Source organism: Janibacter sp. CX7 (assembly GCF_024362365.1).
Classification (GTDB): Bacteria; Actinomycetota; Actinomycetes; order Actinomycetales; family Dermatophilaceae; genus Janibacter.
The window spans coordinates 902912-1015625 of sequence record NZ_CP101464.1 but is presented as its reverse complement, the minus strand read 5'-3'; the positions used below and the strand labels follow the sequence as shown (position 1 = coordinate 1015625).

The window sequence follows — 112714 nt, the reverse complement described above, 5'->3', positions numbered from 1 at the left end:
CACCGACGTAGGCGCGGATCGTGTGCTCGGACCGGTCGCGCTCCCGCAGCAGGTGGGTCGCGAAGGCGTCGACGACATCGCCGACCCACGCGGGGGGCGGCGCGGGCTCGGAGGTCGACGCGGCGCTCACCCCCTCACGGTGCCACGACCCACCTCCCTCCGGGCGGAGGCGACACCGGTCACCGCCCGGCTCATCGCGCTCGCCGCCACAGCCCCCCGTCGTCCTGCTCGACCCACCCGTCGATCGACATCGTCGCGATCTCGGCGAAGACCTCCTCGACCGGCAGCACGAGCTCGGCCGCCAGCTCCCCCGAGCTCGTGCCGCGACTGCGACTGAGCAGGTCGTGGATGCGGCGCTGCGGTGGGGTCAGCGCGTCGAGCTCGCGCGCGGGTCCGAGCTGCTCGACCGGCAGGTCGACCTCCTCACCCACTCGGCCGGCGAGCGCGAGCAGGTCGGCGGTGTCGGTGACGAGGCTGCCGCGATGCTTCTGGATCCACTCGTGGCAGCCGGCCGAGGACATCTGGGTCACCGGGCCGGGCACGAGCCCGACCGGGCGGCGCATCGCCTCGGCCCAGCCAGCGGTGTTGAGCGAGCCCGACCGCAGCCCCGCCTCGACGACGAGGGTCGCCCGCGACAGGGCAGCGATGATCCGGTTGCGCGAGAGGAAGCGGTGCCGCATGGCCACGGTCCCGATCGCCAGCTCGGTGATGACGACCCCCTGCTCGGCGACGGCCTCGACGAGCCGCCGGTTGCCCTCCGGGTAGACCCGGTCCGGCCCGCACGGGAGCACGGCGATGGCCGGTCCGTGGACCGCGAGCGCCCCTTGGTGGGCCGCGGCGTCGATGCCGAAGGCCGCGCCGGAGACGACCGTCCACCCCCGACCGGCGGCACCTGCCCCGATCTCCCGGGCGATGGCCTCGCCGTAGCCCGTGCTCGCCCGCGATCCGACGATGGCGACGGCCCGGGCCGACAGGTCGGTGAGCGACCCCTGCCCCCGCACGTGGAGCAGGTGCGGGGACACGAGCGGGTGGTCGAGCGCGTCGGGCCAGTCGGCGTCGCCCGGGATCACGACCCGGGCCCCGGTGCGCTCGACGCGGTCCAGCTCGCCGTCGACGTCGACCCCGGCCACGCGTGCCCGGGCGTTGTCCGAGCGGAGCAGATCGCCGTCCACGAGCCGGTGCCAGGCCTCCACGTGGCCGACCTCGGCGAGGGCTGACTGCAGGGCGTGCGGCGCATCGCTCACCCGCTCACGTCGCAGCTCGAGCACCCGCGACCACGCGACCCGTGCGCGCCGCTCGTCGGAACCGACCATCGCGTGGGCGCGGGCGACCTCGGCACCCGTCGGGGCGCTATCGCGCTCGGGCCGCCTCACGCCGCCACCGCGCCCTGCGTGCGGTACATCAGTGCCAGACCCACATCGGTCGGGCTGGGGACCGTGCGGCCGTTGAGGTCGGCCGAGGTCCACGCCAGCCGCAGGATCCGGTCGTACCCCCGGACGGTCACCTGCCCGAGATCGAGTGCCCGGTCGAGGGTCGACGTCGTCGCCGAGGGCAGCCGCCACGGGCGACGCCGCAGCTGCGGCCCCGGGACCTGGCTGTTGAGCGACCAGCCGAGGGGCTCCCAGCGGCGTCGCTGCACCTCGCGGGCAGCCAGCACGCGGGCCGCGACCGCCTCGCTCGAGTCGGGCGGGTCCTCGCTGAGGTCGGCCAGGCTCACCTTGGGCACCTGAACCTGGATGTCGACCCGGTCGAGCAGCGGACCGCTGAGCCGCGCGGCGTAGGCGCGGCGCTCGGTCGGCCGGCACCGGCAGGCCAGCCCCTTGCCGTAGCCCTCGCCGCACGGGCACGGGTTGGCGGCGAGGACCAGCTGGACCCGCGCCGGGTAGGTGACCCGTTCGCGAGCCCGGGCGATGACCACCCTCCCGGACTCGAGGGGCTGGCGCAGCGCCTGCAGCACGGCCGAGCCGAACTCGGCGGCCTCGTCGAGAAAAAGGACGCCGTGATGGGCCTGGGAGAGTGCGCCCGGCAGCACCAGACCGGAGCCACCGCCCACGAGGGCCGCGACGCTGGCGGAGTGGTGCGGGGCGACGAAGGGAGGCACGACGTCGAGACCGGTCGGCGGGGCGGCCCCGACGAGGGAGCGCACGGCGAGGGTCTCGAGCGCCTGCTCGCGGGTCAGCGGCGGCAGGATCGTGACCAGCCGCTCGGCGAGCATGGTCTTGCCCGAGCCCGGCGGGCCGTTGAGCAGCAGGTGGTGCCCTCCGGCGGCGGCCAGCATGAGCGCCGTACGGGCCTCGTGCTGACCGGACACCTCGGCGAGGTCGAGCCGGCGTCCGCTGCGCGGCGGGCCGTCGCTCGAGGGCTCCGGCGCCTCGGGCAGCCGCTCCCCCGCACGCCGGCCGGACCGGTAGGCGAGCACGAGGTCACCGAGCGTCGTGGCCGTCGAGACCCGCACCCCTTCGACGAGCCGTGCCTCGCCGACGTCGTCGGGGGCGACGACGACGTGGTCGCACCCCGCCGCCTGGGCGGCGAGGACCGCCGGCAGGACCCCGGTCACATGACGCAGCCGGCCGTCGAGCCCCAGCTCGGCCAGGTGGGCGACCGGACGCACGGCGTCGGCCGGCACCTCGTCGCACGCCGCGAGCACCGCGACGGCGATGCCGAGGTCGAAGCCGGTGCCGTGCTTGGGGATCGCCGCCGGCGACAGGTTGACCGTCAGCTGGCGAGCGTTGAGCGAGTAGCCGGCCGAGATCGAGGCCGCCCGCACCCGCTGGGGCGCCTGCCTCAGCGCGGTGTCGGGCAGCCCGCCGATGTCGAAGGCCGGCAGACCGCGTCCGACGTGGCACTCGATGTCGACGAGGTGCCCCGTGATGCCCCTCAGCGCCACTCCGCGGGTGACCCCGATGCTCACAGCCCGTCTCCCCTGACGTGCTGGACCCGATAGGTCTCGTCCGGCAGCAGGTGCAGGGCCACGACGTCGAGTCGTACACCGCTGGAGTCGACCCGGTGCTCGGCGAGCCACCGCCCCGCGAGCCGGCGCAGCCGGGCGAGCTTGGCCCGGGTGACCGCCTCGACCGGGTGGCCGAAGGCCAGGCTCCGCCGGGTCTTGACCTCGCAGACGACGATGACGTCACCGTCGCGCAGGACGAGGTCGATCTCCCCTTCGCGGCAGCGCCAGTTGCGGTCGAGCAACCGCATCCCCTGCTTCGTCAGGAAGCGCACGGCGAAGTCCTCGCCCTCTGCTCCCACCCTGGCCCGTGTGGGCTCCACCTCGGTCATCGCGACCACCTCCGGCACCCAGTCAAGGGCGGGCGAAGGGGGCGTGGCCGGGTCCGCGCGAGGTTGTGGACGACGGCGAGCGCGGCCACGAGCATGGGGACAACCGACCCCGGCAGCCCGGGCCGCCGATGCGCGCGACGGGGCTAGAAGCCGCCCTCGGGCATCTCGAGCTCGGACTTCGCGAGCTCCTCGACGTTGACGTCCTTGAAGGTCACGACCCGCACCTGCTTGGCGAAGCGCGCGGGGCGGTAGATGTCCCACACCCACGCGTCCTGCATCGTCACCTCGAAGTAGACCTCCGCGCCCTCGCCGCGCACCTTCACGTCGACGCTGTTGGCGAGGTAGAAGCGCCGCTCGGTCTCGACGACGTGGCTGAAGAGGTGCACCACGTCGCGGTACTCGCGGTAGAGCGCGAGCTCCATCTCGGTCTCGTACTTCTCCAGGTCCTCAGAGCTCACCGGGACCTCCCTTCGCTCGTCGACGTCGCGAGCAGCTCGGGGCCCACACCCGCGACGCCCTCATCATCTCCCACGACCTGCGGCGCGACCGGGGCCACCCCCGGCAGCGACCACGAGCGGCGGTGCTGCTCGCTGGGCCCGTGCACACCGAGGGCGTCCATGTGCGCGCTCGCCGAGTAGCCCTTGTTGTCCTCCCAGCCGTAGTGCGGGTGCTCGCGCGCCAGCTCGACCATGCGGTCGTCGCGCTCGACCTTCGCCAGCACGCTCGCCGCTGCGACCGAGCTGCACCGCATGTCGGCCTTGATCATCGTGCGCACCGGAGGTGTCGACGCCCCGCCCGACAGCTCGGCGAAGAGCCCGACCTCCTCGGGGTCGGTCAGCCAGTCGTGGTTGCCGTCGAGCAGGACGAGGTCGGGCACGACGTCGATCCGGGCCAGCGCCCGCCGCCCGGCCAGACGCAGGGCGGCGATGATCCCGATCTCGTCGATCTCCTCCGGCTGCGCGTGACCGACGGCGTGCGCCAGGGACCACCGCTGCAGCCGCGGGACCATCGCCCGGCGGGCGGCCGGCGTGAGCAGCTTGGAGTCACGCACCCCGGCCGGCGCGGTGCGGCAGGTCTCGTCGATGACGACGACGCCGACGCTCACGGGCCCGGCGAGCGCACCGCGACCGACCTCGTCCATCCCGGCGAGCACCCGGTGCCCGGCCCGCTGCAGCTCGCGCTCGACACGCAGGCTGGGCTTGCCGGAGAGGCCTCGCCCGGAGCGGGGTGCGCGACGGGCGGTCGTCACGACGTGTGCGGCTCGCGCGCCGGTGGGCCCAGCGAGCGGTTGCTGCCTGCGTCCGGGACCTCCGTGTAGACCTCGGGGTAGTCGGACAGGGTCGTCATCCGGTTGAAGGGCCAGACCGTGACCACGGCTCGACCGACGACGAGGTCGATCGGCACCGAGCCCTTGTCGCCGTTGCCGCCCGGGTCGTGGAAGCGCGAGTCCGAGGAGTCGCTGCGGTTGTCACCCATGACCCACAGCCGCCCGCTCGGCACGGTGATGTTGAACTCCTGCTGGCTCGCCTCGACGCCCGGCTTGAGATAGGGCGTCTCGTCGACGGGCTCGCCGTTGATGAGCAGCCGCCCCTCGGCGTCGCAGCACTGCACGTGGTCGCCGGGCAGGCCGATGACCCGCTTGATGAGGTGGCCCTCGGAGGTGTCGGGCAGCAGGCCGACGAACATCAGACCGCTGCGGATGCCGTCGAGCACCGGTCCGCGGTCGGTCTGCGGCGACGGGCTGAGCCAGTCGCCCGGGTCCTCGAAGACGACGATGTCGCCGCGCTTGATGTCGAAGGGACCCGGCGTGAGCTTGGAGACGACGACCCGGTCACCGACGAGCAGCGTGTTCTGCATCGACTCGCTGGGGATGAAGAAGGCCTGCACGAGGAAGGTCTTGACGACGAAGGACAGCGTCAGCGCCATCGCCAGGACGACGACGATCTCGCGGACCGCCGCGCCGAGCCGGGCTCCGAGTCCGCGATCGCTGCGCTCCCGCTCCTCGCGGGCCCGCTCGCGCTCTTCGTCCTCGGCCTCGGCGTGGGCCGAATCAGGGTCGTGTGCCACAGGTCTCTTCCTCTACCGCGCCCCGTTCCGGGACGTCATCCGTTCCAGTATCGCTGCTCGGGTGCCGCAGGACGGCATCCGAGCCCCCCGTGTCCGAGCCCGTCCGCGGGCCGCCGCGGCTCAGTGCTCGAGACCGCCGACCCGGTCGAGCGGCCAGTAGCGCCACGCCACGTGACCGACGACGTCGTCGACCGGCACCATGCCGCCTCCCGGATCGCCGAGGTGGCTGCGGGAGTCGGCGGAGTCATCACGGTTGTCACCGAGGACGAAGAGACGACCTGCCGGGACCTCCACGTCGAAGGGGGTGTCGCAGGCCTTCGTGCCCGGCTCCAGCCAGGGCTCGTCGACCCGGTCGCCGTTGACGAGCAGGCCGCGCTCGGGCGTGCACGTCACCCGGTCGCCGCCGACGCCCGCGACCCGCTTGAGGAAGTCCTGCTCCCCGAGGTCGACGGACAGCGTCGAGGCGATCGCCGACAGCGAGCGGCCGATGATCCCGTCGGAGGCGAAGGGGGTGCGGTCGGCAGCCGCGAAGGTGTCGGTGCCGTCGAAGACGATGACGTCACCGCGCTCGATCTCGCCCGCGCCGATCTTCGTGACGACGACCCGGTCCCCCGGCATGATCGTCGGCTCCATCGACGCGCTCGGGACGTGGAAGGACTGCATGACGAAGGCCCGCACGAGCACGACGAGCAGGACGGCCACGCCGATCTCGAGGAGCAGCCGGCGCGCCGGACGCACGTCGACCCCCGCCGGGTCTCCGGCGGGGGTCGAGGTGGGGGTGTCCTGGGTGGGCTCGCTCGACATCGAGGTCAGCCTAGAGCCCCTGTCAGGCAGCTGGGTCAGCTCGCGGGGGTCTCGCGACGCTCGCGGATGCGGGCAGCCTTGCCGCGCAGGTTGCGCAGGTAGTAGAGCTTCGCGCGGCGGACGTCACCACGGGTGGCGACCTCGATCTTCTCGATGACCGGGGTGTGCAGCGGGAAGGTGCGCTCCACGCCGACGCCGAAGGAGACCTTGCGGACGGTGAAGGTCTCGCCCACGCCGCCGCCGTGGCGGCGGATGACGACGCCCTGGAAGACCTGGACACGGGAGCGGTTGCCCTCGATGACCTTGACGTGGACCTTGACGGTGTCGCCGGCCCGGAACTCGGGGATGTCGTCCCGCAGGGACGCCTTGTCGATCTCGTCGAAACGCTGCATGGCGCTGTCGCTTTCCTGCGGACGCCACAGGTCGCCCGCCCTCGTCAGTACTGTGTGAGGAGTCGCGCCCACCGCCGCGTGCTGCGGGTGGTCGGTGCCTGCTGGCATCGTCTCTCCCGGCACTCCCCCTGTGGCAGGGGCGGTGTCAATGAGCGCGATGTCCGATTCTGCCAGAGGGGAGCGCATGTCCACCAATCGAGTCGTGACGGCCGAGCCCTCCACGACAGCTGCCGCCCCGTCGACCGACGGGCGCCGCCCCCTTCGCATCGTCGGTGCCCTGCTGACCGTCGCGCTGCTCGCCCCCTCCGCCGCGCTGCTCGCCTCGCGGGTGCGTGGCCTGCTCGCCCTCGAGGACGGGAGCGCCCCGGCCTGCGAGGGCGCCGCCGTCGTCGGCCGGGTCCTGCAGCTGGGCCTGCCGACGGTCTTCCTGCTGCTCGCGATCCCCGGCGCGCTGCTCTCCCTGGGGCACCGCGCCCAAGGCTGGGTGTGGCTGCTGCTCGTGCTCGTCGGAACCGCCGGGCTCGAGGTCGCCCTGCGGGTGTGGCTGCCCGGCTGCCTGTAGCCCTTCGAGACGGCTCGACCCTCGCCTCCTCAGGAGCGGCGCCGCCGGGTGAGGTCGACCGTGCCGGGGCCCTCGCCGGGCCCGCAGACGCGGTAGCCGGCCTTCTTGTAGAGCCGCAGCAGCCGCTCCTGGTCTGCTCCGGTGTTGAGCCAGTAGGTGCTCGTGTCGGCCGGGGCCAGGGCCTCGGCGTGCGCGAGCAGCGCCCGCCCGAGGCCGCGCCCCTGCAGGTCGGGGGCGACCATGAGCCGCCCGATCTGCCAGGTCGTCGGCTCCTGCGGGTCGCGGCGCACCCGTACCGACCCCACGAGCCGCCCCTGCGAGCGGAAGAGGTGCGTCGTCCAGTGCTCGAGGTTGTCGGCGACCGTCGCGGCGTCCTCGGCCGGCGCGCCCCACCAGTGCTGCTGCGGGGTGACCATCTCGATCCAGCAGGCCTTCTGCAGCACCGTCAGCTCGGCCGCGTCGGCGCGGGTGGCGACCGAGTGCTCGAGGCCGGCGAGCTCCGAGGTGGTCGCCGCGACGTGCAGCAGGTCGGGGCGACGCGCCGCCGTGCGGGCGAGGCGCTGCTCGTGGCGCCACTGCGCGATCGCCCCGTGGTGGCCACCGAGGAGGATCTCGGGGACCGCTCGCTCGACGCCGTCGCCGTCCTGCCACACCGCGGGCTTGGTGTAGATCGGGTACTCGAGCAGACCCCCTTCGTGCGACTCCTCGACGAGGGACTCGGCATTGCCGACGACCCCCGGCAGCAACCGGCCGATGGCCTCGACCATCGCGAGGACGGCGACCTCGCCGCCGTTGAGCACGTAGTCGCCGAGCGAGATGACCCGCACCGGCATCCGCTCGGCGGCCCACTCGTAGACCCGCTCGTCGATGCCCTCGTAGCGACCGCAGGCGAAGGCGAGCCACGGTGCCTGCGCCAGCTCGCGCGCCGTCGCCTGGGTGAAGCGCTCACCCCCCGGGCCGGGCACGACGAGAACCGGCGCCGGGCCGGTCGTCTCGTCGGCGGAGTCGAGCACGTGGGTGAGGGCCTCGCTCCAGGGCTGCGGCTTCATGACCATGCCCGCTCCCCCGCCGTAGGGGGTGTCGTCGACGGTGCGGTGCCGGTCGTGGGCGAAGTCGCGCAGGTCGTGCACCCGCAGGTCGATGATCCCGTCCCGGCGTGCCTTGCCGATGAGCGAGATGTCGAGGGCGCCGAGGTAGTCGGGGAAGATCGAGACGGCGTCGATGCGCACGGCTCACTCCCCCTTCGCGTCGAGGTCGAGCAGACCGGGGGGCGCGTCGACGACGAGCCGGCCGGCCTCGGGGTCGACCTCGGGGACGATCGCCTCGACGAAGGGGACGAGCGCCTCGCTGCCGTCCGGTCGCCGCAGTCTCAGCCGGTCCTGGGCCGCGCCGAGCTCGAGGGCGACGACCTCACCGACGACGGTGCCGTCGGGCGCGACCGCGGTCAGACCGACGAGGTCCTCCTCGTACCAGCCCTCGTCGTCCTCGGTCGGGTCCGGCTCGCCCTCCGCGAGCACGAGGCGGGTGCCGCGCAGCGACTCCGCGCCCGTGCGGTCGGGGATCTCCTCGAAGCCGAGCAGCCAGATGCCCCGGTGCACGCGGGTCGTCGCCAGGGTCAGCCGGCGCGGCACGCCCGAGCCGGGCTGGGCCCGGGTCTCGAAGACGGCGCCCGGGACGAGGCGGCTCTCCGGGTCGTCCGTGTGCAGCTGGACGGTCACCTCGCCGCGCAGCGCGTGCGGCTTGCCGATGCGGGCGACGACGTGGCCCTGCGTGGAAGTCATGCCGGACAAGATATGTACCCGCGGCCCGACATGGCGAATGGCCGCCACCCCGCAGGGTGACGGCCATCCGTCATGACGTGGGCGCTGCCCTCAGCGCTCGCGGTCGGTGTCGACGATGTCGATCCGCACGTTCTCCCCGCCGGAGAGCGCACCGAGGACGGTGCGCAGGGCGGAGGCGGTGCGGCCGGAGCGACCGATGACGCGACCCAGGTCGTCGGGGTGCACGCGCACCTCGAGGATCTGGCCGCGACGCAGGTTCTTGCTCCGGACGACGACGTCGTCCTTGTGGTCGACGATGCCGGTGACCAGGTGCTCGAGCGCCTCGTCGAGCATGTCAGGCCTCGGTGGTGGTCTCGGCCTCGGCCGGGGTCTCCTCGGCGGGGGCCTCGGCAGCCTCGGCCTCGGCCTTCTCCGCAGCAGCCTTCTCCTCGGCCGCCTTCTTGTCGGCGGCCTCCTTGTCGGCCTTCTTCTTCGCGGTGATGGCCTCGTGCTCGGCACCCTCCTTGTCGGAGGAGGCGAGAGCGGCCTCGTAGAGGTCCTTCTTCGAGGTCTTGGGCTCCTTGACCTTCAGGGTGCCCTCGGCGCCGGCCTCGCCCTTGAACTTCTGCCAGTCACCGGTGACCTTGAGCAGCGCGGCGACGGCCTCGGTGGGCTGGGCGCCCTGGGCGAGCCAGTACTGCGCGCGCTCGCTGTCGATGTCGATGACCGAGGGCTCCTCGGTGGGGTGGTACTTGCCGATCTCCTCGATCGCACGGCCATCGCGCTTGGCGCGGGAGTCCATGATGACGACGCGGTAGAACGGAGCGCGGATCTTGCCCATGCGCTTCAGACGGATCTTGACGGCCACGTGAGTGGTCCCTTCGTTTCGTGAGCACGGCGAGACCGTGCGCGGTTCGCACGGGGTATCGAGCTCGGGGTGTAGGCATCCGGCGCGCAGCAGCGCGGACGGGTACGGCGGCGATTGTTCCACGAGGGGCCACCCCCGGCCAAAACACGTCAGGACGAAGGGGGCGGGACGTCACCCGCCGCAGGGATCACCTCGGCCCAGACAGCGCTCTCAGCGGTTCTCCCAGGCCCCCGGGGCGGCGACGGCCTCGGTGACCGCGTCCGGGAAGTCACCACTGAGGACGTCGGCGAGGGTGGTGCCGTCGAGGACGGAGCGGACGCTGGAGCGCACGGCCACCCACACCGTGCGCAGGTGGGTGGCAGCCCCCTCGTAGCTCGTGGCCTGCGGACGCTCCCCCCGCACCTCGGCGAGCGGGCCGTCGACGGCACGGATGACGTCACCGACGGCGATCTGGTCGGCGGGCCGCGCGAGCAGGTAGCCCCCGCTGGCACCCATGCGGCTCGTGACGAGGTCGGAGCGGCGCAGGTCCGCGAGGATCGCCTCGAGGAACTTGCGCGGGAGCTCCTGGTCCGCGGCGAGCCGGACGACCGAGACGGGGCCGCCCCCTTCGCTCGCCGCCGCGAGGGTGAGCATCGCGCGGACGGCGTAGTCCGATCGGGCCGAGATGTCCATGCCGCCCAGTATCCCTTGGGGCGCGCTCCCGGGAGACCACACCCTGAGACATAACTGACCGTTACTTGACCCATAAGCAGACCGTGGGCAAAACTCCCCCTAGTCCCATGGGAGAAGCAGTGACTTCGCCCGGGCGCCGCACACTCCTCACGGAAAGAGTCCTCCGTATGCGCAAGCTCGTCCTCCTGGCCGTCGTCGGCCTGCTCGCCCAGCTCGTCGACGGGTCCCTCGGCATGGCCTACGGCGTCACGACGACGACGCTGCTGCTGGCCATCGGCACCAACCCGGTGGCCGCGTCCGCCACGGTCCACCTCGCCGAGATCGGCACCACCCTCGTCTCGGGCGCCTCGCACTGGCGCTTCGGCAACGTCGACTGGCCGGTCGTGCTCAAGATCGGCGTCCCCGGCGCCATCGGCGCCTTCGCCGGCGCGACCTTCCTCGCCAGCCTCGACACCTCGACGGCCAAGCCGGTCATGTCCGGGATCCTGCTCGCCCTCGGCCTCTACGTCCTGCTCCGCTTCACCTTCAAGGGTCTGCGCAAGGACCGCCTCGGCACGCCGCTGCGCAAGCGCTTCCTCGCGCCGCTCGGGCTCTTCGGCGGCTTCGTCGACGCGACCGGCGGTGGCGGCTGGGGCCCGGTCGGCACCCCCGCGATCCTCGCGAGCGGCCGGCTCGAGCCCCGCAAGGTCATCGGCTCGATCGACACGAGCGAGTTCCTCATCTCCGTCGCCGCGAGCATCGGCTTCCTCGCCGCCCTCGGGTCGCAGGGGATCGCCTTCTCCTGGGTCGCGATGCTCTTCATCGGTGGCGCCATCGCCGCCCCCATCGCCGCCTGGCTCGTGCGCACCATCCCGCCGCGCATCCTCGGCTCGCTCGTCGGCGGCCTGATCGTCCTGACCAATGCCCGCACGATCATCGGCGGCGACGGCCTCGCCCTCGGCAGCAGCGCCGTCTGGGGCATCTACGCCGTCATCTGGGTCGGCTGGATCGCCGCCGTCGCCTACAGCTACCGCGCCCACCGCGCGGAGGTCGCGGCCGAGGCCAACTCCCCCGAGGACGAGCGCGAGCTCGTCGCCGAGCCCGCCTGAGCGTCTCCCCCGCGAGCCCCGGGATCATCGGACGACCCGATGGTCCCGGGGCTCAGCCGCCTCCGACCCGAGCGCCCCGCAGGATCACGTGCGCCGGTGTGCCGCAGGCCCGCACGTCCTCACGGGGGTCATCGGCGAGGACGACGAGGTCGGCGTCCTCCCCTTCGGCGATGGCGGGGTGACCCAGCCAGTCACGGGAGCGCCAGGTGCCGGCGGCGAGCGCCTCACGAGTGGTGAATCCGGCCCGGGTCAGCAGCTCCATCTCCTGCGCGACGAGACCGTGGGGCAGCGAGCCGCCCGCGTCGGTGCCGACGAAGACGTCGATGCCGGCGTCGTGGGCTGCGGCGATCGTCTCGAAGCGCCGTTCGTGCAGCTGCAGCATGTGCCGGTGGTAGTCGGGGAACTTCTCCGCGGCGGGGGCCGCGATCTGCGGGAAGGTCTCGATGTTGACCAGGGTGGGCACGATGGCGATGCCCTGCTCGGCGAAGGCCGCGACGGTCTCGGGCACGAGCCCGGTCGCGTGCTCGATGCAGTCGGTGCCCGCCGCGGCGAAGTCGGCGAGGGACTCCTCGCCGAAGCAGTGGGCGGTCACCCGCGCCCCCTCCTCGTGGGCGGCAGCGATCGCCTCGACGAGCACCTCACGCGGCCAGCAGGGAGCGAGGTCGCCGACCCCGCGGTCGATCCAGTCGCCGACGAGCTTGACCCAGCCGTCGCCGGCGCGGGCCTCGGCCCGCACCCGCGAGACGAGCTGCTCGGGCTCGACCTCGTGCGCGTAGTTGCGGATGTAGCGCTTGGTGCGAGCGATGTGCCGGCCGGCGCGGATGATCTTGGGCAGGTCGTCGCGCTCGTCGATCCATCGGGTGTCGGCCGGGGAGCCGGCATCGCGGATGAGCAGGGTCCCCGCGTCACGGTCGGTGAGCGCCTGCTGCTCGCTCGTCGCGTCGTCGACCGCCCCGTGGGCGTCGAGTCCGACGTGGCAGTGCGCGTCGACGAAGCCCGGCAGCACGTAGCCGGTCACCGTCTCGACGTCACCGCTGGTCGGCGGCGTGAAGGAGACCTTGCCGTCGATGACCCACAGCTCCGGCACGCTCTCCTGCTCGGAGACCAGCACCTCGCCCTTGACGTGCAGCACATCAGCCATGTCGGCAGGCTATCCAGACTGCTCGGGTCAGCGCAGGGCCTCGTCGATCGGCGTGCTGCCGTCGTGGAACTCGATGGTGCGCCGCACGGTGCCGTTGGAATCGAGGGTCGCCGCGACGACCCGGGCGACGTTGGCCCGCGAGACCTGGCCGCTCCCCTCACGGCCGACCTGGATCTTGCCGGTCGGCGGGTCGAGGGTCAGCCCGCTCGGGCCGAGGACAGTCCAGTCGAGGTCGGTGCCGCGCAGGTGCTCGTCGGCCGCGGCCTTGGCCTCGGCATAGGCGTGGAAGGAGCTGCCCGGGTCGACACCGTGGTCGGGTCCGGCGCCGCAGTAGCTCACCATGACGTAGCGCCGCACGCCGGCCTGCTGCGCGGCCTCCATCGAGCGGATCGCCGCGTCCTGGTCGACGGCCCGGGTGCGCTCGGGGTCTCCCCCGCCGGCGCCGGCGGACCACACGACGGCGTCGTGGCCGCCGAGGACCTCGGCGATGCCGTCGGTGTCGAGCGTCTCGACGTCGGCGACGAGCGGGGTGGCCCCGGCCGCCTCGACGTCGGCGGCGTGGTCGGGGTTGCGGATGACGGAGGTCACCGAGTGCCCGAGCTCGGCGAGGATCGGGGCGAGCAGCAGGGCCACCTTGCCGTGGCCACCGATGACGACGATGCGGGACATGATCGGGTCCTCTCGGTCGGGGTGCCCGGCATGACCGCCGGACACCTCCACTCCATCACACCCCGGCGTCAGCGTGACGAGGTGATGAGCGCCCGCAGCGACTGGAGCGTCACCTCGGGCGCCTCGGAGTGCACCCAGTGCCCGGCGCCCTTGACGGTCACGAGCCGCACCCGGGGGAAGAGTCGTCGCATCTCGGCGAGCTCGTCGTCGGTGACGTAGAGGGAGCGCTCGCCGGCGAGCCACAGCACCGTCTTGTCGAAGGGGGCGAGACCCGCCACCTCGTCGGTGGGCCAGCCGCCGATGGTGGCGATGTCGCGGCCGATCACCTCGAGGTTGGGCTGCCAGCGCCAGCCCTCGCCCTCACGGCGCAGGTTCTGCAGGAGGAAGGCCCGCACTCCCGGGTCGGGCGCGGCCTCGCGCATCGCCGCGTCGGCCTGCTCACGGGTGGTGATGCTGCCGAGGTCCATCGCCTGCATCGCGGCGATGTAGGTCTCGAACTCGCTGAAGCTCGTCGTCGCGGCCGGCGAGATGTCGACGACGCACAGCCGCTCGACGAGCTCGGGGTGGCGCAGGGCCACGAGCATCGCGATCTTGCCGCCCATCGAGTGCCCGACGACGATCCACGGCTCGTCCGGGTCGATCGCCCGCAGGTTGTCGGCGACGATGTCGGCGGCGGTCGGGTAGTCGAAGCGCTCGGTCCACGGCGACCGTCCGTGGTCGGGCATGTCGAGCAGGGTCGGCCGGCTGATGTCGGCCAGCCCCTTGGCGATCTGGGTCCAGTTGCGCCCCTGGCCGAAGAGCCCGTGGCAGAAGGCGACCCGGGGGCCGGAGGTCCCCGAGGTCACCGCGTGGAGCGTCGGCGAACCCATCGGTCGATCAGCTGCCGCCGCCGAGGAACTTCTCGAAGCCCTTCGGCAGCTGGCTCGGGTCGAGGTCGGCCGGCAGGCCGCCCTGGCCACCAGCAGCACCGCCACCGGCCGCACCGCCGCCGAAGGCGGACCCGGCGGGACCGCGCCCGGCCGCCTTCTCGGCGGCTTCGCGCTCCTGCTGGGCGCGCTTGGCGGGGTTGCCCGACTTGCCCTTCTTCTTGGGCTGCTTGGTCTGCTTCTTGCGCCCGCCGCCCATGCCGGGGACACCGGGCATGCCCGGCATGCCGCCGCCGCGGGCGAGCTGCTTCATCATCTTCTGCGCCTCGGTGAAGCGCTCGAGGAGCTGGTTGACCTCGGAGACAGTCACGCCCGAGCCCTTGGCGATGCGCGAGCGACGCGAGCCGTTGATCTGCTTGGGGTGGGTGCGCTCGAAGGGGGTCATCGAGCGGACCATCGCCTCGACCCGGTCGAACTCGCGCTCGTCGAGGTTGTCGAGCTGGGCGGACATCTGGCCCATGCCCGGCATCATCTTGAGCATCGACTTCAGCGAGCCCATCCGCTTGATCGCGGACATCTGCTGGAGAAAGTCGTCGAAGGTGAAGTCCTCCTCGGCGAGGAACTTGCGCTGCATCTCCTCGGCCTCGCCGCGCTCGAAGGCGCGCTCGGCCTGCTCGATGAGCGTCAGGACGTCACCCATGTCGAGGATCCGGCCGGCCATGCGGTCGGGGTGGAAGACCTCGATGTCCTTGGTCTGCTCGCCGGTGGAGGCGAACATGATCGGCCGCCCGGTCGTGCCGGCAACCGACAGCGCGGCACCACCGCGGGCGTCACCGTCGAGCTTCGACAGGACGACACCGGTGAAGTCGACGCCCTCGGCGAAGGCCCGCGCGGTCTCGACGGCCGCCTGGCCGATCATCGAGTCGATGACGAAGAGGACCTCGTCCGGCTCGACGGCGGCGCGGATGTCGGCCGCCTGCTGCATGAGCTCGGCGTCGACGGCGAGACGGCCGGCGGTGTCGACGATGACGACGTCGTGGTGCTGGGCCTGCGCGTGGCTGATGCCGGCGCGGCTGACCGAGACCGGGTCGCCGAAGGAGCGGGTGCCCTCCCCCGACTCGAGGACGGCGTCGTGGCCGCCGGTGTTGCCGCGCTCCGGCGCGAAGACCGGGACGCCCGCACGCTGACCGGTCACCTCGAGCTGGGTGACGGCATTGGGGCGTTGCAGGTCGGCCGCGACGAGGAGCGGGGTGTGGCCCTGCTCCTTGAGCCAGGCGCCGAGCTTGCCGGCGAAGGTCGTCTTGCCGGAGCCCTGGAGGCCGGCGAGCATGATGACCGTCGGCGGCCGCTTGGCGAACTGGATCGTGCGGGTGTTGCCACCGAGGATCGTCACGAGCTCGTCGTTGACGATCTTGATGACCTGCTGGGCGGGGTTGAGGGCCTGGCTCACCTCCGCGCCGGTGGCACGCTCGCGCACCGCGGCGGTGAACTCCTTGACGACGGGCAGCGCCACGTCGGCGTCGATGAGGGCCATCCGGATGTCCCGGACGGTCTTGTTGACGTCGGACTCGGACAGGCGCCCCTTGCCGCGGAGGTTCTTGAAGGTCGCGGTCAGGCGGTCGGACAGGCTGGTGAACACCCGGCCAAGGTTATCTGCCCGCGGCGCTCCCTTCGTCACCGTCTCCGTCACACCCGTCGATGACGGCCGAGACGGCCCGGGCCACGGCGGCCGGCCCGAGCTCACGACCATCGCGGTCGGTGACGTAGAAGGTGTCGAGGGTCTGGCCCGCGTGCGTGGAGATGTGCGCCGACCTGACGCTGAGCCCCTCCCCCGCGAGGACGAGGCCGAGGTCGTGCAGGAGCCCCGGTCGGTCCTGCGCGCGCACCTCGATGACCGTCGCCCCGCTGCCGGCGCTCGGCAGCACGAAGGCGCGGGCGCCGCCGGCCGTCCCGGACCGTTCCGGGGCGCGTCGGCGCCGGGCGAGGGAGCCGAGCGCCGCACGGTCACCTGCCTCGAGGCGGGTGAGGCCGGCGGTGATCCGCAGCGGCTCCGGCGGGTCGCCTCCGGGCGACTCGACGAACCACTCGTCGACGGCGATGCCGTCGACGGTCGCCAGGCGGGCCCGACGGACCGTCATGCCGTGCGCGGCGAGCAGGCCCGCGGTGTCGGCGAAGAGGCCCGTCCGGTCCCGGCAGTGCACGGTGAGCGTCCACCCACCCGGCCCCGGCTCGACGCGCACGTGCGGTCGGCCGGCGACGACGTCGCCGATGGCCTCGTCGTCGACCCGTGGGGCGGGCGCGAGGGGCGGCACGGGCGGCGCGACCCCGGTGAGCCGGGCGCGGACCTGTCCCGTGAGCGTGTCGAGCAGGCTGGCGCGCCAGTCGGTCCAGGCCGCGGGCCCGGCAGCCCGGGCGTCGGCGACGGTGAGCGCCCGCAGCAGCTCGAAGGTCTGCGCGTCCTGCCCGACGAGGTCGCCCACGGCCGCCGCGGTCGCGGGGTCGGACAGGTCGCGCCGGGTGGCCATCTCGATGAGGGTCAGGTGCTCGCGGACGAGCAGCACGACGACCTCGCGGTCCTCCTCGGCCAGGCCCCAGCGCCGCAGCACGCCGTCGGCGAGGTCGGCGCCCGTGCGCGAGTGGTCGCGGGCACCAGCGATCTTGCCGATGTCGTGGAGCAGGGCGGCGAGCAGCAGCAGGTCGGGCCGGGCGACGTCGCGGGCGAGCGCCGCCGCCCGGGCGACGGTCTCGAGCAGGTGCCGGTCGACGGTGTGCCGGTGCACGGGGTTGTGCTGCGGGCGGCACCGCACCGCGGTCCACTCCGGCAGCCAGCGCTCGACCACGCCGACCTGGTCGAGGCCCTCCCAGACGGCCTCGAGCCCGGGGCCGGCGGCGAGCAGGTCGGAGAGCAGGTCGCGGGCCTGCTCGTCCCACGGTGTCGGCAGGTCGGGGCAGGCCGCGAGGTTGGCGAGGGTCTGCGGCGCGAGCGGCAGCCGGTGGCGGGCCGCGACGACGGCAGCACGAAGGGGGAGGCTCGCGTCGACCCCGACGAGCCGGGTCGAGCCGAGGACCGCCTCGCCGTCGTGCGCGAAGAGCCCGTGGCCGAGCGGGGTCATCGTCGGTCGGCGGGGTCCGACCCGCAGCGTGCGGGCCCGCTGGCTCTGGCTGGCACGCCGCATCGTCGACTCCAGCGCCCAGGCGATGGTCCGGGCCGAGCTCGAGACCTGCGTCAGCAGGTCGTCGGGGTCGGCCAAGCCGAGCAGGGCGGAGACGGCGTCGTGCTCCTCGCGCAGGAGCCGGTCACGACCGCGGCCGCTCACGACGTGCAGCGCGTCGCGGACGTCGAGCAGCCGGGTGAGGGCCGGCCCGACCGCGCCGTGGGGGCGGTCGGTGAGCCAGGCGCGGGTGAGCGCGTCGAGGACGGTGACGTCGCGCAGGCCGCCCAGGGCCTCCTTGAGGTCCGGCTCGACCTGCTGGCTGAGGTCGCCGTGCCGGTGGTGACGGGCCCGCACCGTCTCGACGAACTGCGGCAGCCGGGTGCGGGCCCCGGAGCGCCAGTCGTGCGCGACGGTGGAGCGCACACCGGCGACGAGCTCCTCGTCACCGACGACGAGGGAGAGGTCGAGCAGGCCGACGGCCGCGGACAGGTCGTCGCGGGCGACGGCCCGGCACTCGGCGGACGAGCGCACGGAGTGGTCGAGGGCCAGGCCCGAGTCCCAGATCGGGTACCAGAGCCGGTCGGCCATGGCCGTGAGATCGCCGGGGCGGATGCTGCGCCCGTCGTGGACGAGCACGAGGTCGAGGTCGCTCAGCGGCCCGGACCAGCCGCGGCCGAGTGAGCCCACGGCGGCGAGCGCGATCCCCTCGCGCTCCCCCACGGCCTCCCGGTAGAGGTCGGTCAGCCAGCTGCGGGTCGCCTCGCCGATGGCCGCCCGGCGTGCCTCGCCGGCACCGGGGAGGGTGAACTCCCGGGTGCCGGCGAGGTCGAGCCGCGCGGATCGCATGTCGCTTCCGGTGCGGGTCATGTGGGGTCCGAGGCTCAGATCGCCTCGACTCCCTTCTCCCCGGTGCGCACGCGCACGACGTCCTCGATCGGCGTGACCCAGACCTTGCCGTCACCGATCCGACCGGTGCGGGCGGCACTGACGACAGCCCCGACGACGGACTCGGCGTCGATGTCCTCGACGAGGACCTCGAGGCGGATCTTCGGCACGAAGTCGACGGTGTACTCGGCGCCGCGGTAGACCTCGCTGTGGCCGCGCTGGCGTCCGTAGCCGCTGGCCTCGCTCACCGTCATGCCGGTGATGCCGAAGGACTCCAGCGCCTCCTTCACGTCGTCAATCTGGTGGGGCTTGATGATGGCGGTGACGAGCTTCATGCCCGGACCTCGCTCTCGGTGACGGTGTCGGCGCGGGTGGGGAGGGTGGAGCCGAGGACCGAGCGGGCCCGGCTCGCGCCGACACCGCCCAGGTCGTAGCCGGACTCGGCGTGCTCGGCGGAGTCGATGCCGGAGACCTCGTCGTCCTCGGCGATGCGCCAGCCCATTGTGGCCTTGAGGGCGATCGCGATGACGAAGGTGAGGACGGCGGAGATCACCAGGCTGATGAGCGCGACGACGATTTGCAGCAGCGTCTGGTCGAAGCCGTCGCCGTAGAGCAGGCCGCCGTCGGTGGCGAGCAGGCCGGCACCGACGGTGCCCCAGAGCCCGGCGACGAGGTGCACGCCGACGACGTCGAGCGAGTCGTCGTAGCCGAATCGGAACTTCAGACCCACGGCGAGCGCGGCGAGGGCACCGGCGACGAGGCCCAGGACGAGCGAGCCGACGGGCGACAGGGCGCCGCAGGCCGGGGTGATGGCGACGAGGCCGGCGACGACACCGGAGGCGGCACCGACGGAGGTCGCGTGACCGTCACGCAGCTTTTCGACGAGCAGCCAGCCGAGGATCGCGGCCGCGGTCGCGGCGGTGGTGTTGACCCAGACGAGGCTGGCGACGCCATCGGCGGCGAGCTCCGAGCCGGCGTTGAAGCCGAACCAGCCGAACCACAGCAGGCCCGCGCCGATCATGACGAGCGGCACGTTGTGCGGGCGCATCGCGGTCTTGCCGAAGCCGAGGCGCTTGCCGACGACGAGCGCGAGGACGAGGCCTGCGATGCCGGCGTTGATGTGCACGACGGTGCCGCCGGCGAAGTCGATGGGCGCGATGGTGGCCGCGCCGTCGGTGCTGCCGAAGAGCCACGAGGCGACGCTCGTCTCGGCGCCGGAGAGCAGGCCGCCGCCCCAGACCATGTGGGCGATCGGGAAGTAGACGACGGTCAGCCAGATGGCGCAGAAGACCAGCCAGGTGGAGAACTTCGCCCGGTCGGCGATCGCACCGCTGATGAGCGCGACCGTGATGATCGCGAAGGTCAGCTGGAAGCCGGCGAAGAGGACCTCGGGGATGAAGACGTCGGCGCCGAAGACGTCGATGACCGGCATGCCGTCGGCCCCGACGGTCCCGGTGACGCCCTCGACCGTGCTGGCGACACCGCGCAGGCCGAACTTGTCGAAGGGGTTGGCGAAGATGCCGCCGATGTCGGACCCGCCGAAGGACATCGAGTAGCCCCACAGGACGTAGACGACGCCGGCGACGCCCATGGCGCCGAAGCTCATCATCATCATGTTGAGCACGGACTTGGCGCGGGTCATGCCGCCGTAGAAGAGGGCCAGGCCCGGAGTCATCAGCAGCACGAGCGCTGCGCAGATGATCATGAAGGCCGTCGCCGACGTGTCGATCGCTGGTGGGTTCGCCGCAAGGGGCGTGATGGCTGGACTCATGGGATGAACCCTCGTGCGGCGCCGTTTCGGCTCCGGGCGCGCGATGTTACGGCGCTGTTTCCGCTCGCCCGTGCGCGTTAATCCTCTGTGACGCGGCCGGATCCGTCCCAGCACGTGGGACGATCGGTCCATGCGTCCGATCCTCGTCTTCGACGGCGACTGCGGCATGTGCACGACCTGCGCCGACCTCGTCGTCCGGCGCCTGCGTCGCTCTCCCGCCGACTACGACGTCGCCCCGAGCCAGCGGCTGGACCTCCCTTCGCTCGGCCTGACGCAGGAGCAGTGCGACGAGGCGCTGCAGTGGGTCGGCGCCGACGGCGCCATCGCCTCCGGCCACGACGCCGTCGCGGCGGTGCTCCTCGCCTCGCGCTGGTGGGTGCGGCCCGTCGGGGTCGCGCTGCGCCTGCCCGGCCTGCACGCGCTCGCGGGTCTGGCCTACCGTTGGGTTGCAGGACACAGACAGGCATTTCCGGGGGGAACACCAGCATGCAGCCTCCCGGCGCACCACGAGCAGGGAGAGTCATGACGCAGCCGCCCACCCCTCCGGGCCAGCCCGGTCCCCACCAGCCCTACGGCCAGCAGCCCCATGGTCAGCAGCCCTACGGCCAGCCGCAGGGACAGCAGCAGCCGTACGGTCAGCAGCCCTACGGCCAGCAGCCGTACGGTCAGCAGGGCACCAACCCCTACGGAGGTCACCCCGGCGGGACCCCGCCGACCAAGGGTGGCGTCCCGGCGTGGGCCTGGATCGCTGGCGCGGTCGCCCTCGTCCTGGCCCTCGTGTGCTGCGGCGGGATCGGTCTGGTGGCGCTCGGCGACGATGACGACGAGACGACCACGGCCTCGTCGACGGCCCCGCCCACGACGACCACAGAGCCCACGACGACCACAGAGCCCACGACGACCACCGAGCCGACCACCGAGCCGACCACGGAGCCGACGACCCCGTCGACGACCACCACACCCTCGTCGACCTACTCGCCGTCGTCCACGCAGTCGGTCCCCCCGGCCCCCGCGGGCACGCCCAACACGAGCAGCCGGCACCAGCTGAGCGCCGACGACCTCGAGGGGCAGATCGCGCGTGGCATGAGCCAGTACGGCCACACGAAGTCGGACATCAACTGCATCGGCGGCATCGTCCTCATCAAGGGCCGCACGGCCACGTGCACCGCGCCCGTCCCCGGTGACTCGAGCCGCACCTCGACGGTCAACGTCGAGGTCGCCTGGGCGATCCAGACCTCGACCCAGCTGCGCTACTACCTGACCTTCAACCAGCGCACCTGATCACCCCGCCCGGCCCCGGGCACAGCGAAGGGGCGCCCGCCGCGATGTCGCGGCGGGCGCCCCTTCGTCGTGGTGCTGCCGGATCAGCCGACGATGGCGTCGACGAAGGCCTCCGGCACGAAGGGCGCGAGGTCGTCCGGCCCCTCGCCGAGGCCGACGAGCTTCACCGGCACCCCGAGCGTGCGCTGCACGGCGACGACGATGCCGCCCTTGGCAGTGCCGTCGAGCTTCGTGAGCACGACACCGGTGACGTCGACGGCCTCGGCGAAGATCTTCGCCTGGGCCAGGCCGTTCTGCCCGGTCGTCGCGTCGAGGACGAGGAGCACCTCGTCGATGGGGGTCTGCTTCTCGATGACGCGCTTGACCTTGGCCAGCTCGTCCATGAGGCCGACCTTGTTGTGCAGGCGACCGGCGGTGTCGACGATCACCGCGTCGGCCTCGGTGTCCGCGGCCGCCTTGACCGCGTCGAAGGCCACGGCCGCGGGGTCCGCGCCCTCACGGTCGCTGCGGATCGTCGGGACGCCGACCCGGGCGCCCCAGGTCTCGAGCTGGTCGGCCGCTGCGGCGCGGAAGGTGTCGGCCGCACCGAGCACGACGTCGCGGTCGTTGGCGACGAGCACGCGGGCGAGCTTGCCGACGGTCGTCGTCTTGCCGGTGCCGTTGACCCCGACGACGAGGATGCAGGCGGGGCGACCGTCGACGCGCGAGGCGGCCAGGCCGCGGTCCATGGTCGGGTCGACGAGGCGCAGCAGGTCGGCGTAGAGCCAGTCCCTGGCGACCTCGGGGTCGGTCGTGCCGTCGACGGAGACGTGCTCGCGCAGCGAGTCGACGAGCTCGGTCGTCGGCTCCATGCCCAGGTCGGCGACGAGCAGGGTGTCCTCGACCTCCTCCCAGTCCTCCTCGGAGAGCTTGCCCTGCGACAGCAGCGCGAGCAGGCCCTTGCCGATCGCGCCGTTGGAGCGGGCCAGGCGGGTGCGCAGCGAGCGCATCCGGTCCTTGGTCGGGGCGGGGGTGTCGAGCTCGGGCTCGACGGCGGCCTGCTCGGCCGTCTCGGGCGCGGTGGGCACCTCGGGCTCGACCGGGGCGTCAGCGTCCGGCGTGGTCTCGGTGGCCGGCTCGGTCGTGGCCGGCGGGGCGGTGGTGGCCCGCTCGGCGCCGGCATCGGGCCCGACGGGCGTGACGTCCTCGTCCGCGGTCTCGGGCTCGCTCGTCGTGGATGTGGTCGTCTCGGGCGCGGCCGGCTCGGCGGGGCGCTCCGCAGGCTTCGTCTCGGCAGGCGGGGTCTCCCCCTTCGCCTCGGCAGGCGGAGCCTGGGGCTGGGCGTGGTCACTCGGCCGGTCGAGGACGATCGTGCCGCTGCGGTGGTCGGTGGTGCCCTTGGGGCGCTCCGGCGGGCGGTGCTCCGGCGGCAGCTCCTTGCTCTTGCCCCGGCCTCCGCGCAGCAGGCCCACCGCGAGCCCCCCGAGGAGGACCAGCAGCCCGATCGCGACGGCGATGTACTCGGTCAGCGTGTCGATTCCCATCACGGGGTCATCTTCGCAGGCCCCACCGACCTCGCCGAACCCGTGGCGGGCGCTCCCCTCAGACCAGGCGAAGGGAGGGCACCGGCACCTCGCCGTCGGGCCGGGCGGCCAGCGCCCGCGCCCAGACGACCAGCCCGCCGACGTCGATCCCGTGGGGGGCGATCGCGACATAGCGCTCGACGGCGTCGGCGCCGCGGCTCGTCACGCTCACCGCGCCGCGGGAGTTGCCCCGGCGTTGGTGGGTCAGGCCGACGGCGAGCTGGGCCAGCCCCTGCCAGAGGGCACGCTCGGGCTCGGGGGCACGCTTCCACTGCTCCTCGAGCACCTCGTGGGCGTGGAAGGGCATCTCGGCGTCGAGGTACTCCTGGGCCTCGGCCAGCGCCTCGTCGGGGGTGCGCTCGCGCGCCTCCACTCGCGCCACGCCCGCGCTGCCGTGCGGCAGGGGTCGGCCGAGGCCGTCACGTGGACGCGAGTTCTCCGCGCGGCCGAGCGCATCCCGGTCACGCGCTGACGACACCTCGCGGGTCATCGGCTCAGAAGAGGGAGACGCGCTCGTGCGGGTCGAGCCACATGTCGTCGCCCTCGGCGGTGCCGAAGGCCTCGTGGAAGGCGTCGATGTTGCGCACGGCATTGGCCCGGACGTCCTGCGGGCTGTGCGGGTCGATCGACAGCAGCCGCACGGCCTCCTCGGTGCGCGCGTCGCCGCACCACACTCGCGCCCAGTTGCTGAAGAACCGCTGGTCGCCGGTCAGCCCGTCCTCGCCGACCTCCTCGGCCGCGTCGCCGACGGCGATCCGGTAGGCCGCGTGCCCGATGGCCAGGCCGCCGATGTCGCCGATGTTCTCCCCCACCGTCAGCGCGCCGTTGACCGTGTGTCCGGGCGCATTGCGGGTGGTGTAGCCGTCGAACTGCTCGACGAGGGCGTCGCGGCGCTGCTCGAAGGCCGCCCGGTCCTCCTCGGTCCACCAGTCGCGCAGGTTGCCCTGCCCGTCGTACGTCGAGCCGACGTCGTCGAAGCCGTGCCCGATCTCGTGACCGATGACCGCCCCGATGCCGCCGTAGTTGTCCGCGTCGTCGCCGTCGGCGTCGAAGAAGGGCGGCTGGAGGATCGCCGCGGGGAAGACGATCTCGTTGAGCCCGGGGTTGTAGTAGGCGTTGACCGTCTGCGGGGTGAGGAACCACTCGTCGCGGTCGACCGGGCCACCGAGCTTGTGCAGCGCCCGGTCGACCTCGAAGGCCGCCACCCGCCGCACATTGCCCACGAGGTCGTCGGCGTCGATCTCGAGCGCGGAGTAGTCGCGCCACGAGGCCGGGTGGCCGACCTTGGGCGTGAAGGCCTCGAGCTTCGCCGCGGCCTCGGCGCGGGTCTCCTCCCCCATCCACGACGACTGGGCGAAGGACCGCCGGAAGGCCTCGACGAGGTGGCCGACGAGCTCCTCCATCCGCTCGCGGGCCGCCGGTGGGAAGTGCCGCTCCACGTAGAGCCGGCCGACGGCCTCGCCGAGCGAGGCGTCGACGAGCGAGACCCCACGCTTCCACCGGGCGCGCTGCTCGGGGATGCCGGAGAGGGTGCGCCCGACGAAGTCGAACTCCTCGGCGACGACGGCTGCGTCGAGGTAGGCCGCGTGCGACTGGACGATGCGCAGCCGCAGCCAGTCCTGCCAGGTCGCGAGGTCGACCGACTCGAGCGCCGCCGACAAGCCGCGCAGGAAGTCGGGCTGACGCACGACGACCTCGGCGAAGGGAGCCTCCGCCCCGAGCCCTCGGGCCCAGGCGCTCCAGTCGACCGCTGGCGCCAGCTCGGCGAGCCCTGCGGCGTCGACGAGCGTGTAGGTCTTGACGGGATCGCGGTTGGTCACGCGGTCCCAGTGGTGGCCGGCGAGCGTCACCTCGAGGTCGACGACCCGCTCCGCGGTCTCGGCGGCAGCCGTCTCGTCGAGCCCGGTCGCGAGCGCGAGCAGCCGCACGACGTGCCCGCGGTAGGCCGCGAGGACCTCGGCGTGCTGCTCCTCGCGGTAGTAGGACTCGTCGGGCAGCCCGAGACCACCCTGCTCGAGGTACAGGACATAGCGGGTCGAGTCACGGTCGTCGGTGTTGACGAAGGGGAGGACGGCGCCGCTCACGCCGTCGCGGGCCAGGCGCCCGGTGAGCCCGACGAGGTCGGGCACGCTCGTCACCTCGTCGACCGCGGCGAGCAGCTCGCCGATCGGCTGGGCGCCGAGCTCGTCGGCCCGGGCCTCGTCCATGAAGGAGCTGTAGAGGGCGCCGACCTTGGCCGCGACCGGGTCGTCGGCGGCACCGGACTCGACAGCGGCCGCGACCTCCTCGATGAGGACGCGCACGTCCTCCTCGGCCCGCTCGCGCAGCACGTCGAAGACGCCGTAGCGACCGCGGTCGGACGGGATCTCGACGCGGTCGAGCCAGTGGTTGTTGACGTGGCCGAAGAGGTCGTCCTGCGGACGAACCCCAGGGTCGACCGGGCCGCGGAATCCTGTCGGGTCGGTGCCAGCCGTCATGAGGCCTTGCGCTTGCTCGGCGTCGCGCTGGAGATGAGGCCGGAGGTGCGGCTCGCGGCGCCGTCGGCGCTCTCGCGGACCTTGACCACCACGCGCTCGCCCCGGGCGGTGAGGATCTCACGCCCCTCGCGGCGGGCGGGGACGGCGACGAGCCCCATGACGAGGACGGACAGGGCGAGGCAGATCAGCAGGCCCACGATCATGGCGGTCATGCCCCCCATCGTCCCCCGAGCGGGCGACCGGCTCAACTCGACCCGCCGGTCGTCCCGAGGTGCGACCGAGGGGTGGGACCGGGCGACCCACCCCGGATCAGGCCGGCTGCGCCTGCTCGTCGGGGGCGACGTCGCGTAGCCGCTGGCTGACGACGGTGGTGATGCCGTCGCCGCGCATCGAGACGCCGTAGAGCGCGTCGGCGACCTCCATCGTCTTCTTCTGGTGCGTGATGACGATGAGCTGGCTGGAGTCGCGCAGCTCCTCGAAGAGCATGATCAGGCGGCCGAGGTTGGTGTCGTCGAGCGCCGCCTCGACCTCGTCCATGATGTAGAAGGGCGAGGGCCTGGCCTTGAAGATCGACACGAGCAGCGCGACCGCGACGAGCGAACGCTCGCCACCGGAGAGCAGCGACAGGCGCTTGACCTTCTTGCCCGGAGGACGGGCCTCGACCTCGATGCCGGTCGTCAGCATGTCGCTCGGGTCGGTGAGCACCAGACGCCCCTCCCCGCCGGGGAAGAGGCGGGAGAAGACCCCTTCGAACTGCTCGGCGGTGTCGGCGAAGGCCTCGGAGAAGACCTGCTCGACCCGCTCGTCGATCTCGGCGACGATCTCGAGGAGGTCCTTCTTCGACTGGCGCAGGTCCTCGAGCTGGGTCGTGAGGAAGGTGTGCCGCTCCTCGAGCGCGGCGAACTCCTCGAGCGCCAGCGGGTTGACCTTGCCGAGGGCCTTGAGGCCGCGCTCGGCGGTGCGCAGGCGCTTCTCCTGCACCTCGCGCACATAGGGCTGGGGCTCGGGGAAGTCCTCCGACTCCGGGTCCTCGTCGGGACCGGCGACGTGCGGGACGAGCTGGTGCGGGCCGTACTCCTCCATGAGCACGTCGGGGTCGACGCCGAGCTCCTCGATCGCCTTGGTCTGCAGCTGCTCGATGCGGGCGATCTGCTGGGCCCGGGCGACCTCGTCGCGGTGGACCTCGTCGGTCAGCTCGCGCAGGGCGTCCTGCTGCTCGGTCAGCTCGGTGCGCAGGCCGCGCAGGGCCTCGTCGCGCTCGGCCCGGGCGGCCTCGCCTGCGTCGCGGCGCTCGGCGGCGACCACGGCTGCGGCCGCGACCCGCTCGGCCGACCACGTCGCCGCGGTCTCGACGGCGGCGGCGACCTCGGCCTCGCGGCGGCGGCGCTCACGCCGCGCGCGCAGCCGCTCGCGGGCGGCGATCTCGTTGCGGGCGGCGCCCTCGAGCGACTCGGCGCGGCCGTGCAGCGAGCGGGCTCGCTCCTCCTTGGTGCGAAGGGAGAGGCGCACCTCGGTCTCGGCGGTGCGGGCCGAGCTCGCCTCGAGCTCGAGCCGCTCGCGGTCGTCGCCCGCGTCCTCGCCCTCGTCGTCGGTGGGCTCGGCCGAGGCGTCCTCGAGCCGCTGCTCGAGCTCGGCGAGCTCGGTGCGGTCGGCGTCGAGCGCTGTCGTCACGTCGGCGATCTTGGCCCGGGTGCGCTCGGCCTCGGAGCGCGCGGTGCGGGTCGTCGTGCCGAGGCCGCCGAGCTGCTCGGCGACCGCGGCCATGCGCGCGTCGGACTCGTGGAGCGCCTCCATCGCGGCGTCGCGGGCCTCGACCCGCTCGGCGAGGGTCGCGCGGGCGCGCGTCAGGGCGAAGGTCGACTCCTCGCTGCGCCGGGTGGCGTCCTCGAGCGCGGCCCGGGTCTCGTCGACGGCGGCCTGCAGCTCGAGCAGGCTGGGCGCTGCGCTCGAGCCACCCCGCACGAAGCCGGGCCCGTAGACGTCGCCCTCCTCGGTGACGGCGGTGAGGTCGCCGGCCTGCTCGAGCAGGGCCAGGGCAGCGGGGGTGTCGGCGACGATGGCGACCCGCTCGAGGACCTGCTCGACGGCGGGACGCACGGACTCGGGGGCCTCGACGACGTCGAGGGCCCACACGGCACCCGTCGGCAGGGTCGGCCACCCGGAGCGGTCGGAGGGGCGGGCCGTGGCACCGACGACGAGCGTCGCCCGACCGGCGTCGTCGGTCCGCAGCCGCTCGACGGCGCGGGCGGCCGCGTCGATGCTGCCGAGGGCCAGGGCATTGCCGGCCTGGTCGAGCGCGGCGGCGACGGCGGCCTCGTGGCCACCGGTGACGGTGACGAGCTCGGCGACGGACCCGAGGATCTCGTGCTCGTCGTCGGCGGCCTCGCGCAGCGCCTCGACGCCGTCCTTGCGTCGCAGGCTGAGCTCGAGGGCCTCGAGCCGGGCCTGCGCGGACTGCCGGTCGCGGTCGGCGACCCGGCCGGCCTCGACGACCTGCTCGACCTCGGCGGCGGCGGTGTCGTGGGCCTCGGCGGCGCGCTCGTAGGTCTCGTCGAGCCCCTCCTCGCTGCCCTCCTCGTCGGCGATGGTGCTCTCGAGCCGGGTGAACTCGCGCTCGGCCTCGTCGGCCCGGGCCAGGGCCGTGGTGACGACCTCCTCGAGGCGACCGATCTCGGCCTCGCGCGCCTCGATGCGCGAGCGGCGGGCGCCCACCTGACCGGCGAGCCGGGCCAGGCCCTCACGCCGGTCGGCCGCGCGCTGGGCGAGGGCCGCGACGCGCTGCTGCTCGGCCGCGTGCGCCTGCTCGGCCGCCTCGCGGGCGGCGACGGCTGCGGCGAGCTCCTCCCCCACGCGGGCGATGTCGGCGCGCAGCTCCTCCTCGTCGGCGCGGGCCCGGGCCGCCTGCTCGCGCAGCGCCTCCGGGTCACGGCCGCTCGTCGTCTCGACCTCCTCGTCCTGCCCGAGCAGGCGCACCCGCTCGGCGGCGAGGGAGGCGGTGGCGGTCAGCTTGTCGGTGAGCGAGGCCAGTCGGACGGCCCGCTGCTGGGCGGCGGTGAGCTCGGCAGCCGCCGAGGCACCGGCCTCCTCGTGCTCGGTGATCCGGGTGCGGGCGGCGAGCACCGCGGCCTCGAGCGCCTTGCGCCGCTCGAGCATCGCCTGCTCGTCGGCGACCTCCTGCTGCAACGCCGAGGTCATCCGCACGAGGTCGTCGGCGAGGAGTCGGTGGCGGGCGTCCCGGGCATCGGCCTGGATGACGGCGGCCTTGCGGGCGGTCTCGGCCTGACGGCCGAGCGGCCCGAGCTGGCGGCGGATCTCGGTCGTCAGGTCGGCGACGCGCGAGAGGTTGGCCTCCATCCCCTCGAGCTTGCGGATCGCCTTTTCCTTGCGCTTGCGGTGCTTGAGGACGCCGGCGGCCTCCTCGATGAACCCGCGGCGCTCCTCGGGCGTGGCCCGCAGGACGGCGTCGAGCTGGCCCTGCCCGACGATGACGTGCATCTCGCGGCCGATGCCGGAGTCGGAGAGCAGCTCCTGGATGTCGAGCAGCCGGCAGGAGGTGCCGTTGATCGCGTACTCCGAGCCGCCGTTGCGGAACATCGTGCGGCTGATCGTCACCTCGGTGTAGTCGATCGGCAGCGCACCGTCGGTGTTGTCGATCGTCATCGTCACCTCGGCGCGGCCGAGGGCGGCGCGGCCGGTCGTGCCGGCGAAGATGACGTCCTCCATCTTGCCGCCGCGCAGCGACTTCGCCCCCTGCTCGCCCATGACCCAGGCGAGGGCGTCGACGACATTGGACTTGCCCGAGCCGTTGGGCCCGACGATGCACGTGATGCCCGGCTCGAGCCGCATGTGGGTCGCCGAGGCGAACGACTTGAAGCCCTTGAGGGTGAGGCTCTTGACGTACACGAGCGGGGCGCTCCTCGGGGGCGGCGGCGGGACGGTTCGGGCCACTCTACTTCCCGCACCCGCCGCGCACCGGCCTCTCCGGCGCCCCCGAACTCCGCAAAACCCTAGGGTTTTGCAGGGTTGTGTGATCCGAACTGCGCAGAACCCCAAGGTTGTGCAGGGTTGGGAGGGCGCCTCCCTTCGCTCAGGCCGTGAGGATGATCGGATCGCCGTCGGTGATGGCGATCGTGTGCTCGCTGTGCGCCCCGCGGGAGCCGTCGACGCTGCGCAGCGTCCAGCCGTCGGGGTCGGTGTAGATCTCGTCGGTGCCGGCCATGAACCACGGCTCGATGGCGATGACGAGCCCGGGACGAAGGGGGATGCCCCGGCCCGCGCGCCCGTCGTTGGACACGTGCGGGTCGCCGTGCATCTCCCGGCCGACACCGTGGCCGCCGAACTGCGTGTTGATCGTGTAGCCCTCGGCCCGCGCGACGGCGGCTATGGCGGCGCTGATGTCGCCCATCTTGTTGCCGCCGCGGGCCTGCGCGATGCCCGCGGCCAGGGCGCGCTCGGTCGTGTCGATGATCCGCAGGTCCTCGGTGTCGGCCGTGCCGACGACGAAGGACTTCGCGGCGTCGCACACCCAGCCGTCGACGGAGACGGCGAAGTCGACCGACAGCAGGTCGCCGTCGCGCAGCCGGTAGTCGTGCGGCAGCCCGTGCAGCACGGCGTCGTTGACCGACGTGCACAGCACCTTGCCGAAGGGGCTGGCCCCGAAGGAGGGGTGGTAGTCGATGTAGCAGGAGGTCCCGCCCGCGGCGTCGATCATCCGGTGGGCGAGGGCGTCGAGCTCGAGGAGGTTGACGCCGACGTCCGCGGCCTCGGTGAGCGCCGCGAGCACGTCGCGCACGAGGCGGCCGGCCGGGCGCATCGCCTCGACCTCGTCCGGGGTCTTCAGCTCGATCATCGGGTCTCCCCCTCGGCCGCCTGCTGGTGGGCGATCTGCTCGTGGTGGTGGATGACCTCCGCGATGACGAAGTTGAGGAACTTCTCCGCGAAGACCGGGTCGAGACCGGCGTCGTCGGCCAGCGCGCGCAGTCGCGCGATCTGCCGCTCCTCCCGGGCCGGGTCGGCCGGCGGCAGGTCGATGCGCGCCTTGAGCACCCCGACGCTCTGCGTCGCCTTGAAGCGTTCGGCGAGCAGGTGGATCAGGGCGGCGTCGATGTTGTCGATGGACTGACGCAGCCGCAGCAGCTCGGGGGGTGTCTCGCTCACCCGCTCAAGGTTAGGTCACCGGTCACGGGCGCCCGAGCGGCCGTCTCACTTCTCGACGAAGCCGGCGATCCCTCCCTTCGCCGTCGCCTCCTGACGCACGACGGAGGTGACCTGCCCGGGCCGACGCGTGGTCGACGGGTCCTCCCGCAGCAGCCGGTCCAGACCGTCGAGGGACGAAGGGGGGCCCTCCGCCACGACCTCGACGCGGCCGTCGGCGGTGTTGCGGGCGTGGCCGACGAGGCCCAGCTCGAGGGCCCGGGACCTCGTCCACCAACGGAATCCGACCCCCTGGACCCGGCCGCGGACGAACCACGTGGCGCGCTGCGTGCTGCTCATGGCGGCGAAACTACCCGTCCCTCGGTGCGCCTCCACCACCCCGGGCCCGCGAGTGCCTAGCGTCGGGACCGTGGGTCAGCCTCCTGCCACCGTCGCCGCCACGTCCGCGCCTGACGAGCTCGCCCCCGCCGTCACGACGACGGCCGAGGGGCGACCTCTGCGTGGCCACCTGGCCGGTCTCGACGGCCTGCGCGCCCTCGCGATCGTCGCCGTCGTCGTCTTCCACCTCGACCCGCAGTGGCTGCCCGGCGGCTTCCTCGGCGTCGACATCTTCTTCGTCATCTCCGGCTTCCTCATCACGACGCTGCTCGTGCGCGAGCGCCGGGAGCGCGGCCGGGTCGACCTGCGCGGCTTCTGGACCCGCCGGGCCCGCCGGCTGCTGCCGGCCCTGCTCGTGGTCGTGCCCGCCGCGATCCTCATCGCCCGCACCGTCGAGGCCGACCTGCTCGTCGGCGTGCGCCGGCAGGCGCTCGGCGCGCTGACCTTCTCGACGAACTGGCTCGAGATCGCAGGCGGGTCCAACTACTTCGCCGCGACCTCGCCGCAGCTCTTCATGAACTTCTGGTCACTCGCGGTCGAGGAGCAGTTCTACCTCTTCTGGCCGCTCGCGGTCCTCGGGCTCATGGCGCTGCACCGGCGCACCGGTCTGGCCGAGGGCGCCATGGCCTGCATCGTCGGCACGATCGGTCTCGCCTCGGCGCTGCTCATGGCGATCACCTACGACCCCGACAACCCGACGCGCGCCTACTACGGCACCGACACCCACCTCGTCGGGCTCATGCTCGGCGCCGGCCTGGCCCTGCTGTGGACCGGCCCCGGACGCGCCTTCACGACCACCCGGGTCTGGCGCGAGCGCCGGCCGTGGTTCGTCGGCGCCGCGGCGGTCACGGTCGCGGCCCTGCTCGTCCTCGCGGGCGAGGAGCACGTGTGGACCTTCCGCCTCGGCATCCCGCTGATCTCGCTGGCCACCGCCGTGCTCCTGCTCGGCGCCGTCGACCGCCCCGGCAGGCTGCGCAGCACCCTCGAGCTGCCCCCGCTGACGTGGATCGGCCAGCGGTCCTACGGCATCTACCTGTGGCACTGGCCGGTCATCCTGATCATCGCCCAGGACATCCCGACGAGCGCCGGCACCGCCCCCTTCGTCTGGACCCGCGTGTGGGCCGTCGTCGTCACGCTGGCCCTGGCCGACCTGTCCTTCCGCTTCGTCGAGACGCCGGTGCGGCGACTGGGCTTCCGCGAGACGGGCCGACGCATCGTCGGGGCCTTCGCCCACCTGCGCTCGGTGCGCACCCGCCGGGTGGTGCTCGGCACCGGTGTCGTCGCGGCCCTCGTCCTCACGCTCGTGCTCGTCACCGCCCCCGACCGCACGTCCACCCAGCAGACGATCGAGGCCAACCAGGCCAAGGCGGCCGCGCCGCGCAAGACCGAGCCCGCCCCGACCTTCGCCGGGACCAAGAGCTTCACCATGCCGACCGGCGACGAGATCGACGTCTTCGGCGACTCGATGGTCGTCGGCTCGGTCCCGGCACTCGAGTACTACTTCCCCGGCATCCAGATCGACGCCCGCTCCAACCGGCAGTGGTCGGCCGGCCTGGCCGCCGTCGAGTCGGCGGGCCCCTCGCTGCGCCGCGCCGTCGTCCTCGCCTTCGGCACCAACGCCGGCACCGACCCGGAGACCATCGAGGAGACGCTGGCCGCGATCGGCGACGAGCGGATGGTCGTCATCGTCAACCTCCACGCCGACCGGCTCTCGCGGATCGACGAGGACAACGCCGCTCTCAAGCGCATCGCCGACAAGCACCCCAACGTCGCCCTCGCCGACTGGGACAAGGCCGTGACCGCCGAGGACCTGCAGTCCGACGGCATCCACCCGTCGCTCGGCGGTGCCCACACCTACGCCGCGACGATCCGCCGGGCCTTCGCCGACCTCTCCGAGAAGCACACCGGCACCAAGGTCTGGCTCAAGGACCTCCCCCGCCCCTGATCTCTGCAAGACCCTAGGGTCTTGCAGGGTTGTCTGGGTCGAACTCCGCAAAACCCTAGGGTCTTGCGGAGTTGAGCCGGGGCGAAGGGGGTCAGTTCCGGGCCGTGCGCGGGCGCACCTGGCAGCGGGGGCAGCTCGTCGAGCTGCGGTTCATGAACTGCTCACGGCGCATCGTCGTGCCGCAGCGCGGACAGGGGCGCCCCTCCTGCCCGTAGGCCGACAGCGACCGGTCGAAGTAGCCCGAGGCGCCGTTGACGTTGACGTAGAGCGCATCGAAGCTCGTGCCGCCCTGGTCGAGCGCCTGCGCCATGACGTCGCGGGCGTGGTCGAGCAGGCGGGCGATGGCCGGCTTGGTCAGGGACGACGCCAGTCGCTCTCCGTGGATCCGGGCCCGCCACAGCGCCTCGTCGGCGTAGATGTTGCCGATGCCCGACACGACGGTCTGGTTGAGCAGCACCCGCTTGATGCCGCTGCGACGCTGCTTGATGTCTCGCACGACGGCGTCACGGTCATAGCCCGGGTCGAAGGGGTCGAGCGCGATGTGGGAGACGCTGCTCGGCACGCCGTCGACGAGGTCGGCCAGGGCGAAGCCCCCGAAGGTGCGCTGGTCGACGAAGCGCAGCTCGTGTCCCCCGTCGGTGAAGACGAGGCGGCCGTGCGTGTGCTTGGCCAGCGGGTCCGCCGGGTCGGTGACGAGCATCTGCCCGCTCATGCCGAGGTGGACGATCAGCCCCTCGTCGGGCACGGCGTCAGGGGTGTCGGCCAGGGCGAGCCACAGGTACTTGCCCCGGCGGTGGGCGCCGGTGACCGCGCGTCCGGCGAGGCGGTCCTCGAGGTCGCGGGGGCCCGGCACGTGGCGGCGGGCCACCCGCTCACCCGTGAGGACGACGTGATCGAGGGTGCGACCGCTGACGTGGTCGGCCAGGCCCCGCCGGACGACCTCGACCTCGGGCAGCTCCGGCACGTCAGGCCGGCGGGTCGGTGACCGGCGCGTCAGCGACCGACTCGGCACCGGCAGTGAGGGCCGCGTAGGCGTCGGCCGCAGCCTTCTGCTCCGCGTCCTTCTTCGTCCGACCGACGCCGCGACCACGGATCTCGTCGGCGATGACGGCGGCCGCGGTGAAGGTCTTGTCGTGGTCCGGGCCCTCGTCGCTCGTGCGGTAGTGCACCGCGCCGAGGTCCTGGGCCGCGGCGACCTCCTGCAGCGAGGTCTTCCAGTCCAGCCCGGCACCGAGGGTCGCCGAGCGCCGCATCAGCGGGTCGAGCAGCGAGTGGACGAGCCGGCTCGCGGCGTCGAGACCGCCCGGCTTGGCCGTCGAGAGGTAGACGGCCCCGATGACCGCCTCGACGGTGTCGGCGAGGATCGAGTTCTTGTCCCGCCCGCCGGTGCTCTCCTCGCCGCGTCCGAGCATGACGAAGTCACCCAGGCCGATCGTGCGCCCGACGTCCGCGAGGGCACGCATGTTGACCACCGCGGCACGCAGCTTCGCCAGCTCGCCCTCGGTGAGGTCGGGGTGGGCGTCGTGCAGGTGGTCGGTGACGACGAGCCCGAGCACCGAGTCCCCGAGGAACTCCAGGCGCTCGTTGTGCGGCAGTCCACCGTTCTCGTAGGAGAACGACCGGTGGGTGAGGGCACGCGTGAGCAGCGGCTCGTCGACGGGCTCCCCGGTCACCTCGGTGAGGTATCGGGAGAGCTCCTCGACGGGCCGCTGCTCCGGTGAGGTCCTGTCGCTCATTGCGACAGGTGGCTCAGGCCTGGTGCTCGGTGCGGTCCGCGGTCGCGTAGTAGCGACCCTTGTAGGTACCGCAGCTCGGGCAGGCCTGGTGGGCCGGCGCGGGCGACTTGCACTGCGGGCAGGTCGACAGCGCGGTGGGCGTCGCCTTCCAGTTCGCCCGACGGCTACGGGTGTTGGAGCGCGACATCTTCCGCTTCGGGACGGCCACGTCAGTTCCTCTTCTCTTCGTTGTCCTCATCCCCCGACGGGGTGGCCAGAGGCGCAAGCGCCTCGAGTGCCGCCCACCGGGGGTCGATCAGCTCGTGGTGGTGCTCCGGGTCGTCCTCGAGCCTGGCTCCGCACTCGGAGCACAGACCCGGACAGTCGTCCCGACACACCGGTTGGAACGGCAGGTTCGGCAGAACCGCGTCCCGCAGCACCGGCTCGAGATCGATCATGTCGTCCTCGATCCGGTGCTCTTCCTCCTCGTCGGCCTCCGCGTCCACCTCGCGGTGGTGCTTCGCCCGATCGGGCCAGACGAACAGCTCCTGGAACGAGCTGTCGACCGGCAGGTCGATCTCGTCCAGGCACCGCACGCAGGCGCCCGTCGCCGTGGCAGAGACCGTCCCGCTCACCAGCACGCCCTCGTGCACGGACTCCATCCGCGCCTGCAGGTCCATGGGCTGGCCCTGCGGGACGGACAGCACATCCGTGCCGAAGTCGGCGGGTGCGTCGGCCTGGAGAGACACTTCGTGCATCGACCCGGGTCGGCGGCCCACATCCTTGGCATCGAGCACCAGGGGCGAGGCGGGGGCGTTGCGGTTCATGGCTCCAGTCTCCGACAGAACGGTCCACGACACGACGACGTAGACCGACGCACCAGACTACCGGCGATCCCCCCTTCGTCCCAAACCGACGAAGGGAGTGGGCCTCAGGGCCGGGGCAGACGCTCCACGAGGGCGTCGCGCACCTCGTCGGAGACGAGACCGGTGACGTCGCCACCGAAGCGCGCGACCTCCTTGACCAGCGAGGAGGAGACGTGCTCGTGGCGCGGGTCTCCGGGGATCAAGAGGGTCTCGACACCCGTGAGGTGCCGGTTCATCAGCGCCATCGGCCACTCGTAGGAAAAATCGGTCTCCCCGCGAAGGCCCTTGAGCAGCACCTGGGCGTCGAGCTCGGTGCACACGTCGACGACGAGCCGGTTGGCGAAGGCCTGCACCCGCACGTTGTCGAGGTCGGCCACCTGCGCCTCGATGAGGGCGACCCGCTCGTCGACGGTGAAGGTTCCCTGCTTCGCGGGGTTGTGCAGGATCGCCACGACGACCTCGTCGAAGAGCGTGGCGGCCCGGCGGAAGACGTCGACGTGGCCGACGGTCACCGGGTCGTAGGAGCCCGGGCAGACGGCGCGCGTCATGACGGCTGGTCGTCGTTGGGCAGGAGCCCGTCCTCGTAGGCCTGCTTCACCAGCGACTCGACCTGCTCGAGCGACCCGGCGCCGTCCTCGAGCAGCTCGTTGCGTCGGGCGGCCCAGTCGGCACCCAGCTGCTGGCGCAGCTCCTCGGAGGCGTCCTCGCGAGCCGGGTTGAGGATGGTCTGCTCCTCCTCGCCGATGTGGTGGTTGAGCACCTCGGCGACTGCCTCCACGGCGTCGTCGAACTTCTGGGTGTCGGTGCCCTTGGCCTGCAGCAGGTGGAGCAGCGCCTCGTTGGTCGCGGCGTGCTCCTTCTCCCCGTGGTGCTCCTCCTCGCCCTCGATGACATCGCGTCGGACGAGCTTGGGGTAGACGACCTCCTCCTCGGCCTCGCTGTGCGCGATGAGAAGCGCGGCGAATGCGCTGCGGGCCCCGTCGCGGTCGGCGCTGACATCACGCATGTCGCGCATGAGTTCCTCGAAGAGGCGGTGGTCGTCGGCGATGAGGTCGGTGATGTCCCCAGCGGCCGGGCGCGGGATCGTGTAGTCGCTCATGGCCCCATTCCTACCGGATGCACGGGCCCGCGGCGGGATGCGGGGCGCTCAGATCTGGTAGTCGGGGGCGACCCGGGTCGCGAACCACAGGGTCGTCTCGCCGTAGGACTTCGACCCCTCGGCGACGATCCCGTCGGGCCAGGTCGGCTCCGGCGAGCGCGACGAGCGCTCGATGACGATGACCGGCTCCTGCGCGAGCCACTGGTGGGCGAGCAGCATCTCGAGGACCGCGCCGAGGGACTCCTCGGTGACGTCGTAGGGCGGGTCGGCGAGGACGAGGTCATACATCAGAGACGCCGGCCGGTCGAGCGCCTGCTCGACGGTGCTCGACTGCAGGCGGGCTCCCGCGACGCCGAGGTCGGAGATGTTGGCACGGATCGTCGCGGACGCCCCGCGGTCGGACTCGACGAGCAGCACGCTCGCGGCGCCGCGGCTGGCGGCCTCGAGGCCGAGGGCCCCGGAGCCGGCGTAGAGGTCCATCACGTGCGCCCCGTCGATGACGTCACGCGCCTCGAGCGAGGAAAACAGGGCCTCCCGCACGCGGTCGGTCGTGGGCCGGGTGCCGTCGCCCGTGGGCGTGCGCAGCCGTCGGCCGCCCGCCTCTCCGCTGATGATCCGAGTCACGCCACCATGATGCGCCATGCCCGGCGGCGGCGACCAACCGGCGCTCGGGACGAAGGGGGTCGAGTCACCCCTTGTCGAGGAAGGCGGCCTCCTCCGCGCCGGCCCAGTCGTCGACGCGGGCGCGCAGGTGCGGGTGGTCGGCGAGCTCGGGGTCGTCCGCGAGGAGGGCCTGCGCGTCCTCGCGGGCCTCCTCGATGATCGCCTCGTCGCGCACGACCGACAGGTGGCGCAGGTGGTTGCGCGTGCCGTGCTGCGCGCGGCCGAGGACGTCGCCCTCGTGCCGCTGCTCGAGGTCAAGGCGCGCCAGCTCGAAGCCGTCGGTGCTCCCGGCGACCGAGGTGAGCCGCTCCCCCGCCGTCTCGCTCTCGGTGGCGGTGAGGAGCAGGCACACCCCGGGGTGACCACCGCGGCCGACGCGGCCGCGCAGCTGGTGCAGCTGCGAGACGCCGAAGCGGTCGGCGTCGAGGATGACCATCGCCGAGGCATTGGGCACGTCGACGCCGACCTCGATGACCGTCGTCGAGACGAGCACGTCGACCTGGCCGGCGGTGAAGCGGGCCATGACCGCGTCCTTGTCGTCGGGCGACATCCGGCCGTGGAGCATCTCCAGGCGCAGCCCCGACAGGGCCGGGTGCTCGGCCAGCGTGACGATGACCTCCTCGACCGCCGCGAGCGGCCGCTCGGGCCGCTCCTGCTCCTCGACGCGCTCGCCGTCGGCCTCGTCGTCGACCGGCTCGTCGGGGGCGACGAGATCGACCCCGTCGAGGTCGTCGGGAGCGTCGCCGCCGATGCGCGGGCAGACGACGTAGGCCTGCCGACCGGCGGCGACCTCCTCGGCGACCCGCTGCCACGTGCGGTCGACCCATCCCGGCGCCTGCACCGGCACGACGTGGGTCGTGATCGGCTGCCGGCCGCGCGGCAGCTCGCGCAGCGTCGAGGTCTCCATGTCGCCGAAGACGGTCATCGCGACCGTGCGCGGGATCGGGGTCGCGGTCATGACGAGCAGGTGCGGCGGCGTGCGGCCTTTGGCCCGGAGGGCGTCGCGCTGCTCGACCCCGAAGCGGTGCTGCTCGTCGACGACGACGAGCGCGAGGTCGGCGAAGGTCACCTTGTCCTCGAGCAGGGCGTGGGTGCCGATGACGATGCCGGCGTCGCCCGAGGCGATCTCGAGCAGCGCCTCGCGGCGTCGGGCGGCCGACATCGACCCGGTGAGGAGGGTGACGCGGGTGGCGTGCTCCGCTCCGCCGAGCATGCCGCCCTCGGCGAGGTCACCGAGCATCCCGCGGATCGACGCGACGTGCTGGGCGGCGAGGACCTCGGTCGGGGCGAGCAGGGCCGCCTGCCCCCCGGAGTCGACGGCGGCGAGCATCGCCCGCAGCGCGACGACCGTCTTGCCGGAGCCGACCTCTCCCTGGAGCAGCCGGTGCATCGGCGTCGGGCGGGCCATCTCGCCGAGGATCTCGCGGCTGACCTCCTGCTGGCCGGCCGTCAGCTCGAAGGGCAGGCGGGCGTCGAAGTCGCTGAGCAGCCCACCCTCGCGCGGGCTGCGGCTCGTCGTCGCGACGGCCGCGGCCTCGATGCGGCGCTGCCCGAGCAGGCACTGCAGGACGAGGGCCTCCTCGTAGCGCAGGTGGCGGCGGGCCGCGTCGACGTCGGCGTGGTCGCGAGGTGCATGCAGGGCACGAAGGGCGCCGCCCCGGTCGAGCAGCCCGCGGCGGCTGCGCAGGGACTGCGGGACGGTGTCGACGACGCCGTCGAGCTGGCCGAGGACGAGCCGCACGCAGCGGGTGATCGTCCACGGGTGCACGCCGGGCACGTGGCGGTAGATCGGGATGAGGCCGGTGTGGTCGGCATCGCCGAGCTCGCCGAGGGCGGCGGCTTCCTCGAGGGTGGCGTAGCCCGGGTGGGCGAGCTGGGTCTCCCCGCGGAACTGCGAGACCGTCCCGGCGAAGAGCAGCTCGCGCCCGGCGACGAGCTTGTGCTCGTGGCCGCGGGCGTCGAAGAAGGTCACCCGCATGCGCGAGCGCCCGTCGGTGATCGTCGCCTCGAGCATCCGACCGCGCCGCTTGGCCATCGGGCGGGTACGCGCCGACTCGACCCGCGCGACGGCGACGAGGAAGTCGCCGACCCGGGGGTTGCCGAGGTCGACGTCGGCCGTGCGGTAGCGGCGCGGGGCGAAGGCGAGCAGGTCACCGACGGTCTCGATGTCGCGGTGCTTCGCGAGCTTGCTCGCCGCCTGCCCGCCGAGCAGGCCCTTGAGCCGGGTCTCCTCGGTCGCCACTACTCGGCCCCGAGAAGCAGCAGGTAGTGCGGCTGCCCGCCCTCGACGACCTGGACCTCGATGCCCTCGCGGCGCTCCTCGATCCACTCGACGAGGCGGTCGACGAGCCCGTCGGGCGCGTCGGCGCCGACGACGAGGGTGATCAGCTCGGTGCCCGGGCCGACGATGCCCCCGAGCACCTCGCGAGCCACCTCGTCGAGGTCGGAGCCGACGATCGTGATGTCGCCGTCGACGACGCCGAGCACGTCGTCGACGGCACACATGCCACCGCTCGTCAGGCCCGCCTTGACCGCGATGGTCAGCGCGCCGTGACGGGTGGCCGCCGCGGCATGGGTCATCGCGAGGACGTTGTGGTGCGTCGGCAGCGTCGGGTCGTGGACCGCGAGGGCGGCCAGGCCCTGCACCGCGGTCGTCGAGCCGATGACGTGCACCCGCCGTCCCTCCTGCTCGGCGGCATGGGCGGCCGCGTCAGCGGCCATGCGGGTGTCGCGGTCGTTGGGCAGGAGGATGACCTCCTGCGTGCCCGCGGTGCGCACGGCGGCGACGATCTCGCCGGCCGAGGCGCGGTGGCCTGGGCCCGAGGCGACGGCGACCGCGCCGGCCTCCTCGACGACGCGCGCGATGCCCGGCCCGGCGGCGCAGGCGACGATCGAGACCCCCAGCCGGGGCGCTCGGTCGACGGTCTCGAGGAGGGTCACCGCCACCCGCTGGGGAGTCGCGTGGGCCAGGCCGGCCTCGAGCGCCGCGCCGATGTCGTCGGTGTGCACGTGCACGTTGGTCACGTCCCAGGCGGTCGAGACGACGACGCTGTCGCCGATCTCGTCGAGGCGGCGGCGCAGCTCGGCGACCCCCTCCTCGGGCACGTCGTGGACGAGGTACATCACCTCGTAGGCCGGCCCGTCATACCCGGCGCGAGCGGCGCCGTGGGAGCCCGCAGTCGCGGTGGTGGGCGTCGACCAGTCGGGCCGGCGCTCCAGCGAGGGGTTGAGCGTGAAGTCGTCGACCGCGTAGCGCGACGGCGCGCCCTGCTCGTGGACGACCTGGTCGAGGGCCTCGACGAAGAGCAGGTAGCCCGCCGCTCCGGCATCGACGACCCCGGCGTCGGCGAGGACCTGGAGCTGCTCGGGCGTGCGGGCCAGGGCCGCGCGAGCCGCGTCGACCGCGGCCCGGGTGACGTCGCCGAGCCGGCCTCCGGCCCCGATGACCCGCTCGACCTCGTCGGCGGTGGCGTCGGCCACGGACAGGATCGTGCCCTCCTGGGGGCGCACGACGCTCTCGCGGGCCCGACGCGCACCCTGCCGCACCGCCCGGCCGACCGCGGCGACGTCGACCTCGTCGAGCTCCTCCGAGGAGACGACCTCGCTCACCCCCCGCACGAGCTGACTGAGGATGACCCCGGAGTTGCCCCGCGCCGACAGCAGCGCCGAGCGGGAGAGCACCGCGGCCTCCAGGGAGAGCGGGGCCGTGCCGACGACGCCCATGGCCTCCTGCTCGCGCATCGCGCCAGCGAGGGCCTCGTCGAGGGTGAGGTACATGTTGGTGCCCGTGTCACCGTCGGGCACGGGGTAGACGTTGAGCGCATCGATCTCGGCCCGGCGCGCAGCGAGGGCCGCGCGGGTCATGACGACCCACCGGCGGACAGAGTCGGTGTCGAGGACCTCCAGCACGTCGGTCACGTTAGTGGAGAGGTGCGTCAGGGCGGGCCCGTGCGGCACGATGTGGTGGCCCCCGGGCCGCCTGCCGACACCGTTTTGGCTCCGCGGTCCCACCTCGGCTACTCTGTACCGGTTGCCCGGTGACGGGTCCCCCCTTCGTGGTGGACAGCCCGGGCGCGACACTCACTGACTGACGAACACAGGAGATACCCGTGGCTGCCAACTGCGACGTCTGCGGCAAGGGACCGTCCTTCGGACACTCCATCTCGCACTCGCACCGCCGCACCAAGCGTCGCTGGAACCCGAACATCCAGCGCGTTCGGGCCAAGGTGGGCGACGCCGGGGTGACCCCGAAGCGTCTCAATGTCTGCACCTCGTGCCTCAAGGCCGGCAAGGTCCAGCGCTGACCCGAGGCTGACGACATCGCCGCCGCTCCCCTTCGGGGGGACGGCGGCTTTTTCGTGCCCTCCCCCGGACGAAGGGGGAGCCTCACGCCCGGAAGTGGTCCCAGCCGGTGACGGCGGGCTCGGTGCCGTCGACGAGGACCGTCGGCTCGCCGGCGGCGCAGGCGCCGAGGACCTGCCAGCCCGCAGGCACGTCGCCGGGGGCGAAGGTCGCGACGAGCGAGTGCTCCTCTCCCCCGGACAGGACCTGACGCATCGCCTCGGCGGCGCCGAGGGCTTCGGTGAGCGGGCCGGCGGCGTGCTCGGCCAGCGCCTCGCCCGACAGCTCGACGCGCAGCCCGCTGGCCCGGGCGACCCGGCCGAGGTCACGCACGAGCCCGTCGGACAGGTCGATCATCGAGGTCGCCCCGGCGTCGGCCGCGACCGGACCCTGCTCCCACGGGGGGCGGCCGGCGGTGCGGTGGGTCAGGCACAGCTCGTGGGCAGCCCGCAGCGTGGCATCCCCGTCGGTGCCCGGGTCCCCGTCGTCGTGGGTGCGGCCGCGACCGGCAAGGAGCAGCTGCAGACCGCCGCCCGAGCGACCGAGCGTCCCGCTGACGGCGACGACATCGCCGGGGCGGGCACCGTCGCGGCGCACCGGGGCGCGGCCGCCCAGGTCACCGATGGCCGTGATGGCGACGAAGACGCTGCCCTCCCCTGCCGACGACAGGTCGCCACCGAGGACCGGGGCACCCGCCTCGCGAGCGGCCGCAGCGATGCCCTCCGCTAGGCCCACCGCCCAGTCGACCTCGGTCCTGGGGTCGGCGGCGAGGGCGACGAGCAGACCGGTGGGCGTGGCGCCCATCGCGGCGATGTCCGCGACGTTCTGCACGACGGCCTTGTGCCCGACCTCCTGCGGCGAGGACCACGTGTCGAGCCAGTCGCGCCCGCGCACCATCGTGTCGGTCGTGAGCACGACGGCCCCGGACGGTGCGGCGAGGACGGCCGCGTCGTCGCCCGGGCCGAGGACGACGTCGGCGGGCCCCCCCTTCGCCGTGTCGTAGACCGGGAAGAGGCGCCGCAGCAGCTCCCCCTCCGACAGGTCGGACAGGCGGGTCGGGTGCATCGGTCACGCTCCATCGAGGCGAAGGGGGTCAGCACCGCACGGTAGCCTCCCCGCCGTGCCCTTCACCCGCCGACCTCGTGCCGCTCTCGCCCTCGGCTGCGCGCTGCCGCTGCTGCTCGCGGGCTGCGGAGGTGCCGTGGAGGTGGCCGTGCCCGATGCGGCGGACAGCCCACCGTGCGTCGCGGCCGCCGAGCACTGGCCCTCGACGCTGAGCGAGCTGGAGCCCCGCGAGACCGACCCGAGCGACCCCGGGGTGCGCGCCTGGGGTGACCCGGCGGTCGTCGCGCGCTGCGGGATGCCCGCGCTGGGGCCGACCGAGGAGCAGTGCGTCGTCGTCGACGACATCGGCTGGGTCGCCGAGGAGCTCGGCGACGGCACGCGCCTGACGACCTATGGGCGCGACCCGGCGATCGAGGTCATCGTGCCCGAGGCACACGGGCCGGGGCCGCTGCTGCTTCCGGCCTTCACGCAGGCGGTCGAGGAGCTGCCGACCAACGGGCGCGAGTGCTCCTGAGCCCATGGCCCACTCCCCTTCGCCCTGCCCCAACTCTGCAAGACCCTAGGGTCCTGCAGGGTTGGCGCGGTCAGCGCAGGCCGACGGGGCGCTCGAGGGCGAGTTGGATGAGCTCGTCGACGAGCTCGGGGTAGGCGAGGCCGCTCGCGTCCCACATGCGCGGGTACATCGAGTGCGGGGTGAAGCCGGGCATCGTGTTGATCTCGTTGATGACCACGGCACCGCCCTCGGTGACGAAGCAGTCGACCCGGGCCAGGCCCTCGCAGGCCAGCGACTCGAAGGCCGCGGCCGCCAGGCGGCGCACCTCGTCGATCGCGGCCTGCGGCAGGTCCGCCGGGCAGGACAGCACGACCGAGGCCTCGTCGAGGTACTTGGCCTCGAAGTCGTAGAAGTCGTGACCGTGGCCGGACTCGACGACGATCTCGCCGGGCATCGAGGTGCGGGGGGCGTCGAGCCCGCGCCCCTGGAGGACGGCGCACTCGATCTCACGGCCGACGATGCCGGACTCGACGATGACCTTGAGGTCGTGCTCGCGGGCGGCCTCGATGGCCGCCTCGAGCCCGTCAGGGGCGTCGACCTTGGACACGCCCATCGACGAGCCGGCGCGGCAGGGCTTGACGAAGACGGGGAAGGTCAGCGCGTTGACGGCGTCCATCGCGGCGGCCTTGTCCCGGCGCCACTGGGCGTCGGTGATGACCGTGTAGGGCCCGACGGGCAGGCCGGCGCCGGCGAAGACGACCTTCATGTAGTGCTTGTCCATGCCGGCCGCGGAGGCGAGGACGCCCGAGCCGACGTAGCGGATGTCGGCGAGCTCGAGCATGCCCTGCAGGGTGCCGTCCTCGCCGTAGGGGCCGTGGAGCAGCGGGAAGACGACGTCGACCTCGCCGAGGGCCTCGAGCGCCTGCCCCGCTCGGTGCACCGTGAGGGTGGAGTCGCCGACGCGGGTCGGCAGGATGACCTCGGTGCCGGTCTCGGTGACCTCGGGCGTGTGCCCCGGCGTGAGCGCCAGCGCATCGGGGTCGTCGGCGGCGAGCACCCACGACCCGTCGGTCGTGATCCCGACCGGGACGACGTCGTAGGCGTCACGGTCGATCGCGCGCAGCACGCCCGCGGCCGTGGCGCAGGAGACGGCGTGCTCGGAGGAGCGACCGCCGAAGACGACGGCGACGCGGGGCTTGCGGCTGGACTGGCTGCTCATCGGGGAGAGACTAACCTCTAGCCTCGCCCTCATGGAGCACGACGACGCCGCACAGGCCCTCTCCCCCCGCACCAAGGTGGTCGCCCTCGGGCGCCCCGAGCGCACCCCGGGTGCGGCGCTCAACCCGCCCGTGACCTTCACCTCGACCTACATCCAGGACGGGCCGGTCAACTACGCGCGGGTCGGCAACCCGACGTGGACTCCCTTCGAGGAGGCGGTCGGCGAGCTCGAAGGGGGTGACGCGCTCCTCTTCTCGTCCGGCATGGCCGCGGTGCAGGCCGCGCTCTCCCTCGTGCCGACCGGCGGCACCGTCGTCGCGCCCGCCGCCGCCTACAACGGCGTCGTCGTCACGCTGACCGAGGCGGCGCGCGACGGTCGGCTCGAGGTCCGGTGGGTCGACGTCACCGACACCGCGGCGACGACCGCGGCCCTGGCCGGCGCCGACCTGCTGTGGCTCGAGTCGCCGTCCAACCCGCTGCTCGAGGTCGCCGACATCGGCGGCCTGACCGCGGCGGCGCACGAGGCGGGGGCGCTCGTCGTCGTCGACAACACCTTCGCCACCCCGCTGCTGCAGCGCCCGCTCGAGGACGGCGTCGACGTCGTCGTGCACTCCGCGACGAAGTACCTCTCCGGCCACTCCGACGTCATCCTCGGCCTGACCGTCACCCCCGGCACCGACGCGGGCCGGGAGCTGCACGCCCGCCTTGCCCGCCACCGCACCCTCGGTGGGGCGATCGCCGGACCCATGGAGGCGTGGCTCGCGCTGCGCGGGCTGCGCACGCTCTCCCTTCGCCTGGAGCGGGCGTGCGCCAACGCCGCCGACCTCGCCGAACGCCTGGCCACCCACCCGCGCATCTCCCGCGTGCGCTACCCCGGCTGGGGCGCGATCGTCTCCGTCGAGGTCGCCGGCGACGGTGATGGCGCCGCCGAGGCCGAGGCCATGACCGCCGGCACCCGCATCTGGTCGCCCTCGACGAGCCTCGGTGGTGTCGAGTCGCAGCTCGAGCGCCGCCGCCGCCAGCCCGGCGAGCCCGACGCCGTCCCCGACAACCTCGTCCGCCTGTCCGTCGGCGTCGAGGACGTCGACGACCTCTGGGCCGACCTGCAGCAGGCCCTCGACCGGGTCTGAGCGAGGCCCTTCGAGACGGCCGCGGGCGGCCTCCTCAGGGACCGGGGAGGAGCGCAGGCGCAGGACGAAGGGGGATGACCGCGCACATCAAGCCGAAGTCAGGCACGACGACGCGACGTGCGGGGAGACGAAGGACTTCGGCGGGCGCGGTCGTCCCCCTTCGTCCGGAGCGGGCCCTTCGAGACGCTTGCTGCGCAAGCTCCTCAGGGACCGGGGGGGCTACTCGGTCTCGTGCTTGCGGGCGCGGGCGAGCAGGACGTCGACCATGTCGGCGGGGGCGAAGCCCTCGTGGACGACGCGGTTGACCATCTCGGTGATCGGCACGTCGACGCCGTGGGCGCGGGCGAGGTCGAGGATCGAGGCGCAGGACTTCACGCCCTCGGCGGTCTGCTTCGTCTGCTCGGTGACCTCGGCGACCGACAGGCCCTCGCCGAGCTTGACGCCGAAGGAGTGGTTGCGCGACAGCGGCGACATGCACGTCGCGATGAGGTCGCCGACACCGGCGAGGCCGGCCATCGTCCGCGGGTCGGCGCCCAGGGCCATCGCCAGGCGGGTGGTCTCGGCGAGCCCGCGGGTGATGAGCGTGGCCTTGGTGTTGTCGCCGAAGCCGAGACCGGCGGCCATGCCGACCGCGAGGGCGATGACGTTCTTGACCGCACCACCGAGCTCGGCGCCGACGACGTCGTGGCTCGTGTAGGGGCGGAAGTAGCTCGTCGAGCAGGCCGCGGCCACCCGATCGGCGGCGGAGACGTCGGGGCAGGCGACGACCGTGGCGGCGGGCTGCCGCTGGACGATCTCGCGGGCGAGGTTGGGCCCGCTCACGACGCCGATCCGGTCGGCCGGGACCCCGGCGACCTCGTGGATGACCTCACTCATCCGCTTCGTCGTGCCGAGCTCGATGCCCTTCATCAGGGACACGACGATCTTGTCGGTGAGCAGCGGCGCCCACTCGGTGAGGTTGGTGCGCAACGACTGCGACGGCACCGACAGGATGACGATCTCGGCGCCCTCGGTGACCTCGGCGGGGTCGGTGGAGGCGCCGATCCCGCCCGGCAGCTGCACGCCCGGCAGGTAGTCGTCGTTGACCCCGCGGTTGAGCTGCTCGACGAGCTCGGGGCGTCGGCCCCAGACCCGCACGTCGTTGCCGCCGTCGGCGAGGATCGAGGCGAAGGCGGTGCCCCAGCTGCCGGCTCCGAAGACTGCGATGTGGCTCACGACTGCTCTCCTGATCGGTAGTCGCCCGTGACACGCATGCCATGGGCCTTCGGGTCGAAGCGCTCGGCCGGTGCACGCTCACCGCGCATGGTCTCGAGCTCGGTGGTGATGGCCTGCATGATCCGGTCGGTGGCCGCGGTGACGGCCGCTCCCTTCGCCGGCTGTGCCCGCAGGTCGTCGAGGTCGACGGGCGGACCGAAGCGCACCTGCATGCGCACCCGGTGGCGCGACAGGCGAGGGCGCTTGGCGTAGCGGGGCAGCAGGTCCTGCGGCCCCCACTGGGCGACGGGGATGACCGGCGCACCGGACTGCAGCGCCAGGCGCGCTGCGCCGGTCTTGCCCCGCATGGGCCACAGGTCGGGGTCGCGGGTGAGCGAACCCTCCGGGTAGATGACGACGCACTCCCCCGCGTCGAGCGCCCGCACGGCGTGGACGAGTGCGGTGCCGGCCGACGTCGTCTCGCGGTCGACGCGCACCTGCTTGGCGTGGCGCAGGACCCACCCGACGACCGGGGTGTCGAAGAGCGTGCTCTTGGCCAGGTAGACGGGGCTGTAGCCCCGGTTGTAGAGCACGTGCGCCCACGGGAAGGGGTCGACGTGGGAGACGTGGTTGGGCGTGATGATGAAGCCGCCCTGCTCGGGCACGTGCTCCAGACCGCTCACCTCGTAGCGGGCGACGAGGCGCATCGCCCCGCGCAGCAGCCCGGCAGCCACCCGGTACATCACGGGCGTGTGCGTGCGGTGGACGACCATGTCACCTCTTCTTGCTCTCGGCCTTGCACACCCTAGGCCACGGATACGCTCGACCTGTGCAAGCCACGGTCTTCTCCCACAGCCCGGACGACGGCACCGTCGTCGTCACCGACGAGGGTGTGCGCCTCGAGGCGACGCCCGAGGTCTTCGCCGAGAGCTCGTTGCGCTTCGTGCGCCCCGGGCAGCGGGTGAGCATCGTCGTCGCCGACGGGGTCGTCACGCGGCTGTGGATCGTCGGCATCGGCGACGGCGAGACGATCGCCTGACGGCACGGCGCGGGCCGACACGACGAGGGCCGACGACCACGTGGTCGTCGGCCCTCGTCGTGCTCCTCGGGTCAGCTGCCGCCGCCGGACGAGGATGCGGTCTTCTTCGCCGGGGTGGCCTTCTTGGCCGTGGTCTTGGCCGCCGAGGTCTTCTTGGCCGGGGTGGCCTTCTTCGTGGTCGTCTTGGCCGCCGACGTCTTCTTCGCCGGAGTCGCCTTCTTGACCGTGGTCTTGGCCGCCGAGGTCTTCTTGGCGGGCGTGGCCTTCTTCGTCGTGGTCTTGGCCGCCGACGTCTTCTTCGCCGGAGTCGCCTTCTTCGTGGTCGTCTTGGCCGCCGACGTCTTCTTCGCCGGAGTCGCCTTCTTGACCGTCGACTTCTTCGCGGCGGAGGTCTTCGTCGCCGTCTTCTTGGCCGGGGTCGAGCTCGCGGCGGACTTCTTCGTGCGACGCCCGGGCAGCGCACCCTCGGCGATCGACAGGGCGGTGCCACCGGCGGCGACGGCCGCACCGGTCACCGTGCCGGCGGCAGCACGCGCAGCGGCGGGTGCGGCCTTGGGCAGCGAGCGCGGGTCGGCGACATAGCCCTTGAAGCTCGTGCCGGCCTTGAAGCGGGGGACGCTGGTCTTCTTGATCTTGACGACCTCACCGGTGCGCGGGTTGCGGCCGGTGCGCGCGGCGCGGGCCGCCTTCTCGAAGGTGCCGAAGCCGGTGATGGCGACGCGGCCGCCCTTGGCGACCTCACGGACGATCGTGTCGAGCACGACCTCGAGTGCTTCCTGGGCGGCCTTGCGGCTGCCGAGCCTTTCCTCGAGAGCCTTGACGAGTTCTGCCTTGTTCACGGTCACTCCCGTAGCGGTGCGGCGCCGGTCGTCCCCCGGCTGGGAAGGCCGAGCCGTACACCCGACCTGTTCCGACGGTATTGGGGTCACGACCTCCGGTGGGTCATTTGGACGTCGCCTTTTCTTGCCGCACAAGCGCATTCGCACCCTGCCCGCTGCGCGGGGTGAGGGGCTCACCCTTCGTCCTGCAGCGGGGCGTCCTGCGGCACAACGGGATTGGGCCGCAGCCGCCCGTCACGATCGTCACGGCACGAGGACGACATGACGAAGGGGGTGCCGCAGCACCCCCTTCGTCATCGTGGCGACGACACGCCGGTCAGGCAGGCGTCGTCGTCGGCTTCCAGCTCGGCCGGGTCGCCTCGAAGTCGGTGATGTCCTGCTCGTGGCGCAGGGTCAGGCCGATGTCGTCGAGGCCTTCGAGCAGACGCCAGCGCGTGTAGTCGTCGACGTGGAAGGCGCAGACGATGTCACCGGCGGTGACGGTCCGTGCGGTGAGGTCGACGGTGATCTCGGCACCCGGGGTGTTCTCGAGGTACTTCCACAGCAGCTCGACGTCGTCCTGGCTCACCTGCGCGGCGAGCAGCCCCTGCTTGCTCGAGTTACCGCGGAAGATGTCGGCGAAGCGCGAGGAGATGACGACGCGGAAGCCGTAGTCCTTGAGCGCCCACACGGCGTGCTCGCGGGAGGAGCCGGTGCCGAAGTCCGGGCCGGCGACGAGCACGGAGCCCTCGCGGTAGGCGGGCTGGTTGAGCACGAAGGTCTCGTCATTGCGCCAGGCCGCGAAGAGGCCGTCCTCGAAGCCGGTGCGCGAGACGCGCTTGAGGTAGACCGCCGGGATGATCTGGTCGGTGTCGACATTGCTGCGGCGCAGCGGGACCCCGGTGCCGGTGTGCGTGGTGAATGCGTCCATGGCTCAGGCTCCTTCGGTGACGAGGTCGGTGGCGGGCAGGGCGTCGAGGTCGGCCGGGCTCGACAGCGTCCCGCGCACGGCGGTGGCCGCGGCGACGAGCGGGCTGACGAGGTGGGTGCGGCCCCCCTTGCCCTGGCGTCCCTCGAAGTTGCGGTTGCTCGTCGAGGCGGAGCGCTCGCCGGGGGCGAGGGTGTCGGGGTTCATGCCGAGGCACATCGAGCAGCCGGGCAGGCGCCACTCGGCGCCGGCGTCGGTGAAGACCTTGTCCAGGCCCTCCCCTTCGGCCTGCAGCCGCACGCGGGCGGAGCCGGGCACGACGAGCATGCGGACGGACTCGGCGACGTGGCGGCCCTTGATGACCTCGGCCGCGGCGCGCAGGTCTTCGATGCGGCCGTTGGTGCACGAGCCGACGAAGACGGTGTCGACGGCGACCTCGCGCAGCGGGGTGCCGGCGGTCAGGCCCATGTACTCGAGCGCCTTTGCCGCAGCGAAGCGCTCGTTGTCGTCGCCCATGGCCTCGGGGTCGGGCACGGCCTCGCCGAGGGGCGAGCCCTGGCCGGGGTTGGTGCCCCACGTGACGAAGGGGGTGAGCGTCGAGGCGTCGATGTCGACCTCGGCGTCGAAGACGGCGTCGTCGTCGGTGCGCAGCTCGCGCCAGGCCTCGACGGCGGCGTCCCAGTCGGCGCCGGTCGGGGCGTGGTCGCGACCCTTGAGGTACTCGAAGGTCGTCTCGTCGGGGGCGATCATGCCGGCGCGGGCGCCGGCCTCGATCGACATGTTGCACACGGTCATGCGTGCTTCCATCGACAGCGCCTCGATGGCCTCGCCGCGGTACTCGAGCACGTAGCCCTGGCCACCGCCGGTGCCGATCTTGGCGATGACGGCGAGGATGATGTCCTTGGCCGTCACGCCCGGCTGCAGCTGGCCGGTGACGTTGATCGCCATCGTCTTGAAGGGGTTGAGCGAGAGCGTCTGCGTGGCGAGCACGTGCTCGACCTCGCTCGTGCCGATGCCGAAGGCGAGCGCGCCGAAGGCACCGTGGGTGCTCGTGTGGCTGTCGCCGCAGACGACCGTCGTGCCCGGCTGGGTCAGACCCAGCTGGGGGCCGACGACGTGGACGATGCCCTGCTCGGCGTCGCCCATGGGATAGATCTGCACGCCGAACTCCGCGCAGTTGTCCCGCAGCGTCTCGACCTGGATCTTGCTCACCGGGTCGGTGATCGGGCCCGGCGTCGTCGGGACGTTGTGGTCCTCGGTCGCGAGGGTGAGGTCGGGGCGGCGGACCGGTCGGCCGGCGAGGCGCAGGCCCTCGAAGGCCTGCGGGCTCGTCACCTCGTGCAGGAGGTGCAGGTCGATGTAGAGGAGGTCGGGCTCCCCGTCGTTGCGTCGGACGACATGTGCGTCCCAGACCTTCTCGGCCAGCGTTCCAGCCATCTCTCTCTTTCCCATCCCGGCGGTGGTTGTCACGGCCTGTGGGCCGTGTCCCACATCGAGATTCGCACGTCACCGGACCCCCGGACCTTGCGTCTCACGACATGAGATGTCAGTATCACTCCATGGACAACGGTAGCGGAGTTGGCGTTCTGGACAAGGCAGCCGTCGTGCTGGGCGCTCTCGAGGCGGGTCCCTCGACCCTCGCCCAGCTCGTGGCGGCGACGGGACTGGCACGCCCCACGGCACATCGACTGGCGGTCGCGCTCGAGCACCACCGGCTCGTCGGACGCGACATGCAGGGGCGCTTCGTCCTCGGCCCGCGCCTGGGCGAGCTCGCGGCCTCGGCCGGTGAGGACAAGCTCCTCGTCGCGGCCGGCCCGGTCCTCGGCGCCCTGCGTGACCACACCAATGAGTCGGCCCAGCTCTTCCGCCGGCAGGGCGAGCACCGCGTCTGCGTCTCGGCCGCCGAGCGCCCCGTCGGGCTGCGCGACTCGATCCCCGTCGGCGCGACCCTGTCGATGCACGCCGGCTCCGCGGCCCAGGTGCTGCTCGCCTGGGAGGAGCCCGACCGGCTGCACCGTGGCCTGCAGGAGGCGGCCTTCACCGCGACGATGCTCTCGGCGGTGCGCCGCCGCGGGTGGGCGCAGAGCGTCGGCGAGCGCGAGGCGGGCGTTGCCTCGGTCTCGGCCCCGGTCCGCTCCCCCTCCGGCCGGGTCATCGCGGCCGTGTCGATCTCGGGCCCGATCGAGCGCCTCTCCCGCCAGCCCGGTCGCCTGCACGCCGCGACCGTCATCGCCGGCGCCAACAAGCTGACCGAGGTCCTGGAGAAGCACGCCAGGGCGGCCGAGGCCGCCGACCGCGACACCGAGTGACGAGAGGTCGCGACGGGACCACAGGGCGAAGGGGGGAATCTCCCCCTTCGCCCTGCCTGTCGTCGTCATGCGCCCGTGTCGTCGTTGACGCCACCTGGCTGACCGGAGAAGGGCAACCGGGTGACGTCAACGACGCCGGGCTCGGCGTGCGGCCAGCTCGGCCCGGGCCTTCGGGCGTCACCTGTCGCGTGACGCCAGCCCTCGAGCTGCTGCGGCCACGATCGCGACGACCACTGCAGCCGGCAGCAGGAAGGTGGCCACGTCGACCATCGCCGGATCGTCGCCGTCCATGCGCGCGAGGTCGCGTCGGACACTCCACGCCGAGTAGGCGATGTAGGTCGGCAACGCTGCCGCAGCGAGTACCCCGATGGGTCCGTCGACTCGGATCAGGCGGCGGATCGTCGCCAAGCCCACGGAGGCACCCACCGACGCGACGCTCCAGAAGATGCCCTCGACGATGACCGCAGCAGGCGTGGGGCCAGTGCCGTCGACGGTGCGGGCGATCATCATCGCGTCAGCGATGACGTAGACGATCACGGCGGGCAGGAGCAGGGTCATGGACCGCACGAACGCCTCACGCCACGTGCGCCCGGCCCAGCACGCGGCAAAGCCTGCGATCAGCCAACCCCACGCAACACCCACGAGCTTCGCCAGCCAGAACGACCCCGGCACCAGCCCGAAGTTCGCCGCGACGTTGACCGCCCCGAGCGCAACGCCCGAGGAAACGAGCAGGGCCCGCCCCACCCAGGCGGCGCCGCGACCAGCTTCTTGACCCATCCTCGACATCCCCTTTGCCCACGCTCACAACCCTGCAAGACCCTAGGGTCCTGCAGGGTTTGGGAGAGGCCGGACACGACGAAGGCCCCCGCTCTGACGAGCGGGGGCCTTCGACCGATGTAGCCCCGACGGGATTCGAACCCGCGCTACCGCCTTGAGAGGGCGGCGTGCTAGGCCACTACACAACGGGGCCATATGTGCTTCCCGGGCCGGCGGACCGGCTGGGCAACGGAGAGAACCTTAACCCCGAAGGGGGCTCTTTCCGAAATCGAGCGGCGGACCGCTCTCAGCGCTGGGGTACCAGGACTCGAACCTAGAACAACTGAACCAGAATCAGCCGTGTTGCCAATTACACCATACCCCAAGGGGGTATCACCGACCCTTCGGACCGAAGTCCGCGCGGCCTGTGAACCGAGAGACGATGCTACCCGTCGATCGGCGACTCCCCAAATCGCGGCTCAGGCCAGCGAGGCGCGCAGCGAGCGCAGCCGCTCGAGCGTCGACGCCTGGCCCAGGATCTCCATCGACTCGAAGAGCGGCGGGCTGATCCGCGCCCCCGAGACGGCGGTGCGCAGCGGCCCGAAGGCGAAGCGCGGCTTGATGCCCAGACCCTCGACGATCACCTCGCGCAGCGTCGACTCGATCCGCTCGGCGTGCCACTCGTTGCCGTCGCGGCTCTCCTGCGAGAGGACACCGGCCGGCACCTGCAGCTTCTCGAGCGCGGTGATCGCCGCGTCGAGGACCTCGGCAGCGTTGTCCTTCAGGCCCGCTCGCGCGTCCTCGTCGATCTGCAGGTCGGCGTCGGCGGTGTAGAAGGGCCGCACGAGAGCGCTCGCCTCGGTGAGCAGCGCGATGCGCGTCTGGATGAGCTCGGCGACGGACTTCAGCCGGGCGAGCTCGCCCAGCGAGGGGTTGTCGCCGAGGACGCCGTCGGCCTGCAGGTAGGGCAGCAGGCGCGAGGTGAAGTCGCCGAGCTCGAGGTCGCGGATCCACGCGCCGTTGAGCCACTCGAGCTTCTTCAGGTCGAAGATCGGGCCGACCGTGTTGACCTTGCTCCAGGCGAAGTCGCGGCTGAACTCCTCGAAGGTGAACTTCTCGACGTCCTGGCCGTCCTCCCCCTTCGCCGGCGGGTAGGCCAGCAGGCCGAGGAAGTTGACGACGGCCTCGGGCAGGTAACCCTGCTCCTGGAACCACGTGAGACGCGCCTCGGGGTTCTTGCGCTTGGAGATCTTCGACTTGTTGGTGTTGCGCAGCAGCGGCATGTGCGCGAACTTCGGCGGCTCGAGGCCGAGCCACTGGTAGAGCAGCACGTGCTTGGGCGTCGAGGAGATCCACTCCTCGCCGCGCACGACGTGGGTGATCCCCATCTCGTGGTCGTCGACGACCACGGCCATGTGATAGGTCGGGAAGCCGTCGGCCTTGAGGATCACCTGGTCGTCGGGGCGCGGCGCCGAGACGGTGCCGCGGATGACGTCCTCGAAGGTCGTCGGGGCGTCGTCGGGCACGAGCATGCGCACGACCGGCGTCTCGTTGAAGCCCTCGAGCTCGGCGCGCTCCTCACGCGTCTTGCCCAGGCACATGCGGTCGTAGCCGGTGGGCAGCTTGAGCTTCTGCTGCTTCTCGCGCATCGCCGTCAGGCGCTCGGTGGAGCACCAGCAGTAGTAGGCGTGGCCGTCCTCGACGAGCTTGTCGACGTAGGGCCGGTAGGTCTCCAGCCGCTCGCTCTGCCGGTAGGGCGCGTAGGGGCCGCCGACGTCGGGGCCCTCGTCCCAGCGCAGGCCGAGCCAGCCGAGGGTGTCGTAGAGCTGCTGCTCGCTCGTCGCGTTGAAGCGGGCCCGGTCGGTGTCCTCGATGCGCAGGACGAACTGCCCGCCCTGCTGCCGCGCGAAGGCGAGGTTGAACAGGGCCATGTAGGCGGTGCCGACGTGCGGGTCGCCGGTCGGCGACGGCGCGACGCGCAGGCGAGGGGCCGACGACTCGGTCGGTGCGGGGGCGGTGGAGGGTGCAGAGGAGTCGCTCATGATGGCCCGATCGTATCGCCGTCACCGCGCCCCATCCCCGTCTGCACGCAGCCGTGGCGAAGGGGGGTCCGGCGTCAGTCGGGGTAGCGCTCCGCGAGCGCCTCCTCCATCGGGTTCCAGTGGTGGCCCCACACCCCCGTGCCGATGTCGGCACCGGTCTGCGCACCCTCGGCGATGTCGCGCGCGGTGTCGAAGGGGTTGAGGTCGAAGCCGGAGGTGACGGCGCCGACCACGGAGCCGATGATCGCGCCGGTCCGCGCGGCGGCGTCGCCCCGCTCGCTCTGGGGCGTCTCCAGGACGATCTGCGTGCCGGGGGCGTCGGGCAGGAGACCGGCGAGCGGGCCGCTCTGCTGCTGGGTCGTGAGGATGTCGGTCGAGGTGCTGTAGGCCCGGATCTGCCCCTCGCTCGTCTCGGCCATGACGGACGCGCCGGTCGACCCGTCGGCGCGCAGCGCGGCGGCGGCCTCGGCGGTGTGCTCGTGGACTCCCGCCGCGTCGAAGGTGACCGCCGGCTGGCCGGTCGCCATCGCCGCCGCGGCGGCGAGCCCACCGCCGAGCGAGTGCCCGGTGAAGGTGACCTCGCCCCCGGTCACCGCGTTGACCTGCGCGGCCAGCTCCATGGCCTGCGTGTACTGGCGAGCCGGCAGCCCGGCACCCTGCAGGCCGTTGTCCACCCAGTCGGACAGCTCGTCGGCGTCGCTGCCACGGAAGGCGAGGACGTAGCCGCCGTCGGGCGTGCGGTAGAGACTCGACTGGAGGCCCGAGGAGTCATCGTTGAACTGCGCCGGGTCGAGCCCCAGGGCGCGGATCTCGTCCTCGGTCGGCATGGTGTAGCCCGGCGGCAGGTCGGGCTGCCCGTCGTGCATGAGCGGGTCGTCGTAGAGCGCGTTGTCGCTCCCGTAGACGTGGTGGGCCAGGGACCACAGGTCACGATCGACCCGCTGCCCCTCGGTGCCGCGCACGTCGTCGTCGAAGCTCGAGCCGCCCGGTGCCGGTGGGGACGGCGGCGCCTGCGGCCCGGGTGCGGACGGCCCGGGAGACGTCGGCGCACCGGCATGGCCACCCGCTCCCCCGCCGACCTGGGCGCTCGTCTCACCCTGCTCGTCCGCCTGCGCGGTGAGCTGCCGCGCGGCGGTGGCCAGCCGCGCCGCGCACTCCTCGACCTGGCGCTGGGCGAGGCGCCACTCCCGGTCGAAGTCCTCGAGGTCGGGGCCCTCCCACGCACCCCACAGCACGACGAGTCGGGCACTCGCCTCCGTGCCCACGCGGGTCATCCGCGTCGACTGGTCGTCGAGCTGGGCTGCGATGTCACGCAGTCGATCGGCATCGGCGCCGTGGGTCAGGGTCATCAGGGTCTCCTGCCGTGGATGACCCGACGCTAGCGACGAGGTGACGAGGTGCACATGGGGAGCACTCCCCTTCGTCGTGGAGCGAAGGGAGGTCAGGCGGGGCGTGGCGCGTACATGATCAGGGCGACGCCGGCGAGGCAGACGAGGGCACCGGCGACGTCCCACCGGTCGGGGCGGAACCCGTCGACGACCATGCCCCAGAGCAGGGACCCGGCGACGAAGACCCCGCCGTAGGCGGCGAGGATCCGCCCGAAGCTCGCATCCGGCTGGAGGGTCGCCACCGCGCCGTAGAGGCCGAGTGCGATGACACCGGCGCCGACCCACAGCCAGCCGCGGTGCTCGCGCAGCCCCTGCCACACGAGCCAGGCGCCGCCGATCTCGAGCAGCGCGGCGAGGACGAAGAGCGGGACCGACCGGGCGACGTCCACGTCAGCTTCGCGTCACTCGGAGGCGACGAAGGGGTTGGCCAGGGTGCCGATAGCGTCGATGTCGATCTCGACCCGCTGCCCGGGGTCGACGAGGCCGACGCCCGCCGGGGTGCCGGTGAGGATGACGTCGCCGGGCAGGAGGGTGAAGGACTTCGACGCGTGGCTGATGAGAGCCGCGACGCCGTGGACCATGTCGGAGCTGTGGCCGTCTTGGGCCACCTCGCCGTCGAGGCGGGTGACGATCGAGACGTCCTGCGGGTCGAGGTCGGTCTCGATCCACGGGCCGAGCGGGCAGAAGGTGTCCATGCCCTTGGCGCGGGCCCACTGGCCGTCGCCCTTCTGCAGGTCGCGCGCGGTGACGTCGTTGGCGATCGTGTAGCCGAAGATGACCTTCTTGGCCTCCTCCGGCTCGATGTCCTTGCACATCCGACCGATGATCACTGCGAGCTCGCCCTCGAAGCTGACCTTGGACGTCAGCTCCGTCGGGATGACGACCGGGTCGCCGGGGCCGACGACCGCGGTGTTGGGCACGAGGAACATCATCGGCTCGGCCGGGACCTCGTTGCCCATCTCGGCGGCGTGGTCGGCGTAGTTGCGCCCGATGCCGATGATCTTGCTGCGGGGGATGACGGGTGCGAGCAGCCGCACCTCGTCGACGGTCGTCGTGCGACCGGTCAGCTCGATCCGCTGGTAGAGCGGGTCGCCGGTCACCTCGGCGATCTTCTTGCCGTCTGCGTCGACGAGCCCGTAGACGGGGTCGTCACCTTCGGTGTATCTCGCGATGCGCACGGGCCCACCCTAGTGACCGCCTAGCCTTGCCCCGATGACGACCCTGACCCGCGAGGAGTGGACCGCCCGTGCGCGCGCCCACGCGCAGGCGGTCGACGAGCTGACGGCCGGCCACCGCGAGCGCCGGGCACGGGGCGAGCGGCACGCCGTCGAGGACTTCCTCTTCGAGTACTACGCACACCGTCCGGCGCACCTGCGCCGGTAGCACCCGGGCCCCGGCGTGACCCTGCTCGACGCCGGCGAGGACTTCGCCGGCCGGTCCGGTTACACGGTGGGCGCGGACGGCAGCGCCCGGCTCGACGTCGACGACTTCGTCGGGCGAAGGGGGCGGACCGTCACCTTCGTGCGTGACCTGCTCACGGCGACGCTGTCGCGGCCGGGCACCCACGACTGCTTCGGGCTGCATGAGTGGGCGATGGTCTACCGCCTCCAGCCGGGCGAGCAGCGGCACGAGCAGCTCCCCCTTCGCCTGGGACAGGAGGCGACGGACGCGGTCGTCGAGGGTCACCGCATCCGGTGCAGCCACTACGACGCCTATCGCTTCTTCACCCCGGATGCGGTGGGGCGCAACACCCTTCGCCCGACGCGCGAGGACCAGGTCGACCACGAGCAGCCGGCCTGCCTGCACGCGGGCATGGACACCTACAAGTGGGCCTTCAAGCTCGCGCCGGCGATGCCGTCGGAGGTGACGCTCGACGCCTTCCGGCATGCGCTGCGGGTGCGTCGGCTGGACATGCAGGCCTCGCCCTACGACGTGTCGGGTCTGGGACTGGACCCGGTCGCCATCGAGACGCCCGGGGGCAAGGCCGAGTACGTCGCCCGCCAGCGGGACCTCATGGTGACGTCGTCCTCCCTTCGTCGTCGGATCGTCGAGGTCTGCGACCGACTGCTCCCCCGCTGACACCGCGCGCTGCCACGCTGGGGTCATGGACCGGCCGCTGGAGACCCAGGCGAGACGCTTCTACGACGGTGGGCCGCCCGACGGGCAGCCCGACCCCACGTCGCCGCCGCTCATCGTCCTCGAGCGCACGCTCGACATGTCGGTCGAGGAGTTCCGCATGGGGCGACGGCTGGGCTACCGCGACCGTGAGCTGGGGCAGCTGCTCGTGCCCGTCGACCCGACGACCTTCACGACCGACCTGACCTCCGTGCCGTCGATCTTCCTGTGGCTCGTGCCGCGCACCGGTCGGCACCTGCCGGCGGCGCTGCTGCACGACGGGCTCGTGCGCGGGGCCTTCACCGCCGCTCCCGGGGTGCGGATCGACCGCGAGCGCGCCGACCTCGTCTTCCGGGCGGCCATGGCCGACACCGGGACCGGGCTGATCCGGCGGTGGCTGATGTGGACCGCGGTGACGCTCGGGACCTTCTTCCAGGACACGCGCTCGCCGTGGTCCGCGGCCGAGCGGCTGCGGTGGAGGGTGACGGCGATCGCGACCGTGCTCGTCGTCGCCGGACTCGGCGTGCTCGCGACGCTCGACCTCTTCGACGTCACCGTGCCGCTCGTCGGCGGCGTGCCGTGGATGGGCGATCGGCCGTGGTGGGTGGAGCTGCTCACCGGCGCCCTCGGCGCGATCGTCATCCCGGTGGTCATCGGGCTGGTCGGGTGGGGGCGGTTCCGCGCCGCCGGGATGATCCTCGGGGTCGCCCTGGCCCTGCTGCTGCACATCACGGTGGCCCTCGCCCTGCTCACCGGCGTCTACCAGGTCGCCGAACGCCTCGTCACCCGCGCCACCACCCCCTGAGGCCGCATTGCCCTCCGGCAATGCGGCTTGGGTGCGTATTTCCTTAAGGAAGTACGGAGGGTCAGGGGCGCAGGACGAGCAGGCCGAGGTGCAGCTCGAGGCGGTCGCGACCACGGGAGAGGTCGAGTCCGGTCACGGACTCGATCCGCCGCAGCCGCGCGTAGACGCTCTGGCGGTGCAGGCCGAGGCGAGCCGAGGTGATGCCGACTGAGCAACCCTCCTCGAGATGGACCCAGGCGGTCTCGACGAGCTCTGGTGCGGCCGCGAGCAGTTCCGCGACCGCGGGGGTGCGCACCGCCTCGAGCAGGTCGTCGCCGGCCGTCGTGCCGAGCAGGCGCTCGATGCCGAGGGACGACCACGCATGGACTCGCGCGGCGGCGCACTGGCCGGGCGGGTCAGGGGTGGACGGACGCACGACGCGCAGGGCGGCGCGCCCTTCGCGCAGGGAACGTGCCACATCCACCAGCGGCACGAGATCGCCCACCCCGGCGACGACGTGCTCCTCCACGACCCGACCGAGGGTGCGCAGGGCCGACTCGGCAGCGTCATGGACCTCCAGGTCCGTCGCCGCCGGGACGACGAGCACGAGGTCGCCCGAGCGCTCGGCGACGCCGATACGACGCGGCAGACCTCCAGGCCCGTGCACCTCGTCGACCCGCAGCCGGACACCGGGCGCTGCGCCCAGGACGACGACCGCGGCCCGGGCGCCGGGGTCCACGGCCAGCTCGTCGGCCAGCTCGCGGGCGGGGCCGCTGCGCGAGCCCGCTTCCGCGTCGAGCAGGTCGAGGACGAGACGCTCGGTCTCGCGGCGACGGGAGGTGAGCCGGGCCAGGTGCTCCCCCGCCTGGTCGGCGAGCACCGTTGCGGCACGGACCCGGTCGGTCGTCAGCCCCTCGGGGGGCTCGACCGCCCACAGGTAGCCCTGGGTGACCCCTCTCCACCGTGCAGGCAGGCACAGCCGCGCCTGCGTGCCACGTTCCGGGTCGCCGGGCACGTGGACCGGCGCGCTCGCCCGCGCGATGCCGAAGCTCTCGAACCACTCACGGGTGCGCGGGCGCGCTCCGCGGGAGAGCACCGTCTCGGCCCGCACGCTGTCGACGTCACCGGCGTGCGCGGCGAAGGCAAGCAGCCGGAAACGACGGTCCTCCAGGGTCACCGGGGCGAGGAGGATCGCGGATGCCTCGTCGACGAGGTCCTGCACATCGGCCATCGGACAAATGTAGGCGGAGCGGCCCACTGCACCAGGCCACCCTTAGGGGTGGTGCAGCCCGAGCCCGCCCTCCCTACTGTCGAGAGATGACGATCTACAGCACCACTGTCCGGGCCGCGCACCTTGTCACCAACGCCGCCTGGTTCGGCGGCTCGCTCATGGGCGCCGTCGCTCTCAACCCCGCATCACGAGTGGGCGACAGCGCTCAGGAGCGCTCCCGCATCGCCGACGAAGGGTGGACCTCGTGGGGACCTGTGCAGGCCGGCGCGATCGGCGTGCACCTCCTGAGCGGGCTGGCGATCGTCGCCGACAACAAGCGGCGCGTCGCGGTCCACCCACCGACCACAGCTGCAGTCGTCGTGAAGACGGCTCTCACCGGCATCGCGCTGGTCGCGAGCGCCGCCGCGTATCGCGAGGGCGCCCGGCTCGGTCGCGCCCAAGAGGCCGGCGACCGGGACCCGGAGTCGGCCCAGCGCGTCCGCGACCTCTCTGCCCGTATGCGCTGGCTCCAGTGGGCCACCCCGATGGCGACGGGCGGCCTGCTCGTCCTGGACGCCGCCCTCGGCGAGCAGCAGCGTGGTCCGGCTGGTCTCCTCGATCGCGCGTCGTCGCTGCGACGTTCATGACGACCAGCACCGCCGCCTCGCGGCCCTTCAGCTTCTTGGCTTGGGCGGACCAGGACCTCGTCCTTGCAGCCCGCGATGTGGCGGCAGACATCCCGGCGGCACTGTCGCTGGCGATCGACCTGAGCCCGCTCTCCTCCCACCTGGGGACGAGCACGTGGTCCTACCTGCGATCCCTAGGCTCCCTCGGCGCCGGCGATCTCACCGTCGCCCGGGTCGTCGAGCCGCACCTCGATGCGCTGAGCATCCTGGAGCAGGCGGCCGACGCACACCCTGGCGCCGACGTGACCGTCAGCGCACCACGGGGCAGCACCTGGGGCGTCTACGCGGCCCACTCCCCGGACACCCATCTGGACGCCACCCGCTCGGATGCGGGCTGGCGTCTGTCGGGGAGCAAACCGTGGTGCTCGCTCGCGGCCCACGTCAGCCACGCAATCATCACCGCGCACGTGTCCGACGAGCGGCGGCAGGCCTTCGCCGTCGACCTGTCGCACCCCGGCATCCGACGGGACGACGCGTCCTGGGCCTCGCGTGGGCTCGTGGACGTGCGCAGCACCGGCCTGGACCTGCACGACGTCCCCGCGACCCCCGTCGGCCCGGCCGGGTGGTACCTGACCCGACCGGGATTCGCGTGGGGTGGGGTCGCCGTGGCGGCCGTGTGGTTCGGAGCTGCGGCAGCCCTCGCGCAGCGCGTGCTCGACGCTGCATGTCGCCGGGAGCCCGACCAGATCGCGACCTGGCACCTCGGTCGCCTCGACCGGGCTCTGCGGGCCGCCGAGCTCGAGCTGCGGGCGGCAGCCGCCGCGATCGACGCGGGGACGGCCGCGGGTGCGGCGGGCGCCTTCATGGCCGCCCGCGCCCGCGACGCGGCGGCGTCCGCCGCCCACGTCTGCCTGACCGAGGTGGCTCGGGCGCTGGGGCCGGCTCCGCTGACCTTCGACGAGGAGCACGCCCGTCGGGCCGCGGACCTCACCGTCTACGTCCGGCAGCACCATGGCGACCGCGACCTGGCGCGCACCGGAGCGATGCTCGTCGAAGCCGCACGATGACCACCCGGACACCACGCCTGGACCACCCCGACGGCGAGTTGCGGTGGGTGGGCGACCCTCGATGGTCATCGGTGACGACACCCACGACGCGTGCCGTCATCGGCCACCACCACCACCTGCTCGTCGTGGCAGCCCACCCGGACGACGAGTGCTTGGGCGCCGGGGCCTTCATCGCCGATGCCGCCGCGCTCGGCGTGGACGTGACGCTGCTGATCCTGACCAGTGGGGAGGCGTCGCACCCTCGCTCCTCCACGGTGAGCCGTGAGGACCTGGGTGCTCGTCGGCGCGCCGAGGGCGAGCGAGCCGCCGCTGAACTCGCGCCGGCCGCACACGTCGTGCACGTCGGGCTCCCCGACGGCGGCCTCGCTGAGCGCCAGGAGGAGATCTCGGCTGCCGTCGCCTCCTTCTGCTCCACGGGCACCCTCGTCCTGGCCCCGTGGACGTCGGACGGACACCCCGATCATGACGCTGCTGGTCGCGCAACCCGCACCGCGGTCCTCTCCCGGACGTCTGCCGGAGAGGCGGGGGTCAGCCTGGCCCACTACCTGGTGTGGTTCTGGCACTGGAGCGAACCCGACCTGCTGCCGTGGTCGGACCTCGTCGCCGTCGACGCGACCCTGGACGCCCAGTCCCGTCGCACGCGGGCGGTCCGGCGGCATCACAGCCAGGTCCAGCCGCTCTCGACGGCCGCGGGTGACGAGGCCTTGCTGACGGACGCAGTGCTGGCGCCGACCGTGCGTGGCTTCACCACCCTGGTCCTGTCCGACCGCGGCAACCTGCGCCCCGATGCGCCAAGTTCGCAGCGACCCGCCACGTTCGACGCGATGTTCGACTGCGGCGAGGACCCCTGGTCGAGCGACACCTGGTACGAGCGGCGCAAACGTGCCCTGACCACTGCCGTCCTGCGACGCGAGCGGTACGAACGGGTGCTCGACCTCGGTTGCTCCACGGGTACGCTCACGCGCGACCTCGCGTCGCGGTCCGGTGACGTCGTGGCGATCGACGTCAGTCAGCGCGCACTCGACATCGCTGCTCGCGACGCACCGAGCGGCCTGACCTGGATCAGGGGCGAGGCCCCTTCCATCATCACCGAGCTGAGCGGACCCTTCGACCTCGTGGTGATGTCCGAGGTCGGCTACTTCCTCACGCCCTTCGAGCTGTGGCTCACCCTCGGCGGTCTCATCGAGCGGCTCGCTCCCGGCGGTGAGCTCGTCCTGGTGAGTTGGCGGCACGCGACCCGCGAGATCCCCTTGGACGGCCCCCGCGTGCACGCTCAGGTCCGCGCCGTGTGTGACCGCTGGTCGGTGGTCACCCTCGTCGAGGAGGACGTCCTCATCGACGTCTACGAGGCGTCCCGATGATCCGCGCCCTGCACGTCGTCGTTCCCGCACGCAACGAGGAGGTGCTGCTCCCCGAGGCACTGGCCAGCATCGACGCCGCTCGGCGCCGGGCGAGCATCGTCCATCCCGAGGTGATGATCGACGTCACGGTCGTGCTCGACCGCTCCGTCGACGGCTCCGCGTCGGTCGTCCGCCGAGCGGGTGTCCGCAGCCTCAGCGTCGACCACGGAAATGTCGGCGCCGCCCGACGCAGTGGGGCCACCGCTGCCCTGAGAACCGCCACGGCCCTTCAGGTCGGTGTCGATGACCTCTGGCTCGCCTCGACCGATGCCGACACCGTCGTCCCCCCGCACTGGCTGGTCGGACACATCGACCTCTCCCGGACTCATGACGCGGTCATCGGCACCGTCGAGCCGCGCGGTCTGACCGACTCCCGCGTGCTGATGGAATGGCGCGCCCGGCACCACCTGGTCGAAGGGCACCCTCACGTGCACGGCGCCAACCTGGGCCTGCGTGCGAGCACCTACCTCGCCATCGGAGGGTTCCGCGCGATGGCGAGCGACGAGGACGTCGACCTCGTGCGGCGCATCCGCGCTCACACGCCGTCATGGGTGGCGACGGACACGGTGCGAGTGTCCTCCTCGGCCCGTCGGACCGGTCGGTGCCACGGTGGTTTTGCGGAGTACCTCACCGACCTCGAGGACGAGGTGGGCTAGTGCGCATCGCCATGCTCGCCACCTCGCGTCACCCCGTCGCCGAGCCCTATGCCGGTGGCCAGGAGTCGCACACTGCGCTGCTGGCGCGCGGACTGCGCGAGCTCGGGCACCACGTCCGGATGTACGCGCCCGCGGGCAGCGACCCCGGTGTCGCCGACGAGCTCGTCCCTTATCGCGGTCTGCCCGACCTCAGTGCCGTGGCCGCGCTCGACCCCCAGTTGCCCGAGCCCGATTTCCTGCGCGACCACGCGGCCTTCACCGCGGCTGTCGTCGACCTCCTCGCCAGGCCCGTCGACGTGGTCCACAACCAGAGCCTGAACTTCCTCCCGCTGGCTTTCAGCCCAGCGGTGGCCGCACCACTGGTGACGACACTGCACACTCCCCCCTTCCCCTGGATGGAGCTCGGGGTCGCCCTGGCGAGCCCGCGCGTCGAGTACGTCTGCGTCAGCCGCACCAACGCGGCAGACTGGAGCACGCTGCCCACCCGCCCGAGGGTCATCCACAACGGGGTCGACGACGACGGCGGCGGCTCGGGCGCAGGGGGCGACGACCTGGTGTGGGTCGGCCGCCTGACGCACACCAAGGGATGCGACCTCGCCATCTCCGCCGCGCGACGAGCCGGGAGGCGTCTGACCATCGTCGGCCCGGTGAGCGAGCGGGCGTGGTTCGACGACGTCATCGCGCCCCAGCTCGACGATCGTGTGAGGTACGCCGGACATCTGCCGCACTCCGATTTGGCCGCGCTCGTGCGCGCCAGCGCGGCGACCTTGGTCACCCCGCGGTGGGAAGAACCCTTCGGCCTCGTCGCGGCGGAGTCTGCCACGTGGGGAACCCCGGTCATCGCTCTCGATCGGGGTGGTCTCGCAGAGTTCGTCACCCCAGAGATCGGCGTTCTCGTGAGTGCCCGGGGGGACGCCGACAGCATCGTCCGGGGACTGAGTGACGGCGTGGACGCAGCGGCTTCGCTCCCCCGCGAGGGCGTTCGCCTCGCCGCCCTGAGGGACCTGGGCTGGGAGCGGATGGTGCACGAGTACGCGAGCCTGTACCGCGAGCTCGTCGGCTCGGGACGAGGCCGAGCGTGAAGGTCGGCTGGTACGTGCACCACCACGGCTCCGGGCACCGCACCCGAGCGATGATCGTGGGCCGTCGGCTGGCCACGGACGGGGTCGATGTGACCCTCCTCGGCTCAGAGCTGGACCAGGCCGCCACGCGAGCCGCCGGACTGGAGTCCGTGCTACTGGCCCACGACGCTCCTCTCGCCGAAGGCACATCGGCCAGCGACGCCGACGTGACGATGCGCGGCCTCATGCACTGGGCACCGTTGGGTCACCGGGGATTCAGCGAGCGCATGACGACCATCGCACGGTGGATCCAGGTGCACCAGCCCGACGTCGTCGTCGTGGACGTCTCGTGCGAGGTGACCGTGCTCGTCCGGCTCCTCGGTGTCCCGGTCATCGTCGTGGCACAGCCGGGACTGCGGCACGACGCGCCGCACCACAGCGCTCTGGCCGCAGCCACCGCCGTTCTCGCCCCATGGCCGGAGTGGGCCCACACGCAGCTGTGGTCGACCGGGACGTCCGCCGCCCGCGTCGTGGCCGTGGGAGGACTCGCCCGCAGCCCGCGCGCAGCCATCGCCTCGGCAGACCGGCACCGGACGAACGCCTGGGACGGCGTGCGTCGCGCCAGGGGTCTCATCCTCTCGGGCTCCGAGGGATTCGACCGGGGAGACCTGCCGATGACCATCGTCCGCTCGGCCCCACACCTCGACTGGCAGGTCGCGGGCGGAGACGTCTGGGTCCCCGACGTGCGCAGCCTGATCGCTCGCGCGGACGTCGTGGTCACACACGGCGGGCAGAACGCGGTGGCTGACGTCGCCGCCGCCGGTGTGGCGGCATTGGTCGTGCCACAGCGCCGGCCCCACGACGAGCAGGACCACATGGCCGCGACCCTCGACGCCGCAGGTCTCGCGACCGCGGTCCGGCCCGAGGACCTCGACACGATCGACTGGGCCTGCGCGCTCGACACGGCCTTGGCGCGAGGCGGCCAGGGGTGGGTGCGGTGGGAGTGCGCAGGTGCCGTCGAGCGGGCGGCCGCACTGGTCGAGGCGGTGGCCGGTGGCTGAGCACATCGTGATCGTGACCGTCGTCCACGGTCGGCACGCGCACCTGCGCGAGCAGCGCAGGATCCTGCGCGACGTCTCCCCCGGGATGCCGCACATCATCGTGGCCATGGACGACCACGCCATCGACGACGTCGTCGCTGGTCAGCCGAGCGTGACCGTCATCCACGTCGAGCGCGATCCTCGCGGTCTCCCCCTCGCGCGGGCACGCAACATCGGGGTGCGGGCAGCGCTGCGCTCCGGCGCGGACCTGGTGGTCCTGCTCGACGTGGACTGTGTGCCCGGACCACGTCTGGTGAGCTCGTACGAGAGCGCTGCCGAGAGAGTTCCTCAAGCGCTGCTCTGCGGACCGGTGACCTACCTCGACGAAGGCGTCCGGGTCCCGGACGACGCCCGCCGGCTCGACGACCTGACCGACCCCCACCCCGCCCGGCCGGCACCATCGCCCGGCACGATCCAGCGCGACGGCTCGCACGAGCTCTTCTGGTCATTGAGCTTCGCGGTGAAAGCGTCCACCTGGGACCTGTTGGGAGGCTTTGCCGAGGAGTACGTCGGCTACGGGGCCGAGGACACCGACCTCGGTCGGGTCGCCCGCGAGCGAGGTGTCGAGCTGGTCTGGGTCGGAGGCGCCCATGCCTACCACCAGCATCACCCGGTGTCACGGCCGCCGGTCGAGCACCTCGTCGACATCGTGCGCAATGCATCGATCTACTGGCGACGTTGGCACGAGTGGCCCATGTCGGGGTGGCTCGACGAGTTCGAAAGGCAGGGCCGCATCATCCGTCGTCCCGGCGAGATCGTGCTCGTCGCGAGGGCGGACGGTCACGAGACCCGAGCCTGACGCAGTCGGTAGCCGCGGCTATGGTCAGGGCATGAGCGCCCCTGCACGTGGCCCCTTGAGGGTCGCCCTGATCAACGATCACGAGCTGATCATCCAAGGAGTCGCCGCCATGCTCGAGCCCTACGCCGACGTCGTCAGGGTCGTCGAGCTGGATGCAGGGACCACGGTCGCTCAACCGGTCGACATCGCGCTGTACGACACCTACGCCCGCACCGGGTTCGACGGTGACGACCTCGACGTCTTGTGCGCCGCCCCCCACATCGGGCAGGTGGTCCTCTTCACCTGGCATCTCTCCGAGGAGCTCATCGAGTCAGCTCGGGCCCGCGGGGTCACCTCCGCGATCTCCAAGTCGGTCGGCGCGGAGGATCTCGTCATGGAGCTGACCAGGGCTCACGAAGGGCATCTGCGGGTCATCCCCTTCGAGCCGGACCCCACGCTCCCCACCAACTCCTGGCCCGGCCGCGCGGCGGGCCTGACACCTCGTGAGTCAGAGATCATCGCTCTCGTGACCGCCGGGCTGAGCAACAACGCCATCGCGGAGCGGACGTACCTGAGCATCAACTCGGTCAAGTCCTACATCCGCTCCGCGTACCGGACGATGGGCGTGGACAGCCGGAGCCAAGCCGTCCTCTGGGGGATCGACAACGGCATGGCCCCGACACGCAAGCGGATCGTCCTCGAGGCGCCGCCCACGCCCGCCGACTACTGACCCGACGCGCTGCGCGCTGCGGGCCCTTCGCCCGGATCGATCGGGTTGAGCCGGCGCGCGGCGCGAGACCGTGTACCCGCCTGCCCACCCACGACAGGGGTGTGAGCTCGATCGGCGAGCGACCGGCCAGCACCGCGTCGACGAGTCGTCGAGCGGCCCTCTGCGCCGGGATCGAGAGGAGCAGGACGGACAGGCACAGGTGGATCGTCCCGCCCAGCATCATGTCGATCGCGGCCACAGCCACGAGTGGCCGAGGCCCGTGCGGCCCCGGCCACTCGTGCTGCGGTCACGGCTTCAGCACGACCTTGATGCAGCCGTCCTGCTTCTTCTGGAACATCGAGTAGGCGTCAGGGGCCTGCGTCAGCGGCAGGCGGTGGGTCGCAAACGCCTCGAGACCGAGGGGGTCGCCGTCCTCGAGCACGAGCGGCATGATGTCGTCGATCCACCGCTTGACGTGGCACTGGCCCATGCGCAGAGCCAGACCCTTGTCGAAGATCTCCATCATCGGCAGGGGGTCGGCCATCCCGCCGTAGACCCCGCTCACCGAGACCGTGCCCGAACGTCGGACGGCGCCGATCGCCGTGCGCAGTGCGGCGAGGCGGTCGATGCCGACCGTCTTCATCATCGGCTTGGCCAGGACATCCGGGACCAGGCCGACGGCCTTGATGGCGGTCTCGGCCACGGGTGCGCCGTGGGCCTCCATCCCGACCGCGTCCAGGGAGCCGTCGACCCCGCGGCCGTCGGTGAGCTCGCGGATCGCTCCCGGCACGTCATCGGTCTCGTCGGTGTTGATGACTGTCGCGCCGTACTGGCGCGCCCGTGCCAGCCGTTCCGGCACGTTGTCCACGCCTATGACCTGCAGGCCACGGTGGGCCGCGATGGCGACCGCCATCAGGCCGACTGGTCCCAGCCCGATGACGGCGAGGCTGCCCCCGTTGGGCACGTCGGCGTACTCCACCCCCTGCCAGGCGGTCGGGAGGATGTCGGAGAGGTACAGGAACCGCTCGTCGGCCACGCCCTCGGGGACGAGGATCGGGCCGAACTGTGCCTGCGGGACGCGCAGGTACTCCGCCTGGCCCCCCGGGACGGAGCCGTAGAGCTCGGTGAAGCCGAAGAGCGAGGCCCCCATGCCCTGATCGCGCACCTGCGTGGTCTCGCACTGGGCCATGAATCCGCGTTGGCACATCCAGCAGTGCCCGCACGAGATGTTGAAGGGGACGACGACCCGGTCGCCCACCGAGATGTGGGTGACCTCCGACCCCACCTCCTCGACGATGCCCATGGTCTCGTGGCCGAGGATGTCTCCCTTCGACAGAAAGGGACCGAGTGGGTCGTAGAGATGGAGGTCGGATCCGCAGATCGCGGTCGAGGTGACACGGATGACCGCGTCGGTCGGGCGCTCGACCCGAGGGTCGGGGACGTCGTCGATGCGGACGTTGCTTCGGCCTTGCCAGGTGAGTGCCTTCATGTGGTGCCTCTCTGTCGTGGTGCCTCAGGCGTCGAGGTCGCGGTCCCACTGGCGTGGTCCGGCGATCCTCGACAGGAATGTCGTGTTGTCGTTGGCCGTGTCCAGGCCCAAGCAGGCCGCGTCGAGCTTGTCGCTGAGACCGGCCGCCGCGACGAGAGCATCGGTGGCGCCGCCGAGCCCGATGACCTTGTAGTGGTTGAAGGCGTCGGTGAGGAAGTCACGCGCTGCTGGCTCGTCGGCCAGGACGGCTCCACCGTCGGGCCCTGTCAGGACGGCGATCGCGTCGTACAGCACCGAGGGGGCACCGGCGACGGCCTGCGTCGCCTCGAGCAGCGAGTCGTCGGACAGCGTGGCGCCCCCGACGGCCTTGGCGACGACCTCGCAGATGCCGCCTGCCTTCGTCACGGCCTTGCGCAGACGCTTGACCGCGGCCGCGTCCGCGCCGTCGCCGACCAGCAGCCCCAGCTTGCGGCCGGCGAAGGTCTCCTTGGCGTTGGCGAGGATGCTCAGAGCGGGGCTCGGCGGCAGATCCCTGATGGGCTCCGCGGCCGGGACGGAGGCCTCCGGGAGGGGCATCCGCAGGCCCGCGGCCACGCCAGCGGCGAGGTCCTCGTCGACATTGCGCAGGTTGGCGATCATCCGTGACCTGATGGCCGGGATCTCGCACTTGCCCAGCTCGAAGGTGTACGCGAGGACGATGTGCTCCTGCTCGACCGGAGTCTGGCTGACGTAGAACTGCCGGGCCTGGCTGTAGTGATCGGCGAAGGACGCGCTGCGCACGCGCCGGGTCTGGCCCTCGACCTCGTCGGGGAAGGGTTGCTGCCCCTGCGCACCCACCTCGCGCGGCCCTCGGTCCTCGCCGCTGAAGGAGTTCGGCTCGTAGGCCGCCCGACCAGGCTGCGGTGACATCTGCATGTGACCGTCGCGCTGGAAGTGAGCGACGGGGCACCGGGGCGCGTTGACCGGCAGCTGGCTGAAGTTGGTGCTGCCGAGCCTCTTCAGCTGGGTGTCGAGGTAGGAGAAGTTGCGGCCCTGGAGCAGGGGGTCGTTGCTGAAGTCGATGCCCGGCGGCACGTTCTGCGTCATGAAGGCGACCTGCTCGACCTCGGCGAAGACGTTGTCGACGAGCCGGTTCAGGGTCATCGTGCCGACAGCCCGGACCGGGATGAGCTCCTCGGGGATGAGCTTGGTCGCGTCGAGGACGTCGAAGTCGAACTCGTCGGCGAAGGCGTCGTCGAAGACCTGCACACCCAGCTCCCACTGCGGGAAGTCGCCGGCGGTGATGGCGTCGAAGAGGTCGCGGCGGTGGAAGTCGGGGTCGGCGCCGTTGATCTTGACCGCCTCGTTCCAGACCACGGACTGCATGCCCAGCACGGGCTTCCAGTGGAACTTCACGAAGGAGCTGTCGCCGGCGTCGTTGATGAAGCGGAAGGTGTGGACACCGAAGCCCTCCATCATGCGGAAAGAGCGCGGGATGGCTCGGTCCGACATCTGCCACAGCGTCATGTGGGTCGACTCGGGCATGAGCGAGGCGAAGTCCCAGAAGGTGTCGTGGGCGCTCTGCGCCTGCGGGAAACCGCGGTCCGGCTCCTCCTTGACTGCGTGGACCAGGTCGGGGAACTTCACGGCGTCCTGGATGAAGAAGACCGGGATGTTGTTGCCGACGAGGTCCCAGTTGCCCTCGTCGGTGTAGAACTTCGTGGCGAACCCGCGCACGTCCCGCGCGAGGTCGAAGGAGCCGAGGTTGCCAGCCACGGTGGAGAAACGGACGAAGGTCTCGGTCTTCTTGCCGGCCGAGGCGAAGATGCTGGCACGCGTGATGTCGGCGAGCGACTCGTGGCACTCGAAGACCCCGTGAGCTCCGTAGCCACGTGCGTGGACCACTCGCTCGGGGATGCGCTCGTGGTCGAAGTGGAAGAGCTTCTCGCGGAACGCGTGGTCGGACATGAGGGTCGGACCACGCTCACCCGCTCGCAGTGAGTTGTTGTCGTCCTCGATCGGGACACCGTGCGCCGACGTCATGACCGGGCTATCGCCGCCTGCTCGCTGGTGGGTCTCGCCGCCGGCCCCGACGCGGTCGTGGGCAGGTGCATCCGCGTCGTGGGAGGTGGTGCGCTTCGTCGTGGGCATCGAGATGAGCTCCTCAGGCTGGCGACGTTGAGCAGACCCGTGGCCGGGTCGACGTCTCCCTTCGACGCTAGGCAGGGGGTGCCCGAGGCACTACCTCCCAAGGGGTGGAGACAGGGCGCGTCTCACACAGGCCCGCCGACCGTGCCGATCAGACAGATGTATGTCGATGGACGGCTTGGGGCAAACATCTGGCTGTGGTCATTGCCACGTCGCGCGCCTACCGTCGAGAGCATGACGACGACTCCCTCCCTGACGGACCCGGCCACTGCCGCCTTCGCCCCCTTCGTCGAGGACGCGGTGCGTCTCGCGGACCGCTGGGCCGCCGCCGCCCACGCCGGCGAGACGAAGCGTGAGGCGCAGTCGACCGGTCAGCTCGCCGCGCTCCTGTCCGACCACGCCGGCCTCGACATGGCGGTCTTCTTCGTCGACCGCGTCGCGCGGCCGGAGGACGACCGCGTCGCTGCCAACGCGCTCAGCCGGATCACCGCGTCCGACTCGGCCTCCTTCCTCGGCCCGGTCGACCGCGGCCTGCTCGGGCTCGGCGCCCGCGCTGCCAAGATCGCGCCCAAGGTCGTCGTGCCTGCCGCCCGCGCCCGCATGAAGCAGATGGTCGGCCACCTGCTCGTCGACGCCCGCGACCCGCGTCTGGGCAAGCACCTGGCGAAGGCCCGCGAGGACGGGTTCCGCCTCAACATCAACCTCCTCGGCGAGGCCGTGCTCGGCGAGGGCGAGGCCGCCAGCCGCACCGAGCGCACCCGCGAGCTGCTCGAGCGCCCCGACGTCGACTACGTCTCGATCAAGGTCTCCTCGCTCGTCAGCCAGATCAGCACGTGGGACACCGAGGGCACCGTCGAGCGCTGCCTGACCCGGCTGCGCCCGCTCTACGAGACCGCGAAGTCGTCCAGCCCGCACTCCTTCGTCAACCTCGACATGGAGGAGTACCGCGACCTCGAGATGACCATCGAGGTCTTCACCCGGATGCTCTCCGAGCCGCAGTTCCACGACCTCGAGGCCGGCATCGTCCTGCAGGCCTACCTGCCCGACGCGCTGCCCGCCCTCGAGCGGCTCATCGACTTCGCCGTCGCCCGTCGCGCCGCCGGTGGCGCCCCGATCAAGGTGCGTCTCGTCAAGGGCGCCAACCTCGCGATGGAGCGCGTCGAGGCCGTCATGCACGGCTGGGAGCAGGCGCCTTACACGACCAAGGCCGACGTCGACGCCAACTACCTGCGCTGCGTCGAGCGCGCCCTGCGCCCCGACGCCGTCGGCGCGCTGCGCATCGGTGTCGCCTCGCACAACCTCTACGACGTCGCCGCGGCGCACCTGCTCGCGACCGACCGGGGGGCGCAGGACAGCCTCGACATCGAGATGCTCCAGGGCATGTCCCCGGCGCAGGCCCGCGCGGTGCGCGACGCGGTCGGCACGGTCATCCTCTACACGCCGGTCGTCGCCCCCGAGGACTTCGACGCCGCCGTCTCCTACCTCGTGCGTCGCCTCGAGGAGAGCGCCTCCCCGGAGAACTACATCCACGCCTTCTTCTCCGAGGATGCCGCGGCGATCCCCGACCAGGAGGCCCGCTTCCGGGTGAGCGTCGAGGCCATCGGCGACACCCCTGTCGGCCCGCGCCGCTCCGCCGAGCGCCCGCCGATCGGTGACACCTTCGACAACACGCCCGACTCCGACGCCGCCCTGCCCGGCCACCGCGCGTGGGCCGCCCGCGCCGTCGCCGCGCCCCGGCCGGAGCCGACCTCCCCGCACCTGACGAGCACCGCCGCGGTCGACGAGGTCGTCGCCACGGCGCGCACCGCGCACGAGGGCTGGGCGGCACGCCCCGCCGCCGAGCGGGCGGACCTGCTGCGCAAGGCTGCTCGTGAGATCGACTCCCGGCGCGAGCAGATCCTCGCGGTCATGGCCGCCGAGGCCGGCAAGACCGTCGCCGAGGCCGACCCCGAGATCTCCGAGGCGGTCGACTTCGCCCGCTACTACGCCGACCGTGCCCTCGAGCTCGAGGGCGGGGCCATGGTCGACGGGGCGAGCTTCACCCCCTTCGCCCTGACGCTCGTGACACCGCCGTGGAACTTCCCCGTCGCCATCCCGATCGGTGGCGTCCTCGCGGCCCTGGCCGCCGGGTCCTCGGTCGTCATCAAGCCCGCCCCGCAGACGCCCGTGTGCGTCGAGGTCACCGTCGCCGCCCTGCACGACGCCGGCATCCCGCGCGAGGTGCTGCACGTCGTGCGCACCGACGAGGACGAGGTCGGCCAGCACCTCGTCGCGCACGAGGACGTCGACGCCGTCGTGCTCACCGGCGCGAGCGAGACGGCCCGGCTCTTCGCCGGCTGGCGTGCCGGGCGCGAGCACGGCGCCCGCGTCCTCGGCGAGACCTCCGGCAAGAACGCCCTGGTCATCACCCCCTCCGCCGACATCGACCTCGCGGTCGCCGACCTCGTCAGCTCGGCCTTCGGCCACGCCGGCCAGAAGTGCTCCGCCGCCTCCCTCGGCATCCTCGTCGGGTCGATCGGCACGTCGGAGCGCTTCCGCCGCCAGCTCGTCGACGCTGTCGAGTCGATCGCCGTCGGCTGGCCGGCCGACCTGGGCACCCGCATGGGCCCGGTCATCGAGGAGCCCACGGGCAAGCTGCGTCGTGCCCTCACGACGCTCGAGCCGGGCGAGTCCTGGCTCGTCGAGCCGCGCCAGCTCGACGACACCGGCCGGCTGTGGTCGCCGGGCGTCAAGGACGGCGTGCGGCCTCGCTCCTTCTTCCACCTCACCGAGGTCTTCGGCCCGGTGCTCGGCCTGATGCGCGCCGACTCCCTCGACGAGGCGATCGAGCTGCAGAACGCCACCGACTTCGGCCTCACCGGCGGCCTGCACAGCCTCGACGAGGGCGAGATCGCCCACTGGACGGAGACGGTCGCCGTCGGCAACGCCTACGTCAACCGGCACATCACCGGCGCCATCGTGCGCCGCCAGTCCTTCGGCGGGTGGAAGGCCAGCTCGATCGGCCCCGGCGCCAAGGCCGGCGGCCCCAACTACGTCGCCCAGCTCGGCACGTGGACGGGCACCGGCCTGCCGACGAAGGGGGCGCCCGTCACCTCCGCCGTGCGCAGCACCGTCGACGCCCAGCTCGCGACCCTCGGCTCCTCCGTCGGCGACGACGAGCGGGCCTGGCTCGAGGCGGCGCTCGCCAGCGACGCGGCCGCGTGGGCCGATGAGTTCGGCGTCGAGCACGACGAGAGCGCCCTCGTCGTGGAGTCCAATGTCTTCCGCTACCGCCCGCACCCGCGAGTGCTCGTGCGCGCCGGCGGCGGCACACGGGTCGTCGAGCTGCTGCGCCTCGTCGCCGCGGCCACCCTCACCGGCGCCCACGTCGTCGTCTCGGCGGCTCCGGGCCTCGACCTGCCGGGCAGCATCGGGCACGTGCAGGTCGTGGGCGAGGACGACGCGGCCTTCGTCGCCCGCGCGTCGCGCAGCGCGGACGTGCGGGTGCGCACCGTGGGCGCCTGCCTCCCCGCGCTCGTCGACGAGCTCGTCGCCGCAGGCGTCGACGTCATCACCGGCGAGGTCCTGGCCACGGGACGACGTGAGGTCCTCCCCTTCGTCCGGGAGCAGGCGGTGAGCACCACCCGTCACCGCTTCGGCCACGTGGCCGGCTGACCCGTCGACACATGGGCCCATCGATTCTCGGGCGACCCGAGAAACTGCCCCTTGGCAAGGGTTCGGAACTCTTGCGAAGGGGCAGTTTCCCTTGCTCAGTGACCCGCGGTCAGCGCACCGGCACACCCGCGCGCATCAGGCCATAGGTGATGCCGTCGACGAGCGCCTCCCACGAGGCCTCGACGATGTTGGGCGCGACGCCGACCGTCGTCCACGAGGTGTGCTCGTCACTGTGCTCGATGAGCACCCTGGTCGTCGCGTCGGTGCCGTGGGCGGCGTCGAGGATGCGCACCTTGTAGTCGATGAGCTCGATCTGCTCGACCTCGGGGTAGACGGTGACGAGGGCCTGCCGCAGGCCCTGGTCAAGGGCGTTGACCGGGCCATTGCCCTCCCCCGTCGCCACGAGCCGCCGCCCGCCGGCGACCGCCTTGACCGTCGCCTCCGAGAGGGCGTCGTCGCCACCACGGGCGTCGATCATGATCCGCCAGGACTCGACCTGCGCATACTCGAGCGCCTCCTCCTGCAGCTCGCGCCTCAGCAGGAGCTCGAAGCTCGCGTCGGCCGCGTCGAAGGTGTAGCCGCGCTGCTCGAGCTCCTTGACCTTCGCCAGCACGCGGGTCAGGGCCGCGTCGTCGCCGGCGAGGTCGACGCCGAACTCGCGGCTCTTGAGCTCCACCGTCGCCCGCCCGGCCATGTCGGACACGAGCATGCGCATGTCGTTGCCGACGTCCTTGGGCTCGATGTGCTGGTAGAGGTCGGGGTCGACCTTGATCGCGCTCGCGTGCAGCCCGGCCTTGTGCGCGAAGGCCCCCGAGCCGACGTAGGGCTGCCGGGAGAAGTGCGGGAAGTTGGTCACCTCGCTCACCGCGTGCGCGATGCGGGTGGCGTCCTGCAGCCGGTAGGGCTCGACGAGGTCCATGCCGAGCTTGAGCTGGAGGTTGGCGACGACGGTGATGAGGTCGGCATTGCCCGTGCGCTCGCCATAAGCGTTGACCGTGCCCTGGACGTGGTCGGCGCCGGCCTCGACGGCAGCCATGGTGTTGGCGACGGCGCACCCGGTGTCGTTGTGGCAGTGGATGCCCAGCCGCGCACCGGTCGCCTCGATGACGTCGGCGACGGCGTCGCGCACCTGCCCGGGCAGCATGCCGCCGTTGGTGTCGCACAGCGCGATGACCTCGGCGCCGGCCTCGTGGGCGGCACGCACGCAGGCGAGAGCGTAGTCGCGGTCGAGCTGGTAGCCGTCGAAGAAGTGCTCCCCGTCGACCATGACCGTGCGCCCCTGGGCGCGCAGGTGGGCGACGGTGTCGGTGATCATCGCGAGATTTTCCTCGCGCGTCGTGCGCAGCGCGCGCTCGACGTGGCCCGGGTGCATCTTCGCCACGAGGGTGATGACCTCGGCGCCGGAGTCGAGCAGCGCCTGCACCTGCGGGTCGGTGGCGGCGGAGCCGCCGGCCTTGCGCGTCGCGCCGAAGGCGGCGAGCGTCGCGCAGCGCAGCTCCAGCTCGGTGCGGGCCCGGCGGAAGAACTCGGTGTCGTTGGGGTTGGCCCCGGGCCAGCCCCCTTCGATGTGGGTCACGCCCAGCTCGTCGAGGTGACGGGCGATGGTCAGCTTGTCCCCGACGGAGAGGTTGATCCCCTCCTGCTGGGCGCCGTCGCGCATCGTCGTGTCGTAGACGTGGAAGCCGTGCATGTGGATCTCTCGCTTCGGACGAAGGGAGGCGAGCTCGCCTCCTCGAGGAGTGTGACACCTGCTCGTCGCGCCCGTCCGTGGCGGGGGTGATGCTCCGGACCCGTCCGCTGGTCTCGTCCCTGCCCGAGAAAAGCGAAAGACCCCCCGGGTGTGGGAGGTCCGCGCGACGAGCAGGTGGCTCGTCGCGCCTAGATAATGAGCTCGGCTGCGGTGGCAGCTCGGGTCGTCATCTGGGGCATCACCCGACCACCATGGCACCGTCCCACGAGTCGGTCATCCCGCGTCCGCCCTGCGAGACGCTCGCAGAGCGAGCTCCTCAGGGACCGGATGGACGCAGGAGCCCCTCGAGCACCTGGGCGACCCCGTCGTCGTCGTTGGCCGGGGCGCGGTCGGTGGCGGCGGCGAGGACATCGTCGTGGGCATTGGCCACGGCGAAGGAGCGCCCCGCCCAGGTGAGCATCGGCAGGTCGTTGGGCATGTCGCCGAAGGCCCACACCTCCCCCGCGTCGATCCCGAGCTCCGCGCACCAGCCGGCGAGTGCGGCGGCCTTGGTGACCCCCTTCGCCGAGACCTCGGCCAGGCCACCGGCGCCGCTGAAGGCGACGACCGCACGGTCGCCGACGATCTCGGTCACCGCGACGATGAACTCCTCGTCGTCGAGATGAGGGTTGCGGGCGAGGAGCTTGCCGACGCCGGCGTCGGTGAGGTGCTCGATGGCGTGCGTCGTGACGAGCTCCTCGGGATGGTCGTGGATCGCGGCGAACATGCTCTCCGCGGCCAGCCCGCAGTGCCGCTCGGCGGCGAAGCCGGTGCCCGGCAGCTGCTCCCGCAGGTCGCGCACGACCTCGGTGACGACCTCACGCGGGATCGAGCGCACCCCGAAGACCCGCCGCTCGGCGACGTCGTAGCGGAAAGCGCCGTTGCCGCACAGGGCGACCCCTCGCGTGCCGACGACGTGCGCGAGCTCGTCGAGCCAGCGGGGCGGGCGGGCCGTGACGAGGACCGTCTCGAGCCCCGCGTCGGCGACGGCGCGAAGGGCGTCGACCGAGCGGGCGGAGACGGTCCCGTCGCTACGCAGGAGGGTGCCGTCGAGATCGGTGGCGATGAGGCGAGGGGTCACCTGGCTACCTCGGTGCGGTGCTGAGGTGCTCAGACGAGGCGGGTCATCCAGCCGCGGGTGTCCTCGGCGACGCCGTACTGGATGTCGAGCAGGCTCTGGCGGATGGTGCGGGTCATCTCGCCACCGCCCTCGCCACCGGTGGACGGGGCCGAGCCGCCGGCCCAGCGAAGCTCGCCGACCGGGGTGACGACGGCGGCGGTGCCGCAGGCGAAGACCTCGGTGATCTCGCCGGAGGCGACGCCCTCCTTCCACCAGTCGATCTCGATGCGCGACTCCTCGGGCGTCAGACCGAGGTCGGGCGCGAGCGCGAGGATCGAGTCGCGGGTGACGCCCTCGAGGATCGAGCCGGTGAGCGCGGGGGTGCGCAGGCGGCCGTCCTTGGTGACGAAGAAGAGGTTCATCCCGCCGAGCTCTTCGATGTAGGTGTGCGTCGAGGAGTCGAGGAAGACGGCCTGGTCGCAGCCCTGGGCCTGACCCTCGAGCTGGCCGGCGAGCGAGGAGGCGTAGTTGCCACCGCACTTGGCGTCGCCCGTGCCGCCCTCGCCGGCGCGGGCGTAGTCCTGGCTGACCCAGAGGTTGACCGGCTTGAGGCCGCCGGAGAAGTAGGCGCCGGCGGGGCTGGCGATGACCGAGAAGGTCACCTCGTTGGCCGGGCGCACCCCGAGGAATGCCTCGGAGGCGAACATGAAGGGCCGCAGGTAGAGGCTCGTCTCCCCCGTGCCGTAGGCGGGGACCCACGTCTCGTCGGCCTGGACGAGCGCGCGGATCGCCCCGACGAAGTCCTCCTCCGGCAGCACGGGCAGCGCGAGCCGCTCGCAGCTGCGGGCCATGCGGGCCGCGTTGCGGTCGGGGCGGAAGGTCCACACCGAGCCGTCTTCGTGGCGGTAGGCCTTCATCCCCTCGAAGACTTCCTGCGCGTAGTGCAGGACGGCCGCGGCGGGGCTCAGCTGCAGCGGACCGAAGGCCCGCACCTGCCCGTCGTGCCAGCCCTCCCCCTTCGTCCACGTGGCCACGGCCATGTGGTCGGTGAAGGTCGAACCGAAGCCGGGGTTGGCCAGGACGGCCTCGCGGTCGGCGTCAGGAAGGGGGGCGTCGCTGCGGGTGGTCGTGAAGGTCAGCTCGGCGGTCATCTGGGGTACGTCTCCTCGGGGGTGCGGGTCTGCTCGCAGGGTAGTCCCACCATGTGGGACACGTCATACGCGGGCAGCGATGGCATCCCCGATCTGGCTCGTGGACCGCTCCCCCGCGCGCTCGGCGAGGTCGCCGGCGACGGCGGCCTCGATCCGCTGGGCGTCGTCGGCGAGGCCGAGGTGGTCCAGCAGCATCGCCGCGGAGAGGATCGCGGCGGTCGGGTCGGCCTTGCCCTGGCCGGCGATGTCGGGGGCGGACCCGTGGACCGGCTCGAACATGCTCGGGGCCTCGCGGGTGGGGTTGATGTTGCCGCTCGCGGCGAGACCGATGCCGCCGGCGACGGCCGCGGCGATGTCGGTGATGATGTCGCCGAAGAGGTTGTCGGTGACGATGACGTCGAAGCGTGCCGGGTCGGTGGCGAGGAAGATCGTCGCCGCGTCGACGTGCTGGTAGGCGGTCTCGACGTCGGGGAACTCCGCGCCGACCTCCTCGACGGTGCGGCGCCACAGGTGGCCGGCGTGGGTGAGCACGTTGTGCTTGTGGACGAGGGTCAGGTGCTTGCGCGGGCGGGCCTGGGCGCGGGCGAAGGCGTCACGCACGACGCGCTCGATGCCGAAGCGGGTGTTGACGCTGACCTCGGTCGCGACCTCGTGCGGGGTGCCGACGCGCAGCGCGCCGCCGTTGCCGACATAGGGGCCCTCGGTGCCCTCTCGGACGACGACGAAGTCGAGTCCCTTGCTCGTCACGTGCTCGGCGAGCGGGCTGGTGACGCCGGGGAAGAGCTTGGCCGGGCGCAGGTTGACGTAGTGGTCGAGCGCAAAGCGAAGGGGGAGCAACACGCCCCGCTCGAGGACGCCGGAGGGCACGGTCGGGTCGCCGATGGCGCCGAGCAGGATGCCGTCGTGGCCGCGCAGCTCCTCGACGACCGAGTCCGGCAGCGTCTCGCCGGTGCGGTGCCAGCGGGCCGCGCCGAGGTCGTACTCGGTCGTCCGCAGGTCGACACCGCTGACGCCGAGGACCTTGAGCCCCTCGGCCACCACCTCGGGGCCGATCCCATCGCCCCCGATGACGGCGATGTCGAAGCTGGTCTGCGCTGCGTCGGTGCTCATGGCTTCAGGCTAGGCGCGCGTCCCGACATGTGAAATCCGTGTCCCGGCATGTGGGCGCCCCTCGCTGGCGCTCCCGGAAGGAAGGGGCCGCGCGAATCAAGGAAAAGTCCGGACTTCGCACGGTCGCGACGTGCACGACGAGCGGTCCGGACTTTTCCCCAGCGCGACCGCTTCCCTCCGGGAGCCCTCCCTTCGTCCGGAGGCACCCGAGACGACCGCGCCCTTCGAGACGGCCGCGGGCGGCCTCCTCAGGGAGCGAGGGGCGCGAAGGGAGCGGGGTCAGTCGACCTTGCGGGCGGCGCCCTTGTCGGCGGACTGGGCGAACTTCGCGAAGATCTTCAGGGCCGGGGTCACCTTGCGGGGGCGGGGGGCGGCGGGTGCCCACCCCTTCGCGTCCTGCTCGGTGCGGCGACGCTGCAGCTCCTCGTCGTCGACGAGCAGGTTGACCCGGCGACCGGGGATGTCGAACTCGATGACGTCACCGTCGCGGACCAGGCCGATGGCGCCGCCGGAGGCGGCCTCCGGGGAGACGTGCCCGATCGACAGGCCGGACGAGCCACCGGAGAAGCGGCCGTCGGTGATCAGGGCGCACTTGGGGCCGAGGCCGGTGCCCTTGAGGTAGGAGGTGGGGTAGAGCATCTCCTGCATGCCGGGGCCGCCCTTGGGGCCCTCGTAGCGGATGACGACGACCTCGCCCTCCTGCACCTGCTTGGACAGGATCATCTCGACCGCGGCCTCCTGCGACTCGGCGACGCGGGCGGGACCGGAGAAGTTCCACTGGTGCTCGGGCACGCCGGCGGTCTTGACGATGCAACCGTCCGGCGCGAGGTTGCCGTGGAGGACCGCCAGGCCCCCTTCGCTCGTGTAGGCGTGCTCCACGGAGCGGATGCACCCGTCCTCGCTGTCGGTGTCGAGGCTCGTCCACCGGTTGGTGGAGGAGAAGGCCTCGGTCGTGCGGACCCCACCGGGGGCGGCGTGGAAGAGCTCGGTGGCCTTGCTCGTCGCGGCGCCGGAGCGGATGTCCCAGTCGGAGAGCCAGGTCTCGAGGTCGGGGCTGTGCACGGACCGGACACTGGCGTCCAGCATGCCGCCGCGGTGCAGCTCGCCGAGGATCGCGGGGATGCCTCCGGCGCGGTGCACGTCTTCCATGTAGTAGTCGCCGCTGTTGGGCGCCACCTTGACCAGGCAGGGCGTGACCCGCGAGAGGGCGTCGATGTCGCTCTGGTCGAAGTCGACCTCCGCCTCCTGCGCCGCGGCGAGCAGGTGGAGGATCGTGTTGGTCGAGCCGCCCATGGCGATGTCGAGGCGCATGGCATTGGCGAAGGCGGGCTTCGTCGCGATCGAGCGCGGCAGCACGGACTCGTCGTCGCCGTCGTAGTAGTCGCGGCACAGGTCGACGACGAGCTTGCCGGCGTCGAGGAAGAGGTCGCGGCGGGCCGAGGCGGTCGCGAGCGTCGAGCCGTTGCCGGGCAGGGAGAGCCCGAGGGCCTCGGTGAGGCAGTTCATCGAGTTGGCGGTGAACATGCCCGAGCAGGACCCGCACGTCGGGCAGGCGGACTGCTCGATCGCGGTGATCTCGTCGTCGCTGACGTTGTCGTCGACGGCCTTGACCATCGCGTCGACGAGGTCGAGCCGGGTGTAGGTCTCGCCGTCGTCACCGATGATCGCCTTGCCGGCCTCCATCGGGCCGCCGGAGACGAAGACGGTCGGGATGTTCAGCCGCAGCGCGGCCAGGAGCATGCCGGGCGTGATCTTGTCGCAGTTGGAGATGCACACGAGGGCGTCGGCGCAGTGCGCGTTGACCATGTACTCGATCGAGTCGGCGATGACCTCTCGGCTGGGCAGCGAGTAGAGCATGCCGTCATGACCCATCGCGATGCCGTCGTCGACGGCGATGGTGTTGAACTCCTTGCCCACTCCCCCGGCCTCCTCGACGGCGCCGGCGACGAGCTGGCCCATGTCCTTGAGGTGCACGTGCCCGGGGACGAACTGGGTGAAGGAGTTGGCGATCGCGACGATCGGCTTGCCGAAGTCCCCTTCGCCCATGCCGGTGGCGCGCCAGAGGGCACGGGCACCGGCCATGTTGCGTCCGTGGGTCGTCGTGCGGGATCGAAGCTGCGGCATGGGATCCACGGTATGCCGCCGGTCCGGAGGTTGATACCGCGTCTCACATGCAGACCGCCCCCGCACCTCGAGGCACACGCAGACCGCCCCACGTTCGTCGAGGTGCGAGCTTGCGAGCCTCGAGACGCAGGGCGGTCAGTGGTGATGGGTGGCGCGTGCGCTCACTCGCCGCTGTCGCGGCGGTCCAGGCTCTCCTGGAGGGCGCGGCGTGCCTCGTTGGCCTCGTCACTCATGACGGCTCCTGTGGTCGTGCGGTGGCGCAGGTCAGGCACGACGTGGGTGGGGGTGCCGCTGGTGCGAAGGGGGTGGAGCCGGGTGTGGCGCCGATCGTCCGACGGTACGCGGGCCGGGTGAGTGGACGGAACCCCCGGTCCAGTCGTTGGACGGCCGTCTCGCGGGGTGGGAGCCGACCCCCAGCAGGGTGCCGCCGGGCCACCAACTCTGCAAAACCCTAGGGTCTTGCAGAGTTGGTACGCCCACACCGTGGGCACCGGGGCCGAAAAATCGGAGGCGCGGTGTCGGTGGGCGGACATAGCCTTGACAGGCCATGACGCAGACCCTCGAGCGGACCGCCGCGACGCCCCAGACCACCGCCGAGCCCCAGCCCCCGGAGCGCACCGTCGACTGGCGCCGGATGCGCTCGCCCGCCGCCGCCGCGGCGCTGGTGTGCTCGGCCCTGGCCGCGATCTCGCTCACCCTCGGCACGGTCGTCGTGGGCCGGCTCGCCGAGACCCCGTCGACCTCCCTCGTCCAGCTCCTCGCGGTCCTCGTCATCGGTGGCGCCCTCGTCGACAACATCGGCAAGGTCGTGTGGGTCGGCCTGTCCGACCGGGCCGAGGGCGTCCTGCGCGACGACCTGCTCGACGCCGCACTCGCCCAGCCCGTCGCGATCCTCTCCGAGCAGGCCGCCGGCGAGATCCTCGACCGCGTCGACGACGACACCCACGAGGTCGGCAACCTCATGCGGTGGCAGGTGTGGATGTTCGCCCGCACCGCCTTCTCCGTCCTGCCGATGTGGATCGTCGCGGGCGTGACGTGGTGGCCGGCGTGGCTGCTCTTCCCGCTGCTGGCCGCGCTCACCTGGCTCGCGGTGCGCCCGCTGCTCGGCGAGATCGCCCGGCGCAAGGTCATCGAGGAGGCCGCCTGGACCGACCACGCGAGCGCTCTCGAGGAGGGCATCGCCGGGCGTGACGACCTGCGCACGAGCCTGGGTCAGGCCCACATGGTCCAGCGCCTCGCGACGCTCACCGCCCGGGTGCACGCCCGCTTCTGCGACGTCGTCGTCCTCGAGAGCCGGCTCGCCCGTCGCGCCGGCCTGCTCCTCCACGCGCTGCTCGCGGGCATCGGCGTGGCCGGCATCGCGCTCGCCGTCACCGAGGCGATCTCGGTGGGTGAGCTCGTCACCCTCTTCATCGTCACCTCGACCTTCGTCGGCCTGATCAGCCAGCTCTCGCACCACCTGCCCGACCTGCAGGCCGGGCTCGGCGCGGTGATCCGGCTGCGGCAGATGCTCGCCGTCGAGCCGGAGCCGAAGGGGGGCGCTCCCGTTCCCGCCGGCGCCCAGCTCGCGGTCGAGGTGCGTGGCCTCGACTTCTCCTACGCCGAGGGCAGCTTCGCCCTGCGCGACGTGACCTTCGACGTGCCCGCCGGCGAGACCGTCGCCCTCGTCGGGCGCACCGGCTCGGGCAAGTCGACGCTCGCCTCCTTCATCTCGCGGGCGGTCGAGCCGCCGCGCGGCAGCGTCTTCGTCGGCGGGGTCGACGTGCGTGACATCGACCTGCAGCTGCTGCGCACCGACGTCGGCGTCGTCACCCAGCGCACCGAGATCATCGCCGGCACGCTGGCCGACAACATCACCCTCTTCGACGACACCCCGCGCGCCGACGTCGAGGACGCCGTGCGCGAGCTCGGGCTCGGCGAGTGGGTCGAGGGCCTGCCCGACGGGCTCGACACCCTGCTCGGCCCCGGCGGCACCACCCTGTCCTCCGGCGAGGAGCAGCTCGTCGCCTTCGCCCGGCTGCTCGTGCGCGACGTGCGCGTCGTCGTCCTCGACGAGGCGACCGCCCGGATGGACCCGCTCACCGAGCGCCGGGTCGTCTCGGCCGCCGACCGCCTGCTCGTCGGGCGCACCGGCATCCTCATCGCCCACCGGCTCAACACCATCGAGCGGGCGCCGCACGTCGTCGTCCTCGACCACGGCCGGGTCATCCAGCACGGACGCCGCACCGAGCTCGCCCAGGCGGACGGCCCCTTCCGCATCCTCCTGCTCGACAGCCGTGCCGAGGCCGACGTCGACGCGTCGGCGTCCGCGCAGGGCGAGCGCCCCCCTTCGTCCGGGCCCGACGTCGACCACGCCGACCTCGACCCGGTCGGCGGACGCCGCCGCACGACCACTCCCCCGGACCTGCCCGAGGTCGGCACCGGGCCGACGCTCGCCCGCGGCATCGCGCACGCGCTGTCGGTCAAGCCGACGTGGGGCATCGCGGGAGCGCTGTGCTTCCTGCTCATGTCGGTGCTCGGCGCACAGGGTGCGGTCACCGGGCTCGTCTGGGGCACGGTCGTCGAGGACCTGCAGGCCGGGCACACTCCGACCCTCCTCGGCGGTGTGCTCGTCGGCTGCCTGCTCGTCGTGCCCTTCCTCACCGCATCGGCCTTCTTCCGCTACCCGCGCTGGTGGATCGAGGTCATGCTGCGCACCCGCATGGCGGTGCTCGTCGGCCAGACCCGCACCGAGCGGCTGCCGCGCACGCCCCCGGGTGAGGTCGTCGCCCGCTCGATGGACGCCGACCGCTACGCGCGCTACGCCGACCGGTGGGTCGACTTCATCAACGGCATGGTCATCGCCGCGCTGACCGCGGTGCTCGCGGGCACGTGGGTCGCCGGCGCCGTCCTGCTCGCCGTCATGGTGACCTCGGCGGTCGCCGCGACCTTCGGTCGGCCGATCGCCGGGCGCTCCGCCGCAGCGGCGTCGGCGGCCCGCGCCCGCTTCGGCCGTGCGGTCGTCTCCACCCTCGAGTCGGTGCGCACGATCAAGCTCGCCGCGGCGACCCCCTTCGTCCGCCGTCACCTGCGGCAGGTCGACGGTGGCCGGGTCGACGCGGCGGTGCGCGAGCACCGGGTGCAGGCCGTGCTCGACGCCGTCCCGCTCGTCATGGTCCAGTGCGGCGTCGTCGCGACGTGGTGGATCCACGTCTCCGGCGGCTGGGGCCTGGGCACCGCGATCCTCGTCTCGGGCGCGGTCATGGGCTTCGACTGGTTCGGCCGCGTCGCGAGCATGGTCGTCACCGAGGCCCCGGGCACGCGCGCCTGGCAGGTCGAGACCGCGCGCTTCGCCGGCGGTGTCGACCTCATGGACCTGCCCGAGGGCGTCGACCTCGTCGAGGGCACCGCCCCCACGCCGGTCGCCGGCGAGCGCGAGCCGCTGCAGCGCCTCGAGCTGCGCGATGTCAGCGTCGTGCACGACGACGGCACGGTGGGCGCGAGCGACATCGACCTGAGCATCGAGCGCGGTCAGCTCGTGCTGCTCGTCGGCCAGGTCGGCTCCGGCAAGTCGAGCCTGCTCGCGGCCCTCGCCGGTCTCGTCGACCACCGTGGTCAGCTGCTGTGGAACGGCACTCCCGTCACCAACGCGCAGCGCACCCTGCGCCCGGGCCGGGTGGCCCACGTCGCGCAGGTGCCGCGGGTGCTGTCCGGCACCTTCGTCGACAACGTGCGGCTCGGGCACGAGCGCCCCTTCGACGAGCCGGTGGCCCTCGCGCGGTTGAGCGAGGACGTCGCCGCGGCCGGCGGTCCCGACTCGCTCGTCGGTCATCGCGGTGTGCGCCTGTCCGGTGGGCAGGTCCAGCGCCTCGCCCTGGCGCGGGCGCTCGCGACCGAGGCCGAGCTGCTCCTCGCCGACGACGTGTCCTCCGCACTCGACGCGACGACCGAGATCGCCCTGTGGCGGGGTCTGCGCGAGCGTGGCGCCACCGTCATCGGTGCGACCTCGAAGCGCGCGGCGCTCGAGCAGGCCGACCGGGTCGTCGTCCTCGTCGGCGGCCGGGCCGCCGCCAGCGGCCCGTGGGCCGACCTCGCCCCGACGTGGGGTCACCTCGCGGGCTGACCCTGCGCAGGCGGGCCGGTCCTCCGGCACGTCCCAACATGACGAAGGGGGGCGCCCCGGCTGGTGAGCCGGTGGGCGCCCCCGTCGGGGACCCGCCGCGGGGTGACCGCGTCGGGAGTCAGGTGGAGGATCAGCGAGCGGCTCTCATGCGCCCGCTTCCTCGGCGCTGCGCTCCTCGCTCGCTAGCGCTCGCTGCGATGCTCGCGCTGTCGTCAGCGAGCGGCCGAGCCCTCGGTGTAGTCGTCGTCGCCGGACTGCCACGCGAAGTGCGAGCGCAGCGCCTTGCCGGTGGCCTCGATCGGGTGACCGGCCTCCTGCTCGCGCAGCTGCTGGAACTCGACGGCGCCCTTGTCCTGGTCCTCGATGAAGCGCTTGGCGAAGGACCCGTCCTGGATGTCGGCAAGGATGCCCTTCATCGACTCCTTGACCTTGGCGTCGACGACCCGCGGGCCGGAGACGTAGTCGCCGTACTCGGCGGTGTCGGAGATCGACCAGCGCTGCTTGGCGATGCCGCCCTCCCACATGAGGTCGACGATGAGCTTGAGCTCGTGGAGGACCTCGAAGTAGGCGATCTCCGGCTGGTAGCCGGCCTCGGTCAGCGTCTCGAAGCCCGCCTGGACGAGGTGCGACATGCCACCGCAGAGGACGGCCTGCTCGCCGAAGAGGTCGGTCTCGGTCTCCTCGGTGAAGGTCGTCTTGATGACGCCGGCGCGGGTGCCGCCGATGCCCTTGGCGTAGGAGGCGGCGATGTCCCAGGCCGTGCCCGAGGCGTCCTGCTCGACGGCGATGATGTCCGGGATGCCGCGGCCGTCCACGTACTCGCGACGCACGGTGTGGCCCGGCGCCTTGGGCGCGACGAGGATGACGTCGACTCCCTCGGGCGCCTGGATGTAGCCGAAGCGCACGTTGAAGCCGTGGCCGAAGACGAGGACGTCGCCCTCCTTGAGCTCCGGCGCGATGTCGTCGGCGTAGAGGTGACGCTGCACCTGGTCGGGCGCGAGGATGACGATGACGTCGGCCTCGGCGGCGGCCTCGCGCGGGGTGAGGACCTTCAGCCCCTCGGCCTCGGCCTTGGCGCGGCTCTTGCTGCCCTCCTTGAGGCCGACGCGCACGTCGACGCCGCTGTCGCGCAGGTTGAGCGCGTGGGCGTGGCCCTGCGAGCCGTAGCCGATGACGGCAACCTTGCGGCCCTGGATGATGGACAGGTCGGCGTCGTCGTCGTAGATCAGTTCGGCGGCCATGGGGCACTTCTCCTTGTGTCGTGGTGGTGCAGTCGTGGGGTGGTCGTCATCGTCTCCCGCCACGTGGGACGAGGGACGAAGGGGGGTCAGTGTCGGGAGCGGTCGGTGATGGAGCGGGGGCCGCGGCCGATGGCCACGACACCCGACTGGACGAGCTCCTTGATGCCGTAGGGCTCGAGGATCTCGAGCATCGCGGCGATCTTGTCGGAGTTGCCGTAGACCTGCAGGGTCATCGCGTCGGTCGTCGTGTCGACGATCTTCGCCTTGAACATCTGCGCGGTCTCGAGGATCCCGCTGCGGTTGCTCGCCTCGGCGCGCACCTTGACCAGGACGATCTGGCTCGTCACGGAGGCGAGCGGGTCGAGCTCGACGACCTTGAGCACCTCGACGAGCTTGTTGAGCTGCTTGGTCACCTGCTCGAGCGGGAGCTGGTCGACGTCGACGACGACGGTCATCCGGGAGACCTCGGGGTGCTCGGTCGGGCCGACGGCGAGCGAGTCGATGTTGAACCCGCGGCGGGAGAAGAGGGCCGAGATCCGGGCGAGGACGCCGGGCTTGTTCTCGACGAGGACGGAGAGGGTGTGCTTCGTGCTCACGGGTCGCTACCTCACTTGCCGTCGTGGTCGGCGTCGGTGGACTGCTCGATGGCCTCGGACTCCTCGCGGTCCCACACGGGCGCGGCGTCACGGGCGATCTGGATGGCGTCGTTGCTCACGCCGGCCGGAACCATCGGCCAGACCATGGCGTCGCGCTCGACGACGAAGTCGATGACGACCGGGCGGTCGTTGATCGCCATCGCCTGCTCGATCGTCGCGTCGAGGTCCTCGGGGCGCTCGCAGCGCAGGCCGACGCAGCCGTAGGCCTCGGCGAGCTTGACGAAGTCGGGGATCCGGCTGCCGACCGAGGTGTGCAGGTCGGTGTTGGAGTAGCGCTCGTTGTAGAAGAGCGACTGCCACTGGCGCACCATGCCCAGGCTCGAGTTGTTGATGATCGCGACCTTGATCGGGATGTCGTTGATGACGCAGGTGGCGAGCTCCTGGTTGGTCATCTGGAAGCAGCCGTCGCCGTCGATGGCCCACACGACCCGGTCGGGCTCGCCGACCTTGGCACCCATGGCCGCGGGCACCGAGTAGCCCATGGTCCCGGCGCCGCCGGAGTTGAGCCACGAGTTCGGGCGCTGGTAGCCGATGAACTGCGCGGCCCACATCTGGTGCTGGCCCACGCCCGCGGCGTAGACGGCCTCGGGGCCGGCGATCTCGCCGAGCCGCTCGATGACCTGCTGCGGCATGAGGGCGCCCTCGCCGTGCGAGGTGTAGCCGACGGGGTAGTCCTGCGACCACCGCGTCGTCGTCGCCGACCACTCGCGGTAGAGGCCAGGACCGATGCCGGCGGCCTCCCCTTCGCCCGCCTCGACCGCGGCGATGAGCTCGCTGATGATCGCCTTGGCGTCGCCGACGATCGGCACGTCCGCGACGCGGTTCTTCGAGATCTCGGCCGGGTCGATGTCGGCGTGGATGACCTTGGCCCCCGGCGCGAAGGACGACAGCTGCCCGGTGACCCGGTCGTCGAAGCGCGCGCCGACGGCGATGATCAGGTCGCTGCGCTGAAGCCCGGTCACCGCGGCGACCGAGCCGTGCATGCCGGGCATGCCCAGGTGCAGCGGGTGGCCGTCGGGGAAGGCCCCGCGCGCCATGAGGGTCGTGACGACCGGGATGCCGGTGAGCTCGGCCAGGCGACGCAGCTCGGCGTCGGCACCGGCGCGGATGACCCCGCCACCGACGTAGAGGATCGGCTGGCGAGAGCCGGCCATGAGGCGCACGGCCTCACGGATCTGCTTGGCGTGCGGACGCGTCACCGGGTGGTAGCCCGGCAGGGCGATCTGCGGCGGCCACGCAAAAGTGGTGGTGGCCTGCAGCGCGTCCTTCGAGATGTCGACGAGGACGGGGCCGGGTCGGCCGGTGCTCGCGATGTGGAAGGCCTCGGCGATGACCCGCGGGATCTCCGCGGCGTCGGTGACGAGGTAGTTGTGCTTGGTGATCGGCATGGTGATGCCGCGGATGTCCGCCTCCTGGAAGGCGTCGGTGCCGATCGAGCTCGAGGCGACCTGCCCCGTGATCGCGACCATCGGGACCGAGTCCATGTGGGCATCGGCGATGGCCGTGACGAGGTTGGTGGCGCCCGGGCCGGAGGTCGCCATGCACACGCCGACCTTCCCGGTCGCGGAGGCATAGCCCTCGGCCGCGTGGCCGGCGCCCTGCTCGTGGCGCACGAGGATGTGGCGGACCTTGACCGAGTCCATGAGCGGGTCGTAGGCGGGCAGGATCGCCCCGCCGGGGATCCCGAAGACGACCTCGGCACCGACGCTCTCGAGCGCGAGGACGAGGCTCTGCGCTCCGGTCACCTGCTCTGGGGTCGGTCGGGCCTCCGCCCGGCGCGCCAGCGCTGCCGGGGTCGGGGCGCTGCTGGTCGTGTCAGTCACCGTGTGTCCTTCGGTTTGCCGTGCCATCCGTCCTGCTCCTCACATCTTCTCCCGGCATGAAAAAGCCCCTCAGTCCTGGTCCGGACGTGAAGGGCGCGCGCTGCGTCGACGAACGGGTCGTCGCTCAGGCAGCGCGCCGGGGAAGTACGAGGAGGAGGGCCATGCGGACACTCTCTCCCGACGCGGCCACCGTGTCAATGAATGAGACAACCGCGCCCACCATGTGGGACGCGGCTGTTGGGACCACCCAGCCACAGGCGCCTGACGCAACCCATGGGGACACCCCAACTCTGCAAAACCCTAGGGTTTTGCAGAGTTGGCTGCGCGGTCCCAACGCAAACTCGGGTGACGACAGCAGGACGAAGGGAGGACGCTGGCTCCCATGACCACCGGCACCTCCTTCGCGCTCCCCCGTGGGATCGACCTGCACCCCCGGCCGCTCCGACCGGACGACGCGGAGGCGGTCGTCGCCCTCGCCCGTGCGGACGAGGCGGAGTCCCTGCCGGAGCCGATGACCGAGCTCGTCGACGTGCAGCGCTCGTGGCGGGCGCCGGACGCCGACCTCGGGCGACGCAGCCTCGGCCTCGTCGACGGTGACGACCTCGTGGCCTATGTCGTCGTCGGCAGGCACGGTCGGCTCGACGCCGTCGTCCCGGCCCGCCTGCGCGGGCGAGGGATCGGCACCGCGCTGCACCGCTGGGCGCGGACGACCGCCGCTGCCCTCGGCGAGCGCGAGGTCGCCCAGACGGTGCCGGTCGGCAGCGCGGCCGAGGCCTTCCTCGTCGCTGCCGGGGCGCACCCGGACTTCGACGCGTGGGTGCTCGAGCTGCCCGCCGAGCGTCGGCTGGAGCCCCAACCGCTCCCCCACGGCCACGACCTCGGCGAGGGGCGGCCCGACGAGATGACCACGGTCCACCGGGTCATCGAGGACGCCTTCGGCGAGTGGCCGGGACGGCAGCCGACGACCTACGAGCAGTGGGCCGCCGACTTCCTCTACGGCGACGAGGCGGCGCCGTGGCGCTGCCGGGTCGTCCGTGACCCCGACGGTGTCGTCGTCGGCGTCGCGATGGTCATCGGCAGCAGCGACGGCATGCTCTGGGTCGACGAGCTCGCCGTGCGCGCCGACCGTCGGGGCCTGGGCCTGGCCCGCGCCCTGCTCGCCGACTCCTTCGCCGAGGGGCGCCGGCGCGGCTTGCCCCGGTCCGGCCTGTCGACCGACTCGCGCACCGGCGCGCTCGGGCTCTACGAGCACGTTGGCATGGAGGTGACCGCGACCTTCCGCCGCCTCGCCCTGCCGGTCTGAGCGACGGCCTCCTGTCACACGGGCGGGGCGGGCGGTGTCTCCATGACGAGCGGCCCGACCGGGGCCCGCACCGACGAAGGGAAACCACCGTGCCCAGCTCCTTCCGCATCCCCCGCAACGACATGTCCTCCCCCTTCGGCCGTGTGGTCGTGGCCATCTGCCGACGTCTCTACGGCGAGGTGCCCGACAACGCCTACGTCCTGGCGCACGACCGCAAGGTGGCGTGGAGCGTCTTCGGCTTCGAGCGCAAGGTCGCCCGGTGGGACGCGCTCGACCCCCACCTCAAGGCCTTCGCCGTCATGGCGACCGCGGCGACGATCGGCTGCTCGTGGTGCCTCGACTTCGGCTACTACACGGCCCACGAGGACGGTCTCGACCTCGACAAGGTGCGCGAGGTGCCGCGCTGGCGCGAGTCGACGGTCTTCACCCCGCTCGAGCGCGAGGTCATGGGCTATGCCGAGGCGATGACCGCGACCCCGCCGCAGGTCACCGACGAGATGTCGGACAACCTGCGCGAGCAGCTCGGCACCGCAGCCCTCGTCGAGCTGACGATGATGGTGGCGGTGGAGAACGAGCGCTCCCGATTCAACGCCGCCGCCGGTCTGGCCAGCCAGGGCTACTCCGACGTCTGCGAGCTGCCGCTCGCACCCACCTCCGGCGACGTGGGACGGTGATCGGGTGAGCACGGACCGCGCCACCGACGCCTGGGTCACCCACCGCAACCTGCTCTTCACGGTCGCCTACGAGATGCTCGGTTCCGCCGCCGACGCCGAGGACGTGCTGCAGGAGGTGTGGCTGCGCTGGTCGCGGGTGATCGACGAGGTGCACGATCCCCGGGCCTACCTCGTGCGGATCACCACCCGCCTCGCGCTCAACCACCTGCGCTCGGCCAGCCGACGGCGCGAGGACTACGTCGGACCGTGGCTGCCCGAGCCCCTGCTCACCACCCGCGACGTCGCCGAGGACGTCGAGCTCGCCGAGAGCGTGTCGACGGCGATGCTCCTCGTCCTCGAGACCCTCGCCCCGATCGAGCGGGCGGTCTTCGTCCTGCGCGAGGTCTTCGACCTGCCCTACGACGAGATCGCGACGGCGGTCGGCAAGAGCACCGACGCCGTGCGCCAGACCGCCCACCGCGCCCGGCAGCACGTCGCCGCGCGTCGCCCGCGGCAGGAGGTGACCGCCGACGAGCAGACGGCGGTCGTCGAGCGCTTCCTCGCCGCCGTGGCCGGCGACGACCTGCAGTCGCTCGTCGACGTGCTCGCCCCCGACGTCGTCCTGCTCACCGACGGTGGCGGGGTCAAGCAGGCCGCGCTGCGACCGATCCTCGGGGTGGACAAGGTGCTGCGCTTCCTCCGCGGCGTCTACGTCTCCGCGACGCGGGCCGAGGCGGTCGAGGTCAACGGCTCCCCCTCCCTTCGTCTCGAGATCGACGGGGAGCTCGAGGCCGTGGCGACCTTCGCCCTCACCGAAGGGCGGGTGAGCGCCGTCTACATCGTGCGCAACCCGCACAAGCTCGGCGGTCTGGCCGCTGCGACGACGCTCGCCCGCTGACGGGACGGCGCAGGGCCGCCCCGGCGTGGTGCCGGGGCGGCCCTGCGTGCGGAGCGCGGCCGATCAGTAGTAGCGCGTGGTGCACAGCCAGGCGCGGGTCTTGACCGTGCCGCTCGTCGAGTAGCCCTTGGCGCGCTTCTGCGCGAGGCGGATCGTGGGCCACTTCGACGAGCCGTAGGCGCTGGCGTAGCGCACCGGGCGGCCCTTGCTGTCGTACTTGACGGCGACGGCGGCGCAGCCGTTGCGCACCCACACGACGTTCTTGCAGTAGGACGAGTAGCTGTAGTTCTTGCAGCGGGTGAGCGCGAGCCGCTCGGCACCCGAGCGGGTCGACGAGTCGTTCATGAGCCCGACGGCGAGCGTACGGGAGTTGATGGCGATGGCGCCGTAGTAGCTGCGGGTCGCCGTGGTCTCGGCGGTGGGCGCGGCCTGGGCGGGCGTGGCGAGCGTGGCGGCGGTCATGACGGAGGCGCCGAGCACTGCGGCGCGGGTGATGAGTGACTTCATGTGGTGACTCCCCGAGTGATGTGGCGTCCCCTGTGGCCGCCACGCGCAGTATTGCGCCCGGTCACGACGGCGTCCATGGGGAGCGCTCCCCATGGACGTCGGCCACCACGAAGCGTCGGTCAGGGGGTGCGGAAGTCGTCGAGGGCCGCCGCGCCGAAGGCGAGGTCCTCCCAGTGCCCGGAGAAGCGCAGGACCGCGGCCGCGCCGGGCGGGAACCCGTCGCTGAGCCGGTCGTGCGCCTCCTCGCTGCCCTCGCCGTCGGCGAGCAGGCTGGCCGCCGCTGGCAGACCGGGAGCGTGCCCGATGACGAGCAGCACGCTCGCGTCGTTGGTCGAGCCGCGGATCACCGACAGCACGTCGTCGGCATCGCCGTTGTAGAGCCGGTGCTCGATCTGCACCTCCGCCTCGGGGCATCCCGCGGCCGCGAGCTCCTGCATCGTCTCGCGGGTCCGCAGGGAGGGCGAGCACATGACCTCGTCGCACCCCAGCCCCTGCTCGCGCAGCCACCGGCCGAGGTCCTGGGCCTGGTCCCGACCGAGGTCGGAGAGCGGCCGCTCGCGATCGTCCTGGCCGGCGCGGCCCGGCTCCGGGTCCGCATGCCGCAGCAGGATCAGGGTCCGGTCCTCTGCTGACGTCGTCATGATCCGAGTGTGGCCCGGAGCACACGAGCGCGCCACTCCTTGACAGCCGGGCCGCAGGTGTGGCGCCGGGTGGTCGCACCCGGGCGCCGCGGCGCGGCGCGGCGCCCGGGAAGCGCGCGGCAGCAGACCTAGACTCGGGCACCATGAAGCGCGCTGCCCTCGACCGTCTCGAGCGGCACGCCCTCCTCGGCGGCATCGGCGTCGCGATCCTCGGCGCGGCACTGCTCGTCGCGGCCGTCGCCGCCCAGCTCGGCCCGGCGCCCTATGTCGCCGGTGCGGTCCTGCTGGCCACCGGTCTGTGCCTCGTGCTGGTGCGGCTGGTCCGCCACCGCACGGCCCTGCTCGCCTCCTGCGTCGCCGTCGCCCTCGTCGTCGGGGCCGGGGCCTGGCTCGGTCTGCACGGGCTGCCGGGCGAGCCCGACCACTGGGAGGACACGACCACCGGCAACCGGCACCTCGCCGAGGGGACCTTCCGTGACGGCAACGTCCTCTTCAACGACGGGACCGCCCAGGAGGTGAGTACCGGCACCGTGCTCTGGCGGGTGCCCAAGGGCAGCCGGGTGCTCACGACGACGGACGAGGTCGTCATCCTCAGCGAGCCCACCGATGACCCGGACCAGCCGCGGGTCATCGCCCGCAAGCTCGACTCCGGCCACCAGGTCTGGTGGGCCGAGGTGGGGGCCAAGGTCGCGGCGGTCGCGGACTTCGAGGGTGTCCTCGTCGTCACCTCGCGCCGCGGCACGACCGGCCTCGACCTCGCCTCCGGCGTGGAGGTGTGGACCACCCCACGGGTGGGCGGCACCGAGTGCCGACATGGTGCACCCCGCCGGATCAGCGGGGCCGACCTCGAGCAACGGGCCGTCTTCCTCCCTTCGTCCCTGCGGGGGTCGACGACCGTCGACGCCGTGCGGGTCAGCGACGGCACCGCCATCGCCCGCGACCTCGGCTGCGCCGACGCGGGCCGGGTCATCGACTCCACGATCGTCCAGCACGGGACCGACCGGCTCATCGGCCGCTCGGCCCTCACCGGCGAGGTCACGTGGGAGCGGCCCGACACCGGCAGCCTGCGCGAGGTGCAGCTCGCCGATGCCGGCGGGGTCATCTACGTGGCCGAGGAGAGCAAGGGTCGCATCGAGGCCTACCGCACGCTCAACCTGCACACCGGGGACGAGGGCCGCTCGGCGCCGCCGGCCGGCTGGACCGTCGACCGCGACACCATCGGTCGCCAGCGCGCCGACGTGCTCTGGCAGCCGGTGCACGCGCCCGGCCGGGCCGGCCTGTGGCAGGTGGGCACGAGCCGGGTCGTCACCGTGCCCGGCACCGAGCGCATCGACGTCGCCGAGGCCGACACGAGCGGCTGGGCCGCCGTCGTCGGCGAGACGACCGATGCCGTCGGCACGCGTATCCCCTCGACGTGGGCGGTCTCGCCCGCGGGCACCGTCCACGGGCCCTTCGACGGGGTCGGCGCGGGCCCAGAGGGCGACTCGAGCATCGCCGAGGGCGTGCTGCGGGTCGGCACCCGGGTCTACCCGCTGGACTGAAGAGTAAGCAATCAGTCAGGTTTTCGTTGCGGCGCAACCGAACCCGCGCCGAGGACGTCTCCCCTGCCGACACACCGAGCAAGGGGCTCGGTGGATGACATCAGGGAGACACACCATGCAGCTCACGCGCACCGCCGCCACCGTCCTGTCCGCCACCGCCGTCGCCGCCGGCCTGGCCGCAGCGGCCACCCCGGCCCAGGCCCAGACCTCCGAGCTCGCCAACTCGACCTACAGCGAGGCAGTCGTCGTGGGGTCGATCGACGGCTTCAGGGGCAACCGCCACCAGTTCGCCCTCAGCACCACCTACGGCAACATCGACAGCGGCAGCAAGATCCGCTCGTGGTACTGCCCCAGCGGTGCGAGCATCACGCCGACCTGGGCCTCGTCGCGCTGCGACCTCCGCTCGACATACAAGCTGGTCAACTTCGTCGAGGAGGGGTATCCGTATGACATCGGCACGGTGAGCTCGACGGGCCGGTCGGCCCAGCAGATCGGCGAAGTGCGCGGCAAGAGCGTCAACTCCACGGCGCAGCGCGACCTGTGGGTCGAGCTGTCGATCTTCGCGCACGAGGGCGACCCCTACGAGCTGCGGGGCACCGTCGGCGACCGCTCGCTGCAGTCCTCGCCGCGCTACGCCTGGTTCGTCAAGGGCTGACCCACGAGGCGGCCGACCCACGACTCGCCCCCGGTGCGCCTGCGTGCCGGGGACGACGTTTGCTCAACCCGGCGCGCACGGCGCCGAGGTCATGCGGCGGGCGTCGTGCGGCGGATCAGCCCGCGTGGACGATGTTGATCGGGGCCTCGCCAGCACCGAGCGCGGCGAGCTGACGGCGCAGCATGGCGACCGCCCGGGGGCGGAAGGCCTCGGTGACACCGCCGACGTGGGGACTGATGATGACGCCCGGCGCGCTCCACAGCGGGTGGCCGTCGGGCAGCGGCTCGGGGTCGGTGACGTCCAGCGCGAAGCGCAACCGGCCCGCGTGGCGCAGGGCCGCCTCGGTGTCGAGCGCCGGCCCGCGGCCGACGTTGACGACGAGCGTGCCGTCGGGCAGGGAGGACAGCAGCTCCTCGCCGAGGATGTGGTGCGTCGCGTCGGAGCCGGGCAGGACCGAGACGATGATGTCGTGCTGCGGTGCGAGAGAGGCGAGCTCGTCGACCCCGTGCACCGCCTCGACGAGGTCGTCCCCGGCGCGCGCCCGCGAGGCCACCGCCGTGACCGACGCCTCGAAGGGCATGAGTCGCTCGACGATCGCCCGACCCACCGAGCCGTAGCCGAGGAGCAGCACCCGCTTGTCGGCCAGGCCCGGGCGCACGTGGCGGGAGGTCCACTCCCCCTGCGCCTGGGCGCGCGCGAAGTCGTCGAACCCACGCTGCGAGGCGAGGACGAGGGTCAGGGCGAGCTCTGCGGTGGCCGCGTCGTGGACCCCCTTCGCGTTGGCGAGGGAGACGCCCTGCGGCAGGACCGGCAGCATGTTGTCGAAGCCGGCCGACAGCAGCTGCACGAGCCGCACCGACGGCTGCTCGGCCACGACGGCGACGCCCGCGGGCTTGGTCATGTAGGGCGCGATGTAGACGTCCACCGGCTCCTGCGGCGGAGCCTCCTGCGGGTCCCAGACGACGGAGTTCACGCCGTCGACCGGACCCACCGCGTCGCGCCAGCTGCTGTCGGGGAAGGAGACGGTGACCATGCGCGCCATGTTAGGTGGCGCAGGTCACGCAGGCGGCGGCGTCCGACCCGTGACCAGCCCGGGACGCATCGCCTCGACGAGCCGGACGAGAACGGACACGGGGCTGACCTCTCGGATCTCGAGCGCGTCACCGCCCACGGCGTCGATCGCGAGCACCCCGTTGCGCAGCACGACGACGTCGAGACCGTCCTCGACGAGTTCCCCGTCGGGGAGGCGGCCGGTCACCCGCACCCGCCAGTGGCGCCACGACTCCTGCTGCAGCAGCATCGCGATCTGCCCGGCGGTCGCGTCTGCGGGCAGTGCCACCTCGGAGTCGCGCCAGAGCAGGGCGGTCACCTGGGACGAAGGGAGGGCCACGGCCTCGCCGAGCCCGAGGCCGCGCCGGGCACCCACCTGCATCATCTCGAGCAGGGAGATCGGCAGGAGCGTCGCGAGCACGGGGAGCACCTGGCGCTCCTGTTCCGGCACCTCGGCCCCGCCGCCGTCCCAGCGGCCGGGCTGTGTGTCGAGCAGGAGCAGTCCCCGAGCGCCGTCGGAGCTCGCCGAGGCCCCGACCGCCACGCCGTCGCTGCTGCGACCGACCATGTCGATGCCGAGGGTGGCCTCGATGTGGGCGCGCAGGCTCCAGTGGACCTCGCTGGTCACGGGCGAGGACTGATCGGCGCCGAGCAGCGCCGCGAAGGCCTCGGGGTCGGGAGCCGCCGCGGTGTCGACGAGCGCGACCCAGCCGTCGTCGTCGACGAGCAGGCGGCCGTCGTCGAAGCGCACCCCGGTCGTGCCGCTCATGCCTGCGCCTCCCTGTCGACGCGCAGACCGGCGGCGACCTCGCGCACGGCGTCCACGACATCGGGCAGGGCCAGGACCGGCACCGTCACGCTCGTGGTGATCACGCGGTCGCCTTGCCGGAGGGTCACCTGGTGGAGCACGACGCCCACCTCGGCGACCCGGTGGTGGACCCAGCGCACGAGACTCGCGTCGGACTGCGTCTCGTCGACGAGGTGCGCATCGGTGAGCATGGCGCCCATCGCCTGCCACGTCTGCTCGGCGAGCGTCGCCCACGGGGTGTCCGCGGGGACCTGGTCCTGGGTGACGACGACGTTGCTGCGGAAGGCGACCGGCTCGAAGGGGGCGCCCCACGCCGCGACGACGTCGTCGACGTCGTCGCTGAGGTCCTCCCAGGTTGCCGGGACGAGCAGGCTCGCCCCGATCGACGGGATGTCGCGTCGCTGCAGCTCGTCGGTCACCACAGGCCCAACTTATCGCCGACCCACGAGGCGCCGTCGGCCGCGGCGCTGCCGATGGCCGAGCCGAGCTCGCTGCCCGCGACACCACCGATGATGCCTCCGGCGACGCCACCGATGGCGGCTCCGACCGGGCCGCCGATGAGTCCACCGACGATGGCTCCCCCCTTCGCCCCAGCCATGGCCATGCCCAGCGTGGTGCCGCCGGACACCAGGCCGTTGGTCACCGCCCGGGTGCCGCGCTCGGCGTCACCGATCGACGGGTCGCCCATGTCCTCGGCCCACTGCCCGAACCCACCGATGAGACCGGACAGGCCCGCACCGACCGGGCCGGAGACCTTGGCGAACTTGCTCCACCGGGCGAAGCCGGCGACGTTGCGGGCCGCCTGCGATCCCCCCTTCGGGATCCAGCTGGAGTCCTTGCCGAAGAGCGAGGCGCGCTGCATCCACGGGAGCTTGGAAAAGGGGCTGCCGGGCTTGTGCCCGAGGAAGCCGTATCGGCCGTTGGGCAGGCGGCCACGGGGGTTGAACTGGCCGTACTTCCACATACCGACGCCGGCGAGGATGCCACCGAGGTCGCCGAGTCGGTCGAGCCCGAAGCCGAGGTGGTCGAGGATGTTGCCGACGTCGTCCCACATCGTGTTGGCCGAGCCGGGACCGCCCGGGCCAGCCGGCAGGCCACCGGGGCCGGCGTGGAGCCCACCGCCGGGACCACCGCCGATCCCCCTGCCCTGCGAGGTCGTGTCCTGCGAGTCGGCCTGCTCGATGAGCTGGTCGGCGAAGCTCGACAGGCGCGCAGACGCTGACTCCAGCGCTGGCTGGGCCCGCGCCCAGCTCGTGGCGAAGGCCTCGAGGTCCGGCCCCTCCCACGCGCCCTGCAACGTGGTCAGCCCGGCCGTGCCCGCCTCGCCGACCTCTGCGGCGCGACGCGCCTCGCGGCGCAGCTGGCCACCGATCTGCCGGACCCGGACCGGGTCCATCCCGTGCGTGACGGTCATGCGCTCTCCTTCTGCGATCGTCCCGGACCACGCTAGCCATCGGGACCGTCCACGACGATGGGGAGCACTCCCCGCCGACGGCACGTCGCCTACCCTGTGGCCATGTCGCGCACCCCGGACCCGGACGAGACCCTCGCCGCCTGGCGCGCGACGATCGCCGCAGGGGACGCGGTCGTCATCCGGCAGAGCCGCGCCCAGGCCGTCGGCTACCTCCTGCTCGTCGTCGGGCTCACCGCCGTCTGCGTCTGGGTCCTCCTCCGTGGCGACGGCTGGTGGCTGCGCACGGCGCTCATGTGGGCCGGGGTCCTCCTCTTCGGGGTCCTCGGCATCCCTGTCCTCGCGCGGCAGGTCGTCAGAGGCGAGCAGCCCGTCGTCCGGGTCACGGCCACGACGGTCAGCGTCGGGGACGAGACGCTGCCGCTGTCGCAGATCACCTGGGTGCGTCGGCACGACGGCACGTACGGCGAGGTGGCTGCCGACCGATCGGGTGGGGTGAGCGTCTTCCGCGGCGAGGAGCACGTCCTCGAGATCCCGCTGCCGCCGTCGGTTCCCACCGGGGCGGTCGAGCGCCTCCTGCTGCCGGACGGACAGCCGCGCGGGGGCTGACCGCTCCACGGCCGGCTCCACGACGAAGGGGGCGGTGCCGGGTCGACCCGGCACCGCCCCCCTTCGTGCTGCCTGCGTCAGGCGCCGAGCTTGGCGAGGATGAGCTCGCGGGCCTTGCCGGCGTCGGCCTGGCCCTTCATCTCCTTCATCACCTGACCGATGAGCGCACCCGCGGCCTGGACCTTGCCGCCGCGGATCTTGTCGGCGACGTCGGGGTTGGCCTCGATGACCTTGTCGATCGCTGCCTCGAGCGCACCGTCGTCCTGGACGAGCTCGAGCCCGCGGGCATCGGCGACGGCGGTCGGGGTGCCCTCGCCGTCGAGGACACCCTCGAGGACCTGACGGGCCATCTTGTCGTTGAGGCGACCGGAGCCGACGAGCGACTCGAGCTCGGCGACGTGCTCGGGCGTCACACCCGTCTGCTCGGCATAGGTCGCGAGGTCGACACCCTCGGTGTTGGCGCGACGCGAGGGCTCGCCGAGCCACCACTTGCGGGCAGCCTGCGGCTTGGCGCCGGCCGCGACGGTGGCCTCGATGAGCTCGGTGGCACCGGCGTTGAGCACGTCACGCATCTCGAGGTCGGAGTAGCCCCACTCCCCCTGCAGCCGCTTGCGGCGCTGCGCCGGCGGCTCGGGCAGGGTGGCGCGCAGCTCCTCGACCCACTCACGGCTCGGGGCGACCGGCACGAGGTCGGGCTCGGGGAAGTAGCGGTAGTCCTCGGCGTCGGACTTCTCGCGGCCGCTCGTCGTCACGCCGGTGTCCTCGTGCCAGTGGCGCGTCTCCTGCAGGATCGAGCCGCCCTCGGTGAGCACGGCCGCGTGGCGGCAGACCTCGTAGCGGACCGCGCGCTCCACGGAGCGAAGGGAGTTGACGTTCTTGGTCTCGGTACGGGTGCCGAGCGGGACGTCGAGCTGGGCCTGGTTGGAGGGATCAGCCGGGTCGCCCGCCTTCGGGCGAAGCGAGAGGTTGACGTCGCAGCGCATCGAGCCCTGCTCCATCTTCACGTCGGAGACGTCGAGGGCGCGCAGCAGATCGCGCAGCGCGGCGACATAGGCCTTCGCCACCTCGGGAGCCCGCTCGCCCGCGCCGACGATCGGGCGGGTGACGATCTCGATGAGCGGGATGCCGGCGCGGTTGAAGTCGACGAGCGAGTACTCGGCGCCCTGGATGCGACCGGTGGAGCCACCGATGTGCATGCTCTTGCCGGTGTCCTCCTCCATGTGGGCGCGCTCGATCTCGACCCTGAAGGTCTCCGTGCCCTCGCCCGAGGCGGCCGGGATCTCGACATCGAGGTAGCCGTCGAAGGCGATCGGCTCGTCGTACTGCGAGGTCTGGAAGTTCTTCGGCATGTCCGGGTAGAAGTAGTTCTTCCGGGCGAAGCGGCACCAGTCGGCGATCTGGCAGTTGAGCGCCAGGCCGATGCGGATCGCGGACTCGACACCGGTCGCGTTGACGACCGGCAGCGCGCCGGGCAGGCCGAGGCAGACCGGGCAGGTCTGGGTGTTGGGCTCGGCGCCGAAGACCGTGGCGCAGCCGCAGAACATCTTCGTCGCGGTGCCGAGCTCGACGTGCACCTCGAGACCCATGACGGGGTCGAAGGTGGCGAGGGCCTCGTCGTAGCCGAGGACCGCGTCGGTGGTGGTCGTCGCCATGTCTCAGGCTCCCTTCGTGATGGCCAGCTCGGGGGCCTGCTCGAGCAGGTGCCCACCCCAGGCGGAGACGAGGCGCTGCTCGAGGGCGGCGCCGACGGTGTAGAGGCGGTCGTCGGCCATGGCCGGCGCGAGGATCTGGAAGCCCGCGGGCAGGCCGTCCTCGGCGAGACCGCTCGGCAGGGACATGCCGGGCACGCCCGCGAGGTTGGCCGGGATCGTCGCGATGTCGCCGCGGTACATCGCCAGCGGGTCGTCGGACTTCTCGCCGAAGCGGAAGGCGGTCGTCGGGGCCGTCGGCGAGACGAGGACGTCAGCGGTCTCGAAGGCCCGCGCGAAGTCGTCGGCGATGAGGCGGCGGACCTTCTGCGCGCTGCCGTAGTAGGCGTCGTAGTAGCCCGACGAGAGGGCATAGGTGCCCAGGATGATGCGGCGCTTGACCTCGTCGCCGAAGCCGGCGTCGCGGCTCGCGGCCATGACCTGCTCGGCGCTCGGGGCGTCGACACCTGCGGGCCCGACCCGCAGGCCGTAGCGCATCGCGTCGAAGCGGGCGAGGTTGCTGCTCGCCTCGCTCGGCATGATCAGGTAGTAGGCGCCGAGCGCGTGGACGACGTTGGGCATCGAGACCTCGACGACCTCGGCACCCGCGTCGACGAGGTGCTGCACCGACTCGTCGAAGCGCGCCTGGACGAGCGGCGAGAAGCCCTCGCCGGTGAGCTCGCGGACGATGCCGATCTTCATCCCGGCGACGTCGGCACGCTGCGCGGCACCGACGACATCGGGCACCGGCTGGTCGACCGAGGTCGAGTCGAGCGGGTCGTGCCCGGCCATGACCTCGTGCAGCAGCGCCGTGTCGAGGACGGTGCGCGCGCAGGGGCCGGCCTGGTCGAGCGAGGAGGCCATCGCGATCAGGCCGTAGCGGGAGACGCCGCCGTAGGTCGGCTTGACGCCGACCGAGCCGGTGACGGCCGCGGGCTGGCGGATCGAGCCACCGGTGTCGGTGCCGGTCGCCAGAGGCGCCTGCCACGAGGCGACGACCGCGCTGGAGCCACCGCCGGAACCGCCGGGGATCCGCTCGAGGTCCCAGGGGTTGCGGGTCAGTCCGTAGGCCGAGTGCTCCGTCGAGGAGCCCATGGCGAACTCGTCCATGTTGGTCTTGCCGAGGATCGGCAGGCCGGCCGCCTTGAGCTTGCTGACGACGGTCGCGTCGTAGGGCGGGATCCATCCCTCGAGGATCTTCGAGCCGGCGGTCGTCGGGATGCCGGTCGTCGTCATGACGTCCTTGACGGCGATCGGGACACCGGCGAGGCGGTGGAGGCTCTCCCCCTTCGCCCTGCGCTCGTCGACGGCGCGGGCCTCGGCGAGGGCGGACTCGCCGGCGACGTGGAGGTAGGCGCCGACCTGCTCGTCGACACCCTCGATGCGGTCGAGGTGGGCGCGGGTGATCTGCTCGGAGGAGAGGTCACCGGAGGCCAGCGCGTCGGCGAGCGCGGCAGCGGTCATGCGGGTGGGGTCGCTCACGTGGGGTCCTTCGGCTCAGTCTTCGGTGAGGATGCGCGGCACGGCGAAGCGCTCGACCTCGGAGGCCGGCGCCATGGCCAGGGCCTCCTCGGGGGTCAGCGACGGGCGCACCTCGTCCGGGCGGGTGACGTTGACGATCGGCATCGGGTGGCTCATCGGCTCGACGCCCTCGATCGGAGCCTGCTGCACGGCCTCGACGGAGGAGATGATGGTCGCGAGCTCGCCGACCATGCGGTCGAGCTCGGCGTCGGAGAGGTCGATACGGGCCAACGAGGCCAGATGGGCCACGTCGTCGCGAGAGAGGTCAGCCATGCGGGACAGTCTAGGTTCCGGCGAAGGGGGCGGCGTCCCCGGTCGTCGCGGACCCAGAGGTGACCTCCGGGTACGACGACCACCTGCGTCGGAGGGGCCCGACTCTCCACCGGGATGTCAGGGCTCGCCGGGTCGGCGACCGGGACCTGGTCGTCGTACCCGCAGGTCACATTGCTCCATGGTGCGGATGACCACCGCCCGCACCCACTCGGGCCGGTACATCACCATCTCCCAGGTGAAGCGCAGCACCAACCATCCCTGCGCGATGAACCGGTCGTAGCGATAGCAGTCCTTCTCGAGGCCGTCGAGCTGGCCGTGCCACTCGAAGGAGTCCGCTTCCAGCACGAGACGCAGCTCCTCGTCCGCCAGGTCCACGGTGCCGACCTTGCCCTCGTCGTCATGGATCTCCACCTGTGGTCTGACCTGCAGACCGGGGATGTCCGACACGATCCAGCGCAGGACGGACTCGAAGGGATTGGCGGCCTCGGAGCTGGCCATGCCGATGACCGACTCGGCACGAGAGCGGTAGAGGTTGGGCAGACCTGCAGCAGCCAGCAGGAGCTCGTCCTGGGTCACCATGCCCTCGCGCAGCGCCGAGTCGACGATCGCGAGCGCCTCGTCCTGGGGTAGCTGACCGGCGCAGTCGAGCGCGGTCCGGACCCGGTCGGTGACCCAGCCGTCGTCGCGATCACCTGCGGGGACATCGCGGTACCGCACGTCAATGCGCCGGCGGACGCTCGCTGGAACGGCACGCCCGCGAGGCACGGCCACCTGTGGGCGGGTCGGATACCACTTCATCCGCCACCCCCAGCGAGCCGCCGCGGACTGCAGGACCGCCGTCCCAGACATCTGGTGAGCGGCCCGGCGCGCGGTCTGGGCCACGTCCTCGAGCGAGACGCGCTCCCCGATCGATGGCACGAAGGGGAGGGCGTAGCGGCCCCGGCTGTGCCGGACGACGCGCTGCCCGGCCAGGGCCCGACGCAGTGCACCCTCGGTGACATGGGTCAGCAGCTCTGCTCGCGTGGCAACTCCCCCGAGCTGTGTGATGACCTCCTCCGGCTGCATGCCTCGATCTTGCGGGCATCGGCCGCCCGCGTGCTCCCGCTTGTCCACAGCCCACGGTCAGACCTGCCCGCAGGCCGAGCGGAGTGACCTGCGGGTACGACGATCACCTCTGCGCAACACCTCCGAACAACCCCTGGAAGGTCAGGGGCCCCGGCACACTCATGTCGGCACCTGATCGTCGTACCCGCAGGCAACCCCGGGACGCAGGTCTGCGGGAGCGACGGGCGCTCGCTAGAGGACCGGGATGGTCTCGCGGGTGCGGGACACCGTCTCGTGGTCGACCTCGACGACGAGCAGGTCCTCCCCGCCACCGAGCCGCGCCCGCACCTCGCCGGTCGGGTCGGCGAGCGCGGAGCGACCGATGCCATAGGGGCCGCGCACCGACTCCGGGGTCCAGGCCTGCCCGACGGCGAGCAACCAGGCCTGCGCGTCGTGCGCGCGGGCCCGGGTGAGCAGGTCCCACTGGCTCGCCTTGCCGGGCCCGTCCCCCCACGAGGCGGGCAGCACAACGAGCTCGGCACCACGCCGACCCAGCTCGGTGAAGTGGCCGGCGAAGCGCACGTCGTAGCAGGTGGCCAGGCCGACGGACCAGCCGTCGACCTCGACGGTGCGCACCTCGTCGCCGGGCGCCACCGTGTCGGACTCACGGCTGCCGAAGGCGTCGTAGAGGTGGATCTTGCGATAGGTCGTCTCCTCGACGCCACCGCCGGTGACGAGCAGCGTGTTGTGCACCCGCGAGCGCTCCCTGCCCTCGGCGGTCGTGATCTCGTCGGCGGGGGTGAACATGCCGACGACGAGGGTCACGCCGTGCCGCGCAGCCACCTCGCGCACCCCGTCGGCAAAGCGCCCGTCGAGGGGCTCGGCGGCGGTGTCGAGCCGACCGGCGAAGGAGGCCATCGCCGCCTCGGGGTGGATGACGAGCCGGGCACCGGCGTCCGCGGCCCGGGCGGTCCACTCCCCGAGCGTGACGAGGTTGGCGGCCGGGTCACCGGTGGCGGACCACTGGCATCCGGCCAGACGCATGACGGACGAAGGGGAGGTCACGCTGCTCCCCCCTTCGAACTGGAGTCGGCCCCGGCACGACGGGCCATGTCCGCCCGGGCCGCGGCGAGCACCACCTCGTCACGGCACCCGGCCGCGAAGCCCTCGATGCGACGGGAGATCTCCCGGCCGAGGAGCCGCTGGCCGATGGCGTGGGCGATCCGCTGGAGCAGACGGGGACGCAGCCGCACGTCGTAGGTGTACTTCCAGACCGCGACCGCGCCGTCGCCGTCGGGCTGGAAGCGCCACCCGCCGCCGAAGCGCTCGAAGAACCACGGGCCGCTGACCATCGTCATGCCCACGGAGGTCGGCGGGCGCCACGAGACGTACTCGCTGACCATCGACGGCGACAGCGGTCCGAGGAAGGAGGTCCGGGTGAAGGTGCGCACCCCCACGCCCGGCTCGCTCGCCCCGTCGAGGAAGTGCTGCTCGCGGATGAAGGGGTCCCATCGCCTGCGGACCGACCCCGTCGTCTGCGACACGGCGTAGGCGAGCTCCGGCGGGACCGGCACGTGCACATCTGCGCTGACCTGCGGCATGCCTCCACCTTAGGGTGGGCGGCATGGCGACTCTCTTCACGAAGATCATCGAGGGTGAGATCCCCGGACGGTTCGTGTGGTCCGACGAGACCTGCGTGGCCTTCCTGACGATCGAGCCGCTGACCGACGGCCACGCGATGATCGTGCCGCGCGCCGAGATCGAGCAGTGGACCGACGCGGACGAGCAGACCTGGGCGCACCTGCAGCGCGTGGCCGGCATCGTCGGTCGGGCCCAGCAAGCCGAGTGGGAGGCGCCGCGGGTCGGCATGCTCCTCGAGGGCTTCCTGGTGCCGCACCTGCACATCCACACCTGGCCGGCCTTCTCCCCCGAAGACTTCGACCCGCACGCCCCGATGCGCGACGTCAGCGACGAGCGCTTCGAGGCCGCCGCCGAGCGGCTGCGCGCGCGCCTGCGCGCCGACGGTCACGGCGAGCACGTCCCCGGCCCGGGGGCACTGCCCGCATGACGTCCCGCCTGAGCAAGCTGCTCACCTTCCTCGCCGCGATCGCCGCCTTCGGCTTCGCGGGGGTCGGTGGGGTGTGGCTCCTCCTCTCCTCCGGCGACGTCTGGCCCGCGCTCTTCTGGGGCGTCCTCTGGGGCACCGTCGTCACCGTCACCCTCGTCGCCTTCATCGGCTTCCTCCGCGAGACCAACCCCGACGGGATCGCCGGCGACCACGTCGTCGTGGCGCCGCCGACCACACCCCTGCCCCCGGCGACCGACAAGAGCGCCCCGTGGCCCTACGAGTGGCTGGCACCGGCGCTCGCCACGGCCTTCGAGGGCACGCCCTACGTCGTGCGCTCCAACGGCCACTCCGTGCTCGTGCACGCCGATCTGGCCGACGCGCGCTGGCAGCACCTGGCGACCCGACGCCACCTCGAGCACGCCTTCGTCGCCCGCTTCACCCCCACGGACAAGCCCGGGGTCGTCAAGCGCACCGACGAGTCGCGGCAGGTCGAGTCGCACGCCGGGGCCACCGGCCTCGGCGCCCAGATCGAGGTCCGCTCCGGCCGCGAGTTCACCCGCACCAGGCGGGTGGAGTACGGCCTCGGGCTCGACGGCTTCAAGAAGCAGGTCGACTACGACTTCTCCACCGCCGAGATCAACGTGCCGGTCAAGGAGATCATGCGACGCGCCGGCTGGCGCGAGGCGCTCGACTCCGAGACGAAGGGGGCGCTCGTCATGGGCGCGATGGGCCTGTCCGCGCTCCTGCTCGTCCCCCTCGCCCTGGGCATCAAGGCCCTCGTCGGCTGACCGCTCCGCAGACCGCATGTGGCCACGACCCCCTTCGGGGTGTAGGCATGGGGGCATGGCTACCACCGCATTCAAGGGCAACCCCGTCACCACCGTCGGCGAGCTGCCGGCCCCCGGCGCCGATGCGCCGTCCTTCGACCTCGTCGGCGACGGTCTGTCCGCGCTGACCACCGCCGACGTGCCCGGCCGCGTCGTCCTCAACATCTTCCCCAGCATCGACACCGGCGTCTGCGCCGCGAGCGTGCGCAAGTTCAACGAGCTCGCCGCGAGCCTCGACAACACGACGGTCGTCAACGTCAGCAAGGACCTCCCCTTCGCCCAGGCCCGCTTCTGCGGCGCGGAGGGCATCGACAAGGTCAAGGTCGGCTCCGCCTTCCGCTCCTCCTTCGGCGAGGACTTCGGCGTGACCATGGCCGACGGCCCGATGGCTGGCCTGCTCGCCCGCTCGGTCGTCGTCGTCGACGCCGACGGCAAGGTCCTGCACACCGAGCTCGTTCCCGAGATCACCCAGGAGCCGGACTACGACGCCGCGGTCAAGGCGCTCGGCTGACCCGACTCCACGAGAGCGAAGGGGGGTGCACCAGTCGGTGCACCCCCCTTCGTCATGCCCGCACGGTGCGGGTGACGAGATAGCTGCGGTCGCGGGCGAGGATCTCCGTCGGCCCCACCTCGCGCAGCCGCGGCAGGTAGGGCAGGTGCGAGTTGTAGACGAGGACGAGCTCGCCGCCGGGCCGCAGCACCCGCTTCGCGTCGGCGATCATCGCCAGCGTCGGGGTCGAGTCCTTCGCGGTCCCGACGTGGAAGGGGGGATTGCTCACGATCGTGGCGACGGACGCGTCGGCCAGGTCCGTGAGCCCGTCACCTCGGCGGACGTCGGCTGCCCCTGCGGTCGTCAGCTGCGCAGACGCGACCGCGGCCGCGGAGACGTCGATCGCGACGACGTCGTCGAAACGCCGGGCGAGCAAGGACGCGAGCACCCCTGTGCCGCAACCCAGGTCGACGACGGTGCCATCGGTGCCGGAGAGCCGGTCGAGCTGACCGAGGAGCAGCCGGGTGCCCGCGTCGACGCGCGTACCGGCGAAGGCCGCGCCGTGCGCGTGGATCGTGAGGTCGAGGTCGGCGTGGTGTCGCTGCCTCGGCCAGGCCTGCTCGACGGTGCGGGGGCCGGCGGCGTGCAGCACCCGTGACTTCTGCCGGCCGAGGCTGGCGTGCACCTGCTCGAAGCTCGCGCCGAGCACCTCGTTCATCGACGGCGTCATGTGCTTGACCCGACCACCGGCGACGAGGCGCACGTCGTCCGTGCCGAGCAACACTGCGGTGCGGGCGATCTCGTCGAGGGCGTCGAGCGACTTCGGCAGCCGCAGCACGACGAGCGCGGCGCCGGTGAGGGCCTCGGCGAGGTCCGGCACGACCTCGCCCCCGCCCGATGCACCGGCGAGCGCCTGCGCCACCTGCCGCTCGGCGACGAGCGAGTCGCTGTGCGCGACGACCTGCTCCCCTGCACCCGCCCAACCCTGCAAGACCCTAGGGTCCTGCAGAGTTGACGCCCCGGCCCGCTCGACGAGCGCCCTTGCGAGAGCGCCGGTCTCGTCACCGAGCACGACGACCCGCCCGGAGGGGACCTCACCCAGCTCGTCGAGGAGCAGCCGGTCCACCGGGTCGAGCTCGGCGACCATCAGTCGCGTCGGCCCTTGCGGTGCGGCTTCTTGTCGAAGGACTTCTTGCCGTAGGGCGGCTTGTCACGGCGCGGCCCGCCGCGACCGCCACCGCGCTCCTGCCACTCACGCAGCTCGATGAGCTGCCCCGAGATCCGCGTGCTGCGCAGCCGCTCGGCCGTGCCCTCGGGCAGGGTCGCCGGCAGCTCGACGATCGAGTGGTCACCCCGGATGTCGATGTGGCCGAAGTCCTCGCGACGCAGACCCCCTTCGTTGGCCAGGGCACCGACGATCTGCCGCGGCTCGACCTTGTGCCGGCGGCCGACGGCGATCCGGTAGGACCCCATGGGGCCCGAGGAGCCGCGCGGACCACGGTCACCGCGGCGCCCCCCTTCGCCCTCACGGTCACGTCGGGGAGCACGGTCGTCGCGCTCGCGACGGGGCGGGCGCACCGGGTCGGGGTCGAGGAGCATCGGCTCGTCGCCCTGCAGGACGATCGCCAGCGCGGCCGCGACATCGCCCTCGGGCACGTCGTGCTCACGCACGTAGTGGCCGACGACGTCGCGGAAGGTCGCCAGGTCGGGCGAGGAGAGGGCCGCGGTGATCCGGTCGTCGAGCTTGCCCAGCCGACTGGCGTTGATGTCCTCGACGCTCGGCATCGACATCTCGGTCAGCGTCGTGCGCGTGGCCTTCTCGATCGCCTTGAGCAGGTGCCGCTCGCGGGGGGTGACGAAGGAGATCGCGTCGCCGGAGCGGCCGGCGCGACCGGTGCGGCCGATGCGGTGGACGTAGGACTCGGTGTCCGTGGGGATGTCGTAGTTGACGACGTGGCTGATCCGCTCGACGTCGAGACCGCGGGCGGCGACGTCGGTCGCGACGAGGATGTCGAGCTTGCCCGACTTGAGCTGGCTGACCGTCCGCTCGCGCTGCGCCTGCGCGACGTCGCCGTTGATCGCGGCGGCGGAGAAGCCCCGCGCCCGCAGCCGCTCCGCGAGCATCTCGGTCTCGTTCTTCGTGCGGACGAAGACGATCATCGCCTCGAAGTTCTCCACCTCGAGGATGCGGGTGAGGGCCTCGACCTTCTGCGGGTAGGAGACGAAGAGGTGACGCTGGGTGATGTTGGGCGCCGTCGTCGTCTTGCGCTCGACGGTGATCTCGAGGGCGTCGGTGAGGTACTTCTTCGAGATCCGGCGGATCTGCGCGGGCATCGTCGCGCTGAAGAGGGCGACGTGCTTGTCCTCGGGCGTCGCGGACAGGATCGTCTCGACGTCCTCGGCGAAGCCCATCTTGAGCATCTCGTCGGCCTCGTCGAGCACGAGGAAGCGCAGCTGCGACAGGTCGAGCGTGCCCTTGTCGAGGTGGTCCATGATCCGCCCCGGCGTGCCGACGACGATGTGCACGCCGCGCCGCAGGGCGCTCAGCTGCACGCCGTAGCCCTGGCCGCCGTAGACCGGGAGCACGCGCACGCCGGGCATGCGGGCCGAGTACTTCTCGATCGCCTCGCAGACCTGCAGCGCGAGCTCGCGGGTCGGCGCGAGGATGAGCGCCTGTGGCGCCTTCTGCTTGGGGTCGAGGCGGCTGAGGACCGGCAGCGCGAAGGCCGCCGTCTTGCCGGTGCCGGTCTGCGCCAGGCCCACGACGTGGCGTCCCTCGAGCAGCGCCGGGATCGTCGCGGCCTGGATCGGCGAGGGCCGCTCGTAGCCGATGTCCCGCAGGGACCGCACGACCCGGTCGTCAAGGCCGAGGTCGGCGAAGGTCGGGCCCTCCGGCTCGGTCGTCTCGGTCGTCTCGGGCGCGTCAGGGGTCGTGCTCTCGGTGCTCACCCCCCGACCGTAGTGAGGTCGGGCCCCTGTGCGCCAACGGCGGGGTTGGCGAAGGGGGCCCCTTTCCCCTTCGTCGTCCGGCTCCAACCCTGCACGACCCTAGGGTTGTGCAGGGTGACCCGCTCCCGGGTTCAGCGGCCGAGCACGAGGTCGACGGTCAGGTCGACGTGGCCGAGGTGCTGGTAGAGCTCCTCGATGACGTGCAGGACGACGAAGCCCTGCGTCGTCGGCTCGGGGTCGCCCTCCTGCCAGCCGTCGGGGCCCCGCGGCGCCGCGCCGGCGTCGTAGTCGGCGAGGTCCTCGACCCAGCGCCGCCGCTGCGCGGCGACGAGCGCCTCGAGCTGGTCGATGCTGCCCGTCGCGGTGAACTCCGCGGCCCGGTCGCGATGGATCTCGCGACCGGCGATCGTCTCGCCACCCCAGCGCTCCATGACACCGCAGCAGTGGACGACGAGCGCGTAGACGCTGTTGGCCCCCTCGACGTCGGGCCGCCGGCAGAGCAGCTCGTCTCCCCCGGCGTCGGCGAGCTCGTCGGCCCGGGCGAGCAGCTTGGCCAGGGCGGTGTCGACGTACCACTGGGCGGTGGCCCGGTCGATGCCGCTCATCCGTCGGCGCCACCCGTGTCACCGGCGCGGTCGCCCCCTTCGCCATCACCGTCGGCGAAACGCGCCACGGCACCCGTCTCGAGCAGCTCGGTGAACTCCTCCTCGGTGAGGATCGGACGGCCGAGCTCGCGGGCCTTGGCCTCCTTGGTGCCGGCGTTGTCGCCGACGACGACCCAGTCGGTCTTCTTGCTCACCGAGCCCGAGGCCTTGCCGCCGCGCTCGAGGATCGCCTCCTTGGCGGAGTCGCGGGAGTAGCGCTCGAGCGAACCGGTGACGACGACGGTGACACCCTCGAGGGTCTGCCGGATCGACTCGTCGCGCTCGTCCTCCATGCGCACACCGTCGGCCGCCCACTGGTCGACGATGCCGCGGTGCCAGTCATTGCCCTCGCCGTCGAACCACTCACGCACCGAGGCCGCGATCGTCGGCCCGACGCCCTCGACGTCGGCCAGGGCCTCCTCGTCGGCTTCGCGGATCGCGGCCATCGAGCCGAAGTGCTGCGCCAGCGCCCGGGCCGCGGTCGGCCCGACGTGCCGGATCGACAGCGCGACGAGCACCCGCCACAGCGGCTGCTGCTTGGCCTGCTGGAGGTTGTCGACGAGCTTGGCGCCGTTGGCCGAGAGGACCCGACCGTCGTGGACGGCCTCCTCCGGGTCGGTCTTCTTGGCGGCCCGCGTGAAGAGCGGGACCCGCGCGACGTCCTGCGCCGTGAGGCCGAAGAGGCCTCCCTCGTCGGTGAGCACGCCCGAGTCGAGCAGCCCGACGGCGCCCTCCCAACCGAGCGCCTCGATGTCGAAGGCCCCACGCCCGGCGAGCGAGGAGAGCCGCTCGCGCAGCTGGCTCGGGCAGGTGCGCGAGTTGGGGCAGCGGATGTCCTTGTCGCCCTCCTTCTGCGGGGCGAGCTTCGTCCCGCAGGCCGGGCAGTGCGTCGGCATGACGAACTCCCGCTCGGTGCCGTCGCGCAGCTCGACGACCGGACCGAGGATCTCGGGGATGACGTCGCCCGCCTTGCGCAGCACGACGGTGTCGCCGATGAGCACGCCCTTGCGCTTCACCTCGTGGCCGTTGTGCAGGGTCGCCATCGAGACGGTCGAGCCGGCGACGGTCACCGGCTCCATGACGCCGAAGGGGGTGACCCGCCCCGTCCGCCCGACGTTGACCTGGATGTCGAGGAGCGTGGTGTTGACCTCCTCGGGCGGGTACTTCCACGCGATGGCCCAGCGCGGCGCCCGCGAGGTCGACCCGAGCCGGCGCTGCACGGCGATCTCGTCGACCTTGACGACCACGCCGTCGATCTCGTGGTCGTAGTCGTGGCGCTGCCGCTCGACGTCGGCGATGAAGTCGCGCACCTGGGTGATCGAGTCGAGCACGCGGTAGTGCGGCGAGGTCGGCAGCCCCCACGCGGCCATGAGCTCGTAGGCGTGGCTCTGGCTGTCGATGTCGAAGCCCTCGCGGCGCCCCATGCCGTGCACGAGCATGTGGAGCGAGCGGCGGGCCGTGACTCGGGGGTCCTTCTGCCGCAACGATCCCGCGGCGGAGTTGCGCGGGTTGGCGAAGGGGG

General features: G+C 72.3%; 107 protein-coding genes, 2 tRNA genes and 1 pseudogene (2 of these 110 cut by a window edge). 31 read left to right on the top strand and 79 right to left on the bottom strand.

The genetic code is table 11. The features are described 5' to 3' along the window. The 9 genes from NMQ01_RS05015 to rplS form a co-directional block, all read right to left on the bottom strand. A protein-coding gene (locus NMQ01_RS05015) for a tyrosine recombinase XerC (protein ID WP_255185769.1) crosses the window boundary here: on the bottom strand, positions 1–130 show its 5' end (the start). Its footprint begins 815 nt before the window's first position; 130 of the gene's 945 nt are visible here — the first part of the coding sequence; the start codon lies at positions 128–130; its stop codon lies beyond the left edge, outside the window. 61 nt (positions 131–191) lie between these two features. Then, positions 192–1373 carry a DNA-processing protein DprA gene (gene dprA / locus NMQ01_RS05010; protein ID WP_255185768.1) on the bottom strand — a complete coding sequence of 394 codons (1182 nt, stop codon included), beginning with the start codon at positions 1371–1373 and terminating at the stop codon, positions 192–194. Next, complete coding sequence (locus NMQ01_RS05005; protein WP_255185767.1) at positions 1370–2911, bottom strand: YifB family Mg chelatase-like AAA ATPase; 1542 nt, start codon at positions 2909–2911, stop codon at positions 1370–1372. Before NMQ01_RS05005 ends, dprA begins: the two co-directional genes overlap by 4 nt. Continuing rightward, positions 2908–3279 (bottom strand): YraN family protein, encoded by a 372-nt coding sequence (locus NMQ01_RS05000; RefSeq protein ID WP_255185766.1) that lies wholly within the window; start codon positions 3277–3279, stop codon positions 2908–2910. The genes NMQ01_RS05005 and NMQ01_RS05000 overlap by 4 nt, the downstream gene beginning before the upstream one ends. A 143-nt stretch (positions 3280–3422) precedes the next feature. Next, entirely contained in the window at positions 3423–3737 is a 315-nt protein-coding gene (locus NMQ01_RS04995; protein WP_255185765.1) for a DUF2469 domain-containing protein, read from the bottom strand. Further along, complete coding sequence (locus NMQ01_RS04990; protein WP_255185764.1) at positions 3734–4528, bottom strand: ribonuclease HII; 795 nt, start codon at positions 4526–4528, stop codon at positions 3734–3736. Before NMQ01_RS04990 ends, NMQ01_RS04995 begins: the two co-directional genes overlap by 4 nt. Then, positions 4525–5346: a signal peptidase I gene (gene lepB / locus NMQ01_RS04985; protein ID WP_255185763.1), complete on the bottom strand. Its 822-nt coding sequence runs from the start codon at positions 5344–5346 to the stop codon at positions 4525–4527. The genes NMQ01_RS04990 and lepB (NMQ01_RS04985) overlap by 4 nt, the downstream gene beginning before the upstream one ends. Positions 5347–5466: 120 nt before the next feature. Further along, a complete protein-coding gene (gene lepB / locus NMQ01_RS04980) occupies positions 5467–6150 on the bottom strand; it encodes a signal peptidase I (protein ID WP_255185762.1) in 684 nt (227 codons plus the stop codon). Positions 6151–6185: 35 nt separating this feature from the next. Further along, positions 6186–6542, bottom strand: coding sequence for a 50S ribosomal protein L19 (gene rplS, locus NMQ01_RS04975; RefSeq protein WP_255185761.1), 357 nt, complete (start codon positions 6540–6542; stop codon positions 6186–6188). Positions 6543–6726: 184 nt separating this feature from the next. On the opposite strand from rplS, the gene NMQ01_RS04970 reads away from it, so the two are divergent. After that, the gene (locus NMQ01_RS04970; RefSeq protein WP_255185760.1) at positions 6727–7104 is read left to right on the top strand and encodes a hypothetical protein; all 378 of its coding nucleotides are present in this window, start codon (positions 6727–6729) and stop codon (positions 7102–7104) included. A 29-nt stretch (positions 7105–7133) separates the two neighbouring features. Here NMQ01_RS04970 and trmD read toward each other — a convergent pair whose 3' ends face one another. The 5 genes from trmD to NMQ01_RS04945 all read right to left on the bottom strand — a co-directional run bounded on the left by trmD (position 7134) and on the right by NMQ01_RS04945 (position 10404). Further along, positions 7134–8333 carry a tRNA (guanosine(37)-N1)-methyltransferase TrmD gene (trmD, locus tag NMQ01_RS04965; RefSeq protein WP_255185759.1) on the bottom strand — a complete coding sequence of 400 codons (1200 nt, stop codon included), beginning with the start codon at positions 8331–8333 and terminating at the stop codon, positions 7134–7136. Positions 8334–8336: 3 nt separating this feature from the next. Then, positions 8337–8885, bottom strand: coding sequence for a ribosome maturation factor RimM (rimM, locus tag NMQ01_RS04960; protein ID WP_255185758.1), 549 nt, complete (start codon positions 8883–8885; stop codon positions 8337–8339). A gap of 90 nt (positions 8886–8975) precedes the next feature. After that, entirely contained in the window at positions 8976–9218 is a 243-nt protein-coding gene (locus NMQ01_RS04955; protein WP_068319604.1) for an RNA-binding protein, read from the bottom strand. A 1-nt stretch (position 9219) separates the two neighbouring features. Then, positions 9220–9732: a 30S ribosomal protein S16 gene (gene rpsP, locus NMQ01_RS04950; RefSeq protein ID WP_255185757.1), complete on the bottom strand. Its 513-nt coding sequence runs from the start codon at positions 9730–9732 to the stop codon at positions 9220–9222. 210 nt (positions 9733–9942) lie between these two features. Further along, a complete protein-coding gene (locus NMQ01_RS04945; protein WP_255185756.1) occupies positions 9943–10404 on the bottom strand; it encodes an Rrf2 family transcriptional regulator in 462 nt (153 codons plus the stop codon). A gap of 167 nt (positions 10405–10571) precedes the next feature. Between NMQ01_RS04945 and NMQ01_RS04940 the strand changes: the two genes are divergently transcribed. After that, the gene (locus NMQ01_RS04940) at positions 10572–11492 is read left to right on the top strand and encodes a sulfite exporter TauE/SafE family protein (RefSeq protein WP_255185755.1); all 921 of its coding nucleotides are present in this window, start codon (positions 10572–10574) and stop codon (positions 11490–11492) included. Positions 11493–11544: 52 nt separating this feature from the next. Here NMQ01_RS04940 and NMQ01_RS04935 read toward each other — a convergent pair whose 3' ends face one another. From NMQ01_RS04935 to NMQ01_RS04905, 7 genes are all read right to left on the bottom strand, one after another. Then, entirely contained in the window at positions 11545–12633 is a 1089-nt protein-coding gene (locus tag NMQ01_RS04935) for an amidohydrolase family protein (protein WP_255185754.1), read from the bottom strand. Positions 12634–12660: 27 nt separating this feature from the next. After that, positions 12661–13302, bottom strand: a complete 642-nt coding sequence (locus NMQ01_RS04930) for an SDR family oxidoreductase (protein WP_255185753.1) — start codon at positions 13300–13302, stop codon at positions 12661–12663. Positions 13303–13370: 68 nt separating this feature from the next. Further along, positions 13371–14147, bottom strand: a complete 777-nt coding sequence (locus tag NMQ01_RS04925; RefSeq protein WP_369694848.1) for an alpha/beta fold hydrolase — start codon at positions 14145–14147, stop codon at positions 13371–13373. A gap of 31 nt (positions 14148–14178) precedes the next feature. Continuing rightward, positions 14179–15807, bottom strand: a complete 1629-nt coding sequence (gene ffh, locus NMQ01_RS04920; protein ID WP_255185751.1) for a signal recognition particle protein — start codon at positions 15805–15807, stop codon at positions 14179–14181. Positions 15808–15817: 10 nt separating this feature from the next. After that, a complete protein-coding gene (locus NMQ01_RS04915; RefSeq protein WP_255185750.1) occupies positions 15818–18190 on the bottom strand; it encodes a [protein-PII] uridylyltransferase in 2373 nt (790 codons plus the stop codon). A 14-nt stretch (positions 18191–18204) separates the two neighbouring features. Beyond that, positions 18205–18543 (bottom strand): P-II family nitrogen regulator, encoded by a 339-nt coding sequence (locus NMQ01_RS04910; RefSeq protein ID WP_255185749.1) that lies wholly within the window; start codon positions 18541–18543, stop codon positions 18205–18207. Further along, positions 18540–19979 (bottom strand): ammonium transporter, encoded by a 1440-nt coding sequence (locus NMQ01_RS04905; protein ID WP_255185748.1) that lies wholly within the window; start codon positions 19977–19979, stop codon positions 18540–18542. The genes NMQ01_RS04910 and NMQ01_RS04905 overlap by 4 nt, the downstream gene beginning before the upstream one ends. Positions 19980–20109: 130 nt before the next feature. Here NMQ01_RS04905 and NMQ01_RS04900 point away from each other — a divergent pair, with 130 nt between their 5' ends. Then, complete coding sequence (locus NMQ01_RS04900) at positions 20110–20505, top strand: thiol-disulfide oxidoreductase DCC family protein (protein WP_255185747.1); 396 nt, start codon at positions 20110–20112, stop codon at positions 20503–20505. Beyond that, the gene (locus tag NMQ01_RS04895) at positions 20502–21260 is read left to right on the top strand and encodes a DUF4333 domain-containing protein (protein WP_255185746.1); all 759 of its coding nucleotides are present in this window, start codon (positions 20502–20504) and stop codon (positions 21258–21260) included. The genes NMQ01_RS04900 and NMQ01_RS04895 overlap by 4 nt, the downstream gene beginning before the upstream one ends. An 83-nt stretch (positions 21261–21343) precedes the next feature. Here NMQ01_RS04895 and ftsY read toward each other — a convergent pair whose 3' ends face one another. From ftsY to NMQ01_RS04855, 8 genes are all read right to left on the bottom strand, one after another. Further along, a complete protein-coding gene (gene ftsY, locus NMQ01_RS04890) occupies positions 21344–22783 on the bottom strand; it encodes a signal recognition particle-docking protein FtsY (protein WP_255185745.1) in 1440 nt (479 codons plus the stop codon). Between the two features lie 58 nt (positions 22784–22841). Next, positions 22842–23312, bottom strand: a complete 471-nt coding sequence (locus NMQ01_RS04885; RefSeq protein ID WP_255185744.1) for a DUF309 domain-containing protein — start codon at positions 23310–23312, stop codon at positions 22842–22844. A 4-nt stretch (positions 23313–23316) separates the two neighbouring features. Continuing rightward, positions 23317–25299: a M13 family metallopeptidase gene (locus tag NMQ01_RS04880; protein ID WP_255185743.1), complete on the bottom strand. Its 1983-nt coding sequence runs from the start codon at positions 25297–25299 to the stop codon at positions 23317–23319. After that, entirely contained in the window at positions 25296–25511 is a 216-nt protein-coding gene (locus tag NMQ01_RS04875; RefSeq protein WP_255185742.1) for a hypothetical protein, read from the bottom strand. Before NMQ01_RS04875 ends, NMQ01_RS04880 begins: the two co-directional genes overlap by 4 nt. Before the next feature lie 97 nt (positions 25512–25608). Next, the gene (gene smc / locus NMQ01_RS04870) at positions 25609–29202 is read right to left on the bottom strand and encodes a chromosome segregation protein SMC (protein WP_255185741.1); all 3594 of its coding nucleotides are present in this window, start codon (positions 29200–29202) and stop codon (positions 25609–25611) included. A 184-nt stretch (positions 29203–29386) separates the two neighbouring features. Further along, entirely contained in the window at positions 29387–30148 is a 762-nt protein-coding gene (gene map, locus NMQ01_RS04865) for a type I methionyl aminopeptidase (protein WP_255185740.1), read from the bottom strand. Further along, entirely contained in the window at positions 30145–30456 is a 312-nt protein-coding gene (locus NMQ01_RS04860; protein WP_255185739.1) for a chorismate mutase, read from the bottom strand. The genes map and NMQ01_RS04860 overlap by 4 nt, the downstream gene beginning before the upstream one ends. Before the next feature lie 45 nt (positions 30457–30501). Then, the gene (locus tag NMQ01_RS04855) at positions 30502–30792 is read right to left on the bottom strand and encodes an acylphosphatase (protein ID WP_255185738.1); all 291 of its coding nucleotides are present in this window, start codon (positions 30790–30792) and stop codon (positions 30502–30504) included. A 70-nt stretch (positions 30793–30862) separates the two neighbouring features. Here NMQ01_RS04855 and NMQ01_RS04850 point away from each other — a divergent pair, with 70 nt between their 5' ends. Beyond that, on the top strand, positions 30863–32776 hold the full coding sequence (locus NMQ01_RS04850) for an acyltransferase family protein (protein ID WP_255185737.1): 1914 nt from the start codon (positions 30863–30865) through the stop codon (positions 32774–32776). Between the two features lie 91 nt (positions 32777–32867). Here the strand turns inward: NMQ01_RS04850 and mutM are convergent, their stop codons facing one another. The 9 genes from mutM to NMQ01_RS04805 all read right to left on the bottom strand — a co-directional run bounded on the left by mutM (position 32868) and on the right by NMQ01_RS04805 (position 41028). Then, positions 32868–33740 carry a bifunctional DNA-formamidopyrimidine glycosylase/DNA-(apurinic or apyrimidinic site) lyase gene (mutM, locus tag NMQ01_RS04845; protein ID WP_255185736.1) on the bottom strand — a complete coding sequence of 291 codons (873 nt, stop codon included), beginning with the start codon at positions 33738–33740 and terminating at the stop codon, positions 32868–32870. Position 33741: 1 nt separating this feature from the next. Further along, positions 33742–34512: a ribonuclease III gene (gene rnc / locus NMQ01_RS04840; RefSeq protein WP_255185735.1), complete on the bottom strand. Its 771-nt coding sequence runs from the start codon at positions 34510–34512 to the stop codon at positions 33742–33744. A 13-nt stretch (positions 34513–34525) separates the two neighbouring features. After that, positions 34526–34720 (bottom strand): 50S ribosomal protein L32, encoded by a 195-nt coding sequence (gene rpmF, locus NMQ01_RS04835; RefSeq protein ID WP_007927847.1) that lies wholly within the window; start codon positions 34718–34720, stop codon positions 34526–34528. A 1-nt stretch (position 34721) separates the two neighbouring features. After that, complete coding sequence (locus tag NMQ01_RS04830) at positions 34722–35318, bottom strand: DUF177 domain-containing protein (RefSeq protein WP_072624107.1); 597 nt, start codon at positions 35316–35318, stop codon at positions 34722–34724. 104 nt (positions 35319–35422) lie between these two features. Continuing rightward, positions 35423–35905, bottom strand: a complete 483-nt coding sequence (gene coaD / locus NMQ01_RS04825) for a pantetheine-phosphate adenylyltransferase (RefSeq protein ID WP_255185734.1) — start codon at positions 35903–35905, stop codon at positions 35423–35425. After that, on the bottom strand, positions 35902–36456 hold the full coding sequence (locus NMQ01_RS04820; RefSeq protein ID WP_255185733.1) for a hemerythrin domain-containing protein: 555 nt from the start codon (positions 36454–36456) through the stop codon (positions 35902–35904). Before NMQ01_RS04820 ends, coaD begins: the two co-directional genes overlap by 4 nt. Positions 36457–36504: 48 nt before the next feature. Continuing rightward, positions 36505–37080: a 16S rRNA (guanine(966)-N(2))-methyltransferase RsmD gene (gene rsmD / locus NMQ01_RS04815; protein WP_255185732.1), complete on the bottom strand. Its 576-nt coding sequence runs from the start codon at positions 37078–37080 to the stop codon at positions 36505–36507. A 64-nt stretch (positions 37081–37144) separates the two neighbouring features. Continuing rightward, positions 37145–39361, bottom strand: coding sequence for an ATP-dependent DNA helicase RecG (locus NMQ01_RS04810; protein ID WP_255185731.1), 2217 nt, complete (start codon positions 39359–39361; stop codon positions 37145–37147). Next, complete coding sequence (locus NMQ01_RS04805) at positions 39361–41028, bottom strand: DAK2 domain-containing protein (protein ID WP_255185730.1); 1668 nt, start codon at positions 41026–41028, stop codon at positions 39361–39363. The genes NMQ01_RS04810 and NMQ01_RS04805 overlap by 1 nt, the downstream gene beginning before the upstream one ends. A 200-nt stretch (positions 41029–41228) precedes the next feature. Here NMQ01_RS04805 and rpmB point away from each other — a divergent pair, with 200 nt between their 5' ends. Next, complete coding sequence (rpmB, locus tag NMQ01_RS04800) at positions 41229–41423, top strand: 50S ribosomal protein L28 (protein ID WP_255185729.1); 195 nt, start codon at positions 41229–41231, stop codon at positions 41421–41423. 82 nt (positions 41424–41505) lie between these two features. On the opposite strand, the gene thiL is transcribed toward rpmB, so the two are convergent. After that, positions 41506–42525, bottom strand: a complete 1020-nt coding sequence (gene thiL / locus NMQ01_RS04795; RefSeq protein ID WP_255185728.1) for a thiamine-phosphate kinase — start codon at positions 42523–42525, stop codon at positions 41506–41508. 55 nt (positions 42526–42580) lie between these two features. Between thiL and NMQ01_RS04790 the strand changes: the two genes are divergently transcribed. Further along, entirely contained in the window at positions 42581–43039 is a 459-nt protein-coding gene (locus tag NMQ01_RS04790) for a DUF3515 family protein (RefSeq protein WP_255185727.1), read from the top strand. Positions 43040–43109: 70 nt separating this feature from the next. Here the strand turns inward: NMQ01_RS04790 and NMQ01_RS04785 are convergent, their stop codons facing one another. Further along, positions 43110–44237 (bottom strand): D-alanine--D-alanine ligase family protein, encoded by a 1128-nt coding sequence (locus NMQ01_RS04785; protein ID WP_255185726.1) that lies wholly within the window; start codon positions 44235–44237, stop codon positions 43110–43112. Positions 44238–44268: 31 nt separating this feature from the next. Here NMQ01_RS04785 and NMQ01_RS04780 point away from each other — a divergent pair, with 31 nt between their 5' ends. Continuing rightward, positions 44269–45366, top strand: a complete 1098-nt coding sequence (locus NMQ01_RS04780; protein WP_255185725.1) for a PLP-dependent aspartate aminotransferase family protein — start codon at positions 44269–44271, stop codon at positions 45364–45366. Between the two features lie 219 nt (positions 45367–45585). Here the strand turns inward: NMQ01_RS04780 and NMQ01_RS04775 are convergent, their stop codons facing one another. Both NMQ01_RS04775 and NMQ01_RS04770 read right to left on the bottom strand, forming a co-directional pair. Next, positions 45586–46581, bottom strand: coding sequence for an NAD(P)H-dependent glycerol-3-phosphate dehydrogenase (locus tag NMQ01_RS04775; RefSeq protein ID WP_255185724.1), 996 nt, complete (start codon positions 46579–46581; stop codon positions 45586–45588). Continuing rightward, the gene (locus tag NMQ01_RS04770; protein WP_255185723.1) at positions 46578–47333 is read right to left on the bottom strand and encodes a 1-acyl-sn-glycerol-3-phosphate acyltransferase; all 756 of its coding nucleotides are present in this window, start codon (positions 47331–47333) and stop codon (positions 46578–46580) included. The genes NMQ01_RS04775 and NMQ01_RS04770 overlap by 4 nt, the downstream gene beginning before the upstream one ends. Positions 47334–47389: 56 nt before the next feature. Here NMQ01_RS04770 and NMQ01_RS04765 point away from each other — a divergent pair, with 56 nt between their 5' ends. Further along, positions 47390–47599 carry a hypothetical protein gene (locus tag NMQ01_RS04765; RefSeq protein WP_255185722.1) on the top strand — a complete coding sequence of 70 codons (210 nt, stop codon included), beginning with the start codon at positions 47390–47392 and terminating at the stop codon, positions 47597–47599. Positions 47600–47670: 71 nt separating this feature from the next. Here NMQ01_RS04765 and NMQ01_RS04760 read toward each other — a convergent pair whose 3' ends face one another. From NMQ01_RS04760 to leuC, 3 genes are all read right to left on the bottom strand, one after another. After that, the gene (locus tag NMQ01_RS04760) at positions 47671–48438 is read right to left on the bottom strand and encodes an HU family DNA-binding protein (protein WP_255185721.1); all 768 of its coding nucleotides are present in this window, start codon (positions 48436–48438) and stop codon (positions 47671–47673) included. A gap of 316 nt (positions 48439–48754) precedes the next feature. Continuing rightward, positions 48755–49348, bottom strand: coding sequence for a 3-isopropylmalate dehydratase small subunit (gene leuD, locus NMQ01_RS04755; protein ID WP_255185720.1), 594 nt, complete (start codon positions 49346–49348; stop codon positions 48755–48757). 3 nt (positions 49349–49351) lie between these two features. After that, positions 49352–50782 carry a 3-isopropylmalate dehydratase large subunit gene (leuC, locus tag NMQ01_RS04750; RefSeq protein ID WP_255185719.1) on the bottom strand — a complete coding sequence of 477 codons (1431 nt, stop codon included), beginning with the start codon at positions 50780–50782 and terminating at the stop codon, positions 49352–49354. Between the two features lie 122 nt (positions 50783–50904). Here leuC and NMQ01_RS04745 point away from each other — a divergent pair, with 122 nt between their 5' ends. Then, the gene (locus NMQ01_RS04745) at positions 50905–51654 is read left to right on the top strand and encodes an IclR family transcriptional regulator (RefSeq protein ID WP_255185718.1); all 750 of its coding nucleotides are present in this window, start codon (positions 50905–50907) and stop codon (positions 51652–51654) included. 177 nt (positions 51655–51831) lie between these two features. Here the strand turns inward: NMQ01_RS04745 and NMQ01_RS04740 are convergent, their stop codons facing one another. The 7 genes from NMQ01_RS04740 to NMQ01_RS04710 form a co-directional block, all read right to left on the bottom strand. After that, complete coding sequence (locus NMQ01_RS04740; RefSeq protein ID WP_255185717.1) at positions 51832–52398, bottom strand: hypothetical protein; 567 nt, start codon at positions 52396–52398, stop codon at positions 51832–51834. A 153-nt stretch (positions 52399–52551) separates the two neighbouring features. Then, positions 52552–52624 (bottom strand) — tRNA-Glu (locus NMQ01_RS04735). 99 nt (positions 52625–52723) lie between these two features. Further along, positions 52724–52795, bottom strand: a tRNA-Gln gene (locus NMQ01_RS04730). 94 nt (positions 52796–52889) lie between these two features. Further along, positions 52890–54452, bottom strand: coding sequence for a glutamate--tRNA ligase (gene gltX, locus NMQ01_RS04725; protein ID WP_255185716.1), 1563 nt, complete (start codon positions 54450–54452; stop codon positions 52890–52892). Between the two features lie 74 nt (positions 54453–54526). Next, positions 54527–55801 carry an Mbeg1-like protein gene (locus tag NMQ01_RS04720; RefSeq protein ID WP_255185715.1) on the bottom strand — a complete coding sequence of 425 codons (1275 nt, stop codon included), beginning with the start codon at positions 55799–55801 and terminating at the stop codon, positions 54527–54529. 92 nt (positions 55802–55893) lie between these two features. Continuing rightward, the gene (locus NMQ01_RS04715; RefSeq protein ID WP_255185714.1) at positions 55894–56229 is read right to left on the bottom strand and encodes a YnfA family protein; all 336 of its coding nucleotides are present in this window, start codon (positions 56227–56229) and stop codon (positions 55894–55896) included. 12 nt (positions 56230–56241) lie between these two features. Continuing rightward, a complete protein-coding gene (locus NMQ01_RS04710) occupies positions 56242–57018 on the bottom strand; it encodes a fumarylacetoacetate hydrolase family protein (RefSeq protein ID WP_255185713.1) in 777 nt (258 codons plus the stop codon). A 34-nt stretch (positions 57019–57052) separates the two neighbouring features. Here NMQ01_RS04710 and NMQ01_RS04705 point away from each other — a divergent pair. Together NMQ01_RS04705 and NMQ01_RS04700 are read left to right on the top strand one after the other, a co-directional pair. Then, positions 57053–57919: pseudogene (locus NMQ01_RS04705) on the top strand (3-methyladenine DNA glycosylase). Between the two features lie 25 nt (positions 57920–57944). After that, positions 57945–58760, top strand: a complete 816-nt coding sequence (locus tag NMQ01_RS04700; RefSeq protein WP_255185712.1) for a DUF1353 domain-containing protein — start codon at positions 57945–57947, stop codon at positions 58758–58760. 61 nt (positions 58761–58821) lie between these two features. Here NMQ01_RS04700 and NMQ01_RS04695 read toward each other — a convergent pair whose 3' ends face one another. Next, complete coding sequence (locus tag NMQ01_RS04695; RefSeq protein ID WP_255185711.1) at positions 58822–59970, bottom strand: CdaR family transcriptional regulator; 1149 nt, start codon at positions 59968–59970, stop codon at positions 58822–58824. 86 nt (positions 59971–60056) lie between these two features. Here NMQ01_RS04695 and NMQ01_RS04690 point away from each other — a divergent pair, with 86 nt between their 5' ends. From NMQ01_RS04690 to NMQ01_RS04655, 8 genes are all read left to right on the top strand, one after another. Beyond that, positions 60057–60596 (top strand): hypothetical protein, encoded by a 540-nt coding sequence (locus NMQ01_RS04690; RefSeq protein WP_255185710.1) that lies wholly within the window; start codon positions 60057–60059, stop codon positions 60594–60596. Beyond that, a complete protein-coding gene (locus NMQ01_RS04685) occupies positions 60593–61642 on the top strand; it encodes an acyl-CoA dehydrogenase (RefSeq protein WP_255185709.1) in 1050 nt (349 codons plus the stop codon). The genes NMQ01_RS04690 and NMQ01_RS04685 overlap by 4 nt, the downstream gene beginning before the upstream one ends. A gap of 71 nt (positions 61643–61713) precedes the next feature. Further along, a complete protein-coding gene (locus NMQ01_RS04680) occupies positions 61714–63003 on the top strand; it encodes a bifunctional PIG-L family deacetylase/class I SAM-dependent methyltransferase (RefSeq protein ID WP_255185708.1) in 1290 nt (429 codons plus the stop codon). Next, entirely contained in the window at positions 63000–63698 is a 699-nt protein-coding gene (locus tag NMQ01_RS04675) for a glycosyltransferase family 2 protein (RefSeq protein ID WP_255185707.1), read from the top strand. The genes NMQ01_RS04680 and NMQ01_RS04675 overlap by 4 nt, the downstream gene beginning before the upstream one ends. After that, positions 63698–64780 (top strand): glycosyltransferase, encoded by a 1083-nt coding sequence (locus NMQ01_RS04670; RefSeq protein ID WP_255185706.1) that lies wholly within the window; start codon positions 63698–63700, stop codon positions 64778–64780. Before NMQ01_RS04675 ends, NMQ01_RS04670 begins: the two co-directional genes overlap by 1 nt. Further along, on the top strand, positions 64777–65820 hold the full coding sequence (locus NMQ01_RS04665) for a glycosyltransferase (RefSeq protein ID WP_255185705.1): 1044 nt from the start codon (positions 64777–64779) through the stop codon (positions 65818–65820). Before NMQ01_RS04670 ends, NMQ01_RS04665 begins: the two co-directional genes overlap by 4 nt. Continuing rightward, the gene (locus tag NMQ01_RS04660; protein WP_255185704.1) at positions 65813–66658 is read left to right on the top strand and encodes a glycosyltransferase family 2 protein; all 846 of its coding nucleotides are present in this window, start codon (positions 65813–65815) and stop codon (positions 66656–66658) included. Before NMQ01_RS04665 ends, NMQ01_RS04660 begins: the two co-directional genes overlap by 8 nt. Before the next feature lie 31 nt (positions 66659–66689). Continuing rightward, the gene (locus NMQ01_RS04655) at positions 66690–67367 is read left to right on the top strand and encodes a response regulator transcription factor (RefSeq protein ID WP_255185703.1); all 678 of its coding nucleotides are present in this window, start codon (positions 66690–66692) and stop codon (positions 67365–67367) included. Positions 67368–67653: 286 nt separating this feature from the next. On the opposite strand, the gene NMQ01_RS04650 is transcribed toward NMQ01_RS04655, so the two are convergent. Together NMQ01_RS04650 and NMQ01_RS04645 are read right to left on the bottom strand one after the other, a co-directional pair. Further along, a complete protein-coding gene (locus tag NMQ01_RS04650; protein ID WP_255185702.1) occupies positions 67654–68835 on the bottom strand; it encodes a zinc-dependent alcohol dehydrogenase in 1182 nt (393 codons plus the stop codon). A gap of 24 nt (positions 68836–68859) precedes the next feature. Beyond that, complete coding sequence (locus NMQ01_RS04645; RefSeq protein WP_255185701.1) at positions 68860–70965, bottom strand: catalase; 2106 nt, start codon at positions 70963–70965, stop codon at positions 68860–68862. Between the two features lie 231 nt (positions 70966–71196). On the opposite strand from NMQ01_RS04645, the gene NMQ01_RS04640 reads away from it, so the two are divergent. After that, complete coding sequence (locus NMQ01_RS04640) at positions 71197–74616, top strand: proline dehydrogenase family protein (RefSeq protein WP_255185700.1); 3420 nt, start codon at positions 71197–71199, stop codon at positions 74614–74616. A 109-nt stretch (positions 74617–74725) separates the two neighbouring features. On the opposite strand, the gene cimA is transcribed toward NMQ01_RS04640, so the two are convergent. The 5 genes from cimA to ilvD all read right to left on the bottom strand — a co-directional run bounded on the left by cimA (position 74726) and on the right by ilvD (position 81790). Continuing rightward, positions 74726–76306 (bottom strand): citramalate synthase, encoded by a 1581-nt coding sequence (gene cimA, locus NMQ01_RS04635; protein WP_255185699.1) that lies wholly within the window; start codon positions 76304–76306, stop codon positions 74726–74728. A 316-nt stretch (positions 76307–76622) separates the two neighbouring features. Continuing rightward, on the bottom strand, positions 76623–77426 hold the full coding sequence (locus NMQ01_RS04630) for an HAD family hydrolase (protein ID WP_255185698.1): 804 nt from the start codon (positions 77424–77426) through the stop codon (positions 76623–76625). A 29-nt stretch (positions 77427–77455) separates the two neighbouring features. Continuing rightward, a complete protein-coding gene (locus tag NMQ01_RS04625; RefSeq protein ID WP_255185697.1) occupies positions 77456–78556 on the bottom strand; it encodes a branched-chain amino acid aminotransferase in 1101 nt (366 codons plus the stop codon). A 63-nt stretch (positions 78557–78619) separates the two neighbouring features. Then, positions 78620–79666 carry a 3-isopropylmalate dehydrogenase gene (locus tag NMQ01_RS04620; protein WP_255185696.1) on the bottom strand — a complete coding sequence of 349 codons (1047 nt, stop codon included), beginning with the start codon at positions 79664–79666 and terminating at the stop codon, positions 78620–78622. 279 nt (positions 79667–79945) lie between these two features. Continuing rightward, positions 79946–81790, bottom strand: a complete 1845-nt coding sequence (gene ilvD, locus NMQ01_RS04615) for a dihydroxy-acid dehydratase (protein WP_255185695.1) — start codon at positions 81788–81790, stop codon at positions 79946–79948. Positions 81791–82337: 547 nt separating this feature from the next. Here ilvD and NMQ01_RS04610 point away from each other — a divergent pair. Further along, the gene (locus tag NMQ01_RS04610) at positions 82338–85892 is read left to right on the top strand and encodes an ABC transporter ATP-binding protein (RefSeq protein WP_255185694.1); all 3555 of its coding nucleotides are present in this window, start codon (positions 82338–82340) and stop codon (positions 85890–85892) included. A 212-nt stretch (positions 85893–86104) separates the two neighbouring features. On the opposite strand, the gene ilvC is transcribed toward NMQ01_RS04610, so the two are convergent. The 3 genes from ilvC to NMQ01_RS04595 form a co-directional block, all read right to left on the bottom strand. Next, complete coding sequence (gene ilvC, locus NMQ01_RS04605; RefSeq protein ID WP_255185693.1) at positions 86105–87133, bottom strand: ketol-acid reductoisomerase; 1029 nt, start codon at positions 87131–87133, stop codon at positions 86105–86107. Positions 87134–87219: 86 nt separating this feature from the next. After that, a complete protein-coding gene (gene ilvN / locus NMQ01_RS04600) occupies positions 87220–87729 on the bottom strand; it encodes an acetolactate synthase small subunit (protein WP_255185692.1) in 510 nt (169 codons plus the stop codon). 11 nt (positions 87730–87740) lie between these two features. Continuing rightward, positions 87741–89612: an acetolactate synthase large subunit gene (locus NMQ01_RS04595; protein WP_255185691.1), complete on the bottom strand. Its 1872-nt coding sequence runs from the start codon at positions 89610–89612 to the stop codon at positions 87741–87743. A 382-nt stretch (positions 89613–89994) separates the two neighbouring features. Between NMQ01_RS04595 and NMQ01_RS04590 the strand changes: the two genes are divergently transcribed. From NMQ01_RS04590 to NMQ01_RS04580, 3 genes are all read left to right on the top strand, one after another. Beyond that, positions 89995–90915, top strand: a complete 921-nt coding sequence (locus NMQ01_RS04590; RefSeq protein WP_255185690.1) for a GNAT family N-acetyltransferase — start codon at positions 89995–89997, stop codon at positions 90913–90915. An 89-nt stretch (positions 90916–91004) separates the two neighbouring features. Further along, positions 91005–91589, top strand: coding sequence for a carboxymuconolactone decarboxylase family protein (locus NMQ01_RS04585; protein ID WP_255185689.1), 585 nt, complete (start codon positions 91005–91007; stop codon positions 91587–91589). Between the two features lie 4 nt (positions 91590–91593). Next, on the top strand, positions 91594–92466 hold the full coding sequence (locus tag NMQ01_RS04580; RefSeq protein ID WP_255185688.1) for an RNA polymerase sigma-70 factor: 873 nt from the start codon (positions 91594–91596) through the stop codon (positions 92464–92466). Between the two features lie 63 nt (positions 92467–92529). On the opposite strand, the gene NMQ01_RS04575 is transcribed toward NMQ01_RS04580, so the two are convergent. Together NMQ01_RS04575 and NMQ01_RS04570 are read right to left on the bottom strand one after the other, a co-directional pair. Next, on the bottom strand, positions 92530–92973 hold the full coding sequence (locus NMQ01_RS04575) for a DUF4189 domain-containing protein (protein WP_255185687.1): 444 nt from the start codon (positions 92971–92973) through the stop codon (positions 92530–92532). Between the two features lie 119 nt (positions 92974–93092). Then, on the bottom strand, positions 93093–93614 hold the full coding sequence (locus NMQ01_RS04570; RefSeq protein WP_255185686.1) for a histidine phosphatase family protein: 522 nt from the start codon (positions 93612–93614) through the stop codon (positions 93093–93095). Between the two features lie 143 nt (positions 93615–93757). Between NMQ01_RS04570 and NMQ01_RS04565 the strand changes: the two genes are divergently transcribed. Beyond that, positions 93758–95155: a PQQ-binding-like beta-propeller repeat protein gene (locus NMQ01_RS04565; protein WP_255185685.1), complete on the top strand. Its 1398-nt coding sequence runs from the start codon at positions 93758–93760 to the stop codon at positions 95153–95155. Between the two features lie 115 nt (positions 95156–95270). Continuing rightward, positions 95271–95810: a hypothetical protein gene (locus NMQ01_RS04560; protein WP_255185684.1), complete on the top strand. Its 540-nt coding sequence runs from the start codon at positions 95271–95273 to the stop codon at positions 95808–95810. A 115-nt stretch (positions 95811–95925) separates the two neighbouring features. On the opposite strand, the gene NMQ01_RS04555 is transcribed toward NMQ01_RS04560, so the two are convergent. From NMQ01_RS04555 to NMQ01_RS04540, 4 genes are read right to left on the bottom strand one after another with little or no spacing between them, the layout of a single operon-like run. After that, complete coding sequence (locus tag NMQ01_RS04555; protein WP_369694847.1) at positions 95926–96843, bottom strand: 2-hydroxyacid dehydrogenase; 918 nt, start codon at positions 96841–96843, stop codon at positions 95926–95928. Positions 96844–96867: 24 nt separating this feature from the next. Continuing rightward, entirely contained in the window at positions 96868–97629 is a 762-nt protein-coding gene (locus NMQ01_RS04550; RefSeq protein ID WP_255185682.1) for a hypothetical protein, read from the bottom strand. Then, positions 97626–98087, bottom strand: coding sequence for a hypothetical protein (locus tag NMQ01_RS04545; RefSeq protein WP_255185681.1), 462 nt, complete (start codon positions 98085–98087; stop codon positions 97626–97628). Before NMQ01_RS04545 ends, NMQ01_RS04550 begins: the two co-directional genes overlap by 4 nt. Then, on the bottom strand, positions 98084–99082 hold the full coding sequence (locus tag NMQ01_RS04540; protein ID WP_255185680.1) for a WXG100 family type VII secretion target: 999 nt from the start codon (positions 99080–99082) through the stop codon (positions 98084–98086). Before NMQ01_RS04540 ends, NMQ01_RS04545 begins: the two co-directional genes overlap by 4 nt. Before the next feature lie 102 nt (positions 99083–99184). Here NMQ01_RS04540 and NMQ01_RS04535 point away from each other — a divergent pair, with 102 nt between their 5' ends. Beyond that, positions 99185–99688, top strand: coding sequence for a hypothetical protein (locus NMQ01_RS04535; protein WP_255185679.1), 504 nt, complete (start codon positions 99185–99187; stop codon positions 99686–99688). Positions 99689–99765: 77 nt separating this feature from the next. On the opposite strand, the gene gatB is transcribed toward NMQ01_RS04535, so the two are convergent. The 6 genes from gatB to NMQ01_RS04505 all read right to left on the bottom strand — a co-directional run bounded on the left by gatB (position 99766) and on the right by NMQ01_RS04505 (position 105815). Further along, positions 99766–101340: an Asp-tRNA(Asn)/Glu-tRNA(Gln) amidotransferase subunit GatB gene (gatB, locus tag NMQ01_RS04530; RefSeq protein ID WP_255185678.1), complete on the bottom strand. Its 1575-nt coding sequence runs from the start codon at positions 101338–101340 to the stop codon at positions 99766–99768. A 3-nt stretch (positions 101341–101343) separates the two neighbouring features. Further along, complete coding sequence (gene gatA / locus NMQ01_RS04525) at positions 101344–102858, bottom strand: Asp-tRNA(Asn)/Glu-tRNA(Gln) amidotransferase subunit GatA (protein ID WP_255185677.1); 1515 nt, start codon at positions 102856–102858, stop codon at positions 101344–101346. Positions 102859–102873: 15 nt separating this feature from the next. Further along, positions 102874–103170: an Asp-tRNA(Asn)/Glu-tRNA(Gln) amidotransferase subunit GatC gene (gene gatC, locus NMQ01_RS04520; RefSeq protein WP_255185676.1), complete on the bottom strand. Its 297-nt coding sequence runs from the start codon at positions 103168–103170 to the stop codon at positions 102874–102876. Between the two features lie 117 nt (positions 103171–103287). Further along, positions 103288–104235: a DUF559 domain-containing protein gene (locus tag NMQ01_RS04515; RefSeq protein ID WP_255185675.1), complete on the bottom strand. Its 948-nt coding sequence runs from the start codon at positions 104233–104235 to the stop codon at positions 103288–103290. Between the two features lie 231 nt (positions 104236–104466). Further along, positions 104467–105258: a carbon-nitrogen hydrolase family protein gene (locus NMQ01_RS04510; RefSeq protein WP_255186322.1), complete on the bottom strand. Its 792-nt coding sequence runs from the start codon at positions 105256–105258 to the stop codon at positions 104467–104469. A 17-nt stretch (positions 105259–105275) separates the two neighbouring features. Continuing rightward, positions 105276–105815, bottom strand: coding sequence for a type II toxin-antitoxin system RatA family toxin (locus tag NMQ01_RS04505; protein ID WP_255185674.1), 540 nt, complete (start codon positions 105813–105815; stop codon positions 105276–105278). A 23-nt stretch (positions 105816–105838) separates the two neighbouring features. On the opposite strand from NMQ01_RS04505, the gene NMQ01_RS04500 reads away from it, so the two are divergent. Genes NMQ01_RS04500 through tpx form a run of 3 tightly spaced genes read left to right on the top strand, consistent with a single transcriptional unit; the run spans position 105839 to position 107620 of the window. Further along, a complete protein-coding gene (locus tag NMQ01_RS04500) occupies positions 105839–106282 on the top strand; it encodes an HIT family protein (RefSeq protein ID WP_255185673.1) in 444 nt (147 codons plus the stop codon). After that, a complete protein-coding gene (locus tag NMQ01_RS04495; protein ID WP_255185672.1) occupies positions 106279–107070 on the top strand; it encodes a hypothetical protein in 792 nt (263 codons plus the stop codon). The genes NMQ01_RS04500 and NMQ01_RS04495 overlap by 4 nt, the downstream gene beginning before the upstream one ends. A 55-nt stretch (positions 107071–107125) precedes the next feature. Next, entirely contained in the window at positions 107126–107620 is a 495-nt protein-coding gene (tpx, locus tag NMQ01_RS04490; RefSeq protein WP_255185671.1) for a thiol peroxidase, read from the top strand. Positions 107621–107672: 52 nt separating this feature from the next. Here tpx and NMQ01_RS04485 read toward each other — a convergent pair whose 3' ends face one another. From NMQ01_RS04485 to ligA, 4 genes are all read right to left on the bottom strand, one after another. After that, complete coding sequence (locus NMQ01_RS04485) at positions 107673–108746, bottom strand: class I SAM-dependent methyltransferase (protein ID WP_255185670.1); 1074 nt, start codon at positions 108744–108746, stop codon at positions 107673–107675. Then, on the bottom strand, positions 108746–110548 hold the full coding sequence (locus NMQ01_RS04480; protein ID WP_255185669.1) for a DEAD/DEAH box helicase: 1803 nt from the start codon (positions 110546–110548) through the stop codon (positions 108746–108748). The genes NMQ01_RS04485 and NMQ01_RS04480 overlap by 1 nt, the downstream gene beginning before the upstream one ends. 131 nt (positions 110549–110679) lie before the next feature. Beyond that, entirely contained in the window at positions 110680–111153 is a 474-nt protein-coding gene (locus NMQ01_RS04475; protein ID WP_255185668.1) for a DUF664 domain-containing protein, read from the bottom strand. Then, a protein-coding gene (gene ligA, locus NMQ01_RS04470; protein WP_255185667.1) for an NAD-dependent DNA ligase LigA crosses the window boundary here: on the bottom strand, positions 111150–112714 show its 3' portion. It continues 646 nt past the right edge of the window; only the last 1565 of its 2211 coding nucleotides appear in the window; its start codon lies beyond the right edge, outside the window; it ends in the stop codon at positions 111150–111152. Before ligA ends, NMQ01_RS04475 begins: the two co-directional genes overlap by 4 nt.

Excerpts from the sequence above, each read along its gene's own strand:
- NMQ01_RS04770 (WP_255185723.1), bottom strand. The coding sequence starts at position 47,333 with ATGGTCGTCCACCGCACGCACACGCCCGTGATGTACCGGGTGGCTGCC.
- NMQ01_RS04475 (WP_255185668.1), bottom strand. The coding sequence starts at position 111,153 with ATGAGCGGCATCGACCGGGCCACCGCCCAGTGGTACGTCGACACCGCC.
- gatB (WP_255185678.1), bottom strand. The coding sequence starts at position 101,340 with ATGGCGACGACCACCACCGACGCGGTCCTCGGCTACGACGAGGCCCTC.
- NMQ01_RS04645 (WP_255185701.1), bottom strand. The coding sequence starts at position 70,965 with ATGCCCACGACGAAGCGCACCACCTCCCACGACGCGGATGCACCTGCC.
- NMQ01_RS04650 (WP_255185702.1), bottom strand. The coding sequence starts at position 68,835 with ATGAAGGCACTCACCTGGCAAGGCCGAAGCAACGTCCGCATCGACGAC.
- NMQ01_RS04620 (WP_255185696.1), bottom strand. The coding sequence starts at position 79,666 with ATGAGCACCGACGCAGCGCAGACCAGCTTCGACATCGCCGTCATCGGG.
- ftsY (WP_255185745.1), bottom strand. The coding sequence starts at position 22,783 with ATGGGAATCGACACGCTGACCGAGTACATCGCCGTCGCGATCGGGCTG.
- NMQ01_RS04900 (WP_255185747.1), top strand. The coding sequence starts at position 20,110 with ATGCGTCCGATCCTCGTCTTCGACGGCGACTGCGGCATGTGCACGACC.
- rnc (WP_255185735.1), bottom strand. The coding sequence starts at position 34,512 with ATGAGCGACAGGACCTCACCGGAGCAGCGGCCCGTCGAGGAGCTCTCC.
- leuD (WP_255185720.1), bottom strand. The coding sequence starts at position 49,348 with ATGGACGCATTCACCACGCACACCGGCACCGGGGTCCCGCTGCGCCGC.
- NMQ01_RS04970 (WP_255185760.1), top strand. The coding sequence starts at position 6,727 with ATGTCCACCAATCGAGTCGTGACGGCCGAGCCCTCCACGACAGCTGCC.
- NMQ01_RS04590 (WP_255185690.1), top strand. The coding sequence starts at position 89,995 with ATGACCACCGGCACCTCCTTCGCGCTCCCCCGTGGGATCGACCTGCAC.
- NMQ01_RS04675 (WP_255185707.1), top strand. The coding sequence starts at position 63,000 with ATGATCCGCGCCCTGCACGTCGTCGTTCCCGCACGCAACGAGGAGGTG.
- NMQ01_RS04780 (WP_255185725.1), top strand. The coding sequence starts at position 44,269 with ATGGAGCACGACGACGCCGCACAGGCCCTCTCCCCCCGCACCAAGGTG.
- NMQ01_RS04875 (WP_255185742.1), bottom strand. The coding sequence starts at position 25,511 with ATGACCGCCATGATCGTGGGCCTGCTGATCTGCCTCGCCCTGTCCGTC.
- map (WP_255185740.1), bottom strand. The coding sequence starts at position 30,148 with ATGATCGAGCTGAAGACCCCGGACGAGGTCGAGGCGATGCGCCCGGCC.
- rimM (WP_255185758.1), bottom strand. The coding sequence starts at position 8,885 with ATGACTTCCACGCAGGGCCACGTCGTCGCCCGCATCGGCAAGCCGCAC.
- lepB (WP_255185762.1), bottom strand. The coding sequence starts at position 6,150 with ATGTCGAGCGAGCCCACCCAGGACACCCCCACCTCGACCCCCGCCGGA.
- NMQ01_RS04720 (WP_255185715.1), bottom strand. The coding sequence starts at position 55,801 with ATGACCCTGACCCACGGCGCCGATGCCGATCGACTGCGTGACATCGCA.
- NMQ01_RS04570 (WP_255185686.1), bottom strand. The coding sequence starts at position 93,614 with ATGACGACGTCAGCAGAGGACCGGACCCTGATCCTGCTGCGGCATGCG.
- NMQ01_RS04510 (WP_255186322.1), bottom strand. The coding sequence starts at position 105,258 with ATGCGTCTGGCCGGATGCCAGTGGTCCGCCACCGGTGACCCGGCCGCC.
- NMQ01_RS04895 (WP_255185746.1), top strand. The coding sequence starts at position 20,502 with ATGACGCAGCCGCCCACCCCTCCGGGCCAGCCCGGTCCCCACCAGCCC.
- NMQ01_RS04855 (WP_255185738.1), bottom strand. The coding sequence starts at position 30,792 with ATGAGCAGCACGCAGCGCGCCACGTGGTTCGTCCGCGGCCGGGTCCAG.
- NMQ01_RS04565 (WP_255185685.1), top strand. The coding sequence starts at position 93,758 with ATGAAGCGCGCTGCCCTCGACCGTCTCGAGCGGCACGCCCTCCTCGGC.
- NMQ01_RS04930 (WP_255185753.1), bottom strand. The coding sequence starts at position 13,302 with ATGTCCCGCATCGTCGTCATCGGTGGCCACGGCAAGGTGGCCCTGCTG.
- gatC (WP_255185676.1), bottom strand. The coding sequence starts at position 103,170 with ATGGCTGACCTCTCTCGCGACGACGTGGCCCATCTGGCCTCGTTGGCC.
- ilvC (WP_255185693.1), bottom strand. The coding sequence starts at position 87,133 with ATGGCCGCCGAACTGATCTACGACGACGACGCCGACCTGTCCATCATC.
- NMQ01_RS04505 (WP_255185674.1), bottom strand. The coding sequence starts at position 105,815 with ATGCCGCAGGTCAGCGCAGATGTGCACGTGCCGGTCCCGCCGGAGCTC.
- NMQ01_RS04910 (WP_255185749.1), bottom strand. The coding sequence starts at position 18,543 with ATGAAGCTCGTCACCGCCATCATCAAGCCCCACCAGATTGACGACGTG.
- NMQ01_RS05000 (WP_255185766.1), bottom strand. The coding sequence starts at position 3,279 with ATGACCGAGGTGGAGCCCACACGGGCCAGGGTGGGAGCAGAGGGCGAG.
- NMQ01_RS04880 (WP_255185743.1), bottom strand. The coding sequence starts at position 25,299 with ATGACGGCTGGCACCGACCCGACAGGATTCCGCGGCCCGGTCGACCCT.
- NMQ01_RS04820 (WP_255185733.1), bottom strand. The coding sequence starts at position 36,456 with ATGAGCGACTACACGATCCCGCGCCCGGCCGCTGGGGACATCACCGAC.
- rplS (WP_255185761.1), bottom strand. The coding sequence starts at position 6,542 with ATGCAGCGTTTCGACGAGATCGACAAGGCGTCCCTGCGGGACGACATC.
- NMQ01_RS04685 (WP_255185709.1), top strand. The coding sequence starts at position 60,593 with ATGACGACCAGCACCGCCGCCTCGCGGCCCTTCAGCTTCTTGGCTTGG.
- NMQ01_RS04515 (WP_255185675.1), bottom strand. The coding sequence starts at position 104,235 with ATGCAGCCGGAGGAGGTCATCACACAGCTCGGGGGAGTTGCCACGCGA.
- NMQ01_RS04785 (WP_255185726.1), bottom strand. The coding sequence starts at position 44,237 with ATGAGCAGCCAGTCCAGCCGCAAGCCCCGCGTCGCCGTCGTCTTCGGC.
- NMQ01_RS04695 (WP_255185711.1), bottom strand. The coding sequence starts at position 59,970 with ATGGCCGATGTGCAGGACCTCGTCGACGAGGCATCCGCGATCCTCCTC.
- NMQ01_RS04610 (WP_255185694.1), top strand. The coding sequence starts at position 82,338 with ATGACGCAGACCCTCGAGCGGACCGCCGCGACGCCCCAGACCACCGCC.
- NMQ01_RS04485 (WP_255185670.1), bottom strand. The coding sequence starts at position 108,746 with ATGGTCGCCGAGCTCGACCCGGTGGACCGGCTGCTCCTCGACGAGCTG.
- NMQ01_RS04935 (WP_255185754.1), bottom strand. The coding sequence starts at position 12,633 with ATGGCTGATGTGCTGCACGTCAAGGGCGAGGTGCTGGTCTCCGAGCAG.
- NMQ01_RS04915 (WP_255185750.1), bottom strand. The coding sequence starts at position 18,190 with ATGACCCGCACCGGAAGCGACATGCGATCCGCGCGGCTCGACCTCGCC.
- NMQ01_RS04500 (WP_255185673.1), top strand. The coding sequence starts at position 105,839 with ATGGCGACTCTCTTCACGAAGATCATCGAGGGTGAGATCCCCGGACGG.
- gltX (WP_255185716.1), bottom strand. The coding sequence starts at position 54,452 with ATGAGCGACTCCTCTGCACCCTCCACCGCCCCCGCACCGACCGAGTCG.
- NMQ01_RS04495 (WP_255185672.1), top strand. The coding sequence starts at position 106,279 with ATGACGTCCCGCCTGAGCAAGCTGCTCACCTTCCTCGCCGCGATCGCC.
- ilvD (WP_255185695.1), bottom strand. The coding sequence starts at position 81,790 with ATGCCGCAGCTTCGATCCCGCACGACGACCCACGGACGCAACATGGCC.
- NMQ01_RS04885 (WP_255185744.1), bottom strand. The coding sequence starts at position 23,312 with ATGACCCGCGAGGTGTCGTCAGCGCGTGACCGGGATGCGCTCGGCCGC.
- NMQ01_RS04945 (WP_255185756.1), bottom strand. The coding sequence starts at position 10,404 with ATGGACATCTCGGCCCGATCGGACTACGCCGTCCGCGCGATGCTCACC.
- NMQ01_RS04690 (WP_255185710.1), top strand. The coding sequence starts at position 60,057 with ATGACGATCTACAGCACCACTGTCCGGGCCGCGCACCTTGTCACCAAC.
- NMQ01_RS04700 (WP_255185712.1), top strand. The coding sequence starts at position 57,945 with ATGGACCGGCCGCTGGAGACCCAGGCGAGACGCTTCTACGACGGTGGG.
- NMQ01_RS04745 (WP_255185718.1), top strand. The coding sequence starts at position 50,905 with ATGGACAACGGTAGCGGAGTTGGCGTTCTGGACAAGGCAGCCGTCGTG.
- NMQ01_RS04830 (WP_072624107.1), bottom strand. The coding sequence starts at position 35,318 with ATGAACCGCAACGCCCCCGCCTCGCCCCTGGTGCTCGATGCCAAGGAT.
- NMQ01_RS04655 (WP_255185703.1), top strand. The coding sequence starts at position 66,690 with ATGAGCGCCCCTGCACGTGGCCCCTTGAGGGTCGCCCTGATCAACGAT.
- NMQ01_RS04555 (WP_369694847.1), bottom strand. The coding sequence starts at position 96,843 with ATGGTCACCGTCTCCTTCCCCGACAGCAGCTGGCGCGACGCGGTGGGT.
- NMQ01_RS04940 (WP_255185755.1), top strand. The coding sequence starts at position 10,572 with ATGCGCAAGCTCGTCCTCCTGGCCGTCGTCGGCCTGCTCGCCCAGCTC.
- leuC (WP_255185719.1), bottom strand. The coding sequence starts at position 50,782 with ATGGCTGGAACGCTGGCCGAGAAGGTCTGGGACGCACATGTCGTCCGA.
- NMQ01_RS04550 (WP_255185682.1), bottom strand. The coding sequence starts at position 97,629 with ATGAGCGGCACGACCGGGGTGCGCTTCGACGACGGCCGCCTGCTCGTC.
- NMQ01_RS04540 (WP_255185680.1), bottom strand. The coding sequence starts at position 99,082 with ATGACCGTCACGCACGGGATGGACCCGGTCCGGGTCCGGCAGATCGGT.
- tpx (WP_255185671.1), top strand. The coding sequence starts at position 107,126 with ATGGCTACCACCGCATTCAAGGGCAACCCCGTCACCACCGTCGGCGAG.
- NMQ01_RS04625 (WP_255185697.1), bottom strand. The coding sequence starts at position 78,556 with ATGACCGCCGAGCTGACCTTCACGACCACCCGCAGCGACGCCCCCCTT.
- NMQ01_RS04905 (WP_255185748.1), bottom strand. The coding sequence starts at position 19,979 with ATGAGTCCAGCCATCACGCCCCTTGCGGCGAACCCACCAGCGATCGAC.
- coaD (WP_255185734.1), bottom strand. The coding sequence starts at position 35,905 with ATGACGCGCGCCGTCTGCCCGGGCTCCTACGACCCGGTGACCGTCGGC.
- thiL (WP_255185728.1), bottom strand. The coding sequence starts at position 42,525 with ATGCACCCGACCCGCCTGTCCGACCTGTCGGAGGGGGAGCTGCTGCGG.
- NMQ01_RS04535 (WP_255185679.1), top strand. The coding sequence starts at position 99,185 with ATGTCGCGCACCCCGGACCCGGACGAGACCCTCGCCGCCTGGCGCGCG.
- NMQ01_RS04955 (WP_068319604.1), bottom strand. The coding sequence starts at position 9,218 with ATGCTCGACGAGGCGCTCGAGCACCTGGTCACCGGCATCGTCGACCAC.
- NMQ01_RS04575 (WP_255185687.1), bottom strand. The coding sequence starts at position 92,973 with ATGAAGTCACTCATCACCCGCGCCGCAGTGCTCGGCGCCTCCGTCATG.
- cimA (WP_255185699.1), bottom strand. The coding sequence starts at position 76,306 with ATGCACGGCTTCCACGTCTACGACACGACGATGCGCGACGGCGCCCAG.
- NMQ01_RS04640 (WP_255185700.1), top strand. The coding sequence starts at position 71,197 with ATGACGACGACTCCCTCCCTGACGGACCCGGCCACTGCCGCCTTCGCC.
- NMQ01_RS04560 (WP_255185684.1), top strand. The coding sequence starts at position 95,271 with ATGCAGCTCACGCGCACCGCCGCCACCGTCCTGTCCGCCACCGCCGTC.